Raw genomic sequence first — 112,046 nt, forward strand, 5'->3', positions numbered from 1 at the left:
CCGAGCGCGGGATCGGCGGTGAGCGCGGTGCTCCGGTCGATGACGAAGCGGCCCGGTCTGGCCTCGTGGTGCAGGGGCTTGGGGACGATCATGGACGGCCTCTCGGAGCTGATGAAGGAGACTCTTCGCCGCGGGCGCGTTCCCGGGCGTGACCGACGGCGCCGTACGGGGCCCGGCCTCCTTTACGAAGGAGCACTTCATTAGTAGCACCGGCCCAGAGCGAGGGTCAATGCTCATTCGTGCTCGTATCAGCCCTTCTTGCTCAGCTTCGGACCCCGGGCTGGCATAATGAGTTCCGCCCTTATCGAGGAGACCTGCGTTAGGACGGCTCTTGGCCCCCACACTTCGCGGCGGCGACCTGTCACGACTCAGACAGCTCAACGTCCTGACCGCGATCGCGGCACTGCGCGCCGCCGGCCCGTTGACCCTGTCGGCCCTGGCCGAGCGGACCGGGTTGTCGCGCCCCTCCACGAAGGAGGTCGTGGACGAGCTGATGACGCTCGGCTGGGTGGAGGAGACCCCGCCCGCCCAGGGCACGGTCGGCCGGCCGGCCCGCCGCTACCGGTTCCGCGCCGGCAGCGGCTACCTGGTGGGGCTCGACATAGGGGGTCACAACATCCGGGCCGCCCTGGCGGACCTGAACGGCGTGATCCTCTCCGAGACCCGCCAGCCCGTGGAGCCGGACACCCCCCTGGACGAGCGGCTGGCCGCGATCGAGCGGACGGTCGCGAGCTGCCTGGCGCTGGGCGGCAAGACCATCGAGGACGTCTGGGTCCTCGCCGCGGGCACGATCGGCGTGATCACCCCCGAGGGACGCATCCTCTACTGCGCCGCCATCCCCGCCTGGACCGGGTTCGACCTGGCCGGGCACCTGCGAAGGCTGTTCCCCTGCGACGTGCTCGTCGAGAACGACAGCCGCCTGGCCGCCCGGGCCGAGGCCGTGCGCGGCGCCGCCCGCGACGTCGACGACGTGGTGTTCCTGCACGTCGGCCGCCGGATGGGCGCCGCGGTCATCATCGACGGCAAGGTGCACCGCGGGTTCGGCACGGCGGCCGGCGAGATCGCCATGCTGCCGCAGGCGCGGTTGTTCGACGCGTCGCGACACCTCCAGAGCTGCGCGATCATCCCCGAGGGCACCCCGCCCGCGGACGCCGCCGGCTACACCCTGGCCGCCGCCCGCGCGGGCGACCCGGTGGCGCTGGCCGCGGTCGAGCGGTACGTCGACGACCTGGCCGTCGGCACCAGCGCGATGGTGCTGCTGCTCGACCCGCAGGTCGTCGTGCTGGGCGGCGGGTTCTCCCGGTCGGCCGACGTGCTGCTGCCGCCGCTGCGCGCCCGCCTGGAACGTGCCTGCATCCGGCTGCCCGACCTGCGCGCCTCGACGCTGGGCGACGAGTGCGTGGTCACCGGCGCCATCGACTATGCCGTCGCACACGTGGACGCCCAGCACTTCACCCCGGACGCGCCCCTGCCGACCGCACGCTGATCCCCGAGACGCTTCCGGGGGCGGTACGTCCTTTTTCGCCCGGAATGAAACCACTGATGCACGGGTGTCGCCGATGGCTAGCGTGGCGGAGTGCAAACAGTGATCACCCGAGACGGCCGCACCCTCGCCGTTGAGCAGTACGGCATGCCCGACGGGACACCCGTCTTCTATCTGCACGGCACCCCCATGGGACGCCTGGCCCGCCATCCCGACGACTCCTTGTTCACCGGGCTCGGCATCCGGCTGATCACCTTCGACCGTCCCGGGTTCGGCGGCTCGACGCCCCTGCCCGGACGGCGGGTGGTGGACGGCGCGGACGACGTCGTCGCCGTGGCCGACGCGCTCGGCCTCGACCGCTTCGCCGTCTACGGGGTCTCCGGCGGCGGGCCGCACGCGCTGGCGTCGGCCGCCCGCCACCCCGACCGGATCGTCCGGGTCGCCTCGCTGGCGGCGCTCGCCCCGCGCGACGCCGAAGGGCTGGACTGGACGGCCGGGATGATGGAGGGCAACCAGCGCAGCGCCGCCGTCGCCCTGCGGGACCGGGACGCCATGATCGCCCACCTGGAGACGGACTCGTCCGAACCGCCGCGGTTGCCCCCGGCCGAGGCCGCCGTCCTGGCCCGTCCCGAGATCGGCGCCATGCTCTCGGCCGCGTACGCCGAGGCGGTCCGCCCCGGCGTCGGCGGCTGGGCCGACGACGTCATCGCCCTCTTCGGCCGCCCGTGGGGCGTGGACCTCGCCTCCGTCACCGTTCCGGTCCGGCTCTGGCACGGCGAGCTGGACGGCGTGGTGCCGGTCGCGCACGCCCGCTGGCTCGCCGCCCACCTCCCCACCGCCACGCTCACCGTTCAGCCCGACGGCGGACACGCCGGACACTTCGCCGCCACCCCGGCCACGCTGGAATGGCTGCTGCGCGGCGACGAACCTCACGCCGAGCAAGGCGAGGCGAGCGAGACCGTGTCACCCGTCTAGGCGGGCAGCCGCGCGGCTAGTGCGGGATGGCGTCGATCAGTTCCCGGGCGCCCTGGCGGAGCAGCGCGACCGCGACGGAGGTGCCGAGGGTCGCCGGGTCCAGCGGGCCGGCCCACTCGTGGGCGTCCAGCACCTGCTTGCCGTCCGGGGAGAAGACCCGGGCGCGCAACGACAGCCGGCCGTCGCGCTCGGCACGGGCGTGACCGGCGATGGGCGAGTTGCAGTGGCCCTGGAGCACGTGCAGCAGCATGCGCTCGGCCGTGACCTCCCGCCACGTGTCGGGGTGCCCCAGCCCGGCGACCGCGTCGGCGGTCGCCGGGTCGTCCTCGCGGCACTGCAGGGCGAGCACGCCGGCTCCGACCGGCGGGCACATCGTCTCCGGCGACAGCACCTCGGTGATCCGGTCCGGCAGGCCGATGCGCTCCAGCCCGGCCACCGCCAGCAGCAGCGCGTCGGCCTCGCCCGCGTCCAGCTTCTCCAGCCGCCGGTTGGCGTTGCCGCGCATCGGCACACAGCGCAGCTGCGGATGCGACGCGGCGAGCTGGGCGACGCGCCGCACCGACGACGTGCCGATCCGGGTGCCGTCGGGCAGCGCGTCCAGCGTGAGGCCGCCGGGGTGCACGAGCGCGTCGCGCACGTCGTCACGCTTGAGGAAGGCCGCGAACACGGTCCCGGCCGGGAGCGGACGGTCGGCGGGCACGTCCTTGACGCAGTGCACCGCCAGGTCGGCCCGGCCCGCCAGGAGGGCCTCGTCGACCTCCTTGGTGAACGCGCCCTTGCCGCCCAGCGCCGACAGCGAGCCCTGCCACCGGTCTCCGGACGTGGTGACCGGCACGACCTCGGTGCGGATGCCGGGGTGCCTGTCGGCGAGTTCGCGCCGTACGCGTTCGACCTGGGCGAGCGCCATGGGAGAGGAGCGCGTCACGATGCGGATCAGCTCGGGGACGGTCATCGTCCGATCGTAGGGCGTCGCCTGCCCGCCGCGCGGAGCAATCGCCCGCTGTCCGTGACGTTCCCGGGCCGTCCGCCCCACGAATCCGCCTATGGCGGCCTAAGGTACGGATCATCACCATTCACGGGGAAGAGAACGGGGACGTACATGATGGCGAACGACCCGGCGCGGCCGACGTTGATGACGCGGGTGATCGCGGCCTACAGGGGCGAGGTGAGCACGGACGAGCTGGAGGCGTACCGGCGTGCGGGCGGCCTGGTCTACACCGAGCTGGAGCACGCCGAGGAGCTGCGCTTACGCCTCGTCCAGGACGGCGTCAACCTCTGGCACGGCTCGCAGGCCGCCTCCGGCCAGCTGCTGTGCACCTGGAACGCGTTCGTGCTGCAGACCATCGGTGAACAGCTGCTCGACGCCGACTACACCGCCGACCCGCGCACCGCGGGCTACGTGCCGCCGGTCACCAGCCGGCAGGTGGCCGCCTGCTTCGGCCAGGTGGAAGGCTGGGTGTCGCGCGCCCGGCAGGCGGCGGGCAACAGCCGCTACCTGGTCGAGACAGAGCTCCCGCTGCCCGCCGACCTGCCCGAATGGGCCGAGGCGGACCCCTGCCCGCTGCCCCACCTGCACGGCATGCTGGCCGCCGCCCGGGCGATCCGCCGGCACGCCGAGGTGGCCTTCGGCGTGTTCGAGCAGACCGTCCCGGACGCCCACGACCACCAGGCCGACCTGCAACGGCTGCGCCAGCTCGTGGCCGAGGCCGCCACCGCCGCCGACTACGCCGAGGGGCTGCTCAAGGCCGACCCCCGGCCGAGCCTGCACGAGGCGATCGAGCAGCGGCTCCAGCGCTCCCTGGAGCTCTACTACCACGTGGGCCAGCTCATCGCCATGCCCCGGCACATCGCCGGCTACCGCAGCACCGCCACCCGGCCCGCCGCGACGTACGAGTCCCTCGACGTCGACGCCCGCGACTTCGACGCCTGGTGCCTGACCGACCCGCAACGGCGGGATTTCTGGCAGGCCGACCCCAAGGCCAGGCAGGCCGTCAAGGAGATGTGGGAGTACGACCCCGACCCGGCCGCCACCCTGCGCATCCAGGCGCAGATCAACGCCGCCTTCCGGGACGGCGCCATCGCCTACGCCGTCGACGCCGCGGGCGAGCCGCTCGGGAGCTACTACTGCTGCCCGTTCCCCGCCATCTACTCGGTGCGCAGGCCGGTGGTCATCGGCGGCAGACGGCTGCGCCCCATGCAGCAATTCACCTACGAGGCGTCCGCCGAGGAGATGGAGCGCGGCGGGCCGTTCAAGCGCGAGATCATCGTGGCCGACTTCAGGCCGACGAACGACATCGACTACTGCGACCCCGACGGGCTCCACGGCGACTAGGACTCGCCCGGCCGTCTCGGGGGCGGCCGCTGAGCGAGCGGTGCTGTGGTGGCGCGGGCGGCTGGCATGATGATCGGATGGACGTTCCCACCCCCGTCGACCTCGACGCATGGCCCCGCCGGCAACACTTCGAGCACTACCGCCGCGTCCCGTGCACGTACTCGATCACGGTGGAGGTCGACGTCACCGCGTTCGCCGCGGCGCTGCGTCAGTCGCGGCGCAAGTCCTACATCGCGCAGATCTGGGCGCTCGCCACCGTCGTCAACCGGCACGACGAGTTCAGGATGTGCCTCACCACGTCGGGCGAGCCGGCCGTGTGGCCCGTCGCGCACCCGGCGTTCACGGTCTTCAACGCCGAACGCGAGACGTTCTCGTGCGTGTGGGCGCCCTACGATCCCGACTTCGGCGCCTTCCACGACGTCGCCGCGCCCTTGCTCGCCGAGCACAGCCGGGCCGCCGACTTCTTCCCGCAGGGGGCGCCCCCGGCCAACACGTTCGACGTGTCGAGCCTGCCGTGGGCGTCCTTCACCGGGTTCAACCTCAACATCGGCGACAACTGGGACCATCTCGCGCCGATCTTCACACTCGGCCGCTACACCGAGCGGGACGGCCGCGTCCTGCTCCCCCTCGCCGTGCAGGCCCACCACGCCGTCGCGGACGGGTTCCACTCGGCCCGCCTCGTCAACGAGTTGCAGGAGCTGGTCGCGGACCCGGCCTGGCTGGAGACCTGACCCACCCGTTCACAGGGACTCCAGGATCTCGACCGCGCGGCCGTTCCCTTCCTCGGCCCGGACGCGCCGGCCGAGTTCGGCGGCGGTGTCCGCCATCCGGGCGTCGGTGGCGGCCAGGCGGAGGGCGGCGGCCAGGCCGTCCGGGGTCAGCCGCCGCTGCGGCTGGGGCGGCCCGGCCACGCCGACGGCGTGCGCGCGGGCCGCCCAGAACGGCTGGTCGGCGACGAACGGGCAGATCACCTGCGGCCGTCCGGCCAGCAGGGCCGCGGCGGTGGTGCCGCTGCCGCCGTGATGCACGATCGCGGCCATGCGCGGCAGCAGCCAGTCGTGCGGCGCCTGGTCGAGCAGGTGCACGCCGTCAGGCAGGCCGGTGGCCTGGATGCCGCCCCAGCCGGTGGCCAGCACGGCACGCACCCCCGCCCGCCGGACGGCCTCGGCGACGACCCGGCCGAGCCGCGACGGATCGGTGCCGGCCATGCTGCCGAACCCGACGTACACCGGCGGCGGCCCGTCGGCCAGGAAGGCGGCCAGCTCGGGCGAGGGCGTCCAGTCGGGCGGGGCGGGCAGGTACCAGAAGCCGGTGGTGTGCACCCATGCCGGATAGTCCAGGCCGCCCGGTGTGTCGTGGGGCAGCAGGTGGCGGCTGAAGGCGTGCAGGACCGTCGCCGGGCCTCCGTCCGGACGGCGCAGGATGTCGTGCCGGCCGCGCCGCCGGGGCAGGTCCAGGCGCGAGCGCAGGTCGTCGGCGATGCCGGCGAAGGAGCGCAGCATCAGCTTGATCGACAGGTAGGAGGCCCGGTTCAGCGCCCTGGGCAGCGGCAGCGGCAACATCGGGTTGCGGAAGGCGGCGGTGGGCACCCACACGGGCTGGAGCGCGGCGGGCACCGCGGGCACGCCGAGCCGTTCGGCGACATGGGCGCCCGGCATGCCGGGCGCGTGCACCACCAGGTCGGCGCCCTTGCCGGGCCCGTCCAGCACCACGTCCGCCAGGTCGGTGAAGACCTCGGCCATGAGGGGCTTGCTGCGGCGCATCACCTGCAGGGCGACCTTCTTGCCGCGCAGGCCGCGGTAGTTGGTCTCGACCGCCTGACGGATGCCGGGGTCGTCGATGAGCGTGTTCGGGCCGTCGTGCAGCGGCGCGAAGGCGATGCCGTGCGGACGGGCCAGGCCGGCCATGGCGGCGGGGGCCGCCAGCACGGCCTCGTGCCCGGCCCGCTTCAGGGCGAGGGCCAGGGCGGCGTACGGCTGCACGTCGCCACGGGTGCCGTGGGTGAGGACGAGGACCTTCATCGGCGCTCCTTGCTCGAAAGGACTGTTGCGCTCGCCGACCAGGCTTCCCGGCACACCAACGGCCTGTCTGAAGGGCCGAACAACAGCACAATATACCGAAATTTCAGAAATTCCTGAAGTTTGGGTCATTCAGTTATGATCCCTGTCAGGAGGTGACGCGGTGAGCGACCAGGAACGATGGCAGGCCGCCGAGCGGCTGGCCCTGGTGCTGACCGAGGGCGGCCTGCAACGCATGTCGGCGCGCGTCCTGGCGTTCTTCCTGTTCACCGACGCCGAGACGGTCACCATGGGCGACATCGCCGACCGGCTCGACGTCAGCGCGGGGTCGGTGTCCGGCGCGGTCAAGGCCCTGCTGACGACCGGGCTCATCGAACGCCTGCCCGCGCCCGGCAGCCGCCGCGAGCACTACCGGCTGCGCGACGACGCCTGGCCCACCTTGTTCTCCACCCAGAACACCATGGTGCACGTCCTGCTGCGGGCCGCCGAGACCGGCATCGCCACCACCGCCTCCGGCGACCCGGCCCACACCCGGCTGGCCCGGATGCGCGACTTCTACCAGTTCCTGCTGAGCGAGCTGCCCGGCCTGCTGCAGCGCTGGGAACAGACCCACGCACCCCGCTGAGCGAGCCGCGCCACCGTGGTCGGCCGCCGCACGTCGATCCGAAGGGACATCAGATGACCACCCGTGACCTCCCTGCGAACGACGACCTCCGGGACCCTTTCGGCACGTTGCGCCGCGCCTTGTGGATCGGCGGTGGCCAGTGGGCCGGAAAGTCGACCGTGGCCCGGCTCCTGGCCGTTCAGTACGGCATCACCGTCTATCACTACGACTACCACGACGCACGGGGGCACAACGATCGCCGGATCGCCCGCCGGGTCAGCCTCGGCGAGCCCGCCGCCGATCCCGATCCGGACCAGGTGTGGGTCCGTTCCACCCCGGAAGAGATGGCCGCCGAGACCCTGACCGGCTTCCCCGTCCGGTTCGAGTGGGCCCTGGACGACCTGCGCGCGCTCGTCTCGGGCCTTCCGATCATGGCCGAGGGCTGGGGGCTCCGCCCCGAACTCGTCGCCCCCATCATCGACTCACCGCGCCGGATGGTCGTCATGGTGCCCACGCCGGAGTTCCGCCGACACCAGCTCCACCACCTCCCCCGGGCCTCCGCATTCGGGCACGAGGTCAGCGATCCGGCCCGAGCACAGGCCAACCGCGTGGCCCGGGACACCCTCGTCGCGGAGGACGCCGTCCGCACCGCCCGCCGGCTCGGCATCCGCGTGGTCGAGGTCGACGGTTCCCGCGACGCCGCCGCGATCGCGGAGGTCGTCGCCGACCATTTCAGCCCCTACCTCCCGGGGCGAGATCGCAGAGCTTGACGCCCGGCGACCGCACCTGGCCGGAGCGCACCGGCCATCACGGGAGCCGCACGAGTGTGCAGGTGATGCCCTGCTTGGGAAGTCCGGCGTGCCCGCACTTGTTCGCGACGGGGATGTTCGAGGGGTTCTCCGGTCCGAGCCGGGCGCTTATGCCGACCCACTTCCCGCTTCCGTGCCTCGGGAGCTCGATGGAGAAGGTGTACCGCAGGTCTCCGAGGCCGTCCGGTCCGGCGTGGGTGCGGAATCTGGTGCCCACGAACGTCGGGTCCGTCTCCTTGTCCAGCAGTTCGACGGTGATCTCGTAGCGGTCCCAGGTGGACAGGCCGGCGGCGGTGACGGTCGCGGAGAGGGAGACGGTCGTGTCGTCGACCGTCTTGGTGGTCGTGGTGATGATCGGCCTCGCGGTCGTCCGCAGAACGGTGGCGGCCAGGACGAGGAGGCCCAGCACCGCCGCGCCGAACACGTACAGGGCCCCCACGGTCAGCACGGGGCCCGCCGGCCAGTGAAGGTGGCGGGCCACGACGACGGCCAGGAGAACCGTGGCCGCGGCGATCCCGCCCAGGAAGGCCGCCCAGCCCACCGCGTTCTGGCTGGAACTGCTCGCGTTGCCGATGTACGACCAGGCGATGATCACCCACATCACGACGAGAAGGACGCTGACCACGGTCAGTCCGGCGACGGCGGCTCGTCGCCGGTGGGCGAGGGTGACGTCCTTCGGCACGAAGACGGAGACGATGCCGGCCAGGACGGCGGCGGCGGCCATGACGGTGGCGGTGAGCGCCGCCTCGGTGACGTTGCGCAGCAGCGCGGTGGCGACACCCGCCGTGACGCCGGACACGTTCTCGTCACATCCGCTCGATCGAGCGACGCCCGGGCCGCGTTACGGGACTCCCCGGCGGGAACTCAGCCGCCTCGTGACACTTCTGTTAACAGAAGGTAAACGATACGGTTACCCGTAATCCTGTAAAAAATGGTGACGTATGATGCCTTCCGATATTAGACGGGCGAAAGGTGTTTTTGTGGCGGATGCGTTCGAGGCGGAGGTCAGCGCGCTCGCGGACGAGATCAACCAGCAGGTGGCCCGCGTACGCGAAGCATTCGGAGAGCTCTCCGCCCTGGAGCACACGGCACGGTCGGCGGACGGAATGGTGAGCGTGACCGTCGGCCGCCACGGTCAGTTGCGCGGCGTCGAGCTGAGCCCCCGGGCATATCGCAGCCTGTCCCCCACCCAACTGGCCGACGCCATCATGCAGCAGGCCGACGCGGCCACCGCCGCGGTCTCCGAGCAGAGCCGGCAGCTGCTGAACCCCCTCATGCCGGACGACATGCCGTACGAGGAGGTCTTCGGGGAGCGGGCCACGCTCGACGCGTTCTTCCCCGGCCCCGTGGAGCCGGCCCCGTGAGCGGCTTCAACGTACGGCGGGAGGCGCTGTACCGGGAAGCCAGGACGTACGAGCTGTTCGCGGGGAACGTGGAGCAGGTGCGCGCCGACCTCCGCGCCGCCTTCAACCGGGACAGGAACACGCTCGGCGACGACGAGTACGGCGCGGAGCTGGCCAAGAAGCTGCCCGAGATGGAGCGCGGCATCTTCGACGCCCTGACGACGTTCATCGACGAACTCGAAGACGTCGCCTTGGGCCTGAACGCGAGCGCCCGCAACTACAAGGCGGCGGAGCACCCTCCCCCCGTCACCCGAGACTGATCGTCCATGGGGTTCGACGGGTTCCTCGTGCCCGAGTTCGCCAAGCCGTACATCGGCTGGGTGGTCGGCATGGACTGGCCGGAGGGGGACGAGACCGGCTGCTTCCGGCTGGCCGACGCCTGCGTGATCGCCGCGCACCGGCTCGTCGAGGGCACGGGCGCCGACCTGCCGGGCAGCGCGCGCAGGATCGGCAAGGACTGGGACGGGGAAGCCCATCTGGCCTTCGCCGCCCACGTCGGCAAGGTGGCGGGCGGTCAGGTCGCCCTCGCGGTCAAGCGGCTCGTGGACGCCGCGGTGGCGCTCAACGGCGTGGGCGTGCAGATCCAGTACGCCAAGTACATGATCGAGGTCACCGTCTGGCTGCTGATCGTGCAACTGGGATATCTGCTGGCCGCGGCCCTGGCCACCGGCGGGGCGAGTCTGGCGCTCATTCCGCCGCGGCTGCAGCTCGCCCGGCTGACGGTCGGGCAGATCGCCAGGCAGTGCCGGCGCAACATGCTGCTCTTCGCCGGGATCGTGACCGGGATGGACCTGGGCATCCAGGGCACGCAGCTGCTGCAGGGCCGCAGGGACGACATCGATCTCCGTCAGCTCGCGATCTCGGCGGTGAGCGGCGCCGCCATGGGCGGGCTCATGGGACTGGCCTCGGGCGGGCTGAGCAGCCTGGCCACCCCCACGCTGCGGGCCGGTCTGACCAGGGCCGAGATGTCCACGGCCGAGAAGCTGCTGGCGGCGGCCCACTCCTCGTTGTACGGCCAGGCCGGGCAGTTCGCCCTGGCCGGCGGGATCACGACGGCCGGCACCATGATGGTCCAGGGCAACTTCAGCTGGGACCTGCTGGCCAAGGGCATCACGTCCAGCGCGCTCGGCGCGGACGGCCAGCACCTGGCCTCGCCCCTGCCTTCCGGCCCGGACGGACACCCCGGGCCCAGGACCGGCGCGGACGCGGTCCAGGAGGCGGTGAACCACAACCAGCAGACCATCGCATCGCCCGCCTGGCACCGCCCCGACCTGGCGTCCGACGTGCTCCAGGGTCTGACGTCCCAGCTCGCGTCCGCCGACGCGGGGGTTCCGAAGCCCGAGATCCATCCGCCTCGCGTCGTCGAGATCGGCGCCCTGGGCGAGACCGCCGTGCACGACGTCAGGGTGCCGGTGGACCCGAGGGCGGCGGCGCAGGCCATGACCGCCGGCATCACGGGCATCGTCCCGCGGGAACGGGCCGTGATCCGCCTCTGGCTGACGGAGGCGCTCTCCAGCGGCGACCGCGACGTGTGGACCAACCACCTGCAAAGAGGCGTGGCGCTCGGCGTCGGGGACAAGGTGATCTACCTCAAGCTCAGGCCGAGCGAGTTCACGCACGTGGAGCAGCCGGGTCTGGCCCCGGAGAAGCCGGTCGCCTTCGGCGGGGACGGCGTGGAGGGCAAGTCCTCGCGGGGCACCTCACTGGATCGCACCGCGGGGCTGATGAAGGGGCTCTACCAGTCGCCGGACGAGGCCGAGGCGAACGCCCTGCCCCGGTCGGGCGTCAGCAGCACGGCACGGACGACCCACACGAACGGCGTCGAGGTCATCAGCGGGCACAAGGCCATCTCCCCCGCCCATGACTACTTCGCCACGGACATCTCCCTCGACATCTACCGTGACGGCGAGAAGGTCACCCAGACCGCGGCGGTCCCCGACCTCTCGCTGACCATCCCCTTCCCCAAGCAGTTCACCCGGGAAGGGCCGCTGCTGAGCGCCGACCACCCCGCGCCGCTCCCCCGCCACGAGGTGCCGGAAGGAGCTGGGCACAGGTTCCGTGACCACGGGATCGCCATCACCGGCCTGGACGTCACGCCTCTCGTGCTGGAGGTGCAGCGCCGGGGGCTGGCGGCGGGGCTGCCCGCGGGCGAGGTGGTCAGGATCACCGACCATCTCACCTCCAGCCTGCTCAGCGAGCAGGGGATGAAGAACCGCAGCCAGTCGATGTTGTCGAGCGGGGTCTCGTCCGAGGCGATCCGATACAAGACGTCCCTGCTGCGGTCGGCGGAGGACTCCGTCCGGATCACCGGCGAGATCACGCGGGTCGAGCCGATCGACGGGAGCGGGCGCTCGCCGGTCGAGACGATGTTCCGGGACGACCTGGGGCGGCGCGAGAGCGAGGGCACGTCGTACCGGCAGGGCGCGAGCGTCGGCGTCCACGCGGGCGGCAAGATCGGGTTGCCGCTGGGTGACCGCGCGGAGGTCGTCGCGAGGGCCGTCGGCGGGGTCGGCTACGGGACGGACCATGTCACGTCCACCAACAGGGCGCACGGCAACCACACCGTCCTGACCAGGCTCGGCGACGTCACCATGTACGACGCCCGCATGCGGCTGCAGGTCGAGACCGACAAGCTCGGCACCTTCGAGGTGGAGGTGCCCGCCGAGCTGATCGTCCCGACCCGCGACGCGTCCCGGATGGAGCAGGACGTCTTCGGGCACGATCTGCGCCCGCTGGGAGAGTTCAACGACATCCAGCGCAAGCTCGCCGACCTCCACCGGGAGATGGACGACGTGCGGGCGGGGTTCTCACTGGACGAACCGGTCGGCGAGTACCCGGCCAGGGGCGAGCACCCGAACCGCGGCTACGACCCGCACGTCCTGGAGCCGGAGACCCTCGCGGCCGGTCGGGGGACGGGGCTCGGCAGCGGCGTCCGGGTCCATGGGGAGACGCTGCTCAGCGCGGAGATCCACCAGGCCGTCGCCCGGGCGCTGCCCGACCTCCCGCCGGAGATCGCACGGCAGATCATGCGGGACGTCGAGAGCCGCTTCGGCGCCGCGGCGCTGGAGGCCGACCTGACGCACGCCCTCCACGGCATCAGGTACGACGGGTCGATCGGCGGCTACACCGTCGAGATCCTGGCCGAGGGCACGCTGGGCCGGCGGCACGAGGTCGGCGCGTCCGACCTGACCGTCAACGAGCGCCGGATCACCTCGCGCACCGACACCAGCCAGCGGGAGAGCTCCCGCACGGGCCGTGCGGAGGTGCGTGGTGTCGCGCGCCTCGACGTGAACGAACGGCTCAAGATCGACCCGGTGAACCTGTCCCTCACCGGGAGCGGCACCAAGTCCGGCAGCACCGGCTTCTCCTCGGGCCACACGAGGTACGACCGTACGGAGACCAGCGGCGGCTTCACCATCACGCGGGATCTCTCCTTCGACGTCAGGATGAGGATCTCGCGGGACGGCACGGAGACGCTGAACACCTCGTGGGAGGTGCACGGCAGCAGGGCGGAGGTCCTCGTGCCGAACGTCCACCTGCCGCAGAGGCCGGTGCTCGCGCAGGACGTCGCGCATCTCGGACGGGTCGAGTCGTCGTCCGAGCGGCCCGCCGACCTGTGGCGGCCCGGGGCCGACGAGTTGTCGGCCATCGTCCGGATGGGGGCCATGCCCGACCTTCCCTCGACGCTGGCCGAGGTCTACCACCGATGGGCGGAACTGCCGGCGCCCGCGGAGCGGCTGGACGTGCCGCCGGTGTTCGAGACCGCCACCGACGTGATCAACCTGGAAACCATGATCACGTCTCATCCCGACGGCCTGCACTACACCGTGTCGGACCGTTCGGGGTCGCGGCACGACGTGCACGTGAAGGCCCATGTGGCCGGGGTGAGGCACGTCAAGTCGGAGACCGGGGTGGAGCACGAGAGCTACTCCAGCAGCAACTCCAGGGCGCTGGACGCCGAACGCGGCAGGCGTACGGTCGGCGGGCACGCCAGGACCGGCCTGCGCGTCACGCTCAGCGACGGCGAGGCCACCGGGTCCTCGCACGGAACCGGGGAAGCCGGCGGGACCGAGCGCAAGGTCGTGGCGCGAGCCGGGGTGCACGGCGCCGCGAAACGCAGTGCCGTGGAGAGCTCCTACCTGGGCAGCAGCGACGTGTCCCGGGTCACCTACTCCGACGGCAGCACCTCCCACTGGTACCGCGCGGACCTGGTCCTGGAGGTCACCCCCACCAGGACCAGCGGCGGAACGGTCGAACAGGGCCCGACCACATACGTCCGGGTGGAAGAGATCATGGACCTCGTGCTTCCCGACGAGGTGGCACGCCGTCACGGGCTCGACGGCCCGGAGGCCGTGGACCCCACTGGTCAGGCAGGGCACACGACGCGCGCCTACGCGGCGCCCGAGGCGGCGTTGAACACCGCCTTCGTCCTGTACCTCGACGCGCAGGCCGTGCTGCCGGAGATCCTCGGGCTGCTCCGCCGCGACGGCCTCCTCCCTGACGGCCAGGAGCTCACGAACCATCCGGTGGCCGAACACCTGCGCGGTAACTACAGCCAGGGCGCACTCGGCACGAAGCTGGGCGAACTCCGCGGGAACGGCGTGTCCTCCTGGTTGTTCGTCACGGACGAGAACCGCCGGGTCACCGAACGCGTGGGCATCCGGGTCACGGCCGAGGTGGACGACGGCGTCCACGTCGGTGAGCGTCCTGACGCCGGCCTCATGCTGCGCAACGAGCGCCTGAGCGGCGACCTGAGCGTGCGCGAGGCGGGAACGGACCGCGGCGAGGAGGCGATCGCGCGTTACATGGAGTCCTCGGACGGCGAGCTCAGGGGCGCCGAGGCGGGGTTCGCGAACAACCGCGACTCCCACACCGTCGACGGGCGGGGCACGATCGCGAAGGAGATCAACCGCTACCAGACGCGCGAGGCCCCGCAGGAGTTCAAGCACCCGGTCAGGTTCGAGATCACGCTCGAACACGTCCCGGTCCGCCCGCTCCTGGAGCCCGTGCAGAACGTGGCCCGTAACGTGCTGCTCAAGGTGGGCGAGGTGACCGGGCACGACGGCGCCGGGAGAATGTTCGACCGGCACGCCGGGGTCACCTCGACGTCCCGGGCGGTCGCGGACGGCGAGGTCGGCGTCCTGGTGCCGGGACACCTCACCACGGAGGTGCCGCAGGGCACGCCGGTCGCGGGACGCACGCCGGTCGTCGCCGCGGATCCGCGCTGGGCGGACCCGGCGGGCCCCAACCCCATGTCCGCCACCCTGGGCGACGGCGTCCCCAAGGGGGACGTCAGCCAGGTCGCGTTCCCGGCCGCCACGCTCGTCGAGCAATGGGCGCCGATGAGCGCGGTGCCGCCGAGACTCCGGGGCGAGGTCCCGTCCCTGGCCGACCGGCCCGACGGATTCGAGCTCTCCCGCCCGGCCGGCATGTCACTCGCCGAGGCCACCAAGGAACGGACCATGCGCGCCCATCTGGAGCAGTTGCTCGCGCACGAGTACGTGATCCCGGGGATCGGCAGGGTCGGCATCGACGTCACCGGAGCGCGCGAGATCACCACCGCGCTGGTCAAGCAGCGTGTCTACGCCCAGACCATGAGCACGGTCGGGCACGGCCAGGAGCAGGGCCGGGGCGTGGCGGCCCGAGCGGGCGGGTCCGCCGGCTCGCAGGACGGGGGCCTCGGCTTCGGCGGCGTCGGCGGCAACCTGAAGACGGCGGACGAGGCCGCGTCGCGGAACGCCAACATCGTCGAGCGCAACTTCCTGGAGGAGCAGCACGACAACACCTATCTTGAGCTGGACGTCTCCCTGGTGTTCCACGGCAGGGACAAACCCCTGACCGTGGACGTCGCCGGCGGCCTTCATCTCAGACTCACCGCCAAGGGGCTCGCCGACTTCGAGGCCGCACACCCCGGCGTGATCACCCGCTGAGGACGGCCCCCTGTACCGTCGGACCGTGCACATCGGCTCACCGGACACGGTCCTGATCGTCATCCGGGGCAACTCCGGATCCGGCAAGTCCACCGTGGCCCGCACCGTGCGGGAGACGTACGCCCAACGCGGCATGGCCCTCATCGGCCAGGACGTCGTACGCCGGGAGATCCTCCGCGAACGCGACAAGCCGGACGGCGTGAACATCGGGCTGCTCGACGTCATGTGCCGCCACGCCCTGAACGCCGGCTACCACGTCATCCTGGAAGGCATCCTCGCCCGGAGCCGCTACGGAGAGATGCTGCAGGCGCTGTTCCACGACCATCGAGGCACGAGCCACGGCTACTACCTGGACGTCTCCTTGGAGGAGACGCTCCACAGGCACCAGACGCGGCCTCAGCGCACCCAGTTCTGCTCCGACGACATGCGGCAGTGGTACCTCGAACGGGACGTCCTGCCCGGCACCGCAGAGACGATCATCGGCGAGAGCAGCACACTGGCCCAGACCGTCGGACTGATTCTCCAGAGCGCGGGTCTCGTGACAGGCGAAGCGACACGCCCGTGAGCAGCCGGGCGGGCGACGGCGGGCCCGCACCGAAGGGATGGCGTCGTTTTCGTCCAAGACGGTCGCGATGACCGGTTCGTAGTATGGGCGCAGGCGTTCCGCCACCGCGTCGGCCTGACGCTGCGGCCCGCTTGACGATCCATCTGGCGACCTCGTCGCCGGACCATGAGGAGAACAGCACATGCGTGATCTGATCTATACCGGATTCATGTCGCTTGACGGCGTTGTGGACTCCCCGGGCGGCGGGCCGGGCGAGGGGCACCGCAGCGGCGGCTGGGTGGCCAAGGACATCGAGTTCCTGCCCGAGGCCTTCTCGCTGAAGGGCGAGGAGCTGGAGGACACGACGGCGCTGATGTTCGGCCGCCGGAGCTACGAGGCGTTCGCGCCGATCTGGCGCGACTCGGAGGACCACGCCGCCTACAAGGACCTGCCCAAGTACGTGGTCTCGACCACGCTGTCCGACGACGACCTCGTCGAGGGGTGGGGGCCGACGACGATCCTGCGCTCGGCCGACGACGTCGTCGAGCTCAAGAAGAGCGAAGGTGGCGCGATCTTCATCCATGGCAGCGCGGAACTCGCCCGGCGGCTGTCGGAGGCGGGCCTGATCGACCGGTACAACCTTCTCGTCTTCCCCGTGCTGCTCGGCGCCGGGAAGAGCCTGTTCAGCGAGGCGGACAAGGACAAGCAGGTGCTGAGCCTCCGCGCGTCCGCCGCCTACCCCAACGGCATCGTGAAACTGATCTACGACGTCGTCAGCTGACCCAGGTCCAGGGCGATGGCGCCGCCGGTGCCCTCCCGGAGTTGCCGCGCCGTACGCCCGACGTAGCGGCGCAGCGCGCGGGCCAGGTGTGGCTCGTCGAAATACCCGAGCCCCGAGACGACGTCGGCGACCGAGACGCCGGTGGCCAGGAGCACCGAGGCCTTGCGGGCCCGTTCGATCTGCCGGACGGCGCCCTGGGTCAACCCGGTCGCCGCCCGGAACCGGCGTTCGAGGGTGCGCCCCGAGACCGCTGGACGGCGGCCTCGGCGAACGTCGGTGACGAGCGGGTCACGGACCAGGGCTCCGACGCGGACCAGACGGTCGACCAGGGCCTCGGCGTCGTCGGGGGCGGGAGACTCCCAGCGGACGCCGTCCAGCACGAAGGTCCTGCGCATGGTGTCGGGGAGCTCGACGCCCCCGTCGACCAGAGTCGGCGGGGGGACGGCGCGCAGCGACGTGCCCACGGCGAACTCGATGCCGACGAAGGTCGCGCCCTCCGGCACCTGCGCGGTGCCGCTTCTGGTCTCGGGACCGGAGATGCCCGCGTACGCCCTGCCCTCGCGCTCCCAGAAGACCAGGCCCCAGCACACCGCCGCGACGGACGTCATCTCCGCGACGTGCTCGCTCGTACAGCTCCACACGGCGTCGACCCACGGTGAGTCGGACGCGCGTGTCTCAAACCGCAGTGCCACGAGAGCAGGATACGCGCGCAGCCGGCCGAGGGTCGGCCCCGGTCCGGCCGAGGTACGGGGACCATCCGGGAGGCCGTGAACTACACGGGGTCGGGACCGAGGTCGAGTGCCGGTTCGAGTCCGGGGAAGTCCCGGACGGCGGTGGCGAACTCCTGGAACAACAACCACTGGTCCTTGGTGATGATCCAGTCCTTGGTGATGCTGCCCGTGACCGTGCCCATCGCGCGGACCTGGGCGTCGCCGCCGGTCAGCTCGAAGACCGGCCCTCCGCTGTCGCCGTGTCGGGAGCTGTCGACCCGCTGCTTGGCCGAGACCAGGTTGCTGTAGCACTCCTGGTTGCCGTAGATGTCCTTGCCGCAGACCTCGCTGTACTTGTAGTCCACGGTTCGGCCGCACGAGGCTCCGGAGGTCGCGCCGGACATGCACAGCGACTGGTTCTTGTAGGTGAATCCCCAGCCGACGACCGGCTTGGTGTAGTCGTTGACACCGGGGGTGCCGTCCCACATCCTGCCGTTGCCCTTGCCCGTGCCGACGAGCCCGGTGATGCGGATGAGCAGAAGGTCGTGGGCGACGTTCTCCCGCTCGGCGACGCCGATGACCTGGCCCGTGCCGTCGGTGAACACGTCGCCGGGAGCGCCGCAGTGCCCGGCCGTCAGCAGGTAGCGGGTCGGGCCGATGTACACGGGGAAGCCGCCGGTGCAGTTGTAGCCCAGGACGGGGCTCCCGCCGCAGCCGGCGGCGCCGCCGAAGGTGTCGTTGGCGATCGCCACGCCGCCGTACCAGGGGATGTCGTCGTCACAGCGGGACGTGAGCTGCAGCGGCTCCTGCGCGACCACCTGGACCGGGACCCCGACGTCCGGCAGCGCCTGCCGGACGAGGTCCGTGTCCTTCTCCTGGACGGCCGCGGTGAGACCGCTGCCGTCGAAGGGCATCTGCACGGCGTGGACGCGGCCGCCCTTCTCGGCGCCCGAGGCGGCCCAGAGCCGGTCGGAGGCCGCACTCAGTTCGCTCTCCGAGTACGCGGCCGGGCGTACCTCCACCGGGGCGATCTTCTCGGCCCGGCGGATCGCGGCCCGGACCGGGCCGGGGACCTTGCCCTTCCACCACAGGATCACCCGGTCCTGGCCGAGTTCGATGCCCGCGTACCCGCCGCCGTCCACCACTTTCCTGATCTGGTCGGCGGATGCCGTCAAAGTGCTCTGCGGGGTGTTCCGGGTGGTCGCCGCACGGACGGGGGTGGCGGCGGAGGTCATCGCCAGAGCCGCCATGAGGATGCCCGCGATCTTCGTCCTTGACTGCACGCTGCTCGTCTCCTTCAGGGGTGCCTTCAGCAGACGAAGCTAGAAGCGCGATCTTGTGACCGGGTTGGATCGGTCTTGCGAAACCCGACAGGGTCCGATGGCGAGCCCCAAGCCCCGTCCGTGCAGGTCAAGCCCATACACGTCACGGCGGGTCCGCCTCAGCGGCGCCCTCACCGCCGCCGTAGGAGCGCCGCTGATCGATGACCTCACTGATGCTCTGATCGCCGGCGGCTTGATACACCCGGCCCTGCCCTGAGGCCTCGGCCCGCCCGGGGCGTACCTCGATCTCGCCGCCCGCGATGGCTCGCAGCGACTCCACCCGCTCGGCGTGCGGTTCGACCTCCAGCCAGCCAGCCCGCGATCCGGGTGAGCGCGTCGTCCAGGTCGCGGCGCGGCATCTGCAGCAGCGGGAAGAAGGCGCACACCGGGCCGCCCGTGCCGCAGCCGATGTTCCAGCACCCTGGCCCCGCGGCGGAGCCGGGCGATGAGGTGGTCGATGGCGGCGTGCTGTTCGGGCAGGTGACCCTAGGCGTAATCCGGGGAGCTGATCCCTCAGCCGATGCCGGCAGCCGAGCTGGAGGAGGTCGCCGATCCCGTCATCCCCGTCACCCTAGGACGGGTCCTCGCCCGGAAGGCGCAGGGTGAAGGTGGTGCGGACGCCCGGGGTGCTGGTGGCGGTGGCGGTGCCGCCGTGCGCCTCGGCCAGGTCGCGGACGATGGCGAGGCCGAGGCCGCTGCCCCCGGTGCGGCGGTTGCGGGACTTCTCCGCCCGCCAGAACCGGTCGAAGACGTGCGGAAGGTGCTCGGCGCGGATGCCGATCCCCGTGTCGGTCACCTCGATGATCACGTGGTCGCCGTCCTGGCGGGCGGTCAGCGTGATGTGCCCGCCGGCCCGCGTGTAACGCAGGGAGTTGGTGACGAGGTTGCCGACGGCCTGGCGGAGTCGTACGGGGTCGGCGGTCAGGGCGGGAGTGCCGGCGATGCCGGTGGTCAGGGTGAGCCCGGCGGCTTCGGCGCGGCCTCGGTGGGCGGTGGCCACCTGGTCGAGGAGGTCGCCGAGGTGGACGGGTTCGAGATGCAGGCGGAGCTTGCCCGCGTCGGCGAGGGCGAGGTCCTGGAGGTCGTCCACGATGTGCTGCAACAGCAGGAGCTCCTCGACCAGGGACGCGATCAGCGCGGGGTCCAGCTCGGCGACGCCGTCCTGTGCCGCCTCCAGCCAGCCTCTGAGGTTGCTCAGCGGGGTGCGCAACTCGTGGGACACGTCGCTGACCATGGCCTTGCGCTGCTCCTCCATGCGCTGGAGATGCTCGGACATCTCGTTGAACGCCGTGGCGAGCTCGCTGATCTCGCCGGTCGTCCTGACCTGGACGCGGGCGGAGCTGTCCCCGTCGCGCATCCGCCGGGCGGCGTGGGTGAGCGCGTTGACCGGGCCGACCAGGCGTCTGGCCGCCATGACGCTGACGCCGACGGTCAGCACGAGCACGAGGAGGGCGGCGCCGGCGATCGAGGGCAGCGGGATGCGCGGGCCGGTGGCCTCGGCGGGGGATCCGATGTACAGGTAGGCGGCCGGAGCGACGTAGGGATCGAGCTGTTCCTTGCGGGCGGTGACGATGCAGGAGGAGATCGACTGGCCGGGTTCGGCGGCCGACGACGCCGGCCGCCTCTCCTTGGAGATCCAGGTGAAGTCGAGGCCGACCGAGCCGCGTTCCGCGTTCTTGCCCTTCAGGCATCTGCCGACCAGGAGGTTGAGCTGCTTCAACGCGGTCTTCTCGGTGGGCGTCGGCGCGTTGAAGGTGACGGCGTCGCAGGGGGTCGTCACCGCCGGGACCGGGCTCGGCTGGCTCGGCTCCCGCGGGACACCCTCGCCGGTCGTCGTCACGGAGGGCCTGCCGGTGTGGGAGACCGTCGTCCGTACGGCCTGCCCGGTACGTCTCATGCAGACGGCGTAGGCGTCGGCGGCCTTCCCCAGCCGGGCACGGTCACGGTCGGGCAGCAGGAAGGGGCCCACCGCGCGCGGATCGATGCGGTCCTCGGCCGCCCCCGGCACCAGGGTCACGTCCACGGCCAGCGGATCGACGACGGCCGACACCCGGGCGGGCAGCGCAGTCCCGGCGGACGCCGAGTCCGCGATGAGGGCGCCCTTCTCGGTGGTCAGCGCGATGCGGCGGCTGTTGGCGGCGGCGAGGTCGCGTACGGTGGCGGCGACGCCGGACCAGTCGGGATGGCGGGAGGCGTAGCCGAGCAGGCTGTTGTTGATCTGGGCGTCGCTGGCCAGCGTCTGGCCCTGCTCGCGCTGGATCGCGCCGGAGGTGCTGTTGGCGGCCAGCCACGCCGTCGCCGTGATCGAGCAGACCGCCACGACGGCCGAGCTCGTGAGCAGCCTGACGAACAGCGACCTCATGCCTGGGTCAGCTTGTAGCCGACGCCGTACACGGTCAACAGCCGGGACGGCCGGCGCGGGTCGGGCTCGATCTTCTTGCGCAGGTTCATCACGTGCACGTCGACCGTGCGTTCGGTGATGAACCGGTCGAACCCGTGGACGCGCTCCAGCAGTTGCTTCCTGCTGAACACCCGTTCCGGCTCGGCGGCCAGCGTCTCGATGATCCGGAACTCCGCGAGCGTGCAGTCCACCGGCGTGCCCGCCACGGTGACGGTGTGCCTGACCGGGTCGACGACGAGGTCGCCCGCCCGGAACAGCCGGCCGGCCTCCGGCGACCTGCCCGTACGGCGCAGCAGCGTCCGCACGCGGGCCATCAGCTCGCGCGGGCTGTACGGCTTGGTGACGTAGTCGTCGGCGCCGAGGTCGAGCCCGAGCAGCAGGTCGTCCTCGGTGGACCTGGCCGTCAGCATCAGGATCGGCAGGTCGGACTCGCCGCGCAGCACCCGGCAGACGTCCAGCCCGTCGACCTTCGGCATCATCACGTCGAGCAGCACGAGGCCGGGGTCTCCCTGCCGGGCCTCGTCGATCGCCGAACGTCCGTCGTGCACGACGCGGACCTCGTGGCCCTCCCGCTCCAGGTAGCGCCTGAGCAGTTCGGCCTGCTTGGGGTCGTCCTCGGCGACCAGTACGTACGCGCACATGGCCCGAGGTTATGCGTACTCCGAGAGTGCATACGGGATTCGCACGACAGGCAAACAGGTTCCACACATTCTGTCGCCAGGCTGCGCCGGGTGAGAACCAACCTGCTTCGTACGGCCGCGGCGACGGCACTCGCCTTCCTGCTGGCGGGCTGCGCGGGCAGCGCCGTCAGCACGGACCATGCGGCCGGTGCAGACAGCGCCGTCAGTGCCGTCAGTGCCGTACGCCCCGGTTCGGCGAGCACCCCGGCGGGCGGCGCCAGATCGAAGATCGCGAGCGCCAAGAGGGCCCGGATCACGATTTATCGGGACAATCAGGGCGCGGTCCAGAGGACGATCACCAGTCCCAACGACTACGGCGCGACGCGCGTCTTCCTGGTGGAACGCGACGAGGGCGACTGGCTCCAGGTGCTGCTGCCGATCCGGCCGAACGGCAGCAAGGGCTGGATCAAGGCCGCCGACGTGACGCTCGCGGAGACCTCCCACCGTGTGGAGATCGATCGCGGGGCGTTCCGCTTCACGGTCTACGACGGCGACCGGGCCGTCAGGACGGGCAGGGTCGCGACCGGCGAGGCGGGGACGCCGACGCCTCCGGGCCGCTACTTCTTCACCGAGCTGGTGAAGCCCACCGGTGACGGCGGGGCCTACGGCGCCTACGCCTTCGGACTGAGCGGCTTCTCGCCGGTGCTGAAGAGCTTCGCCGGCGGCCCTGGCCAGCTGGCGATCCACGGGACGAACAGACCTTCCGCCATCGGCACGCGGGCCAGCCATGGCTGCGTCCGGGTCAGCAACGACGACATCACCTGGATGGCGAAGAACCTGGCGATCGGCACTCCGGTCGTCGTCAAGGGCTGAGGCCCTGTTCGAAGGATGAGAGGAACCCTATGAAGATCAGAAACATCCTCGTCGGCGCCTGCGCGGCGCTGGCCCTCGCGGCGGGTGTCGCCGGGTTGTCGGGGACGGCCTCGGCCGAGCCCAGGAAGCCCGCCGCGGTGCCCTCCGCCGCCCCCTCCGCGGCGCCTTCCCCGGCGCCCACCGACAGCCGGCCCAGGGTCGAGCGGACGGCGGGGCCGAGGGAGCCGGTCGCCGTCAAGCCGCGCTACACCGGCTGATCACGACACGTCGCCGCCGCGTGACGTCCCGCCTCTCCTGCCCGTCGGCCGCGTCAGCGGTCCGGCCATCGCGGGCAGGAGCAGGCCCCGGACGCCGCGGCGGCGCGTACGGGCGGCGAAGGGGACTGCGCGGCCTGCTGTCAGCGTCCGCATGGAGAGCGGCTGCCCCGGATCTCCCCGTGCGATGCGACGCAACGTGGAGTTCCCGTAGTACTGGCCGGTGGGCAGCATCCTTTCAGAGGAGCCTGCCCGACCTGCGCAGTCGGCGTTCCCTCAGTGCGAGGAGTGGGGGCAGGGCAAGCTGTGTCGCCACGTACGCCGTCACGGCGAGCGCCTCCCAGAACGCGGCCGAACCTGTCGCGCCGGCGCTCAGCCGTACCAGGCCCCACTGAGCGAGGGCGAGCAGCAGCGGCAGGGCCACGAGCACGAACATGCCTGCCATGACCACGACCCCCGCCATGTACAGCAGGGCGAACCAGCGCGCCACGTGCCGATCACGCTCGCCCGCCGAGGCCAGCTCGGCCGCCTCGGCGGGAGGCAGCCGGAAGAGCTTGGCCTTGGCGGTCAGCCACGTGACCCGGTACAGGTTGTGGCAGCGCAACGCGTTGGCCAGTACGGCGTAGCCGTCACTGCGCATGGGCACCGCGGCCCACTGCCAGACGATCCCGACGAGCCGATACAGCACCACCGCGCCGAGAAGCCCGCTCAACGTCTCAGGCAGTGTGAGCATCCCGGCCCGGTCGAGCAACCGCAGCCCCAATGCCGTCGCCACGACCACGACGTCGATGGCCATGCCCGCCAGGTAGGCCCCGTACCTGCGGCGGCGCGGCACGTTCACGATCTGGGTCAGGTCGGTCTCGAAGACGATGTAGAGGCCCCGATAGCTGACCCTGAACGTGGCGGGGACTCCGAGCGCCCTGCCCGCGACCCAGTGCCACGCCTCGTGCAGGGCGCTGAAGGCGATGTCGACCAGCAGGTAGGTGAGCATCGACAGTGCGGCGCTCGGGAGAAACCAGGCGTCCTCCCATGAAGGACGCAAGTCGGGCGCGAACGCCAAGACGGTTACGACGAAGACCGCTGCCGCCGCGTAGCACGTCCAGGCGGTCCTGCCGAAGAATCTGGCCGCCGTGTCCTGGCCGAGTCCCTCGATCCAGCCGCTGGGGGCTCGCTCCTCGGGAGGCGCGGGCGGGTCGAGCAGGCCGGCGCCGGTGAGACCGTCGAGGAAGTCGGCCCCGTCGACCTCCTCGCCCGCCACCTCGCTCGCCCGCCCCGCGGCCTCGGCGGCCGAGCCGCCCTCCTGCAGTGTGGTGACGAACACCGCGCCCGGCTCCGGCACCGCGACGAAGATTCCGAGGTCGGGACGGCCCAGGATCCAGGCGTCACCGTCGAAGGCGACGGTGAGCCGGGCGGCCCGTTCGCGCAGGTCCCGGTCGGCGATGGCGGACATCCGTCCTCCTGGAGCTCGCGGAGCGACAAGGGAGGGCGCACCCCTGCCTCGGCCGGGGTGCGCCCTCGATGGTCAGGAGTCGGGCGTGTTCAGCCCGGTCAGGCGGGTGTTCTCGATCCGCACGATCTCGATCTTCATGGTGCTCAACTCCTTCCGCAGGTCACACAGTCGGGATTGCGGGACCACTCGGCCTGACTCATGGCGCAGGCGCCGGCGAAGTCGATGGTGAGTGGCCGACCGGCGTACGCCGGTGGCTCGAAACCGGTCAGGTAGCGCAGCACCTCGAAGGCGTGGAGCGCGCCGAGCAGGCCGGCGACGGGCCCGATGCCCCTGTTGGGCTGCGGCCTGCTGTAGAACAGGCGGGCCGCGGCGATCTCGGCGCTCAGCGCGGGCTCGTCGGGATCGGCGTGGCCGTCGGGCCTGGTCGGATCGGCGGGGACGCAGGCCCTGCAGGCGCTCTCCCCTGGCGCGACCGACCAGACGATCCCCTTGGTGACCGTGATGCCGCCGCGTACGAACGGCACGCCGTGCCCCACGCAGGCCGCGTTGACCCAGAGGTCGACCTCCTTGGGCTGGTCGATCCCCGAGGCGACCACGTCGGGGCGCGTCTCGTCGAGGAGCTCGGCCAGTTGCCCGGCGCTCTCGACGCCCGTGTCGATCGCCTGGACCTTGATGGCCGGATCGAAGGCGCGCACCCACTCCGCCGCCCGCTCGACCTTCCTGGCGCCGAGGTCCTCCCAGCGGTAGAGGTACTGCCTGGCGAAGTTGCGCACGTCGACGGTGTCCCTGTCGACCAGCGTCATCCTGCCGACGCCCAGCCCGCTGAGATGCGGGATCGTGTTGGAGTTGAGTCCGCCGGTGCCGAGGACGAGCACGTGCGACTCGCGCAGCCGGCGTTGCAGGTCCTCGCGGCTGCGCGACAACGTGCCGAACGACTCGAAGAAGGCCAGGTTGCTGAAGTGGCGCTCGGCTTCGGCGGCGTCGAGGACGCCCAGGCGATCGCCGTCCTCCAGCAGTCGCTCGGCGTCGAGGGCCTCGATCGCGTCGAGCACGTCCTGGACGGGGAGCTCCAGCTCGCCGGCAAGCTGGCCGACGGTGCGCCCGCCCTCGCGCAGCAGGGCGAGGAGCTTCTCCACCTGGCCACCGGGGTCGGTCACGATCAACTGGTCACGCAGGTCGTACACGAGGCGGAGCTCCTCGCCCATCCGTTCCCAGGCGACGTTCTTGAGTCGTGGCCGCATACGTCCTCCGATGTGTGGTCCCGGCCGTGACGACCACGGCCGCTGCGTCGAACATGTGGTGGAGAACCCCGTTCGCGGTCCGACGTGGGCAGCATAGGCACGGCGGATCATGGAAGTCGTTGGCGGAGCGCGCACTGTTCCTTGGCGACGGCGGCACGGACACCGGCTCGCACCCCGGTCCGGCCGGCCGACGCGGCCTCGGGATGGCGGATGATGTGGTCGGCGGGGGCGCCGCGATCGTCGCATCGGCTGGGCTTCTCGTCACATCGAGTACGTCTCGGAAGCTCGAGATCACGGCGTGAGAGGTGAAATTGGGAATCGTCACCCTGCACAGCACGGACCTGCCGCCCGACCAGCGATTCGACTGGTGGTGCGACCTGATCAGCCACGACGTGGCGCCCATCCGGGTCACCAGCGACCATGCCGCCGACTTCCGGGCTTCGGCGGGGGCGATCGACCTGGACACCGTACAGGTGACGACCATGTCGTTCCCGGCGCTCAGCTCGGTGCGCACGCCCGCGCTGATCCGCCGCTCCGACCCCGAGAGGTACGAGCTCGCCCTGATCGTCGGGAGCACGATGTGGATCTCCCAGGGCGGCAACGACACCCGGATGGGGGCCGGCGACCTGGTGATGTGGGACACCTCCCACCCCTACGAGGGCGGTGCGTTCGACGGGCCGGGGCCGGCGCGGGCGATCATCGTGCATCTGCCCAAATCCGAGCTTCCCCTGCCGTCCAGCAAGGTCGACGCGCTCCTGGCCCACGCGGTGCCCGCGGGCGGCGGCTTCGGCGCGATCCTCGCCGGCTACCTCAGGACGCTGGTGCGCGAGGCGCAGTCCATGTCCTTACCTGACGTGAAGCGCCTCGGCGCCGCCACCCTGGACCTGGCCCTGGCCTTCCTCGCCCATCTGCTGAACGCGCAGGACCGCCTGTCGCCCGAGACCCGGCAGCTTGCCCTGATGGCGCGCATCCGGGCGTTCGTCGAGCACAACCTCGCCGACGCCGACCTGACGCCCCGCGCGATCGCCCAGCGGCACCACATCTCCGTGCGCTACCTGCAACTGCTGTTCCAGCGTCAGGGCACGACGCTGACAGCCTGGATCCGGCGCCGCCGCCTGGAGCACTGCCGTGCCGACCTGGCCGATCCGAGCCTGGCCGCGCAGCCCATCCATGTCATCGCCGCCCGCTGGGGATTCGTCCGCGCCGCCGACCTCAGCAAGTCCTTTCGCGCCAGGTACGGCCTGCCGCCCAAGGACTACCGGCACGAGGCCCTGACCCGCGCCACGTCGGCCGCGGACGACGGCCACACACGCCGATGACGCCGGGGCGTCCCGACGTCCGCCTTCCCGGCTCGGCGCCTCAACGTCCGGCCGGTTACCATCGGCTGGATGGGAGATCGTCTCAAGGGCGTTCACGCACCCCTGTACCTGCTCGCGGGGGCGCCTGGCGCGGGCAAGACGACTTTGCTGCCGCACCTCCTCCAGGCGGCGGACGGGTTGGTCGTGATGGACATGGACGAGCTGCTCGAGGACGGCGAGCTGATCGGTGTGCCCATCGCGGTACCCGAGGCGGCGCCGATCTGGCCGGCCTACGACCGGATGTGGCGACGCATCGTGACCGTGGTGCGCCGGGCCGGTCATCCCGTGCTGCTGATGTGTCCGATCCCCGACGCCGGCGAGGTGCCCGCGTTCGTGCGATGGGACGGGCCGGTCCATTGGGCTCTGCTGGACTGCCCTGATGACGAGCGGAAACGCCGGCTGCGTGAGCGTGATGCGCCGCAGGAGTGGATCGACGACGCCCTGGCGGACGCGGCGCAGGGCCGAGAGCTGGTCACGACCGTGTTCCACGCCGTCGGCGCCAACCATGCCGAGCTGACGACACAGGTGCTCGCGTGGGTTGCGTCCCGGAGCATCAGCGTGCCGACCAGCCAGAACGTTGACAGTTCACCATGAATCGGAGACCCGGTGTCTTGACCCAAAAAGATCACCATTGCGGCGCCTGATCGAGCTCGTCGGCGAGGTCGTCGGGTTGGAGAAGGTCAGGTCGCGCTTCCTGGCGGGCCCAGGGTCGAGCGTGGCGCCACCTCACCTCCCCTCTTCGCCCAGGATTCGTTCTTCCCTGCCCGCGGCTTCCGGGGCCCCTCTGGGTGCTCTGTCGCGAAGCTCACCTCGCTGCGGTCGTGAGCAAGAATCAGTGCGTCGAGGGCCAACGACATGGCGTCCTGATCATACGAAGATCGCCTCAGTCGACGATCGGAGAGTGTTTTGATCACGTGGAAGCGCGCTGCCGGTGTCGCGTGCACGACCCTGGCCCTCGCTGCCCCCGCCGTCCTGGCCTCCTCGCCGGCCGTGGCGTCCTCGTCCATGGCTGATTGGCAGATCGCGGGGTACTACCCGTCCAGCTCGGAGGGCTACAACGCGTGCCACAGGGACGGTGTGCGATGGGGACGCGGCTACAAGTGCCCATGGTTCCCGAGCAGTTGGGAGAACGGGCAGCCGCACTACGAACTGTGGATTCTCTACTGAGCACCTCGGAACAGCACGGCGAGCGCCGGGTCTGTCCGGCCCGCGGATCGGACTCTGGCGCCGCCCGGCCTCAACCGCCGAGTCGCATGACGATGCGCGGCACTCCGGCGGCCGTCGACCCGGTGTCGGCGATCTTGACGAAGCCGGCGGACTCGAACAGGGAGCGGGTACCGACGAACGCCAGCATGGTGTCGATCTTCTTGCCGTCGTTGTCGACCGGGTAGCCCTCGACGGCCGCGGCGCCGTGCTCGCGCGCGAACCGGACGGCGCCGTCGATCAGCGCCCTCGCCACCCCCCGGCCGCGATGGCCGGCACGGACTTTCAGGCACCAGATCGACCAGATCGCGAGGTCGTCGCCGATCTTGGGGATCCTGCTGTTGCGGGCGACGGAATACACCTCGGCGCGGGGCGCGACACCGGCCCAGCCGACGACCTCATCGACGTCATAGGCCAGGACACCCGGTGCGACCGGCTGTCGGCACAAGCGTCGCATGTAGCCCGGCCGCTGGTCGGGACCGAGTTCGCGGTTGACCGCGGGATCGATGCGATGGCTCAGGCACCAGCAGGCGGTCGTGCCCGGCCTTCTGGGGGCGAGCATGGTCGAGACGTCGTCGAAGCGGTCCGCCGACGCGGGCTCGATCCTGAACGCCGGAGCGCTCATCGGCCGAGAGGGGTCAGCGGGGGCACCGTGTTGATGAGGTGACAGAGGTGGCGTTCGGTGGCGCTGCCCTCATGGTGCCGGGTGACGTCGGCCCAGGCGCTGTGCGCCGTCTCGGCGAGCAGGGCGCGGGCGTATCGGTCGAGGAACTCGCGCACGACGGTGTTCTCCCTCATGGGATGTCACGTTAGCTACGAACCTGGACAAGCCTGTGTCATGGTTACGATCCTTCGACATGAAGTCGTCCGCAAAGTCCGCTGCCTCGCGCGAGAACCACCTGACGGTGCGCCGTGTCGAGCGCCAGCAACACCTCATCGAACGGCTCCACGCCGCCGCCGATCGCATCACCGTCGGCACCCTCGCCCGCGACTTCGGCGTCTCCGCACGCACCATCGCCCGTGACGTCGAGCGCCTCCGGCAGTCCGGCGTCCCCATCGACGTCACCACCGGCCGCGGCGGAGGAGTCGCCCTCGGCCGGCACGGCCGTTTCCCCGCCATCGCCTTCGACCTGCGCGAGATCGCCGCCCTGATGGCCAGCCTCACCGCGCTCGGCCCCACCGCGAGCCCGTCCGCGACGTCCGCCATGGACAAGCTCGCCACCGCGCTCACAGGTGGCAGCATGACGTGAGGCACACCGCGCCACGAGGCGCCCCATCGTTGGCCTCCCCGCGTGGCACTCCGCGAACGCGGTGCCCTGGACGCCGAAGAGGCAACCGAAATACGGCGGCGGCCGGCCGGCATCGACAAGGCCGGCCGCCGCGGCCCCTGGACCGACGATCTGCTGCGCCTCATCCACGAACTGCCCGCGACCGCCGCCGCCGAGCTCGCCCAGCGCCTCGGGCATGACACCCAGGCCCTCAAACGGGACGTCCGCAACCACGGCGCCGATCGCGTCCAAGAGGGCGAAGGCCCGTCACGGACGGGCCCGCTGATGCGCGGTCGAGCGCCGGGTCATCCGGTGGTCGCCTGCCGCCACGGGGTCCGTTCGGCGACGTGGCGGCGGAGCTCGCGTGCCTGCCGGGGCAGGTTCCAGCTCATGGCGCCGATGACGTGGCCGTCCCTGCCGTACAGGCCGGCGAACCGGCCGGTGGCGGGGTCCCCGGCGACGACCTGGAACCGGGCGTCGCCGCCGGTGACACCGTGGACCTGGATCTTCACGTCGTACTGGTCGGTCCAGAAGTAGGGCACGGGTGCGAAGGGGGCCTGCCCGCCGAGGAGCGTCCTGGCTGCGGCCGTGCCCTGCTCGGTGGCGTTCAGCCGGTGTTCGACGCGCAGGCGGCCGAAGCGGGGGTGCCGCCAGGAGGCGACGTCGCCGGCGGCGACCACGCCGGGCGCGGCCCGGCACCGGTGGTCGCACTCGACGCCGTCTTCCACGTCCAGGCCGCTGCCGGTCAGCCAGCCGGTCGCCGGGGCCGAGCCGACGGCCACGAGCACCAGGTCGGCCGGGACGTGCGCGCCGCCGTCCAGGTCGACACCGTCCACCTGGCCGTCGTGGCCGGTCAGGCCGGTGACCAGGGTGCCGGGGCGCAGGCGGACGCCGTGCCCGGCGTGCAGGCCGGCCAGCAGTCGCGCCACCCGGTCGCCGAGCCGGTCGGTCAACGGCGCGGGGAGCGGATCGACCAGGGTGACGTCCAGGCCGAGCCGCCGGGCGACGGCGGCGACCTCCGTTCCGAGGAAGCCCGCGCCGACGACGACCACCGACCGGGCGGCGAGCAGCCCCTCCCGCAGGGCGAGGGCGTCGCCGAGGGTGCGCAGCACGTGCACGCCGCCGAGTTCGTGTCCTGACGGCAGCCGGCGCGGGACGACGCCAGTGGCGATCACCAGCCCGTCGTAGGGCAGGACGCCGCCGTCGGAGAGGGCGAGTTCGCGCGCGCCGGTGTCGAGGCCGGTGGCGGCGACGCCGAGCCGCCAGTCGGCGCCCAGCGCGGCGCGGGACTCGTGGCGGCCCAGCGTCACGCGATCGGGCGTCCACCTGCCGAGCAGGATCTGCTTGGACAGCGGGGGCCGGTCGTAGGGCTCCCGCCGCTCCGCGCCGACCAGGGTCAGCGAGCCGGTGAATCCGTCGCGGCGCAGGGCCTCGGCGGCGGTCAGGCCCGCCGCCGAGGCGCCCACGACCACGATCCGGGAGGGCCGGCTCACGACCCGCTCAGCGTGATCGCGCGGGCCGGGCAGAGCCGGGCGGCCTCGCCGACGCCCTCACGCAGCCCCGGTTCCGGGCTGTCCCGCAGCAGGACGACGATGCCGTCCTCCTCGCGCTGGTCGAACACGTCGGGACAGACGAGGACACACTGCCCCGAGCCGGTGCAGGCGTCCTGATCCACGGTGACCTTCATGTGCTTGACTCCTTCGTTCGATCACCAGGTGACGGGCAGTTCGCGGACGCCGTAGAAGACGGCCTGCTGTTTGAACTCCAGCTCCTCCAGCGGCACGGCCGCCGCCAGCGTGGGGACGCGCCGGTAGAGCGTGCCGTAGACGACCTGGAGCTCCACCCGGGCCAGCGACTGCCCCAGGCACTGGTGGACGCCGTACCCGAAGGCGACGTGGTGACGGGCCTTGCGGCGGACGTCGAGGACGCCGGGGTTCGGGAAGGCCGACGGGTCCCGGTTGGCGGTGCTCTTCACGACGACGATGCCCTCGCCCGCCCGGATCACCGTGCCGCCGACCTCCAGGTCCTCGCGGGCGACGCGGCGGGCCTCGGTGTGGGTGATGGACAGATAGCGCAGCAGCTCCTCGACGGCGTCGGCCACCAGCGCCGGGTCGCCGTCACGCACCGCCGCGAGCCGGCCCGGGTGGGCCAGCAGCGCGGCCGTGCCGAGCGCGATCATGTTGGCGGTGGTGTCGTGCCCGGCCACCAGCAGGAGCTGGCCCATCGTGGAGATGTCGTTCAGGGTCATCGCCCCCGTCCTGTACTGCTCCACGGCCAGCCTGCTGAGGATGTCCTCGCCCGGCTTGTCGCTCTTGGCCTGCACCAGCGCCTCCAGGTAGGCGTTCAGCTCCTCGGCGGCGGCCAGGGCCCGCGCGGGGTCGCCCTCGTCCATGACGAGTTCGCCGGCCACGCGCTGGAAGAAGGCCCGGTCCGCATAGGGCACGCCGAGCAGTTCGCAGATCACCAGCGAAGGGACCGGCAGCGCGACCGCCTCCACCAGGTCGGCCGGGTTGGGGCCAGCGAGCAGGTCGTCGATGAGGTCGTCGACGATCCGCTGGATCCTGGGCCGCAGCGCCTCCATCTTCCTGATCGTGAAGTCGGCGGTCAGCAGGCGCCGATGGGCGGTGTGCTCGGGGGCGTCCATCTGCATCAGCGTCTTCATCCGCGCGTCGCGTGCCTTGCTCACCGCGTTGGTGTGCGGGAAGCCCGGCTGCGACACGTCGACGCTGACGCGCGGATCGGCCAGCACCGCGCGGACGTCGTCGTAGCGGGTGACCAGCCAGGGGGTGGTGCCGTCCCAGAGGCGGACGCGTGAGACGGGCGATTCCTCGCTGCGGCGGGTCAGCTCGGGCGCCGGGTCGAACGGACAGGCCGCCGCACGGGGCATCGGGAAGGTCACCGGATCCGGCAGGGCATCAGTCATGATCTCTCCTCATCTCGGTCGTGGTCCGCGCAGGGCCGATGACGGCCGCCTTCGTGAGCGGGACGGGCACGACGGCCGCCACGCTCACGGCCCCGGCGGCGGCCGTCATCGGCAACGCGTGGGCCAGGTTCGGCCCCTGAACGCCGCAGGACCCGAACGGCACCGGGTTCCCGGCCCTTCCAGCGCTCATACGTCAAGGCTGTCGTTGAACCAGCCCCGGAGACTTCCGCCGGGGAGCGCTGGAGGGCGGGCGGGAAAGCCTCAACCGCCGGTGGAACCTCGGCAGACGGTTTCGCCGCCGCCACCGCCCTCGCAGTCGCCATGGGCGTCCCAGCGGAAACCGTCTCGCGCGCCTATGGCGGGGCCGGGCGCCGGAACCGTCACCGCGCTCCACCAGTCGGCGCTCTACCTCGCCGTGTCGCTCTCGGGCGCCGCCGGGGCGCTCGGCCTCGAATGGCAGGGCCCGGCCCGCCTGCCGTGGCTGGCCGCACCGCTGGCGGCGGCCGCCGCGGCGCTCACGGCCGTCGCGACGCGCAGGCTTCCCAGGTGACCCCGGACGACTGACATCCGTCATACGGGCCCGGCTGACGTACGGCACTACCTCCGTCACCACCCCGGCGACCAGGCTGGCCGCATGGGAAACGCACTGGAGATGGAGGCCGTGAGCAAGCACTACGGCCGGATCGCCGCGCTCGGCGGCGTGGATCTGCACGTGGGTGAGGGAGAGACGGTGGCGGTGCTCGGCCCCAACGGCGCGGGCAAGAGCACGCTGCTGTCCATCGCGCTCGGGCTGCTGGCCCCCGGCACGGGCTCGGCCCGGGTGCTCGGCCGCACACCGCTGGAGGCGCTGCGCACAGGACGGGTCGGAGTGCTGCCGCAGGAGTCGGGGCTGCTGGAGGACGTGCGGGTGGCGGAGCTGGTGAGGGCGGTGGCGGGGATGTACCCGCGGGCGATGGCGCCTGAGCGGGCGATGCGGGCGGCGGGCGTCGAGGAGTTCGCCGGGCAGCGCGTCGGCCGGTTGTCGGGCGGGCAGCGGCAGCGCGTCAGGTTCGCGTTGTGCGTGGTCGGCGATCCCGAGCTGCTGGTGCTGGACGAGCCGACGGTCGGCCTGGACGTGGAGAGCCGCCGCGCCCTGTGGCAGGAGGTACGGTCCAGGACCGCCGCGGGCCGTACCGCCGTGTTCGCCACGCACTACCTGACCGAGGCCGACGACCACGCCGACCGGATCGTGCTGCTCGCGCAGGGCAAGGTCGTCGCCGACGGCCCGGTCGCCGCGGTCAAGTCGCTGGTCGGCGGCCTGGAGGTGCGCTGCTCCTTGGACGGCGCGGACCCGGCCCTGCTCGGAGCGCTGCCCGGCGTGCTGCACACCGTGATCGAGGGCCACGCCGTCACCCTGCGCACGAACGACTCCGACGCCACACTGCGGGCCCTGTTCGCCACGTACGAGCAGGTCCGCCACGTACGGGTGGAGAGCACGGACCTGGAGAGCGCGTTCCTGAGCCTGACCGGAGGAGGACGGGACTGATGGGTGCCTACGTGCGGCTGGAGCTGCGGCGCGGCTTCCGCAGTCCGGTGAACCTGGTCATGCTGACGGCGTTCCCGGTGGCGCTGTACCTGCTGTGGACCAAGGTGCTGAACCTGGCCCCGCAAGGGAGGCAGGGGGACCTCGCCGCGTACACGATGGTGTCGATGGCCACGTACGGCGCGATGGCGGGCGCGCTGTTCATCGGGAACACCATCGCGCTGGAGCGCGGCAAGGGCTGGCTGCGGCAGCTCGCGGTGACGCCGCTGCCCGCGCACGGCTACGTGACGGCCAAGCTGCTGAGCGGGGCAGCCGGGGCGCTGCCGGGCATCGTGGCCGTGCTGGCGGCCGGGGCGTTGCTGTCGGACGTGCGCCTGTCCGTCGGCACCTGGCCCGCGCTGGTGGCGCTGATCTGGGTGGGCGTGCTGCCGTTCGCGGCGCTGGGCATCGCCTTCGGGTACACGTTGCGGGGGCCGGCCGCGACCTTGGCCATGACCGCCGTCTACTTCGGGCTGTCGGTGCTGGGCGGGCTGTGGCTGCCGGTCGAGACGATGCCGGAAGGGATGCGGGTGCTGGCCGAGTACAGCCCGGCCTACCAGGCGGGGTCACTGGGGTGGCGGGCGCTGGACGGCCTGCCGCCGACCTGGTCGGGGCTGGGCGTGCTGACGGCGTGGACGCTGGGCTTCGGCGCCCTGGGGCTGTGGTGCTACCGTCGATCGTCGTGACGGTCCCTGTGAGGTCGCCGGCACGGGAGCCCGCCGTCCGGCGGGGCCGCACGCTGGCCCGTGCTACCTGCTTCGTCTGGTTGCTGCTGGTGGTCTGGCCGTTGCGGGTGTTCCTGGCCGCCGGTCCTGAGCCCGTGGCCGTGGTGGGGGCGCTGGCGCTGGTGGCCGGGTTCGCCGCCTGCTGGCTGGCGATCATGTGGCGGGTGCTGGGCGGGCGGGCACTGAGGCGGCGGCCGTGGGCGTTGGCGGGCATGACCGGGTCGGCGCTGGCACTGCTGCCGTTGTTCGGAGCGCCGTGGGCGTACACGTCGTTCGTGTTCGTGATCAGCGCGTTCGCGGCCTCGCTGGGCGATCGGGCGTTCGCGGTGGCGGCGGCCGCGACCGCCGTCGTGGAGGTGCTGGTCCTGGTGGCCGCCGAGGTGCCGTTCGGGCAGCTGTGGTGGGTGCCGCTCGTCATCGCGGTGCAGGCGGCGACCTGCTACGGCATGAAGCACATGGGGTTGCTGCTGGTCCGGCTCCAGGCGGCGTACGCCGAGGTGGAGCGGTTGGCCGTGGAGAACGAGCGGCTGCGCTTCGCCAGGGACCTGCACGACACGCTCGGCCACACGCTCACCTCGATCACCATCAGGAGCCAGCTCGCCGCCCGGCTGGCGACCACCGACGCCGCGCGGGCGGCGCGGGAGATGAGTGAGGTGGAAGGGGCCGCGCGGCAGGCGCTCGACGAGGTGCGGCTCGCCATCGCGGGCTATCGCACGCCGTCGTTGTCAGCGGAGCTGGAGACCGCCACCCGGAATCTCGAGGTGGCCGGGGTGGAGGTGCGGGTCTCGCCGGCCGACGGGCCCATCCCGGCCGCCGCCGAGGTGCTGCTGGCCTGGGCGGTACGCGAGGCCGTCACGAACGTCCTGCGCCACAGCCGGGCCCGGCGGTGCTGGATCGAGCTGGGGGTGAGTGAGACGGCGGCCAGCCTGGAGGTCCGCGACGACGGCCGCCCGACCGGCCCCATGGACGACGGGGACGCCCGCGCTCCGGGGAACGGGCTCGCCGGGCTGGCCGAGCGGGTCGGGAACGCCGGCGGCCGGCTGGAAGTGGGGACGCTGCCGGGCGGCGGCTACCGGCTCCGCGCGCGGGTTCCGCTGGAGGTGCCGAGATCCGGGTGCTGATCGACGCTCCAGGCGGGGCCGGGCGCGGCCGGCAGGTCCAAGGAACAGCTCTTGCGCTAGGCCGTTGTGTTGCGGTGACCGTAGGTCAGGCGCCGTAGGAGGACCTCCATCGGGCCTCGGTGGCCTGTGCGGTCCAGCCAGGTCGCGAGGACGATCGAGACGGCGCCGACCGCGAGGGCGGTTCCGAAGGCGGCGGCGAAGCCCAGGTCGTCGGACAGGCCCAGCGTGAACGGGTAGAACAGGGCGAGGAACACCGCTGACTGGAACAGGTAGAAGGTCAGCGAGCGCCGGCCGAGGGCGGCGAGTGCGGCGGTGAGGGGGCCGAGACGGGGGCGTGTCGCGATGAGCCCCATGAGGGCGGCCAGGCCGATGCCGCCGGCATAGCCGGTGAGGGTGTGCGCGAGGACGGCTGCCCACGGCGCGGGGGGCGTCCACACGCCGGACAGCAGCAGGGCTCCCGGGAGCCGGCCGGCGAGTGCGACGCCGAGGCAGATCACGGTGACGCGGCGCAGCAGGGGCCGGTGCCGCTCGGGGTCGTCCAGGAGGCGGCGGCGAGCCGCCCAGATGCCCAGCATCATGCCCGGCACGATGTCGATCGTGCCCAGGACCGTCTTCACCGGCCACATCTGGAGGCCGGACAGCAGATGGGAGCCGAGGTCGGCCGGCATGATCCCTGCCCCGGCGACGTCCACGGCGCCGGCCAAGGCCAGCAGGACCGGTCCGGAGGTCACGAGCACCGCCGGGAGGAGGGCCAGGGCGGCCGTCCGGCACAACACCGAGTCCCGGGCCCGTACGAGCGGGACGAGCATCAGCAACGTCAGCCCGTACACCGCGATGATGTCCAGCGGCACGAGCACTCCGTGCACGAAGCCGATGACGATCAGCCATCGGCTCCGGCGCCGCAGGAGCTTCTTGAGCGAGTCCCAGTCCCCGCCCTTCACCTGATGCCGGTACGCGAACTGGCCCAGCGCGTAGCCGAACATCACCACGAACATCGGCCGGGCCTGGTTGTGGGCGAGCAGATGATCGAGGAACGCGGCCACGCCGTCGAGCACCCCGAAGGACGTGCCCGTGACGAACACCGGCGCGTGCGCCACCGCGATCGCCAGCAACATCACGCCCCGGGCCAGGTCCGGCGCCAGGGATCGGCCGGTCACCGTCGTGACGGTCACGGCGGTCACCCGACCCGCCGCAGGGCACGCTCACGGCGTGCCGCCACCGTCGAGCCGGACTCCCCACGTGCCATCCGCCGCAGCACGATCGGCGCCACGAGCAGGCCGAGCACCGCCCAGGCGCCCAGCACTCCGGCGGTCTCCAGGTGCCGCCAGGACTCGCCGATCTCGACGGCGAGCGCCGAGTCCGGCAGCAGGGCCGAGCGCATGCCGAGTCCCATCCAGTAGACGGGGAAGATCTGGGCGAGCCACTGCAGCCACTCGGGCAGTGCGGTGATCGGGTAGAAGATGCCGGAGATGCCGATCAGGGCGAGGAACGGCAGCTGGACCAGCCCCTGGGCGCGTGCGGTGGTGAACACCGAGCCCAGGACCGCGCCGATGGGCAGGGTCGCGACCAGTCCGAGCGCCAGCACCCAGGCCAGGCCGGGCCAGGAGCCCGGGCCGATCCGCAGGCCCTCGACGAGGAGCGCGGCCGGCACGAGGAAGATCACCAGGTCGGCCAGCAGGCCGCCGGACACCGAGATCAGCTTGCCCATCAGGTAGGCGGGCATCCCGTGCGGGGTCGCCTTGGCGCGCAGCAGCGTGCCGTCCTCGCGGTCGGCGGTGAGCTGCTGGCTCATGCCGATCACGCCGGTCGCGGCGTTCATGCCGAGGATGCCGGGCAAGGCCAGGGCGCCGAGCATGAGCGTGCCGACCGGCAGGTCCCGGATGAAGAACAGCGTGCCCACCATCAGGGCGGGCCACAGGAAGTGGGAGAACAGCTCGGCGCCGTTGGTGAACGACTGCCGCAGCTCGATCAGGCCCCGGGACCAGCCCGCGCGCAGGACGGTCGCGTTCATCGGGCCTCCCTTTCGGCCTCGCGCACCAGCGCCAGGTACGTCTGCTCCAGCGAGGCCCGGTGGACCTCCAGTTCCTGGACGTCGTCGCCGTGGCGGGCGAACAGCTCGCGGGCGAACGTGGTCGAGTCGGGCGTCCTTTCGACGTACCGCCGCCCGTCGCGCGTCCAGCGCACCTCGTCCTCGCCGGCGATCCGCCGTGCCAGCTCGGCGGAGGTGCCGTCGGCGACGATCCGGCCGCCGTTCAGCACGAGGATGCGGTCGGCCAGCTTCTCGGCCTCGTCCAGGTCGTGGGTGGTGAGCAGGACGGTGGTCTCGCGGGCTTCGGCCAGGTCGCGTACGAGATCGTGGAAGTCGGACCTGGCCTGCGGGTCGAAGCCGGTGGTCGGCTCGTCGAGGAACAACATCTCAGGGCGCCCGACGAGGCCGACCGCCACGTCGAGCCTGCGCCGCTGGCCGCCCGACAGCGTCTTGAGCTTCTTGCCGGCGTGCTCGGTCAGACCGACCCTCTCGATCAGCTCGTCAGGGTCCCAGGGCCGCGGGATCCCGGGGGCGGCGTAGGGGGCGTAGTAGGCGCCGAGGTGGGCGAGGAACTCGCGTACCCGCCATTTGCCGTGGTCGCGCCAGGACTGCAGCACGATCCCGAGCCTGGCCCGCCACAGCTCGTCGCCGTGCGCGGGATCGGCGCCGAGTACCGAGACCCGGCCCTGCGACCGGGCGCGGAAACCCTCCAGGATCTCGATCGTGGTGGTCTTGCCCGCGCCGTTCGGCCCGAGCAGGGCCAGAACCTCGCCGTGGCGGGCCTGGAACGTGACGTCGTGCAGGACGTCGAGCGGGCCGTAGCGCATGCGCAGCCCGTCGACGTCGAGCACGACACCGTTGCTCTTCGTCATGAGATGACCTCTTCTCGTGATCGGATGCCCTCGTGCCGGCGAAGCCCGGCGCGAGGGCATGGCGCATCGCGGCCCGAACCGGGGCCGGTGCGCGGGGGCGGGGGTGCTGGTCACCAGCTTTCGCGCGTGAGCGTCTCCCTGACGCGATCCATCAGTCCGGCCCGGTCGACGCCCGCCAGCGCGAGCGCACGGGGAACGATGCCGACGTCGGCACTCAGGACGCCGAGCAGCAGGTGCGCGGGACGCAGGTCCTTCTTGCCTTTGGCGGCGGCAAAACCGCGTTCGAGCGCGAGCCGGGCGGAGGCGCCGGGCTTCGGTTGATCCTTGGGGTCACGGAAGGTCTTCGGGAGGTCATGGGAGGCGAGGGACACCCCGACCGCTTCGAGGCTGTGCTCGAACTCCCGGTGCAGCGCGTCCCTGACGGCCTGCCGCCCGAGCCCCGCCGCCGTCAGCACGCGGTGCGCGGCGGTGCCCTCGACGGCGGCGATGGCCAGCAGGAGGTGGTGGGCCTCGGTAGCGGCAGAGCCTTCCTCCCGCGCCTCGGCCGCTCCCCGCAGGACGATGTCGTTGATGTAGTGGTCGATCGTGCTCACTGTCGTCTCCTCAGCGTCACGCCGGCGGCGATGAGCCGCTTGGCGTGCTTCTTGTGGACCGCCTGCCGGGTGACGTCGAGCGCCTCGGCGACCTCCGGCCAGCTCCACCCGGCGCGCATGGCCTGCTCCACGGCGGCGTCCTCGAGGTGGTCGGCCAGGCGCCGCAGCGCCGCGACCGCCGCGAGCGCGTCGGCAGGGTCCTGGGGTGTGGTTTCCGCCGGCATGCAAGCAACCTTAGTTGACTAGTTCGGCTGTAGTCAACTGAGGTTGCTTAGCTTCTCGATGTCCGGGTGAGCGCCGTCGTGGGTGAGGACGGCGCACGCCGGGACTTGTCGGCGCTGAGGGTCGAGTCGTGGAAGCAGCGGGGGTGACCCCACGCCGGGTTGTCAGTGACGTCTGCGACCGTGTGCCGCATGGGTGAGCCGATCGAGCGGGTGGACGAGCAGGACCGGGTGCTGGAAGTCGTGGAGCGTGCAGAGGCGGTGCGCCGGAGGTGGATGCATCGGATCGCGACGACGATCTGCCGCGACCCGACGGGGCGGATCCTCGTGCTGCGCCGGGCCGAGGGGCATGTTCGTCTTCCCGGCCACTATGACGTGATGGTCGGCGGCGCCGCGGGCGTGGGCGAATCGTACGAGGACGCGGCGGCCCGTGAACTGGCCGAGGAACTGGGCGCCGTCGTCCCGGTCCGCTTCTTGTTCAAGTTCCTGTGCCAGGACGGGATCAGCCCCGTCTGGTTCGGGGTGCACGAGGCCGTGATCGCCGGGCCGTTGGCCGCAGATCCGTCCGAGATCGGGTGGCATGCCTGGCTCACCGAGGCCGAACTGCGGAAGGTGGTCGATCGAGGGCCCTTCGTTCCGGGTGGGCGCGAAGCCCTGCGCCGATATCTCGGCCGCTCGGCCCGGTGACGGACAGCCGCCGGTCATCCTTTGACGTTCGCGCATTTTTCCCGACACGTTGGGACATTTATTGATCACCTGTTCACCGCCGCCTTGGAGTGTCGGATCCCATGCGCCGTCTCGCCCTCATCGCCGCCACCGCCGTCACCGCGCTCGCGGCCGTCCCCGCTGCCGACGCCGCCACCAACGGCCACGGCACCCTGCGGATCAACCACGTCCAGACCATCGCGACCCACAACAGTTACCACCGCGAGCTGACCGACGCCGAGAAGGACGTGCAGCGAAGGACCGACGCCAACTGGTGGAACCTGCAGTACTCGCACACCGCGCTGCCCAACCAGTTCGGCGCCCAGCACGTGCGCGGCATCGAGCTGGACGTCTTCCCCGACCCTCGGGGTGGCCTCTACAGCAACCCGCTGGTGCGCCGCGACGCCGGCCTGCCCGCGCTCGACGACCCCGCCCTCGCCCGGCCCGGCTTCAAGGTGCTGCACTGGGCCGACCACGACTACGGCACCAACTGCTCCGCACTCCTCACCTGCCTGCGTCAGGTACGCGAGTGGTCCGACAAGAACCCCGGCCACGTTCCGCTGACGATCCTGACCGAGTTCAAGAGCACCGACCCGGCCAAGGAGGCCATGGGCGGAGCCAGGAGCCCGGCCTGGGACCCGGCGCTCATGGACGCCCTGGACGCCGAGATCCGCTCGGTCTTCCCCGCCGACCGGCTCATCACCCCCGACGACGTCCGCAGGCCGGGGCTCACCCTCGAACAGTCGGTGCTCAGGTACGGCTGGCCGGAGCTGAAGGCGTCCCGTGGCAAGGTCATGTTCTTCATGGACAACCAGGCGAGCGCCATCCAGGAGCCTTACCTGGCGGGCCGGCCGAGCCTTGAAGGGCGGGTGCTGTTCACGAATTCCCGGCCCGGCCGGCCTGACGCCGCCTTCGTCGGCTGGAACGAGCCGGAGGGCGCCAACACCGCGCAGATCCAGGACCTCGTACGCAAGGGCTACTTCGTGCGGACCCGGTCCGACGTGCCGTTCACCGAGGCCAGGTCGGGCAGCACCGGCCGCCTGAAGGCGGCACTCGACAGCGGCGCGCAGATGGTCAGCACCGACTTCCCGGCGATCGGCCTGTCGGCCAGGCACGGCAGCGACTACACGGCCGAGCTGCCGAGCGGGGCACCGGTCCGCTGCAACCCGGTGAGCGCGCCCGCCGGCTGCCGGGACGACTCCCTGGAGCGGATCAGGACCAGGTGACCCGCAGGGCGGGCGATGATCGACGCCGTCATGGGGTCATCGCTTCTGCGGGATCGAGTCGAGGGACCTGCTCAGCGTCTCGTTCAACTCGGCCGGTCGTTCGAGGTCGGGCAGGTGTGCGGTGTCCTCGATGACGACGTGCTCGGAGCCCGGGATGATCTCGTGCATGAGCCGGGCGTCACCGATCGGGGTGGACTCGTCATCGCCACCGACGACGATGAGGGCGGGCACGCGTACACGCGACAGTGACGGCCGGTAGTCGGGACGCTCGGCGTCGAGGAGTTGACGTATCCGCTGGTCAAGGCATCGCCACCCGCCTCGGCAGCACCCTGGTCCCGCTCGCCATGGACGGCTGCGGAGTGCTCCCGGAACCGGAGGCGATCGGCGACCGGGTGGCCTCGGCGCTGCGCCGGCGACCCTCGCCGCACTGGCCAGGAGCGTCCCCGAGGACACCGAGGTCGGGTAACCCGGAAACCGGTCAGTGATGCGTGGTGGCGACAGTGGCGACGCTGCCTCCCGTGACGCGGAGAAGGTCGAGCTTTCCGTCCTCGGCGCTTCCGGACGCCGCCGTGTAGGTGACCAGGCGCAGGTCGGCGCCGGGAACGATGAGGACGTCGCAGTCGAGCAGGATGTCGCCGACCTGAGGGTGCCGGATGGTCTTCGCGTCGGTCGTGTGCGGGGCGGCGGTCGTCCGCGCGGCCCAGTGATGGGCGAAGGCGCCGGACGTCTCGCGGAGTTCTCGTACGAGACGATCGAGCCGGGCGTCGGTGGGATAGCGGGAGACGGCGTCCTTGAGGTCGGCGACGATCGAGGCGGCGAACGCGTCCGGTCCGCGTTCGGACCGGACGGGGAGCATCAGGGCGCTCGCGGCGCCGTCGCCGAAGAGCGCGCGGGCGAGGTTGCGCTCGGCGGCCGGGAGGGCGGCGGGGTCGCCGTGCAGGGCGCTCCACATGGTGTTCCACCACACCAGGGTCCAGTCCGCGGTGAACACGCCGATCGGGACGTCGCCGAGGCGCGAGACGAGCCGCTGGATGCCTGGGGGCACGTGGGTGTCGACGGTCCCGTCCTGCGGCGGCAGGAGCCCGGCGCTGCGGTAGAGCTGGTCGCGCTCGGCGCGGGCGAGCTGAAGGGCGCGCGCGAGAGCGCCGACGACCTGCGCCGAGGGGTTCTTGGCGCGGCCCTGTTCCAGGCGCAGAACGTAGTCGACGGACAGCCCCGCCAGCTGGGCCAGCTCCTCGCGGCGCAGTCCCGGCGCGCGACGGCCGCCGGTCGCCGTGAAGCCGGCGTCGGCCGGGGAGAGGCGGTCACGCCAGGCGCGCAGGAGCGCGGCGAAATCGGAGCGGGAGGCAGCCATGGACCCATTCTCGCGGCACGGCGACGGCTGAGCCTGGGTACTGCCGGTCCTGGTGACGGATGGTGCACTGGCCGGCGGCGGCGCTTGGGACGACCGTGGACCTGCGCCCGGAGCGGGCGCCACCGGTGCGACAGCGAAGGAACCCGGCATGAAGCACACCCTGGTGATGACGGGCGCGAGCCGCGGAATCGGCCGCGTCGCCGCCCGGCACATCCTGCGCCGGTCGCCGGAGACGCACCTCGTCGTCGTCGCCCGCCCGTCCTCCGGCGCGCGGCTCGCCGCGGAGCTCTCCTCGGGCGGGCGCCCGGTCTCGCACGTCCAGGCGGACCTCGGCTCGCTGGACAGCGTCCGGGCGGCCGCCGTCGAGATCCGCGACCGGCTCGACCGCGGTGACCTGCCGCCGCTGCGCGGCTTCGTGGGGAACGCCGGCATTCAGTACAGCAACGCGCTGACCGAGGGGCCGGAGGGGCTGGAGTCCACCTTCACGGTCAACGTGCTCGCCAACCATCTGTTCGTACGCCTGCTCCAGGAGCGTTTCGCCACCCCTGCCCGGATCGTGATCACGTCAAGTGACACCCACTTCGGCGACCTCAGGCACAACCTGGGCATGGTGCCGGGGCCGGTCTGGAAGTCCCCGGACGCTCTCGCCCGTACGGGCGCCTTCGCCGAGCCGCACACCGCGGCCGGTGGGCGCACCGCGTACTCGACGAGCAAGCTGGCCGCGATCTACCTGGTTCACGAGTACGCGCGCCGCCTGCCGTCCGGGATCGACGTCGTGGCCTACAACCCGGGGTTCGTCCCCGGCACCGGCCTGGCCCGGGACGCCGATCCCTTCTCCCGGTTCGCGATGCGGCGCGTCATGCCCCTGATGATCCTCACCCCCTTCGCCACGAGCCCCGGCGCCGCCGGACGCCACCTCGCCGACGTCGTCCTCGGCACGCTCCGGGCGCCGACCGGTTCCTACGTCGACCGCAACCGTGTGGGCCGCTCCTCGGACGAGTCCTACGACCCGCAGCGCGAAGCCGACCTCTGGAAGGCCGTCGAACGGTTGACCGCGGTCGCGCCGGAGTCGTAGCCGGAGCCTTTGGCGTAGAGGCCGCGTTGAGCAGGGTTCAGCCGGCCGCGGACCGCACGATGTCGTCGACGAGGGCGGCCAGACGGTCCGGCTGGGACAGGAACGGGGAGTGGCCGGTGGACAGCCTGCGGATCTCGGCGGCTCGGGCTGCCATCCGCTCTTGCAGGGCGGGCGGGAGAGCCTGGTCCCGCTCGGCGATGATGTAGGTGGAGGGGATGTCGTGCCAGGCGGCCGTGTCGGCCTTCTCCGTGAAGGACCGCCTGGTCTGGTTGACCAGGCGGCTCATCGCCTGCTCGGCCTCGGCGTCCGGAAGGTCGCCGTAGAGCGAGGTGCGCGGCTGGTCGACGAGGGGGAACAGGCCGCTCGTGTCGTCGGTGTCCGGCAGGCCGTGGAGGGTGTACAACGACTGTCCCCGGTCCGGCATGTACGCACTGAGGTAGATCAGTCGCTCGACGTTGCCCGCCCCGGTGGCGGCCTCGGTCGCCGGGATTCCCCCGTAGGAGTGGGCGAGCAGCACGATCGGGCCTTCGACCGCGGCCAGTTCCCCGGCCAGTACGGCGGCGTCGTCGTGCATGCCCGCGGTGGGACGTTCACCGGCGCTCGGAAGCGCGGGCGTGCGCGTGGCGTAACCGAGTGCGTGCAGTTCGGGCTCCAGCCTCGCCCAGGTGCTCGGACGGTGCCAGGCGCCGTGGACCAGCATGACGGTGGTCATGGAAGGGACTCCTAGGCTCCTATGTGATCGGTGGTGACATAGGTGGATGTGTCCTTCGGCTGTGGTCGACGTGCGGCCGTCGGCGACGCGGCGGAGGTGGGTCAGCCCGGCGCAGATGGCCACGGCCGTATTTTCCGACGTGCGCGCGCCGAGGTCGAGCCCGATGGGGTGGGCGCAGTTCGGCGACTGCTCTGGACATGCCTCACCGCCGGGGCACGTCTCGCCGTGACGTCGTCGAGAGATGCACTCCGGTTCACGACCCTCTCTACAGGCAGGGCGGTGAGGCGGTCAGAGGGTCGCGGTGGCGGACCGTAGCCACGCGATCTTGTCGGCCGTGTCGGTGCGGGGAAGCGGGTTGTACAGCACCATGGTCAGGTCGGGTCTGGCGGGCAGTCTCAGCTGGCTGCTCTCGAACGTCAGCGTGCCCACGACGGGATGGTCGACCTCGTTGATCCAGATTCCGGCCGCCTGTACGTCCTGTCGTGCCCACAACCGGGCGAACTCGGGGCTGGTCGCGGCCAGTGCCCCGGCCACGTCATGGATGTCGTGATCGGGGGGCTGCTCGGCCGCCGCGGCGCGGAAGGCCGCCACCACGGTCGGCGCCAGGTCCTGCCAGGCCCGCTCCCGGCGGCGGAACCGCGGGTCGTGGAAGAAGCCCACCAGGCAGTTGCGCTCGGCCTGCGCCATGTTCAGCGCGAGCCTGGCCGACTCGTTCCAGGCCACGTGGTTCCAGGAGGCGTCCAGCATGGTCGCCGGTTTGGGATCCCAGGCCTCGATCAGTCGTTGCAGGCCGTCGCAGTAGGCGTGCGGGTGCCCGGTCGGCGGCGGTGGATTGAGCCCGGCCAGCGTGTACAGGTGCCGCCGTTCGACCTCGTCCAGTCGCAGCACCCGCGCCACCGCGTCCAGCACCTGCGCGGAGACGTTGATCTCGCGTCCCTGCTCCAGCCACTGGTACCAACCCGGGCTCACCCCGGCCAGCACCGCGACCTCCTCACGGCGCAGCCCGGGCGTGCGCCGGCGCCCACCGGCCGGGAGGCCGGCCGAGGCCGGGCTGATGCGGGCACGTCTGCTCACCAGGAAGTCACGCAGGTCCCGGCGACGTCCTTCTCCCGGCGTCATCGCGCACCGCCTCGGCTGGTGGTGCCACCACCAGTGTCACCGCGCTCTCCCCACGGCGTCCCGTCATGGCCGAGCGTGGACGCCATGACGATCGACCCCTTGCCGAGGGACGCCGCTGCCGGGACCTCCTCCGGGGAGCACGACGCCCGGTTCACGACGCGTGCGAAACTCATCCTTGCCATCCTGTGTGCCGCGCAATTCATCATTTCTCTGGATTTTTCGATCTTAAATGTGGCCTTGCCTGATCTCGGCCGGGAGCTGGGGATGGAACAGGCCGACCTGCAGTGGGCCGTCACCGCCTTCGCGCTGCCGTCGGGAGGATGCCTGCTGCTGTTCGGCCGCATGGCGGACCTGCACGGCCGGCGCAGGCTCTTCCTGGGCGGCGTCCTGCTGTTCACCGCGGCCTCCGTGCTGGCCACCTTCGCGTGGAGTCCGGGGGTGTTCGTCGCGGGGCGTGCCCTGCAGGGGCTGGGGGCCGCCGCTGTCGTCCCCACCGGCATGTCGCTGCTGACGACGACCTTCCCCGAGGGGCCGCGGCGCAACCGGGCGCTCGGCGTCAGCGGGTCGGTGCTCTCGCTCGGATTCACTGTCGGCATGCTGGTCGGCGGCGCCATGACCGACACGCTGGGCTGGCGGTCGACGATGGCGTCACTGGCCGTCGCGGGCGTCGTCCTGGCCGTGGTGGCGCCCGGCCTGCTGACCGAGAGCCGGGGTGCCCGATCCTCCCGGCTGGATCTGCCCGGCGCGGCCACCGTCAGCGCGGGGCTGGTCTGCCTCATCTACGCCCTGTCGGCCACAGGAGCGGTGAGGGTGGTGGCCTTGGCGGCGGCCGTGCTGTCGCTGGGCGTGTTCGTGATCATCGAGTCGCGGGCCGCGCAACCGCTGGTTCCGCTGACGATGTTGCGCCGGCCCACGGTCGCCTTCGGCAGCCTGGGCGGCCTGATCACCTTCTCCATGATGAGCGCGTTCATCTTCCTGCTGACTCTCTACCTGCAGGAGGTCGTGGCACTGTCCCCCTTGTGGACAGGTCTGTTCTTCGGCGGTCAGGGCGTCGTCCTGGCCGTGACGGGCATGGTCTCCTCCCGGGTGATCCGCGTGCTGGGCGCGGGGCGGACGCTGGCGGCGGGGCTGGCCCTGCAGGGCGTCTGCACCGCCGCGATGACCGTGACCGAGGGTGCCTGGCCGGTCCTGGCTGTGGTGTGCCTGGCCTCCGTGGGCCACATGTCGGCCGTGGTCTCCTACGGCGTCACCGTGACCTCCGGGCTCCCCGACACGGTTCAAGGGCTGGCGACCGGGTTGGTGACGAGCGCCCAGCAGATCGGCATCACCGTGGGCATCCCGATCCTCAGCGCCGTCTGCGTGACCCGCGCGTCCGCGCTCCGATCCGCGGGCCAGGCCCCGGCCGCGGCCCTGCTGAGCGGTGTCCGGCTGGCCGCCGTCGTGGACGCGGCCGCGCTGCTGGTGGTCTCGCTCCTGGTCGGGTACGTCCTCCTCCGCACCACCGTTCGCCGATCTCTGAGGACGTACGCATGAACGACTCGCACCTGGCCGGTCAGGTCGCCCTGGTCACCGGCGGCTCGTCCGGCCTCGGGCTGGCCATCGCGCAGGCGCTGTCCGGCGCCGGCGCCCACGTCGTGGTGTCCGGCAGGCGCCGCGAGGCGTGTGAGGAGGCGGCCGCGGGAATCACCCGGGCGACCCGCCGCCCCGCGTCGGGGCTGGCCTGCGACGTGACCGACGAGGACGCCACCCGGCGGCTCGTGGCGGAGATCCTGTCCCGTCACGGACGCCTGGACGTGCTGGTGACCAGCGCCGGCGTCCAGGCCCGCGGCGAGATCACGGACCTGGACGTGTCCGTCCTGCGACGCTGTCTGGAGACGAACGTCGTCGGCACCTTCCTGGCCTGCCAGGCGGTCGTGCCGGCGATGCGGGCCGCGGGGTACGGGCGCATCGTGACCCTCGCCAGCGCCCTCGGGCTCGTCGGCGCGGCCGCTCGGTCCGCCTACGCGGCGAGCAAGGGGGCGGTCGTCCAGCTCACCCGAAGCCTGGCCGTGGAGCTCGCCCCGTACGGGATCAACGTCAACGCCCTCGCCCCCGGCCCCTTCCGCACGCCGCTCAACACGAACGCCGACGACGACCCGCAGGTGCGGCAGTTCCTGCACCATGAGGTGCCCCTCCGACGCTGGGCCGAACCGGGCGAACTCACCTCCGCGGCCTTGTTGCTGGCCGGCCCGGCCGCGTCCTACCTGACGGGCGCGATCCTGCCGGTGGACGGCGGCTGGAGCGCCCACTGATCCTGCCGGGCAGCCACGCCGGGCAGGAGGCCGGTACACGCGTCACGACCTCCGCCGCTGCGGGACTGGAGCGGGAACTGCGCGAGGCCCGCGGCCGAGTGTCGAGGCCGCACCCGTCACGGGCGCGCGGGAACGGGTGAGGTGGTGGTGATGAGGAAGCGGTGGAGGCCGCGGCCCACCCAGCGGTCGCGGTGGTCCGGGGGCTCGGCGGCGGACAGGGCCGGGAAGCGCCGCAGGAGCAGCGGCAGCGCGATGCGGGCCTCCATGCGCGACAGCGGCGCCCCCAGGCAGAAGTGCGGCCCGGCGCCGAAGCTGAGCGGCTGGACGTCCGGCCGGTCCGGGTCGAAGCGCGCCGGGTCGGGGAAGCGGCGCGGGTCCCGGTTGCCGGCGGCGAGCATGAGGACGACCTTCGTCCCGCCGGGCACGGGGATGCCCGAGATGTCCGTCGCGGTCTCGGCCCACCGGCTGGTCGCCTGGACGGGCGCCTCGAACCGCAGGACCTCCTCCACGTACGCGGCGGCGAACTCCGGCTCCTCGCGCAGCCGCGCGGCCAGGCCAGGATGCTCGAACGCCAGCCGCAGCCCGTGCCCGAGCAGGAAGCTCGTCGTCTCGAACCCGGCGGTCAGCAGCAGCATCAGGTTGCCGACCAGCTCGTCGTGGCTGAGCCGGGTGCCGTCGTCGTGGGCCCGTACGAGGGCGGTCAGCATGTCGTCGGCCGGGTGGCGGCGGCGGTCGTCGATGAGGTCGCCGAAGTAGCCGGCCAGCTCGTCCATGGCCTTGTCGGCGATGGACAGCCTGGAGACGTTGGTGATGCCCTCCAGGGCGATCGTCAGGTCCGAGGCGACCTGGCGGAACCATTTCTGGTCGTCCTCGGGCACGCCGATGAGCGCGCTGATGACGGCGATCGGCAGCCGGGAGGCGAACTCGGCGACGTAGTCGACGGGCGTGCCGCCGGCGCCCAGGTCGGCCAGCCGGTCCAGCAGCCGGTGGACCATCCGCTCGACCGACTCCTGCATCCCGGCCACGCGGGCGGGGGTGAAGCCGCTGCTGACCAGGCGGCGCGTCTGGGTGTGGCCGGGCGGGTTGCGGTACAGCATGGAGTCGGTGTAGCCGCGCAGCGAGGAGTGCGAGCGCCAGTCGGGATAGATGTGGTCGTACCCGGCGGCGTCCTGGACGCGGAGGCGGTTGTCGCGCAGCGCGCGGTTGATCTCGGCGTAGCCGACGGCGACGGTCAGGCCGGGGCGTACCGGCACGACCGGCCCGTGGGCGCGCAGCAGCTCGTACAGGGGGTAGGGGTCGCGGCGGCCTTCGGGGGCGACCAGGGCCGTGACGATCTCGGCGGGGGTCACGGGCGGGCCACCAGCCGGACGATCCGCAGCGCGCCCGCCGGATGCACCGAGGCGACCTCCAGGCCGCAGCGCCCGGCCAGGGCCCGCAGGTCGGCGACGGCGCGCTCGCGGCCGCCGTAGTAGACGAGCATGCGCAGGTCCATGCCGGTGCGCGGCGACTCGCCGTCGGGGCCGAAGTCCTCCACCACGAAGACGGAGCCGTCCGGCCCGGCCGCCGCGGCGCAGCGGCCCAGGATGACGGCGGCGTCGTCGTCGCTCCAGTCGTGCAGGATCCACGACAGCAGGTAGCCGTCGGCGCCCGGGGGCAGCGGGTCGAAGAAGCTGCCGCCGACGGCGTCGCCGCGGCCGGACAGTCCGGCGGCCTCCAGCGCCGCGGCGGCGGCCCGGGCGGTGGCGGGCTGGTCGACGACCGTGCCGCGCAGCCCGGGGTGGGCGGTGAGCAGCGCGATGAGCAGAGAGCCGTCGCCGCCGCCGACGTCCACGACGTGGCCGAGGCTGCCCCAGTCGTAGCCGGCCACGATGGCGGGGGCCCGCCCGGGGACCTCGGCGGCCATGCGCGCGTCGAACGCGGCGGCGCGGGCCGGGTCGGCGGCCAGGTCCTCCCAGAAGGAGCGGCCGAACTGCCGGGGGAAGGCCGCCTCACCGGTGCGCACGCTGTGCAGCAGATGGGCGAAGGCCAGCTCGGCCCGTCCTTCCCAGCTCTCGATGTCCAGCATGGCGCGCATCCCGGCCGGGTGGTCGTCGCGCAGCTCCTCGCCGAGCGCGGTCAGCGTGTACCTGCCGTCGTCGTCCCGGCCGAGCACTCCCCTGGCGGCCAGGTAGCGCATGAGGCGTTCCAGGGTGCCGGGGTCGGCGCCCACGGCGGGGGCGAGTTCGGCGCCGGTGGCCGGCGCCTTGGCGAGCCGGTCGGCGATCCTCAGCGTCGCGGCCACCCGGATGGCCATCGGGGTTCCCAGGTGGGCCAGCGCCCACAGGCGATGCTCCGTCACGCGGCCATCGTCACACCGTGGCGCGCGCAGGGGCACCTTCCAGAGTGCCGCCCGCGTCCGCGCCCGCGAAACAGCGCACATCGCGAGATGGCCGCCGCGTCCCCGGGTGCCACGCTGAGGGTGCACCGTGCCGCCTGCCCTTGGGAGATGTCCGATGCCCGATGCCGCGCCGAAGACCCGTCCGCTCACAGGCGGCGAGTACGTCGAGAGCCTGCGTGACGATCGTGAGATCTACCTCTACGGTGAGCGCGTCAAGGACGTCACCGAGCACCCGGCGTTCCACAACCCGGTGCGGATGACCGCCAGGCTCTACGACGCCCTGCACGCCGACGGCACCCGTGAGCTGCTGACCTGCCCCACCGACAGCGGCGGCGAGGGCTACACGCACCGCTTCTTCACCACCCCGCGCACGGTCGAGGACCTGGTCGCCGACCAGCGCGCCATCGCGACGTGGGCCAGGATGAGCTACGGCTGGATGGGCCGCAGCCCCGACTACAAGGCCTCCTTCCTCGGCACCCTGGGCGCCAACGCCGGCTTCTACGCCCCCTTCGACGGCAACGCCCGCCGCTGGTACCGCGAGTCGCAGGAGAAGGTGCTGTTCTGGAACCACGCGATCGTGCACCCGCCGGTCGACCGCAACCGCCCGCCGGACGAGGTCAACGACGTCTATGTGCACGTCGAGCGGGAGACCGACGCGGGGCTCGTGGTCAGCGGGGCGAAGGTGGTCGCGACCGGCTCGGCGCTGACGCACTACAACTTCATCGCCCACTACGGCCTGCCGGTCAAGAAGCGCGAGTTCGCGCTGGTGGCCACCGTCCCGATGGACGCGCAGGGGCTGAAGCTGATCTGCCGCCCGTCCTACGGCATGGCCGCCGCGCTGACCGGCGGCCCGTTCGACTACCCGCTCTCCTCCCGCCTGGACGAGAACGACAGCATCCTCGTCCTGGACAAGGTGCTCATCCCCTGGGAGAACGTGTTCATCTACGGCGACCTCGGCAAGGCGCAGCTGTTCACCGGCCAGTCGGGCTTCACCGAGCGTTTCACCTTCCACGGCTGCACCCGGCTGGCGGTCAAGCTGGAGTTCATCGCCGGGCTGCTGGTCAGGGCGCTGGAGATCACCGGCACCAAGGACTTCCGCGGCGTGCAGACCCGGATCGGCGAGGTGCTGGCCTGGCGGAACCTGTTCTGGGCGCTGTCGGACGCCGCCGCCCGCAACCCGGTGGAGTGGCGCAACGGCGCCCTGCTGCCCAACCCCCAGTACGGCCTGGCCTACCGCTGGTTCATGCAGATCGGCTACCCGCGGATCAAGGAGATCATCCTGCAGGACGTGGCCAGCGGGCTCATCTACGTCAACTCCGGCGCGGCCGACTTCAAGAACCCGGACATCCGCCCGTACCTGGACAAATACCTGCGCGGCTCGGACGGCACCGACGCCGAGGGCCGCGTCAAGGTGATGAAGCTGCTGTGGGACGCGATCGGCTCGGAGTTCGGCGGCCGCCACGAGCTCTACGAGCGCAACTACGGCGGCAACCACGAGAACACCCGGGTCGAGCTGCTGTTCTCGCAGATGGCCGGCGGCCAGCTCGACGAGTACGCGGCCTTCGTCGACCGGTGTCTCGGCGAGTACGACCTGGACGGCTGGACGGTGCCCGACCTGTCCTCCTTCGAGGAGCTGCGGCGCACCGGCACCGGCTGACCTGCTCGACCCAACCCTGAGGAGAGAAGGGCGGACACTCATGCGTCCATTCCGCATCGACATCCCCGACGCCGACCTGCTGGACCTGCACCGCAGGCTCGACGCCACCCGCTGGCCGGACGAGCTGCCCAGCACCGGCTGGGAGCGCGGCGTGCCGCTGGGCTACCTCAAGGAGCTGGCCGACCACTGGCGGCACGGCTTCGACTGGCGGGCGGCCGAGGCCGAGCTGAACCGGCACCCGCAGTTCGTCGACGAGATCGACGGCGCGGACGTGCACTTCCTGCACGTGCGCTCGCCGGAGCCGGACGCCGTGCCGCTGCTGCTGACGCACGGCTGGCCGGGCTCGGTCGCCGAGTTCCTGGACGTGATCGGGCCGCTCACCGACCCGCGCGCGCACGGCGGCGACCCGGCCGACGCCTTCCACCTGGTCATCCCGTCGATCCCGGGGTTCGGGTTCTCGGGGCACACCAGGGAGGCGGGCTGGCACCCGTACCGGGTGGCGCTGGCGTGGGCCGAGCTGATGCGCCGGCTGGGCTACGACCGCTACCTGGCGCAGGGCGGCGACGCGGGCGCGGTGATCTCGCTGGAGCTGGCCAGGCTGGCTCCCGAGCACGTGATCGGCGCGCACGTCAACATGCTGATGGCGTTCCCGTCCGGCGACCCGGCCGAGCTGGCCGGGCTGTCGCCCGCCGAGCAGGGCCGGCTGGCCGGGCTGGCGCGGTTCGACGAGGAGCTGTCGGGCTACATGAAGCTCCAGTCCACCCGCCCGCAGACGCTGGCGTACGCGCTCACCGACTCGCCCGTGGGGCAGCTGGCCTGGATCGTGGAGAAGTTCCACGACTGGACGGACTCCGACAAGGCGCCCGAGGACGCCGTCGACCGGGACCGGATGCTGGCCAACGTGTCGATCTACTGGCTGACCGCGACCGCCGGGTCGTCGGCGCGCTTCTACTACGAGGGCGCGGCGGGGCTGAAGATGGCCGCCGAGGGGCACCGGCCGCCGCCCATCACCGTGCCCGTGGGCGTGGCGGTCTTCCCCAGGGACATCTTCGTGCCGGTGCGCAGGCTGGCCGACCGGGACGTCCCGACGATCAGCCACTGGACCGAGTTCGAGCGGGGCGGCCACTTCGCCGCCATGGAGCAGCCTGAGCTGCTGGTGGGCGACGTGCGCGCGTTCGCCAGGTCGCTGAGGTAGCCGTACGACGCGAAAAGGACGCCGGCGGAGATTCCGCCGGCGTCCTTCCTCGTGCGGACGGGGTCAGGACCTGAGCAGCGGGACCTGCGGCTGCTGCCCGGGGGCGGCGGCAGGAGCCGCGCCGCCGCCGCTCTGGCACAGGACCCGCAGCATGAGCGCGGGCCGCATGAGCGTCTGCGGCGGGTCCACGAGCCCGGCCACCCGCATGAACGCGGCCGTGACCGCGCCGTCGCGGGCCGCCGCGGCGTGCAGACGCGCCATGTAGGCGTTGCCGATCCGCACCTTGGCGGTACGCCGCCCCTCCACGCCGGGGAAGGCGAGGTCGGCGCCGGCGGAGATGTCCCACGGGACGTCGATGACCCGCGAGATGTCCCTGAAGAAGGCCCGCCAGGACGGGACCGCCCCCGCCTGGAGGTGCCCGCGCAGGATCATCGCCTCCATGGCGGCGACGGTCATGCCCTGGCCGTAGACGGGGTTGAAGCTGCACACGCCGTCGCCCAGCACCAGCAGGCCGTCGGGGAAGGCGGGCAGGCGCTCGTAGCGGCGCCGCACGCTGGCCGGGAAGGTGAAGGTGACGCCCTCGTCGAGGGGTTCGGCGTCGCGGATCGCCTCGTAGACGTCCGGTACGGGCAGGGACTTGGCGAAGGCCAGGAAGCCGTCGAGGTCGGCCGGCGGGTGGTCGCCCAGGATGCCGGTGAGGGAGAGCATGCTCATGTCGCCGGGCAGCTTGGGGAAGAACGCGCCGCGCGGGTTCGCGGGCGAGGCGACCGGGTTGATCGACAGGTCCTCGCCGTACGGGTCGCGGCGCAGGCGGAAGTGGCGGGTGGTGTAGGCCAGGCCGATCTTGACGCGGTCCTCCTCCGGCCGGGGGAAGCCGAGCTCCTGGAGCCAGGCGGGGGTGCGCGAGCCGCGGCCCGTCGCGTCCACCAGCAGGTCGCAGGCCAGGTGCTCCTCGACGCCGTCGGCGTCGCGCACGCGCACGCCGGTGACCCGGTCGCGGGCCGGCGTCGCGGTCGGGCCGAGGATGTCGGTGCGCTCCAGGAAGCGCACGTTGGGCAGGGCCGAGACGCGGTTCCTGACCTGCTCCTCCAGGACGGGCCTGGTGGCCGAGACGCTGATCAGGCCGGTGGGGGCCGGGCGCAGCCGGCGGCCGTTGAAGTACCAGCGCAGGCTGGTGGCGAGGTCTCCGGCGGGCACCCCGTCGTCGATCATCTGCTGGGTGAGGCCGGGGAACAGCTCGTCCAGGATCTGCTGGCCGCGGGCCAGCAGGGCGTGGGCGTGGCAGCCGTGCGGCACGCCCCGGCGCGGGCCCTCCGCGCCGGTCAGCGTGTCCCGGTCCACCAGCAGGACCTCGGCGCAGTGCTCGGCGAGCACGCGCGCGGCCAGCAGCCCCGCCATGCCTCCGCCGAGCACCACCGCGCGCTGTGCGACGTGAGCGGTCATCTCAGTCACGCGGGCTGTTCTGGTAGGCGGCCAGCTTCCACTGCCCGTCGCGCCGGACGGCCAGCCAGGAGGCGCGGACCGCGCGCTCGGGGGCGACCTCGCTCTCGCCGGCCGCCAGCACGCCGCCCTCGGTGGTCAGCAGGCAGACGTCCTCGCCGAGGAAGCGCAGGTCGATGGGCTGCCCGGTGACCTGGGTGCCCTGGTACGGCCCGGCGAAGGCGTGGCCCATGAAGGCGCGGATCTCGGCCTGGCCCTTGCGGTACACGCCGGGCAGGATCATGGAGCCGTCCTCGGTGAAGACGGCGGCGAACGCCTCGGCGTCGTGGGCGGCCCAGGCGGCGATGATCTGCTGCGGCAGGGCGGCGACGGCGAGGGTCTGGTCGGGGGCCGACACGGTGGTCATGGCGATCTCCTTCAGATGTAGAGGGTGTCGGGTTCGAGGCCGCACAGAATCCGCCCGTACAGCTCGGCGTTGGTGTTGGGGTGCATGAGGGCGTGCTGGTTGACCGCGTGCACGTCGCGGGCGATGCGCTGGATGGGCACGTCGCTGTAGATCGAGGAGCCGCCGCTGGCCGTGGCCAGGATGTCGACGGCCTCCTTGCCCAGGCGGCAGACGGCGCCCATGTCGGCGCGGGCGCGTACGCGCTCCTCGATGGTCCACTGGGCGGAGGCGGTGTCCTTGGCGTCCACGGTCGAGGCCAGGCGGTGGGCGTGGAACTCGGCCTGGTCGAGCTTGAAGGTGGCCTCGGCGACCTGGAGGTGGGTCAGCGGGGCGGCGCTCTGGCTGGCGTACCCGGTGTAGGTGATCTTGCGGTCGGGCAGCCGCTCGAAGAAGACCTCGCGGGCGGCCTTGGCCAGGCCGAGCACGGTCCCGACCGAGGAGGCGGCGGCCACGGGCAGCAGCGGCGAGCGGTAGATCGGGGAGCCGGCGTTGACGTCGTCGGCGTGCTGTCCCTGGAGGATCGCGCCCAGCGGCATGACCCGCTCGGCGGGGACGAACAGGTCCTGGGCCACGGTGCTGACGCTGCCGGTGCCGCGCAGGCCGGAGGTGTGCCAGTCGTCGATGACGACCAGGTCGCTCATGGGGACCAGCGCCATGACGGGCTCGGGCTCGCTGTCCGGGCCCACGACGACGGCCACGATCTCCTGCCAGTGGCTGTGGTGCGCGCCGCTGACGAAGCCCCACTTGCCGTTGACCACGATGCCGCCCTCGGCGCGCACGGCCATCGCGGTGGGGCTGAGCGTGCCGCAGATCCGCACGTCGGGGGTGGCGAACACCTCGTCCTGGACGGCCTCGGGGAAGTGGGCGGCCATCCAGGTCGGGATCCAGTAGACCGAGGCCGTCCACGCCGCGGCGCCGTCGGCGCGGCCCAGCTCGGCGGCGACCTCGACCAGGGTGCGCGTGTCCGCCTCGGCGCCGCCGTAGCGGCGCGGGGTCCGCAGCCTGAAGACGCCGGCCTCGGCCAGCGCCTCGATCGTCTCCTCGTGCAGCCTGCGGTTCTCCTCCGCCCAGGCCGCGTTCCTGCGCAGGACAGGGCCTGCCTCCGTCGCGCGGCGGACGAGGTCTTCCCGCGCCGGAGCACCTGTCATCAACACCATGTCCTCCCGGGACGTCAGTCGGGACACTGCTCCCTGAACGTCCCATTCGCCGGTTGCGCGGCGCATCTTCCGGCGTGCGGGGTTGCCGGGCACGCACGGAGATGCGAAGGTCACCGGGGCCGGGCGAGTCTTGGGGGAAAACCCGAGACGAAGGGTTCGCGCAGCATGACAGCCGTCACCCACGCCCCCGTGGCTCCGCCCGAGCCCGGACTCACCCCCGACGAGATCGTCGCCAGGGCCGAGGCCATGGTGCCCGCCCTGGTCGAGCGCCAGGCCGAGACGGAACGGCGCACCTACTACGCACCCGACACCCACGAGGCGTTCGCCAGGGCGGGCTTCTACCGCATCCTGGTCCCCCGCCGCTTCGGCGGCTACGAGTTCGGCGTGGAGACCTTCATGCGGGTGTCGATGACGCTCGCGCGGGGATGTCCGTCCACCGGCTGGATGTACTCCTTCGGCTCGGCGCACACGCTGGCGGTCGCCACGCTGTTCGGCGAGCGGGCCCAGAGCGAGCTGTTCGCCTGCGGGGACTTCATCTGCCCGGCCACGGTCGCGCCCGGCGGCTCCGCCCGTCCCGACGGCGAGGGCGGGTGGCTGCTCGACGGCACCTGGAGCTACTGCTCGGGTGCCCCGTACGCGACCCACTTCATGGGCCACGTCGTCGTGGACGGGCAACCCATGTTGTTCACCGCGCCGCGCGACCAGTGGCGCCGGCTGGACGACTGGGGCGGCCAGCTCGGCCTGAAGGGCAGCGGCTCGCACAGCATCGTCATGGACGGCGGCCGCGTCCCCGGCCACCTCACGCTGCCGCTGCACCTCAGCCAGGCCGTCGTCACCGGCGGCACCCCCGGCCGCGAGCTGCACGGCAACCCCGAGTACGGCGGCGGCCCGCTCAGCGTCATGCTGCTCGGCAGCGCGGCCGTCGTGCTGGGCATGGCCCAGGGCGCCCTGGACGCCTACGAGGAGCTGATGCGGACCAGGACGACCATCTTCCCGCCGTTCACCACCCGCGCCGAGGACCCCGACTACCAGTCCTGGTACGGCGAGGCCGCCGGCATGCTCGCCGCCGCCGAGGCGGCCCTGACGAACGCCGTCCAGCAGTGGAGCCGGACCTGCGCGGCGGGCCCGGAGGCGTTCACCAGGGAGCGGGACGTGCGCCTGGCCACCATCAGCCGCGAGGTCGCCCGCCTGGCCTGGCGGGCCGTCGAGGGCTGCCTGTTCCCGACGGCCGGTTCGAGCGCGGTCCGGGACGGGCAGCGCATCGAGCGCATCTGGCGGGACATGTCCACCACGCACAGCCACGCCGGGTTCGCGATCTACCTGGGGGCCCTGGCCAACCGGGAGCTGTCCCGCGCCCGCTTCGGCCTGGACTGACCCTTCGCAGGACCAAGGCGGGCCCGGTTCCCCGGGCCCGCCTTCGTGTGCGCTCAGTCCTTGGTGTGCGCTCAGTCCACCAGGACGGGTTCCTGGTCCGGCTGGTGGTGGCCGTCGTGCACGCCGGCGAAGGGCGCCACGCCGCGCAGCCGGACCAGCGCGAGCACGGCCAGCACGGCGCACAGGGCGGCGCTCGCCCACGCGACCGCGTGCAGCCCGGCGGTGAACGCCTCGCGGGCCGCGCCGAGCAGCGCCGCGCCCTGGTCGGCGGGCAGGTCCCGGGCCACGGCGACCGCGCCGGTGATGCCGTCCTGGGCGAGCGCCGGGGTGCCGGTGGGCGGGGTGAACGCGCCCCGGTAGACCACGGTGCCGAGGCTGCCCAGGGTCGCGACGCCGAGCGCGACGCCGAACTCGCCGCCGGTGGCCACCAGCGAGGCGGCCGAGCCGGCCTTCTCCGGCGGGCTGGTGCTCATCGCCACCTGGTTGATCATGCCACCGACCGGGCCGACGCCGAAGTAGCACACGCCCAGGAAGACGATCAGCGCGGTCACCGCGCCCACCACGACCTGGGTGAGCAGGAGCTGCCCGACCACCGCGATCACCATGCCGCCGCCCAGCAGGTACGCCGGCCGTACCCGGCTCGCCAGCCGCGGCGTGAGGTTGATCGAGACGATCAGCGCGACGGCCGGCCCCAGCAGCCACAGCCCGGCCTCCAGCGGCGACATGCCCTCGACCGTCTGCAGGAACAGCGCGACCTCCATCCCGGTCCCGGTCTGCAGCGCCCCGCACAGCAGCCCGATCAGCACGGCGGCGGTGAACGCGCGGTGGCGGAACAGCCGCACGTCCAGCAGCGGGTGGGTCAGCGCGCGCTGCCGGTGCACGAACACCGCGGCCATGAGCAGCCCGGCGGTGACCGCGACGGCGGGACCGGCGCCCCAGCCGTCGCGGGCGACCGCCTTGAGCCCGTAGATCAGCGGCAGGATGGCGCCCAGCGACAGCACGACGCTGACCAGGTCGATCCGCCCGCCGGCGGGGTCGCGGAACTCCGGCAGCAGCGGGGCCGCCGCGAGCAGCAGCAGCATGACCGGCACGCCCATCAGGAAGACCGATCCCCACCAGAAGCGCTCCAGCAGCGCGCCGCCGACCACCGGGCCGAGCGCGATGCCGAGCATGAAGGCCGTGCCCCAGGCGGCCATGGCCAGGCCGAACTGCCGGGGGTCGCGGAACATGACGCCGATCAGGGACAGCGTCGAGGGCAGCAGCGTGGCCCCGGCGACGCCGAGCAGGGCGCGGGCCAGGATCAGCATCTCGGGGCTGGTGGAGAAGGCGGCCAGCAGCGACAGCAGGCCGAAGGCCGCGCCGCCGGCCAGCAGCAGCCGCCGGCGGCCGATCCGGTCGCCGAGCGAGCCCATGGTGACCAGGAACCCGGCGGTCATGAAGCCGTAGATGTCGGTGATCCACAGCTGCTGGGTGGCGTCCGCGCCCAGGTCGGAGCTGAGGTGCGGCAACGCGAGGAACAGCACGCTGATGTCCAGGGCCACGAGCATGGTGGGCAGGAACAGCGCCACCAGCCCGAGCCACTCTTTCCGCCCCGCGCGCGGGGCGCCGTCGTCGGTCACGTCCTCACTCCTTGTTCCCTGGGTTCATGTGGTCAGCTCGATCCGCGTGTGGTCGCCGACCACGAGACGGTGGTCGCTGCGGCCGGGAGCGACGGTGGTGTAGCGCCCGATGAGCGAGCCGCGCAGGCCGCTGGCGGCCACGATCGAGGCGCCGTCGAGCACGATGGAGTCGGACAGGCGGGTGGAGCGCACCACGCAGTCGCGTCCGATGGAGGTGCCGGGCCCGATGTGGCTGTCCACGATCAGGGTGTCCGGGCCGATGATCGCCGGTCCCTCGACGACGGAGGCGACCACCCGCGCGCCGGGGCCGAGCACGACGTCGCCGCGTACCAGACTGGCGGCGTCCACGTGGCCGGCGATGTCGCGGGAGAGCCGGGCCAGCAGCCGCCGGTTGCACTCCAGGACGTCGTCGACGCGGCCGGCGTCGCTCCAGTAGCCGCGGTAGAGGCTGGCCCTGACCTCCTGGCCGGAGGTCAGCAGCCACTGGACGGCGTCGGTGATCTCCAGCTCGCCCCGGCGTCCGGGGACGATCCGGTCCACCGCCTCGTGGACGGCCGGGGTGAAGAAGTAGACGCCGGTCATGACCAGGTCGCTGCGCGGCCGTTCCGGCTTCTCCACCACCCGCAGCACCGCGCCGGTCTCGTCGGTCTCGACGACGCCGAACGGCCGGGGGTCGGCCACCCGGTGCACCACGATCTGGGCGGCCGGGCGCAACGCGTGGAACTCCTCGGCGATCGGCCCGATCCCGTCTGCCAGGACGCAGTCGCCCAGGTACATGACGAAGTCGTCGCCGCCGAGGAAGGGTCGCGCCAGCTTGACGCAGTGGGCCAGCCCCAGCGGGCGGAGCTGGCGGATGTAGGTGACGCGCGTCCCGAACCGTGAGCCGTCGCCGACGACCTCGGCGATCTGCGCCTCCCTGTCGCCGACCACGAGGCCGATCTCGGTCACGCCGAGCGCGCGCAGGCTCTCCAGCACGTGTTCCAGGACCGGTTTGTTGGCGATCGGGATGAGCTGCTTCGGCATGGAGTGGCTCAAGGGACGCATGCGGGTGCCGGACCCGCCGGACAGCACCAGAGCCTTCATGCTCGCCAGAATCCCAACGGCGGACCCCCGCGGGCATCTCTGACAGTGCGGGATGACGCCGGAGGGCCGCGGGCTACCCGATGCCCTCCACGAGCCCGGCGGCCGAGGACAGGTTGTCGCGCAGCCGCTGACCGGCCCGTTCGTCGACCGCGTCGGCCAGTTCGTGCACCCGTGACAGCGCCCGTTCCGCCGCGCTGGCGTCGCCGAGGGCGACCAGCACCTCGCTCAGCATCGTGAGCGTCTGCGCCTCGAACAGCGGCGCGCGCATCTGGCGGAACAGCGTGACCGCCTTGCGCAGGCGGCCGATCGCGTCGCCGGGCTCGTTCGCGGTGACGGCCAGCTCGCCCAGCCCGGCCAGGGCGTGCGCCTCGGCCAGGCGGTGGCGGGCGGTCTCGGCCACGGCCAGCGCCCGGCGCAGCAGGTCGGCGGCCTCGCGCAGCCGTCCCCTGCGCAGGTGGGCGATGCCGAGGCCGTGCAGGGCGAAGGACTCGCCGACGGTGTCGCCGATCTCCTCCACCAGCGTGAGCGCCTCCTCGAACGCGCCCGCCGCCAGCGCGAACTCCTCGGCCTGCAGGTGCACCCGGCCCATCCGGTGCAGGATCTGGGAGATGATGCGCCGGCTGCCGCCGCTCTTGCCGCGGACCAGCGCCTCGGCGAGCATGATCTTGGCGTCGTCGATGTCGCCGCACTCCGACCTGATGGCGGCCAGGTTGTCCAGCGTGTGCGCGGCCGAGATCTGGTCGCCGATGTCGGTGAAGATGGCCAGCGCCTGTTCCAGGTGCGTCGCGGCGGCCTCCAGCTGGCCGTTCATGCGTTCCAGGAACGCCAGGTTCCGCCGGGACCGGGCGATCTGCACGACGTTGCCGATCTTCTCGAACAGCGTCAGGGCGGCCTCGAAGTCGCGCCGGGCCTCGCCGAAGTGCTGCTCGGTCTGCGCCAGCGTGCCGCGGACGCACAACATCTCGGCCTGGCCGCGCTCGTCGCCCGCCCGGCGGGCGGCCTCCAGGGCGATCTCCTGGATCTCGCGCCAGTCGTCGAGGTAGACGTGCAGCTCGAAGAACGGTTCGGCGTTCATGGCGGTACGCCAGCACAGCTCCACGAACCCGGCCTGGGCGGCCTGGCGGATGCCGGCGAGCAGCACGTGGCGCTCGCGCTCGAACCAGCCGATCGGGTCGGCGATCAGCCGCTCGACCAGCTCGGCCGGGAGCGGCGAGTCGGGGGCGGGGCTCAGGTGGGGGCCGGCGGGCGGGCCGTACTCGCGGGTCCTGGCGGTCTCGGTGAGCCGGTGCAGCGCGCCGAGCACGCGGGCCAGCGCCGCGGTGCGCTCGGGGGGCGGCTCCTCGGCGGCCAGGCGTTCGTGGGCGTAGACGCGGACGAGGTCGTGGAAGCGGTACTGGACGTTGACGTTCCTGCCGGCGCCCGCGACCTCGATGAGCTGGGCGTCGACCAGGTCGTCGAAGAGGTCCTGGGCGTCGGCCAGCGGCCGGTCGAGCAGGGCGGCGCCGGTCCAGGCGGAGAAGATGTGCGAGTGCAGGATGGCCAGGCGGCGGAACAGGCGGCGGGCCTGCTCGCTGAGCGCGTCGTAGGTGAGCGACAGGCTGGCCCTGATGCCCATGTCGCCGTGCTTGAGCTCGTCCAGGCGGCGGGCCTCGTCGCCGAGCCGGTCCACGAGCTGCTCGACGGCCCAGTGGGGGCGTGAGGCCAGGCGGGCGCCGGCGATGCGCAGCGCGAGGGGCAGGAAGCAGCACAGCTCGGCCAGGGCGGCGGCCGACTCCGGCTCGGCCCGTACGCGTTCGGCCCCGGCGATGCGCGACAGCAGCTCGACGGACTGGGCGGCGTCGAAGAGGTCGACGTCCACGTGGGTGGCGCCGGCCAGGCCGCCGAGCCGGGTCCGGCTGGTGGTGATGACGGCCGAGGTCGGGCTGCCCGGTAACAGCGGCAGCACCTGGCTCTCGGCGGCGGCGTCGTCGAGCACGATCAGCATCCTGCGGTCGGCCAGCAGCATGCGGTACAGCTCGGCGCGCTCGCCGAGGGTGTCGGGCAGCGCCGTCCCCTGCACGCCGCAGGCCCGCAGGAACCGGTCGAGCACCTGCATGGGGTGCACCGGGCGGGAGACGCCGCCGTGCAGGTCGGCGAAGAGCTGGCCGTCGGGGAAGTGCGCGGCGACGCTGTGCGCGGCGTGCACGGCGATCGTGGTCTTGCCGATCCCGGCCCGTCCGGCGACGGCGATGATGGGCACGGCGAAGCGGCCGTCCCCGGCCAGGGGGACGGTCACCCGCTGCCTGATGACGTCGAGCTGCGCCTGCCGCCCGATGAAGTCGGCGATGTCGGAGGGGAGCATGCCCGGCACCGCGGGCGGACGGGCGGGCGGCTCGGGCGGGGCCACCGCGGCGGGCGGCTGGGCCTCCAGGCTCTCGTCGGAGGTGAGGATGGCCGATTCGAGCTGCTGAAGGCGTTCGTTGGGCTCGATGCCCAGTTCCTCGACGATCACCCGGCGGGCGTCGCGGTAGACCTGCAGCGCCTCGGCCTGGCGTCCGGAGCGGTAGAGGGCGACCATGAGCTGGGCGGCCAGCCCCTCCCTGAGCGGGTGTTCCTGCACGAGCGCGGCCAGCTCGCCGACCAGTTCGTGGTGGCGGCCGAGGTCCAGTTCGAGCTGGACGCAGTCCTCGTTGGCGGTGACGCGCTGTTCGGCGATGCCGCTGGCCAGCGCCTGCACGGCCCTGCTGTCGATGCCGTCGAAAGCCGGGCCGCGCCATAACGCCAGCGCCTCGCGGTAGTGCTGGATGGCCTCGGGGAAGGAACGGCCGTCCCTGGCCTTGCGAGCCCGGCTCACAAGGCTCTCGAAACGGCGTGCGTCGATCGCGTCGGCGGGGGCGCGCAACATGTAGCCCTGCCGGGTGGTGACGATCATCTCGGGATGGCCGTGGGCGCTGAACAGGCGCCTGAGCGCGGAGATGCAGATCTGCACCTGTGCGCGCGACGTGGCCGGCGGGTCCTCGTCGTAGATCGCCTCGACGAGGCGGTCCAGAGTGACCGAGTGATTGGCGTTCAGGATCAGGACGGCGAGGACGATCTGCTGCCGCGCCCCGCCCAGATCGAGCTGTCTCTCGCTCGCAGTGACCTCGAGCGCACCCAACACGCGAAACTCCACCCGCATCCCCTCAAACAAATCACCGCCCTCGGTCGGAGATCTTTCCCGACGCGACCGGAATCCGGGCGTGTTTGCCATGATGAGCGGCGTAATTGGTGCTTACCCCTCAAAAGTTTCTGCCATGGTTGGGTGGATGGTACAACGCCCTTGGGTATGTGGCCAGTTTTGGATCGTTTCAGGGTGATACGGGTTCCCTGTCGCCGTCAGTCCTGGAAGACACCCTCGATCAGACCCCAGGGCCAGTCCATGGTGCCGTTGACGCCGTCGTGCTGGACGGCGGACGGGACGGCGTGCGCGGGGGCGGGGGCGGCGGCGATGGCCGCGAAGCCGGCGAGCGCGGCGAGCACGAGGGCGAGGGCGAGGCGGACGCGGGCGGTGATGGCGGTGGTCGCGGTCATTTCGATCTACCTCCGTGTGATTACCGCGGTCTTGTTCGCGGCTTCGGAATGGACGCTCACACGGTCCGCAATTCACGCTTTATCCATCTCCTTTTCACCGGCCATCAGCGCACGTTGGACGCTGTGCACACCGATCCCGGCCCCCGCCGGCGATAGCCGGGATAGCGCAAAATAAGAAGAACGCCTCATCTGCGATCGCACGGCGATCGGACGGCGATAGCGCGGCGATAGCGGCCGGAGGTCCGGCGAATAGCAGGCGACGCCAGCCTGGGCGCGAGCCCGGGCGGCGCGACGCTGTCGCCGTCCGGGTGGCCACGTGCGCGGAGGGCCCGCGCGGACCACTCGGAGAGGTTCGATGGGAATAGCGGTGCAAGCCCAGGACGCCGTCTACGGCCGGGGGGCGGCTGATCTGCACGTACGCCTCGACCATGACGCCGACGGGCAGTGGGTGCTCGAAGCCGAGACCCGTACGGATCAGGACGGATCGGTCAGCGCATGGGCCGACCGCCTGCTCGACCGCGGCCTTTACCGCATCGTGTTCGCCACCGACCCGTACTTCGTCGGGCTCGGGCTGCGGCCGGCCTATCCGGAGATCGTCGTCACCTTCCGCATGGTGGACGAGACGGCCGTGAACAACATCGTGGTCCTGATCTCGCCGTATTTCTCGACCGTCTATTTCGGATCGCTCAGCTGAAGGACAGTGAGGCCGGACATGAAGATCAGCCGCTATCGCCCCTTCCCGCGGATGCCGCTCGGCGACCGCGCGTGGCCGGACGCCGTGCTCACCGCGCCGCCGCGCTGGCTGTCCACCGACCTGCGGGACGGCAACCAGGCGCTGCCCAGGCCCATGGACCCCGAACGCAAGCTGGTGCTGTTCGACCTGCTGGTGGGCATGGGCTACAAGGAGATCGAGGTCGGCTTCCCGGCGGCCAGCCAGGACGACCACGACTTCGTCCGGCTCCTGGTCGAGCGTGACCGCATCCCGGACGACGTGTGCGTGACCGTGCTGACCCAGGCGCGCGACGAACTGATCGAACGCACGATGGAGAGCGTGATCGGGGCGCCCAGGGCGACGATCCACCTCTACAACGCGACCTCGCCGGTGGCGCGGCGGCTGGTGTTCGGGATGAACCGGGACGAGTGCAAGGATCTGGCAGTCCAAGGAACCCGACTGGTCATGAAATATGCCGATAAATTGCTTGAAGAGGGCGATGTCCGGTTCCAGTATTCGCCTGAGCACTTCCACGACACCGAGCCGGACTTCGCGCTGGAGGTCTGCGCGGCCGTCATGGACGTCTGGCAGCCGGGCCCCGACCGGCCGATCATCCTGAACTTCCCCACCACGGTCGAGCGCTCGACCCCCAACGTGTTCGCCGACCAGATCGAGTGGCTGCACCGCAACCTGCCGCACCGCGAGCACGTCTGCCTGTCGGTGCACACGCACAACGACCGCGGCACCGGGGTCGCGGCGGCGGAGCTGGCGCTGATGGCCGGCGCCGAGCGCGTCGAGGGCTGCCTGTTCGGCAACGGCGAGCGGGCGGGCAACGTCTGCCTGGTCACGCTGGGCCTGAACCTGGCCACCCAGGGCGTCGACCCCGGCGTCGACTTCTCCGGCCTCGACCGGGTGCGGCGCGTCGTCGAGGAGTGCACCGGGCTCGCCGTGCCGCCGCGGCACCCGTACGGGGGCGACCTGGTGTTCACCGCGTTCTCCGGCGGGCACCAGGACGCGATCAAGAAGGCGTTCGACGCGATGGACCGGGAGGCGGCCCGTACCGGGCGGGATCCGGCGGAGCTGCCGTGGGAGGTGCCGTACCTGCCGGTGGACCCGCGGGACCTGGGACGCACCTACGAGGCGGTGGTCCGGGTGACCAGCCAGTCGGGCAAGGCGGGCCCGGCGTACCTGCTGAACGCCCGGTACGGGATCACGCTGCCGCGCGGGCTGCAGATCGAGCTGGCGCGGGCCGTCCAGGCGATGGCCGAGGCCGGGCAGGGCGAGGTCGAGCCGGAGCGGATCAGGCGGCTGTTCGAGGAGGAGTACAGGGCGGCGCCCGTCGGTGACCCGGCCGGGGCGGTGGCCACGCTGTACGTCGACGACGGCACGTACGGGCAGGCCCGTTCGGCCACGGTGGCGGCGCTGCGCGCGGCGCTGGAGGCCGCCGGCGTCCGGGTCCGCGCCGTGCACCACCTCGACGGCGCGACCGGCGCGACCGGCGGCGAGGTGGCCGTCTACGCCCGGTGCGGGCTGGACGGCGGCACGGCGTGGGGCGCCGGCGCCGGGCCCGAGGCCGGGGCCGCGGCCCTGGCCGCCGTGGGCGCGGCCCTGGCCCGCGCCCGCCGCGAGGGCCGGCCGCCCGCCGCCCCCGCCTCCGGCCTGCCCCTTCCCGAGGCGGGACGCCGGCGCCCGGCCAGGAACCGGCGCCAGATGGCGGGACGATAGAGATCGAATACCGCCCCGGCCTAGCGTGAGCGCAACACGACATGTGGGGAGACGGCCATGACTCTCATCGAACGGCAGGAGGAGATGTCCTGCCTGGAGTCGCTCGTCGCCAACGCCATCCTCGGCCGTGGACGGGTCGCGCTGGTCGGCGGGCCCGCCGGGACGGGCAAGAGCGCGCTGCTGCGCACGCTGTCCGAACAGGCCATAGAGCTGGGCGCGCTCGCGGTGACGGCGACAGGATCGCGCATGGAGCAGGACCTGCAGCTCGGCCTGCTCCGCCAGCTCATCCAGGACGCCCCCTTGGTCGAGGAGGAGCGCGAGCGCTCGGAGAAGCTGCTGGCGGAGGGCGTGCGGACCGCGACCGCGGCGCACGCCGACGCCGAACGGCTGCTCGACCCGCAGGTCGTGCACGCGCTGGTCACGGTGCTGCTCGACCTGTCCGAACGTTGCCCGCTGGTGGTCGTCGTGGACGACGTGCACCACGCCGACCGCACCTCCCTGCTCTGCCTGGCCTACCTGGCGCGGCGGGTGCGGAACGCGCGGATCGTGGCGGTGTTCGCGCTCAACGACCGCCAGGGCACGGACGGGCCGTTGGAGACCGACCTGCTGCGGCTGCCGCACTGCCTGCGCCTGCAGCTCGCCCCGCTGTCGCGCAGGGGCGTGGCCGCGCTGGTGGCGGGCCAGGTGGGGCTCAGCGCGACCGAGCGGTTCGCCGACGAGTGGCACACGATCAGCGGCGGCAACCCGCTGCTGGCCGGTGAGCTGGCCGCCGATTACCGCCAGCACCTGCGGGCCGTGGAGGCGCCGCCGCGCGAGCTGGTCGTCGGCGACCGGTTCGTCCGGGCGGTCGAGACGTGCCTGCGGCGCAGCCACCCGCGTACGGTCCGGGTGGCGCAGGGCCTGGCCATCCTCGGCGAGGCCGACGGGCTGGCCGAGATGCTCGAACTGCCCGCCGTGGACGTGAGCAGGGAGCTGCTCACGATCGGCGCGACCGGCCTGCTGCGCGGCGGCGGCTACCGTCACGAGGCGGTGCGCTCGGCGGTGCTGGCCGGCATGGACCTGTCCGAGCGCAAGGAGCTGTACCGCCGCGCCGCCGAGCTGGCCTACACGCGGGGCGTGCGCCCCGGCGTGGTCGCCGACCGCCTGCTCCAGGCCGCCAGGGTCGAGGCGCCGTGGGTGGTGCCCACGCTGGAGGAGGCCGCGCTGGCCGCGCTGCGCAAGGGCGAGGTGGAGTCGGCGGTGGCCTACCTGAAGCTGGCCTGGCGCGAGTGCACCGACGAGCTCCAGCGCTCCAAGCTGATGACCATGCTCGTACGCGCGGAGTGGCGGATCAACCCGGCCGCCCCCGCCGGGCACCTGGACCAGCTCACCGAGGCCCTGCAGAAGGGCAGCCTGCACGGCAGCGACGCCGTCGTGCTGGCCCGCGCGCTGCTGTGGCACGGCCGCTTCGAGGACGCCCGCGACGTGCTGGAGCAGCTCAACCAGGAGGCGTCGGCCTCCGACCACGCGACGCTGGCCGAGTTGGTCGTGGCGCAGCTCTGGCTGCGCGTGACGTGCCCGCCGCTGGCCGCCTACGTGGCCAACCCGCCCCGCGAGCACATCCTGGCCGGCATGGTGTCGGTCGCCGTCAACCGGCGGCTGGAGTCCACGCTCGCCCTGGCCGAGGTGCTGACCCACGGCCCGCGCGAGCACAACCTCGACGCCGTCGAGCGCATCCTGGAGGGCGAGCGGCTGGACGAGATGTCCCTGGACGTCGTGGAGAACTCCCTGCTCGCCCTCACCTACGCCGGGCGCTGCGAGCGCGCCGCGCCGCTGTGCGACCTGTTCGGCGACGAGGCGGCGGCCCGGCAGGCGCCCAGCCGCCGGGCCCGGCTGGCGGCCATCCGGGCCGAGATCGCGATCCGCCAGGGCGACATGCCGGCCGCCGAGCGGCACGCCCGCATCGCGCTGGACACGATCCCCATGAGCAGCTGGGGCGTGGCCATCGGCGGCCCGCTGGCCAGCCTGGTCATCGCGCTGACCGCGATGGGCCGGCACGAGGCCGTGCGCGACCCGCTGGACCGGCCGGTCGCCGAGGCCATGTTCCAGACCCGCTACGGCCTGCACTACCTGTACGCCCGCGGCCGCTACAACCTGGCCGGCGAGTCCTTCGTCCCGGCTCTGCACGACTTCCTGCGCTGCGGCGAGCTGGTGACGGCCTGGGGGCTGAACAACCCGGCGCTGATCCCCTGGCAGGCCGACGCCGCCGAGGCGTGCCTGCGGATGGGCCAGACGGAGGAGGCCAGGGAGCTGATCAAGGCCCACCTGGACGGCTGCGGCCCCGGCGCCTACCGGGGGCGCGGCATCGGGATGCGGCTCAAGGCGGCCGTCTCCGAGCCGGCCCGCCGTCCGGCGCTGCTGCGCCAGGCGGTGGAGTACCTCCAGCTCGCCGGCGACCGGTACGAGCTGGCCAGGGCGCTGTTCGACCTGGTGGAGGCGTACGAGGCGCTGGGCGAGTACCGGCGGGCCCGCACGGTGGCGGGACGGGCGCAGGCGGCGGCGCTGGAGTGCGGGGCCGAGCCGATGATCAGCGCGCTCAGCCGGGCCGCGGACGCGGACGGCGCGTCCTCCCCCCTGCCGGGGGACCTGATCGGCGTGCTGAGCGTCGGCGAGCGCCGGGTCGCGGCGCTGGCGGCGGCCGGCTACAGCAACCGCGAGATCGCGGCCAAGCTCTACATCACGATCAGCACCGTCGAGCAGCACCTGACCCGCACCTACCGCAAGCTGAACATCCGCCGCCGGGCCGACCTCCCGCTCGTGGTGGAGTTCGACGACCAGGCGCGACCCTGACCACCCAACCCTGACCACCCGCATCCCGGCCCCCGCCCTTCCTGCCCCCTGAGCAGAGGCAGGGGGCACGGGGCCGGGGGTAGGGGGCGGGGGGCGGGGGTGCGGGACGGGGGCACGGGGCGGGCCTTCGTCGCCGGACCGGGCTCGGGCGTGTGCACCGGGCATGCAGGAAGTTGCGGGCGTGCGGGCCCGCGGGCGAGCGTCGAAGGCATGGAACTCACCGTGGTGCGGGGGCAGGCGACCCCCGAAGAACTCGAAGCGGTCGTCGCGGCGGTCTTCCGCCGCCTGGCCGAGGCGGCCGAGCGCGAGGCGTCGGCCTGGTCGGACCCGTCCGTCCTGGTGCGCAGGCCGCTGCCCGGCGGAGGCGGCGACTGGCGGCTGGCGGCCTGGGCGAGCTGACCCCCGTGCGCCGATCGCGCACTTTGCGACATGCCCGTGGCGCCGGTCCGGCCGCATCCTGAAGCGGACCCGTCGTCCGCCAGGGCGGGACGTGCCCCCAACTCCCCCGCCGGGGACGGCCGTCCCCGGGCCCGCGCATGGGCCGTTCGCAGGCGGGGTCTTCACGTTCCTGGAGGAGGAGCACACCATGTCGTCTCTGCTCGGTTCGCTGCGCCGGCTCGTGCTGGCGCCATCCCTGGCCGACGTGACCTTCGGCGCACGCGGCTTCCCCGTCGTCCCCTCGGCGCTCACCGACCGCCTGGAGGCCATCCCGCAGGCCGTCGTGTGCGGCTTCGAGTGGGGCATCGACGTCCGCGACCAGTGGGAGATCGAGCGCCGGCTGTCCCTGGTGGACGTCGAGCAGCGCGGCTTCGCCTACGAGGGCGCGACGATGGCCTTCACCGTGCTCGACGCCATGGGCGGCGGGCGCGGACGGCGTACCCGGGACCTGCTGACGGGCCCCGGGCAGCCGCACATCTTCCTGGCCTACATCGGCATCGGCTTCGCCATGGCCCGGCTGCCGCGGGTGTTGTGGAAGAAGGTGCTGCCGGACCTGAGCGGCACCCCGTACCACCCGACGATGAGCTGGCTGGCCGTGGACGGGTACGGCTTCGACCTGGCCTACTTCCACACCCGCCGCCACGTGGACGGGCAGCAGGTGCCCGACCCCTACCCCTGGCAGGGCGACGCGGCCTACTTCCCGCGCGCCGTGGACCAGGGCGTCGGCCGGGCGTTGTGGTTCATCCACGGCGGCAGGCCGGGCGAGGTGGCCGCGGCGGTGCGCGCGTTCGCCCCGGGCCGGCAGGCGGACCTGTGGAGCGGGGTCGGGCTGGCGGCCACGTTCGCCGGGTGCGAGGCGGGGGCGGCGGCGGTGCTGCGCGAGGAGGCCGGGCAGCACCGGGGCGAGCTCGCCCAGGGGTCGGTGTTCGCGACCAAGGCCCGGGACTACTCGGGGTTCGTCCCGGAGCATTCGGCGGCCACGGGCGCGGTGCTGACCGGGCTCGACGTTTCCGGCGCGGTCGCGCTCGCCGACGACAGCGAAGTCGTCGCGGGCACGTCGGAACGCGTCCCGGATTACGAGCTGTGGCGCGGAAGGGTGCGCGCGCATTTCGCGGTCGAGGCCGAAGTACGGTCCCACTGACCGGCGTCCCCGAATAAGCACGTCATTCGCTTTCGCACGCCCAAAAATGACCCTCCGAGCTGAGCAAACCCGAAGTTGTCCGGCCACCGGGCGGCATGTGTCAATGAAATTGAATTGTTCGGGCTATAAGCGGCGGAGGCTCAATTGGCAAGCGCATTGCGGTCGCTCAGACGCAAAATTCTGGTGCCGGACGTCAGCGAGACGAAAATCGAGACGCGCGGCTTCTGGGTGAAGAACGCGGCATCCACCGAAATACTGGAGACGGTCGGCGAATACTTTCTCGCCGGTTACGCCTACGCCGTGGAGTCGCGCACCGTCGCCGAGGCCGAGGACCGGCTCGAAGAGGTGCCCGCCCGCTTCCGCGGCTTCGCCTACGAGGGCGCGGGCATGGGCTTCGCCATCCTGGACTGCATGACCTTCGGCAATCTGCGCCGGGTCAACGCCTTCCTCCAGGGACGCGGCCACCACCACAACTACATGGTCTACGTGGGGATCGGCTGGGCCATGGCCCGGCTCCCCCGCTTCCTGTGGCCGAAGCCCGGCCTGCTGGACCCGCTGCTGCTGTGGCTGGTCCACGACGGGTACGGCTTCCACCAGGCCTACTTCCACACCGACCGGTACGTGCACCAGCAGGTGCGCGAAGCCCGCTTCTCCTGGCCGGCCGGCCAGGAGGAGTACGCGGCCCACGCCCTCGACCAGGGCATCGGCCGCGCCCTGTGGTTCGTCGCCGGCACCAGCGCCGAGCGGGCGGTCACGCTGCTCGAACGGTTCCCCGAGTCCCGCCACGCCGACCTCTACGCCGGCATCGGCCTGGCCGCCACCTACGCGGGCGGCGCCGACGACGCCGAGCTGCGGTGGCTGCGCGAGCGCGCCGGACCGCACCAGGGGCCGCTGGCCCAGGGCAGCGTGTTCGCCGCCGAGGCCAGGATCCGGGCCGGGCTGCTCTTCCCGCACACCGAGTCGGCCGTGGGCGTTCTCTGCGGCACCACGGCGGAGCAGGCGGCCGAGGTGAGCCGCGCGACCCGTCCCACCGCGACATCGCATGACAAGCCGCCCGCCTATGAGGGGTGGCGCCGGCGCATCGCCGAGACGTTCGTCTTCCATGGAGGTGTTCCCTCGTGACCTCGGTAGCCGCGTGGTTGCGCAAGCAGGCGGCGGGCGTCGCCGCACTCGCGCTGATGATCGCCGTCTTCGCGATCGGCCACCCCACCTTCGCCTCCGACGCGACCAAGGCCGGGATGGCCGGCGCGTACGGCTTCAAGCCCCTGAGCATCGCGATGCCGGGCGGCGGCCCGGCCAAGACCGTCCGCAAGGTGAACCAGGCCTACAAGCACATCGACGCCTGGATCTCCTCCGTGGGGGCCGCGATCGCGCTCAACGACCTCGACGGCAACGGCAGGGACGACGACCTGGTGATCGTGGACCCGCGTACCGACCAGGTGGTCGTCACGCCGGCGCCGGTCGAGGGCGGCGCCGAGCGGTACCGGCCGTTCGCGCTGTCGCTCGGCTCGCTGCCGATCACCGACGCGATGGCGCCCATGGGCGCGGTCCCCGCCGACTACAACGACGACGGCCGCACCGACCTGCTGGTCTACTGGTGGGGCCGGACGCCCACGCTGCACCTGCAGCGGCCCACGGCGTCCCGGTTCGAGGCCGCCGCCTTCGACGCGGCCGAGCTGGTGCCCAACTCCGGCGGCGCGAAGTACACCGGCGAGCTGTGGAACAGCAACGTCGCGACCGTCGCCGACTTCGACGGTGACGGCAAGCAGGACATCTTCGTCGGCAACTACTTCCCCGACGGCAGCCCCATCCTCGACAGCCGCGTGGACGGCGGCGTGCAGATGAACCACTCGCTGTCCAAGGCCCTCAACGGCGGCCGGGACTACTTCTTCCGCGGCACCGGCAACGGCGGCTTCACCCGCCTGGACGGCGTGCTGCCCTCCGACGTCTCCACCGGCTGGGAGCTGGGCGCCACCAGCGCCGACCTCGACGGCGACGGCCTGCCCGAGCTGCTGCTGAACAACGACTTCGGGCCCGACCACCTGCTCTACAACGTCTCCACCCCCGGCACGATCAAGTTCTCCCCCACCATCGGGACGCACGAGATCGGCGTGCCCAAGTCGAAGGTGCTCGGCGAGGACTCCTTCAAGGGCATGGGCTCGGACGCCGGCGACCTCAACCGCGACGGCGTGCTCGACTTCTTCGTCAGCAACATCACCACCCCGTACGGCATCCAGGAGAGCAACTTCACGTTCCTGTCCACCGTCAAGACCCAGGCCGAGCTGCGCGAGAAGCTGCGGCAGGGCGAGGCGCCGTGGAAGGACCTCAGCGCCGAGCTGCGCACCGCCTGGTCCGGCTGGGGCTGGGACCCGAAGATCGAGGACTTCGACAACGACGGCGAGAACGAGATCGTCCAGGCGACCGGGTTCATCAAGGGCGACGTCAACCGCTGGCCGCCGCTGCAGGAGCTGGCCGCCGCCAACGACGGCGTGACCAGCAACCCCAAGTCATGGCCGAACGTCACCGAGGGCGCCGACATCGCCGGCGCGCAGACGCTGGCCTTCTTCGCCAAGGGCCCCGACGGCCGCTACGCCAACCTGTCGGAGCAGCTCGGCCTGGCCGTGCCCGTGCCGACGCGCGGCATCGCGACCGGGGACGTCAACGGCGACGGCCTGATCGACTTCGCGGTGGCCCGCCAGTGGGAGGCCCCCGCCTTCTACCTGAACACCAGCCGCTCGGCGAACGCGTTCCTCGGGCTGCGCCTGCAGTACGACAGCCCCTCCGCGGCCGGCCCGCTGCCCGCCGCCGGCTCGCCGGTGATCGGCGCGACGGTGACCGCCACCACGCCCGACGGCCGCTCCTTCATGGGCCGCGTGGACGGCGGCAGCGGCCACTCCGGCAAGCGCGCGCACGCGGTGCACATCGGCCTCGGCGCGAACGTGACCGGCCCCGTGCGGGTGAAGCTGAACTGGCGCGACCGCGCCGGGCAGCGGCACCAGCAGGAGCTCACGCTCACCCCCGGCTGGCACACCCTCCAGCTCGGCTCGCAAGCGAAGGAGAAGTGACGGCATGGCCGACAAGACGATCACCCCGCCACGTCACGATCCCAAAGTGATCACGGCGCTGCGCCGGTTCGCGATCTCGATCACGATCTTCAACATCCTCGGCTACACCGTGCTGGGGTTCGAGCAGCCGTGGTCGTGGCCGTTCGTGGCGCTGGCCACCGGCTACACCGTGGAGATCATCCTTGAGGTGATCGGCGCCCGCCAGGAGGGCCGCGCGCCGCGCTTCCTCGGCAACGGGCCGCGCGGGCTGATGGAGTTCCTGTATCCCGCGCACATCACCTCCATCGCGCTCAACATGCTGATCTACGTCAACGACCAGGTGCTGGTCATGATGTTCGGCGTCACCGTCGCCGTGGGCGCCAAATGGGTGCTCAAGGCGCCGGTGCGCGGGCGGATGCGGCACTTCATGAACCCGTCCAACTTCGGCATCGCGATCATCCTGCTGCTGCTGCCGTGGGCCAGCATCGCGCCGCCGTACCACTTCACCGAGAAGGTCGACAACCCGATCGACTGGATCATCCCGGGGATCATCATCATCGGCGGCACGATGATCAACGGCAAGCTGACCGGCCGCATGTGGCTGATCGGCGGGTGGGTGGGCGTCTTCGCCCTCCAGGCCGTGGTGCGCGGGCTGATCATCGACGACATCTCCATCCTCGGCGGGCTGTCGATGATGACCGGGGTGGCGTTCATCCTGTTCACCAACTACATGATCACCGACCCGGGCACGAGCCCGTCCAGACCGCTGTCCCAGGTCGCCTTCGGCGGCGGCGTCGCCGTGGTGTACGGCCTGCTCATGGGGATGAACATCCCGTACGGGATCTTCTTCGCCACGGCGGCCGTCTGCCTGATCCGCGGCGGCTTCCTGTGGGCGCTGCACATCGTGAACAAGGCGCGCGAGCTCGACGCCGCCAGGGTCAGCGCAGCCGCCGCCCAGGCGCTGCAGCACGCGCGGGAAGAGGTCGCGAAGGCATGACGAGGATCGCGATCGTCGGCATGGCCTGCCGGTACCCTGACGCCGCCTCGCCCAGGGAGCTGTGGGAGAACGCGGTGGCCGGCCGCCGCGCCTTCCGCCGGCTCCCGGACGAGCGCATGCGGCTGGAGGACTACTGGGACCCCGATCCCGCAGCGCCGGACCGCTTCTACGCCAAGACCGCCGCGGTCATCGAGGGCTACGCCTTCGACCGGGTGGCACACAAGATCGCCGGCAGCACGTACCGGTCGACCGACCTGGCCCACTGGCTGGCCCTCGACATGGCCGGCCGGGCCCTGGCCGACGCCGGGTTCGCCGACGGCGAGGGGCTGCCGCGCGAGCGCACCGGCGTCGTCGTGGGCAACACGCTCACCGGCGAGTTCACCCGGGCCAACGTGCTGCGGCTGCGCTGGCCGTACGTGCGGCGCACCCTCGCCGCGGCCCTGAAGGACCAGGGCTGGGACGACGAGCGCCTGGCCGCGTTCCTGGCCGACTACGAGGAGTCCTACAAGAGCCCCTTCCCGCCGGTGGACGAGGACACCCTGGCCGGCGGCCTGTCCAACACGATCGCCGGGCGCATCTGCAACCACTTCGACCTCAACGGCGGCGGCTACACCGTGGACGGGGCCTGCTCCTCGTCCCTGCTGTCGGTGGTGACGGCCGGCAAGGCACTGACCGACCGCGACGTGGACGTGGCCCTCGCGGGCGGCGTGGACCTGTCCATCGACCCGTTCGAGGTGATCGGGTTCGCCAAGACCGGCGCGCTGGCCAAGAGCGACTTCCGCCTGTACGACCGGCACTCCAACGGGTTCTGGCCCGGCGAGGGCTGCGGCATCGTCGTGCTGATGCGCGAGGAGGACGCGCTGGCCGCCGGGCGGCGGATCTACGCCACGATCGCCGGCTGGGGCGTCTCCTCCGACGGCAAGGGCGGGATCACCCGCCCGGAGGTGAGCGGTTACCTGCTGGCGATGCGCCGCGCCTACGACAAGGCCGGGTTCGGCCCCGAGACCGTCGAGCTGTTCGAGGGCCACGGGACGGGCACGGCGCTCGGCGACGCGACCGAGCTGACCGCGCTGTCGCGGGCCAGGGAGTCGGCCGCGCGGCCGGCCGCGGTCGGCTCGATCAAGGGCATGATCGGCCACGCCAAGGCGGCCGCGGGCGTGGCGGGCCTGATCAAGGCGGCCATGGCCGTGCACGAGCAGGTGCTGCCGCCGACCATCGGCTGCGTCGACCCGCACCAGGTGCTCACCGACGAGGGCGCCACGCTGCGGGTGCTGCGCACGGCCGAGCCGTGGCCGCAGGGCGCGCCGCTGCGTGCCGCGGTGACCGCCATGGGCTTCGGCGGCATCAACACGCACGTGGTGCTGGAGAACACCGGCCCGCGGCGGCGGGCGTCCAGCCGCGTCAAGGCGCTGGCCGCCGCCGCGCAGGACGCCGAGCTGTTCCTGCTGGACGGCGGCTCCTGGGACGAGCTGCGCGGCCTGGTGTCGGAGCTGCTCGCCTTCGTGCCCAAGGTGTCCTACGGCCAGCTCGCCGACCTGGCCGCCACGCTGCGCGGGCGGCTGCGCGGCCTGCCGTGCCGGGCGGCCGTCGTGGTCTCCTCGCCCGACGACGCCGTACGGCAGCTCACCCGCGTGCTGACGGTGCTGGAGTCCGGCGAGAACACCCTGTCCACCCCCGACGGCAAGGCGTTCGCGGGCCGCGCCTCGGCCCGGCCGAGGATCGGCTTCCTCTTCCCCGGGCAGGGCTCGGGCCGCGGCACCGACGGCGGCGCGCTGGCCAGGCGCTTCCCCGACGTCGCCGAGGTGTACGCCACCGCCGCCCTGCCCGCCGACGGCGACATGGCGGCCACCGAGATCGCCCAGCCGCGCATCGTCACCGGCTCGATGGCGGGCCTGCGGGCGCTGTCGCTGCTCGGCATCGAGGCGGACGCGGCCGTCGGGCACAGCCTGGGCGAGTTGTCGGCCCTGCACTGGGCGGGCGCGATGGACGAGGACGCGCTGCTGCGCGTGGCGACCAAGCGCGGCCGGGCGATGCGGGAGCGCGGCGAGCCGGGCACGATGGCCGGCGTGCGGGCCGCGCCGGAGAGCGTGCCGGCGCTGGTGGGCGACCTGCCGGTGGTGATCGCCGGGTACAACGGGCCGCTCCAGACCGTCGTCGCCGGGCCGGTGGCGGCGGTGGAGGAGGCCGGCCGCCGGGCCGAGCGGGCCGGGTTCACCTGGACCAGGCTGAACGTCTCGCACGCCTTCCACTCGCCCCTGGTCGCCCCGGCGGCCGAGGCGCTGGCCGGTTACCTGGCGGAGGAGCGGTTCGGGCCGGTCGCCCGCCGCGTCGTCTCCACCGTCACCGGCGGCGACCTGGCTCCCGGCACCGACGTCCCGGAGCTGCTGCACCGGCAGATCACCGCCCCCGTACGGTTCGCCCAGGCGCTGGGCTCGCTGGCCGCGGACGTGGACCTGCTGGTCGAGGTGGGCCCCGGCCGGGTGCTCAGCAGGCTGGCGGCCGAGCTGACCGATGTGCCGGCCGTCGCGCTGGACACCGACGGCGAGTCGCTGGCCGGGCTGCTCGGCGTGGCCGGCGCCGCGCACGTGGCGGGCGTGCCCGTCGCCTGCGAGGAGCTGTTCCACGGGCGGCTGGTCAAGCCGCTGGAGATCGGCGCGGTGTTCTCGTTCTTCACCAGCCCGGCCGAGCAGGCGCCGCAGGTGCGCGTCAAGGCCGCCGCCCCGCAGCCGGCGGAGCGGGCGGCCGAGCAGGGCGGCGGGACGGCGGCCAAGCCGGGCGAGTCGACGGTCGAGCTGCTGCGGCGGCTGGCCGCCGAACGCGCCGAGCTGCCGCTGGAGATGGTGACCGAGGACAGCAAGCCGCTGGACGAGCTGCACCTCAGCTCGGTCACCGTCATGCACATCATCGACCAGGCCACCCAGCATCTGGGCGTGCCCGCGGGCATGGCGCCGGCCAACGTCGCCACCGCGACGCTCCAGGAGCTGGGCGAGGCCCTGGACCGGCTGGCCGCGCAGCCGCGCGCCCAGTCGGCGCGGGGCGTGACGGGCGCGGCGCCGTGGGTGCGCCCGTTCGCCGTGGACCTGGACGAGCAGCCGCGGCCCCGGCGTACGGCCGAGGAGCGCGACGGGTCGTGGCAGGTGTTCGCGCCCGCCGGTTCGCCCCTGGCGGGGCCGCTGCGCGAGGCACTCGAAGGGGAGAAGATCGGTTCCGGTGTCCTGGTGTGCCTACCCGCGCGGTGCGCGGCCGACGACCTGGAGCAGGCGCTGCTCGGCGCCAAGGCGGCCCTGGCCGGCGGGCCGGGCGCCCGGTTCGTCCTGGTCCAGCACGGCCGGGGCGCGGCGGGGCTGGCCAAGACGCTCCATCTGGAGAGCGGCGTGCCCACCACGGTCGTGCACCTGCCGCACGACGCGCCGCAGGCCGCCGCCTGGGTAGCCGCCGAGGCGGCCGCCACGGCGGCGTTCTGCGAGGTGCACTACGACGCCGACGGCACGCGGCGGGTGCCGACACTGCGCGCGCTGCCGTACCGGCAGGAGCGGACGGAGGAGCCGCTGACCGGCTCCGACGTGCTCCTGGTGACCGGCGGCGGCAAGGGCATCACCGCCGAGTGCGCCATGGCCATGGCGAGTGGGGCGGCCGGTGCGGCCAAGGTGGCCGTGCTCGGCCGCTCCGACCCCGCCCAGGACGAGGAGCTGGCCGCGAACCTGCGGCGCATGGCCGCGACCGGGCTCACCGTCCACTACGCCAGGGCCGACGTCACCGACGCCGCCCAGGTGCGGCGGGCCGTGGCCGAGGCCGAGCAGGCGCTCGGGCCGGTCACCGCCGTCCTGCACGGCGCCGGGCGCAACGAGCCCGAGGGCGTCGCCGGGCTGGACATGGACGCCTTCCGCCGCACGTTCGCCCCCAAGGTGGACGGTCTGCGCAACGTGCTGGAGGCGGTCGAGCCGGGACGGCTGCGGCTGCTGGTGACGTTCGGCAGCATCATCGGCCGGGCGGGCCTGCACGGCGAGGGCCACTACGCGACCGCCAACGAGTGGCTGGCCGACCTGACCCGCGAGGCGGGCGAGCGGCACCCCGGCTGCCGGGCGATCTGCATGGAGTGGTCGGTCTGGTCCGAGGTCGGCATGGGCGAGCGGCTGTCGGTCGTGGACCGGCTGGTCGAGCAGGGCATCACGCCGATCCCGGTGGACCGGGGCGTGGAGATCATGCGCCGCCTGGTGAGCGATCCCGACGCGCCCGGCGTGGTGGTGATCAGCGGGCGGACCGAGGGCATCCACACCGTGCGCCGCGAGGAGCCGGAGCTGCCGCTGCTGCGCTTCGTCGGCGCGCCGCTGGTCCGCTACCACGGCGTGGAGCTGGTCAGCGAGGTCGAGGTGAACGCCGGGACCGACCTGTACCTGGCCGATCACCTGCTGGACGGCAACCTGCTGTTCCCGGCGGTGTTCGGCCTGGAGGCCATGGCCCAGGTGGCGTACGCGGCCACCGGCCGTCCCGGGGCGCCCGTCGTCGAGCAGGCGGAGTTCGTCCGGCCGATCATCGTGCCGCCCGACGGGAGCACCACGCTCCGGGTGGCGGCGGCGGTCACCGGGCACGACACGGTCGCCGTGGCCATCCGCAGCCAGGAGACCGGCTTCGACGTCGACCACTTCACGGCCGTGCTGCGCCTGGACGCCGGGGCCGCGCCCGCCGGCCCGCCCGAGCAGGCCGGCGACGAGCTGCCGCCGGTCGCGCTGGACCCCGACACCCAGCTCTACGGCGAGGTGCTCTTCCAGGGCAGGCGCTTCCAGCGGCTGCGCCGCTACCACCGGGCCGCGGCCCGCGAGGTGGACGCCGACCTCCAGGTGGCGCAGGAGTGCGACTGGTTCGCCGGGTTCCTGCCCCCGGACCTGCTCCTGGGCGACCCCGGCATGCGGGACGCGCTGATGCACGGCAACCAGGTGTGCGTGCCCGACGCCACTCTGCTGCCGACCGGCATCGAACGCGTCCACCCGGCCGGGGCCGCGCTGTCCGGCGCGGACGAGGTGCGCTACTGCGCCTCCGAGCGGTCCAGGGACGGCGACGCCTACGTCTACGACGTCGCGGTGCGGACGAAGGACGGCGAGGTCGTCGAGCGCTGGGAGGGGCTGCGGCTGCAGGCCGTGCGGAAGAAGGGCGGGGCCGGTCCGTGGGCCGCGCCGCTGCTCGGCCCGTACCTGGAGCGCACGCTGGAGGACCTGACGGGCGCGCGGGTGGCGGTCGCCGTGGAGCCGGGCGAGGGCGCCGGCGACCTGGCCGCGGCCCGGCTGGCCGTACCCGGTGCGGCGGGCGGTGTGGCCGGAAGTGCGGCGGAGGGTGTGCGGACGGTGTCGGCCGGTGTGCCGGGCCTGGCGGTGTGCGTGGCGGCCCCCGGGCCGGTGTCCTGCGCCGTCGAGACCGTCACCCCCACCGACCCTGGTGACGATCGGGACGGCGGCCGGGACACGCTCGCCGGTGAGATCGCCGCGGCCTGCGGGGACGACGCGGGCACCGCCCGCGCCCGCATCCGCGCCGCGCTCACCTGCCTGCGGACCACCGCACCCGCCGGAACGGCGGCGGGTGCGGCGGACGGGACGGACGTGCCGCTCGCGGTGGACAGGGCCGGGTCCGACGGCTGGGTGGTCCTGACCGGCGGCGGCGTGACCGTGGCCACGCTCGCCACCCGGGTGAACGGCCTGCCCGCCCCCGTCGTCGTCGCGATCCTCACCGAAGGGCGGTCCTAGCCCATGGGCACCTACTACGAGTACCTGCACACGGTCGGCTTCGAGGAGACCAACCTCGTCGGCAACGTCTACTACGTCAACTACCTGCGCTGGCAGGGACGCTGCCGCGAGATGTTCCTCATGGAACGGGCCCGCGACGTGCTCGACGACCTGCAGGACGACCTCAAGCTGTTCACGCTCAAGGTCGACTGCGAGTTCTTCGCGGAGATCACGGCCTTCGACCAGCTGTCCATCAGGATGCGCCTGATCGAGCTGGCGCAGACGCAGATCGAGTTCGGCTTCGACTACGTCCGGGTCACCCCGGGCGCGCCCGAGGTCCTCGTCGCCCGCGGCAGGCAGCGGGTGGCCTGCATGCGGGGGCCGAACACCAAGACCGCGCCGGCGAGGGTGCCCGAGCCCCTGGTCAGGGCGCTCGAACCGTACCTGGCCTAGAACCCGGACCCAGGAGGTCACCGTGCAACTCCACTCATCGGCCCCGGCGCCGCGGATCGCGGACGTCAAGGCGCTGCGCGACGCGTTCGGGGCGTTCGCCACCGGCGTCACCGTGATCACCACGGGCGGCGAGGTCCCCCACGCCATGACCGCCAACTCCTTCACCTCGGTCTCGCTCGACCCGCCGCTGCTGCTGGTGTGCGTCGGCAAGGGCGCCGTGATGCACCAGTGCATCTCCGCGGCGACGTCGTTCGGGGTGTCGGTGCTGGCCGGGCACCAGGAGGCCGAGGCGCGGCACTTCGCCGACCGCTACCGGCCGCTCGGCCTGGCCCAGTTCGCCGACGTCGAGGTGACGCCGGGCGAGGTCACCGGGGTGCCGCTCATCGCGGGCGCGGCGGCCCGCTTCGAGTGCCGGGTCTGGCGCGCCTACGACGGCGGCGATCACACGATCATCGTCGGCGAGGTGCTGTCCGTGGGCCGGCGGGACGACTGCGACGGCCTGCTGGTCCACCGGGGCCGCTTCGGGGAGACCTCCCCGGCCCCGCTGAAGGTGTCGGCGTGACCGCGCTGGGCACCCGCCCGGTGGCGCCGGGCGGCGTGCCGCCCGGCCCGCCGCCCTGGGCGGCGCCCGTGCTGTACCGGCGACTGGTCACCGACCGTCTCGCGCTGCTGTCCAAGGCGACCGCCCGGTACGGCGACGCGGTGCGCATGACGATCGGCCCGAAGGCCATCTACCTGTTCAACCATCCCGACCACGCCAAGCACGTCCTGGCCGACAACAGCGGCAACTACCGCAAGGGCATCGGCCTGGACGAGGCCCGGCGGGTGATCGGCGACGGCCTGCTGACCAGCGACGGCGATCGCTGGCGGCAGCAGCGCAGGACCATCCAGCCGCTGTTCCAGAACAAGCGGCTGGCCCAGCAGGACACCGTGCTGGCCGAGGAGGCCGGCCGCCTGGTCGAGCGGCTGCGGGCCCGGGTGGGCGGCGGGCCCGTGGACGTGGCCGGGGAGATGACCGGCCTGGCGCTCGGCGTGCTCGGCCGCACCCTGCTGGAGGCCGACCTCGGCGCGCACGACTCCATCGGGCACGCGTTCGAGGGCGTCCAGGACCAGGCCATGTTCGAGATGGTCACGCTGGCCATGGTGCCGTTGTGGCTGCCGCTGCCGCTGCACCTGCGCTTCCGGCGGTCCCGGCGGGAGCTGTACCGGGTCGTGGACCTGCTGGTGGCCGAGCGGCTGGCGAACCCGACCGGCGGCGGCGATCTGCTGTCGCTGCTGATCGGGTCCACCCGGCTGCGGGAGGACCCGGCCGGCCGGCAGCGGCTGCGGGAGGAGCTGGTCACGGTGCTGCTGGCCGGGCACGAGACCACCGCCAGCACGCTGTCGTGGGCCTTCCACCTGCTGGACCGGCATCCGGAGGTGCGCGAGCGGGTGCGGGCGGAGGCCGTCTCGGTGCTGGGCGACCGGCCGCCGACCTACGAGGACCTGCGCAGGCTCACGTACACGGCGGCGGTGCTGGAGGAGGTCATGCGGCTGTACCCGCCGGTGTGGGCGCTGACGCGGGTGGCGCGGGAGGCCGACGAGGTCGGCGGCTACCGGGTCCCGGCCGGGGCGGACGTGCTCATCAGCCCGTACACGCTGCACCGGCATCCGGCGTACTGGCGGGATCCGGACGCGTTCCGTCCCGAGCGGTTCGAGCCGGGCGCGCCCGCCGACCGGCCGCGGTACGCCTACATCCCCTTCGGCGCGGGCCCGCGCTTCTGCGTGGGCAACCACCTGGGGATGATGGAGGCCACGTTCGTGCTGGCCATGGTCACCCGCGAGCTGCGGCTGACCGGGCTGCCCGGACGGCGGGCGGTCCCGGAGGCCATGCTGTCGCTGCGGGTGCGCGGCGGGCTGCCGATGACGGTGAGCCCGGCCTAGGGAACGAGCCGGAGAACACGAACGAGCCGGAGAACACGGAGGGGCCCGCGGACCATCGTCCGCGGGCCCCTCCGGGTGTGCCGTCCCTTCTGTCAGGTGTGGGTGTCGGTCCAGGCCAGCAGGTCGCGCAGGGCGAGCAGGACGGGCGGGTCGAGCACGCTCATGGGACGCAACCGCAGGTCGGCGCGCTCGGCCCCGCCGCCCCCCACCTCGATCGGCCCGATCCGGGCGATGCACGTCGCGGCGTCACCCTGGGGCGGGTGGTGCACGGCGTCCTCGCGGGACTCCGCCACGGACTGGGCGATCAGGTACCAGGTGCCCTTGGGCACGTTCTCCAGCACGTACGGGCCGGGCCGGCCGATCAGGGTGAAGCTCGCCGGCCTGCCCTCCAGGATCTGGCCGGGGAACACGCCGGCGAACACCGGCCGGTCGGCCAGGGGCGAGGTCACGACGCCGTGCAGGGTCGCCGCCGGGCCGCCGAACGCGCGGTCACCGCCGGTCAGGTCCTCCGCCGTGACGCTCATGACCTGCCGGTACCTGCTCGGCGACAGGCCCACGCTGTGGGTGAAGCGCGAGCTGAAGGTGCCCACGCTGGAGTAGCCGACCTGGTGGCTGATGTGCGTGATGCTGAGCGAGGTGGACACGAGCAGGCGTTTGGCCTCGCGCAGCCGCACCGCGGACAGGAACCGTCCAGGGGACAGCCCGGTCACGCGCTGGAAGACACGCGAGAAGTGGAACTTGCTGAACATCGCGGTGCGCGCCATGTCGTCAATGGTGAGCTGCTCGCCGTGGTTCTCCTGCATGCTCTCGATGACCCGCAGGACCGCTCGTTCGATGACGTCGTCCATATGGTCTCCCGGAACCCGGAAGCCGTCGGGGGCGCGTCCCCTGTCGATTCTCCGGGTGGAGAATTCCCGGGGGGCGCGATTCCTCGGCGCTCCGGATGCATTGCCTTTCGGTTGCCACCTGGTACACGCTCCCGGGCGGGCAGTACGCTGCATGACAAATCGCCCTTTTTTGGGAAATTTTCGGAAATCTCGGCAATTTATCTGAGAATGCGGTTTATCTGGCCCATTCGCGGCGGGGTGCCGGCAGCAGTTGCCGCAGCAGCCGTCCGTCGCGGTGGTGCGGGCGCCGCTCGTGCGGGTAGCCGAGCGAGACCTCCTCGAAGCGCACCCCGTCATGCCAGCTCGTGCCCGGGATGTGCAGGTGGCCGTAGACGACCGCGGCGGCGCGGAAGCGCAGGTGCCAGTCGGCCGTCTGCTCGGTGCCGCACCACTGCGCCAGCGCCTGGTGCCGCAGGACGCGGGTGGGGGCGCGCAGCAGCGGGAAGTGGTTGACCAGGACCGTGGGCAGGCCGGGGTCGAGCGACTCCAGCCGCAGCTCGCTCTCGCGCACCCGGGCCCGGCACCACGCCTGCCTGCTGGGGTAGGGCTCGGGATGCAGCAGGAACTCGTCCCTGCACACCACCCCCTGTTCGCGGGCCAGGCCGAGCGCCTGTTCCCGGGTGGTGCCGGGCGCGCGGAAGCTGTAGTCGTACAGCAGGAACAGGGGGACGACGGCCACCGGGCCGCCCTCCCCCGTCCAGACCGCGTACGGGTCCTCGGGCGTGAGCACGCCGAGGCGCCGGCAGACCTGCACCAGGCGCCGGTAGCGCTCCTCGCCGCGCGGGCCGGGGTCGCCGGGCGGGGTCCACAGCTCGTGGTTGCCCGGCGCCCACACCACCCTGGCGAAGCGCTCGCGCAGCAGGCCGAGCGTCTCCTCGAACGCGTCCAGCCGCTCGGCGACGTCCCCCGCCACCAGCAGCCAGTCGTCCGCGGTGCGCGGGCGCAGCTCCTCGACGGCCGCCCTGTTCTCGGGAAACCCGACATGGAGGTCGCTGATCGCCAGCAATGCCGCACCGGAGGCGCTCACGCCGCGAGCGTATGTGCGCGGGAACGGGCCGGGAGCGCCGCAAGAAGAAAACAGGGGTCACCGGCGGTCGAATAGGGGGTGGCCGCGACGCCTTTGTGGATAAGGGCGCGAGGACGTCCGCTAGGGGTTGTTGCGGCGGACCGCGCATTCAATTCTGAGCATGCCGAAGAAAGCGGGAATTGCACGGCCGTGTTCCGGGGGTGAAGGTGATGGCCGAGGTACGGGGGCAGGAATTCGCCAATTTCGCGCGGGAGGCCAGGCCGATGTTGCGCCGGGTCGCCTTCCGGCTTTCCGATGACTGGCACGAGGCCGACGACCTCGTCCAGCGCACACTGCTGGCACTGCACCGGCACTGGGACGACCTCGACCGGCGCGACCGGGCCGAGGCGTACGCGCGGCAGATCATGCGGCGGCTGCTCATCAGCGACCGCAGGGCGCTGCGCTGGTCGCGGGAGGTGCTCAGCGGGGCGCCGCCCGACGCGGCCGCCGCCCTGGACCCCTACGACCTGGTGGGCGAGCGCATCGTGCTGATGGACGCGCTGTCCAGGCTGGGGCCGCGGCAGCGGGCGACGATCTTCTTCCGGTTCTGGGAGGGCCGCAGCGCGGAGGACACGGCCCAGGTCATGGGCAACGAGTCCTCCACGGTCCGCAGCCAGACCGTCAGGGCGCTGAGCACGCTGCGGGCCGCGCTGGCGCGCACCGACACCACCGACCGTACCGACCGAAAGCCGACCTGAACGAGGGAGTACCCATGGGTCCACTGCTCTACGAGACGAGGGTGGAGACGCTGGAGGCGCTCGCGGACACCATCGTGCCCGGGGCCAAGCGCGGTCCGGACGACCGGGCGGTGGCCGGCCTGAGCCCGACGGGCGGCGCGGTCGCGGCCGGCGCCGTCGAGCTGCTGGAATGGGACGCCACCGGCGTCTCAGGAAGCCTGGACGACTACGCCCGCTCGCTGAACGAGCACGCCCGCGCCCACGCCGACCAGCACGGCATCGTGCTGGAGGAGGGCGTCCCGGAGTTCGTGGCCCTGCCGTTCGAGGAGCGCGGCGCGCTGGTGCGCACGCTGACCGCGCCCGGCCACCCGGAGAAGGCGCTGTGGGTGCTGCTGGTGCTGTTCTGCTACATGGCCTACGACTCCGCCGCCCACCTGCACACCGTCGACGCCCTCCGGGCCGGGCATCCCGGCCTGACCGCCATGGGCATCGCCCCGCCGGACGCGGACGGGCTGTGGCGCTTCCCCGCCTACTCCTACGGCCGTCCCCTCGCCGACCTCCACCCGGACACGACAGCTTCAGGGAGCCCCGCATGAACGGCGTCGAACGCACCGACGTGCTGGTGATCGGCAGCGGCTTCGGCGGCGCGATCCCCGCCTACCACCTGGCCGCGGGCGGCGCCGACGTGGTCATGCTGGAGCGCGGGCCGTGGCTGGAGTCCGCCGAGTACGAGCACGACTTCAAGCTGGGCTCCTCCTACACCCGCATCTTCGACTTCACCGTCGGCGACGGCATGAGCGTGCTGGGCGGCAACTGCGTGGGCGGCGGCAGCGTGGTCTACTTCGCGGCCATGCCGCGCGCGCCTCGCTTCGTCTTCGAGCGCCGCGGCAGCATCAACCGCCGCATGTGGCCGGCCGCGATCAGCCGCGACACCCTCGACCCCTGGTACGACCGGGTCGCCGAGTCCATCTCCATCACCCAGCAGGGCTGGGAGGACGTGTCCTACTCCGGCGGCCTGTGGGCGGCCGCCTGCCGGCACGCGGGCCGCACCGCCAACCCCGTGCCCGCCGCCGTGGACACCGCGGCCTGCGTCAACTGCAACTGGATGATGGCCGGCTGCCGGTTCGACGCCAAGCAGTCGCTGCTGGCCAACTACCTGCCGGCGGCGCTCGCGCACGGCGCCAGGATCAGGCCGCTGCACGAGGTGCAGAGCATCGAGCGGACGTCCGACGGCTCCTACCGGGTGCACTACAAGATCGTCCATGGCGAGGACTACCGCCTGACCGAGGGCGAGGGCACGATCGAGGCCAAGGTGGTGGTCGTGGCCGCCGGGGCCGCGGCCACGCCGGTCATCCTCCAGCGCAGCGAGGCCGCGCTCGGCGCGATGCCGCACGCCGTGGGCCGCTACTTCTCCGGCAACGGCGAGCGGCTCAACACCGCCGTGCTGAACGAGGAGCGCGTGCGCGAGGTGCTGGGGCTGGAGCGGGGCGACGGCCTGGCGTACGCGGCCAACCAGATCGGCAAGGGCCCGACGGTGGCCAACTGGGACCGGCTGGACGGCTCGCTGCCCGAGTACACCCGCTACTCGCTGGAGCAGCTCTACTTCCCGCCCGGCCTCGGGACCATCCTCGCGCTGGCCGGCGGGACGGACCCGACGTGGTTCGGGCTGCGCAAGAAGGAGATGCTGGAGCGCTGGCGGTCCTGGCTGATCATCTTCCAGATGATCGAGGACGACAACGAGGGCGTCTTCGGGCCGCCGCCCGCGCGCGGCAACTCCGACCGGGTCTCCCAGCAGATGCTGGGCGTGGGGCGGCTGTCGTACAAGCCGACCGCGAACACCTCGGCGGCCTGGGCGATGGCCGACGCCGAGTGCAAGGAGATCCTGGAGCGCGACGGGCTGGCCACGGTGACGCCGTGGACGAACGACCTCGTGGGCGCGTACACGGTGCATCCGCTGGCCTCGTGCCGGATCGGCGACGACCCGTACACCTCGGCGCTGGACGACGGGCACGAGCTGCGCGGCCACCCGGGGATCTTCGTCACGGACGGCTCGGCCGTGCCGGGCGCGCTGACCGTCAACCCGGCGATGACCATCTCGGCGCTGGCCGAGCGGGCGGTGCCGGGGATCGTCAGGGCGGCGCGGGAGCGGGGCGTGGAGGTCTCCTACGGCGCGCCCGCGCCGGACGGCTCGACCCCCGGCCGCCGCGGCACCGCGTCGCTGGCCGCCGCCGCGCTGCGCGGGTAGGGCGCCCGCGATGGGCCGGCTGCTCAGCCGGATGACGGCGCCCGGCGCGCTCGCCCAGGTGCGGCACGTCCGCCCGGTGCGCCCCGGAGCCGCCCGCGGTCTGGTGGCCCGGGTGTACGAGCAGGTCGAGCGGGACTTCGGCATGCTCGCGCCGCCCGTGGCCCTGCACTCCCCCGCGCCGCGCGCCCTGGCGGCGTGCTGGCTGATGCTGCGCGAGTCGCTGCTCGCCGCCGGCGTGGCCGGCCGGGTGGCCGGGGAGCTGGTGGCGAGGGAGGTCTCGGCGGGGAACGCGTGCCCGTACTGCGTGGACGTGCACGGCGCGACCCTGCGCGCGCTGGCCCCCGCCGATCCCCGGCTGCGGCCGCTGGCCGCCTGGGCCAGGGCGAGCGCCTCCCCCGGCGCCGGCGGCCCGCCGGTCACCGGGGAGGCCGCCGTGGAGCTCGTCGCGGTCGCGGTGACCTTCCAGTACCTCAACCGCGTGGTCAACGTGTTCCTGGGCGACTCGCCGCTGCCGCCGGAGCTGCCGGCCGGGGCGCGCGGGCCCGCGCTGCGCGTGTTCGGCGCGCTCATGCGGCCGGCCGCGCGGCGGGCCGCGACGCCCGGCGGCTCGCTCGGCCTGCTGCCCGCCGCGCCGCTGCCGGACGACCTGGCCTGGGCGGGCGGCGTCCCGCGGCTCGGCGAGGCGTTCGCCAGGGCCGCGGCGGCGATCGAGGAGGGCGGCGCGCGGCGGCTGCCCGTCCCGGTCCGCGAGCTGGTCGCCGAGCGGGTGTCCGGCTGGGACGGCGTCCCGCCGGGCCCCGGCAACGGCTGGGCCGCGGAGGCCGCCGCCGCGCTGCCGCCCGCGCAGCGCCCGGCCGCCCGGCTCGCGCTGCTGACCGCGCTGGCCTCCCACCAGGTGGACCGGCGGGTGGTCGACGAGTTCCGGGCCGCGCCGCCGGACTCGGCCGCGCCCGCCGAGACCCTGCCCGCCGAGGCCGCGCTCGTCGAGGTCGTCTCCTGGGCGGCCATGACCGCCGCCCGCCGGACCGGCGCCTGGTGCGCCCCGCCCGCCGCCCGGCCCGGCACCCCGCTTCCGACCGTATCGACAGCCGACTGAAAGGAACGAGGACGTGACCGAGCTAGAGGTAGTGCTCGACGACCTGGCGGCCGACGGCGACCAGCTCGACGCGCTGGTGTCGGGCCTGGACGCCCAGCAGTGGAAGCTGCCCACCCCCGCGCCCGGCTGGACGATCTCCGACCAGATCGCCCACCTGGCCTTCATCTTCCGGCTGGCCACCGCCGCCGCCACCGACGCCGAGGCGTTCAAGGCCATGACGGCCGGCGCCGAGAAGAACTTCGACGGCGCGGTGAACGCCGCGCTCAAGGCGTTCGAGAACGACTCGCCGGACACGCTGCTGGCCAAGTGGCGGGCCGGACGGTCCGAGGTGCACGCGGGTCTGGCCGCCGTGCCCGCGGGCCAGGTCGTGCCGTGGCTGGTCAACCCGCTGCCGCCGATCGTGCTGGCGTGCGCGGGCATCATGGAGACCTTCGCGCACGGGCAGGACGTCGCCGACGCGCTCGGCGTCCGGCTGGAGCGCACCGACCGGCTCCGGCACCTGGTCGTCTTCGCCGTGCTCACCCGGGACTTCGGCTACCTGTCGCGCGGGCTGACCCCGCCGGCCGAGGAGTTCCGCTTCGAGATCACCGGCCCCTCCGGCGAGGTGTGGGCCTACGGCCCCGAGGACGCCGCCCAGCGGGTCAGCGGCCCGGCCGAGGACTTCTGCCTGCTGGTGACCAGGCGGCGGCACCGCGCCGACCTGGCGGTCACGGCGACCGGCGCCGAGGCCGACCGCTGGCTGGACCTCGCGCAGGCCTACCGCGGGCCGGCGGGCGCCGGCCGGCGTCCCGGCCAGTTCGCCCGCGCCGGCGTCTGAGCAGGGCTTCCCGAACCGCGGGCGCGCCCGTCCGGAACTCCCCCAGTCCCGGGCGCGCCCGCTTCTCACGCCCCGACCTCCAGCGCGCGGCGGTCCACCTTGCCCGAGGCCGTCTGCGGCAGGCGCTCCACGAACGTGATCTTCCGGGGGAACTTCTGGGCGGCCAGCCGGGCCCGGACGAACGCCTTCAGCTCGGCCGCCTCCACCTCCGCCGACGCCACCACGTACGCGTGCGGCCGGGTCAGCCCGCGCAGCCGGTACCCGACGACCGCGCACTCGACCACGGCCGGGTGCTCGCGCAGGCAGTTCTCGATCTCGGCGGGCGCGACCCAGGACCCGCCGACCTTCAGCAGGTCGTCGGCCCGTCCCTGGTAGCGGAAGTAGCCGTCGGCGTCCCTGGTGACCAGGTCGCCCGAGCGCACGGTCCGGCCGCCCACGAACGTGCGGGCGGTCCGCTCCGGGTCCTGCCAGTACTCCAGCGCGACGGCGTCGCCGCTGACCTCCAGCCGTCCGGTGCGGCCGTCGGGGACCTCCCGCCCGTCGGGGTCCACGACGCGGGCGCGGTAGCCGGGGACGACCTGGCCGAGTGTGCCGGGCCGCACCCGTCCCGGGCGGTTGGACAGGAAGATGTGGTACGCCTCGGAGGAGCCGAGCCCGTCCACGACCTCCACGCCGAAGGTGTCGCTCCAGCGGCGGTGCAGTTCGGGCGGCAGTGCCTCGCCCGCCGACGTGCACAGCCGCAGGCTGCTCAGGTCCTGCCGGGCGGCGTCGGGGTGGGCCAGCATGGCGCTCATCATCGTGGGCACGTTCACCAGGACCGTGGGCCGGTGCTCGGCGATCAGCTCGAAGATCGTCTCGACCCGGCTGCGCTCGGGGAAGATCACGCCGGTCGCGCCGACGCCGAAGGGGAACAGGGCGGTCAGGTCGCGGGCGTAGCCGAAGAACAACTTGGGCACGGGCAGGACCACGTCGTCCGGGCGCAGGTCCAGCACGCCGCGGGCGTAGGAGTCGAAGCTGACGTGCGGGCTCCTGGCGGGCAGCACGCAGGCGCGCGGCGCGCCGGTGCTGCCGGTGGTGAACTTCCACAGCGCCACGTCGTCGGCGGCGACCGGCACCGCGTCCAGCCGGGCCTCCTGCGCGGCGACCAGGGTGTCGAAGTGGTGCTCGCCGGGGCGCAGCAGGTGGCGCGGCACGCCGGTGACGAGCAGGCCGGTCAGCCCCGCCGCGCGCAGGCTCTCCAGCGCGGACGGCCCCGCCACCACCAGCCGCGGACGGGCGTAGCCGGCGAAGTAGCGGTAGTCCTTGGGCCGCAGGAACGTGTAGACCTCGGCGGTGACCGCGCCGATCTTCTGGGCGCCGTACCAGGTGGCGACCGACTCCACGCTGTCGTCGGCGGCGATGAGCACCCGGTCGCCCCGGCGTACGCCGAGCTCGCGCAGCGCGTTGCCGGCGCGGTCGGCCAGGGCGCGCAGCGTGGCGTAGTCCACGCGGCCCTGGCGGGTGACGAGCGCGGTCCTGGCGCCGTCGGCGCGGTCGAGGAATCGTGCGGCGATGTTGAAAGAGTCCATGACAGGCCTTCTCGCTGCTCTGCTCGCGGGCTGGTTGCGTCTTCCACGGTGCCGGGTGAGCGAGGCGCGCAGGGGGTCCGGCGGCGTCAGCAAGCTGGCAGACGTGGCAGCTTGCTGACGGTTTCTCCCGGATTGCGGGATGGCTGCCGGAGCGTTGACGGGCTCGTCCGGCCACGCGTGTACTGATGGTGCGGCGGCCGCGACGGCCGTCGCGCTGCGGAGGAGAAGCGATGGCATCCACGCCCGCGGGCTCGTGGCCGGTGACGGAGACGACCGGTGAGGCGACCGGTGAGACGGCCGTTCCGATGGCCGACTCCCTAGGTGGCACCGTCCATCTGGCCTGCGCCGAATCGCCGCGGGACGAGCTGGCCGTCATCGTCGCCGGCTTCTCCGGCTACGAGGCCCAGAGCAGGGCGCGGGCCCTGGCGCGGCTCGCCGCCCTGCGCCGCCTGCGCCGGCTGCCCGGTGACGGGCGCCAGGCCGCGTGGACGGGGACGGAGCTGCGCCTGTCGGACTTCGTCGCCGACCCGCCCGCGAGCCTCAGGCTGCACGTGCCCGGCACCGGCCTGCTCAGCGGGCGGCGCTACCGGCTGCCCGTCGAGGTCGTGTGGACGGGCGGGCACGAATGCCTGGTCGAGCCGGCCACGAGCGGCGTGGTGGACAGCGGCGTGCCGGAGGCGATCGCCGAGGTGGTCGCCCACGACGTGGTGGCACGCTGGTGGGCCGCGCCGCGCGAGCCGCTGCTGCGGGTCTCCGGCGCGCTGGAGCGCCTGCTGCCGCCCGGCGTGACGGCCGCGGCCGCGGGGCTGGGGCTGCGGATGTCGGCGTTCGTGTTGTCGGTGCCCGATCTCCGGGTCGCTCTGGTGACCGTCGGCGGCGAGGGCGCGACGCTGGCCGCGGCGGCCGGCCGTACGGTGAAGTCGGCCGTGTGCGAGGCGTTCCTGCGCGCGATGGCGGCCAAGGCGCAGCCGTGGAGCACGCTGGAGCTGCCCGACTGCCTGCGCCGGTTCGCCGTGTGGGAGCGGGAGGCCGACTATGCCGCCCATCTGGAGCGGCTGGCCGTCGACGCCGATCCCCGGCTGGTCGACGAGGTGAGCGGGCTGCGTCCGTCCGGCTGGCCGGAGATCGCCGCGCGCCGGTTCGGGCACGAGCCCGTCGCCGTGCGGGCGGACGGCGACCGCGGCGAGGTGATCAAGGTGCTCTGCCCGGGGGCTCTGTGCTACCGGGCGGCGTCCGGGGCCACCGTGCTGCCCTGTCCCGTGCCCTGACCTCCGCAGGGAAAGCGCAACCTGCGAGGAGTGCCGGCCGCCTGGATTCCGATAATGGAACTGAAGCTCCGGCCGCCGACCCCCGGGAGGTGGGGCGTGGATCTGTCCGTCATTGGAGTCACCCCCGAAGCGGAGGCGGTCTACCGCTACTTCCTGCGCCATCGGGGCGAGAGCGTCGGCTCGGTGCCCGAGGCGCTCGACCTCGATCCCGAGACGGTGGAGTCGGCGGTGGAGACGCTCGACCGGCTCGCCATGCTCGACCTGAACGACCGCCACCGGGTCACCGCGACCGAGCCGCGGGTCGCCATCGAGCGCCTGGTCGAGCAGCGTCTGGAGGAGCTGAACGCGGAGATCCGCCGGGTGTTCGGCGCCCGCGACGCCATTTCCAGCTTCCTGGAGGACAAGCGGGAGGGCGACCGCTCCAATGCGGTGCTGGACATCGAGCGGGTCGAGAGCGGCGCGCGGGTCCGCCAGCGCCTGGACGACCTGGCCTTCTTCTCCTACAAGGAGACGCTCTGCCTGCATCCGGGCGGCCCGTTCAACGAGGTGATGATCGAGTCGGCGCTGCCGCTGGACACGCGGTCGCTGCGGCGCGGCCTGGCCCTGCGCGAGATCTTCCATCCCAAGGCGCTGGAGGACCAGCGCATGGTGTCCTACCTGCGCGAGCTGGCGCACCTGGGCGCCGAGATCCGCGTCACCGACCAGCCGATGGACCGCATGCTCATGTACGACCGCAGCGTGGCCGTCGTCCCGATCGACCCCAAGGCGCACTCCACGGGCGCGCTGCTGGTCCGCGAGCCCGGCCTGATCTCCCAGCTCGTCATCTACTTCGAGGGCCTGTGGAAGGCGGCCGTGCCGCTGGCCGACCACCTCGACCCGCCCGGCGAGGAGCCGACGCTGTCGAAGATGGAGCAGCGGGTGCTGGCGGTCATGGCCACGGCCGACAAGGACGAGATCGCCGCCCGCGAGCTGGACATCTCGGTGCGCACGTACCGGCGTTACGTCGCCGACCTCATGGCCAGGCTCGGCGCGGTCAACCGCTTCCAGGCCGCGCTGCGCGCCAAGGAGGAGAACTGGATCTGATCCCGTTCTCCCGTCGTTCCGGGCGACCTGGCCCCTCGGCAGGTGGCATCGTGTCCCGGATGATCGAGATACCGGAGGCGTTCGCGCGGGCCACCGTCGAGCGTGAGGGAGGGCCCGGAGCGGCGTGGCTGGCCGAACTGCCCGGCATCGCCGGCGAGCTGCTGGACCGCTGGGGATGCGTGCCGGACGGCGAGGTCCTGCACGGAGGGGTCGGGATCGTCGTCCCGGTGCGACGGCGGGCCGAGGAGGCCGCCGTGCTGAAGGTGTCGTTCCCGCATCCCGGCAACGTCCACGAACCGGACGCGTTCGCGGCGTGGGGCGGGCGCGGCGCCGTTCTGCTGCACGAGCGCGACGACGCACGTTTCGCCATGCTGCTCGAACGGGTCCGGACGTGCACACTGGCGGAGGTCGAGGACGGCGACGAGGTCGTGGCGGTCGCCGGGCGGCTCGGTCGCCGGCTGGCCGTCCCCGCGCCGCCCGGTCTGCCCCGGCTGCGGGACCGGGCCGACGCCTGGGAGGAGGGGCTGCGCAGGGATGCCGAGGAGTTCACGCACGCACCGCCGCGTCACGCGGTGGACGCCGCCGTGGCGACCGTCCGCGAGCTGGGCCGCGTCCAGCCGGACCTTCTCGTCCACGGCGACCTGCACGCCAGGAACGTGCTGCGGGCCGATCGTGAGCCCTGGCTGGCCGTCGACCCCAAGGGGTACGCGGGAGACCCCGCCTATGACGGCGGCACGCTGCTCAAGTCCCGCGCTCTCACGCTCCTCGAAGCGGACGACCTGGGCAAGGCGGTCCACCGCGTCCTGGACGTCTTCGCCGAGGCCGCGGAGGTCGATCGCGAGCGGGCCCGGCGCTGGGCCCAGTTCCACGCCGTCCAGGCCGCGTTCTGGGGGCGCCGCCACGGCTTCCGCATCGCCCGGGGCGGCGCCCGCCTGGACCGGCTGACCGAGTTCGCGGACCATCTGGCGGAGCTGCTCACGGAAGGCCGGTGACATCCGGCCTCCGCCGGATGGATCGGCTTTAGAAGTGGCGGGCCGGCGTGGGCTCGGGTCGGCGTCCGGCCGGTGGCGTGGGCCCGCGAGAACGACGAGAACCCCCGCGTCCCGGTCGCGGGGGTTCTCGTCGTTCACCCGGTCTTTTTCCTTCGGCAGACCTCCTCGGAGAAATGTACGGTCAATTCCTTTCCGGTGTCGGGGCTCTTTACGGCCAGGTGTTGCCCTGCGGGGAGGGAAGCGGGGTGGGAAGCGGCCAGGTGTTGCCGTCGGGGCCGGCCGGCGCGGGCCAGGTGTTGCCCTCGGCCTGCACCGCGACCGTGTCAGCGGCGGCGGTGGCGGCCTGCGCGGCGGTGGCGCCCACGGCCCAGACGAGCATCCCGGAGACAATCGCGATAATCCACTGGGAAATCCTCTTGGCAACAATGTCGTTCGTCATTTCACTGCCTTTCTCTGCGGTCCGTCTCACTCTGTTTCCCTTGCACTTCCCACTTTGCGCGGCGGCGAGGCCGTGAACCAGGCTTCGGCGAGGCAGCAAGCTGCAGGGCGTTTCCGCTTCCTGCCACGTCCGGCGCGGTCAAGCACTGCAGGAGGTGACATGAACCGGTCATCGATCTTTAACTGGACGTACCGGAAGAGTCCGAGGAGGAAGCGATGACCATCTCCCCCGAGGTCCTCCAGGAAGCGCCGCCCTCGCCCATGGACCGCCTGCGCGAAGAACTCGCCGACGCGCGCGCGGACGTCGCGCGCGGCCGCCCGCAGGCCGTGCAGCGGCAGCACTCGCTCGGCAAGCGCACCGCGCGCGAACGGCTCGACCTGCTGCTGGACGAGGGCTCGTTCCTGGAGATCGAGATGTTCCGGCGGCACCGGGCCCAGGGGCTCGGCATGGAGGCCCAGCGGCCGCACACCGACGGCGTCGTGGCAGGATCCGGCACCATCGACGGCCGCCGCGTCTTCGTCTACGCCCAGGACTTCACCGTCTTCGGCGGCTCGCTCGGCGAGGCGCACGCGCAGAAGATCCACAAGGTGATGGACCTGGCGTTGTCCAGCGGGTCGCCGTTCATCGGGCTCAACGACAGCGGCGGGGCCCGCATCCAGGAGGGCGTGCTGTCGCTCAACGGCTACGGCGGCATCTTCCAGCGCAACGTGCAGGCGTCGGGCGTCATCCCGCAGATCGCCGTCGTGCTCGGGCCGTGCGCGGGCGGGGCGGCCTACTCGACGGCGCTGGCCGACTTCACGTTCATGGTGCGCGACACCGCCCAGCTCTACCTGACCGGCCCGGACGTGGTGGAGGCGGTCACCGGCGAGCGCATCACGCACGCCGAGCTGGGCGGCGCGCAGGTGCACGCCACCCGGTCGGGGCTGGCCACGTTCGTGCACGACGACGAGGAGAGCTGCCTGGCCGCGGTGCGCGACCTGGTCTCCATGCTGCCGGGCAACAACCTGAGCCGCCCGCCCGCGCTGCCCGCGCGCGGCGCGGCCGGCGACGCCCGGCCCCGGCTGGCCGAGATCGTGCCGGTGGAGCCGAACAAGCCCTACGACATGCGGCTGGTCGTCGCCGAGGTGGTGGACGACGGCGACTACCTCGAACTGCACCAGAGCTGGGCGCCCAACGTGATCTGCGCGCTGGCCCGGATCGACGGCCAGGTCGTCGGCGTGGTGGGCAACCAGCCGACGGTCCTGGCCGGCGTCCTGGACGTGTCGGCCGCGGAGAAGGCGGCCAGGTTCGTCAGGTTCTGCGACGCCTTCTCCATCCCCCTGGTCACGCTCGTGGACGTGCCGGGCTTCCTGCCGGGCAAGGAGCAGGAGCACGCGGGCGTCATCCGGCACGGCGCCAAGCTGCTGTACGCCTACTGCGAGGCGACCGTGCCGCGCGTCCAGGTCATTCTCAGGAAGGCGTACGGCGGGGCGTACATCGTGATGGACTCCCGCTCGATCGGCACCGACCTGTCACTGGCCTGGCCGACCAACGAGATCGCGGTGATGGGCGCCGAGGGCGCGGTCAACATCATCCACCGCAAGGAGCTGGCCGCGGCGGCCGACCCCGCCGCCCGGCGGGCCGAGCTGCTGGAGCAGTACACCCGCGAGCTGGTGCATCCGGCGTACACGGCCGAGCGCGGCCTGGTCGACGCCGTGATCGACCCGGTGGAGACGAGGTCGGCGGTGGCGCGCGGCCTGGCCATGCTGCGCGACAAGCGCAAGCACGTGGCGCCCCGCAAACACGGCAACCTTCCCTTGTAGGGCTTCCCGTCAGTTCCCCTGGTCGGAGCAGGGGACGGGCGCGGCCGTCCGGGTGCGCGGGCCGGGAAGCCTGAGGGCGGCCAGGACGCCCGTCAGCATGACGGCGCCCAGGACGAGGACCGCCGCGCGCATCCCCTGGGCGGAGGCGTCGCGCAGGGCCTGCCCCGCGAGCCCTTCGATGCCGTGGTTGGCGACGGCCACCAGGACCGCCAGGCCCGCCGCGGTGCCCACCTGCAGCGCGGTGGAGGCCACCCCGGAGGCCAGGCCCTGTTCGTCCGCCGGGACGCCGGTGCCGGCCGCGATCCACATGGCCTCGTACGTGATGCCCATGCCCAGTCCGATGACGACGACCCCGGGCAGGACGGTGAGGAGCGAGCCGTCCCCCTGCATGCCGGGGGCCAGGAGCACGGCGCCCACGGCGTTGGCGACGATGCCGGCGATCAGCGTTCCGCGGGTGCCGAGCCCGTGGACCAGCCGCTCGCTGAGGAAGTTGCCGGCCGTGATCGACAGGGTCGGGCCGAGGAACGCGAGGCCGGTCTCCAGGGCGTTGAAACCGAGGACGTCCTGGAGGTACAGGGTCAGGAAGTACGGCACGGCCTGCATCGTCAGGCCGAAGACGAGGATGACCACGACCGCGCCGCTGAGCGCGCGGTTGCGGAACAGCCGCAGCGGCATCAGCGGCGTCCGGCCGCGGGCCTGGACGCGCAGGAACACCGCCACCAGGGCCACCGCGAGCACGGCCGCCGCGACCGTCTCGGCCCGCGCCCAGCCCGCTTCCGAGCCGTGCGCGACCGCGAAGATCAGCAGCGTGATGCCGGCGGTGCCGGTGAGCGTTCCGGGCACGTCCACGCCGCCCCGGGTGGCGCGGCCGTCGGGGGGCAGCAGGGCGAAGGCGCCGACGACGCCCACGGCGGCCAGCGGGACGTTGACGTAGAACACGGCCTGCCAGCCCAGGGCCTGGGTGAGCACCCCGCCGGCCAGCGCGCCCGCGGTGAGCCCGCCCGCGCCCGCCATGGCCCAGACCGTCAGCGCGCGGTTGCGCTCCCTGCCCTCGGCGAAGGCGGTGTTGACCAGGGCCAGCACCGCCGGGAACAGCACCGCGCCGGCCAGGCCCTGCAGGGCGCGCCCGGCGAGCAGCGCCGCCGGCGCCGTGGCCAGGCCGCCCAGCAAGGAGGCCACGCCGTACAGCACCATGCCGAGCACGAACATCCGCCGGCGTCCGGCCAGGTCGGACAGGCGCCCGCCGAACAGCAGGAAACCTCCGTAGAGGACGGCGTACGCGGTGACCACCCATTGCAGGGTGTGCGGCGTGAAGCCGACATCGGAGGCGATGTCCGGCAGGGCCACATAGATGATGGTGAAGTCGAGACTGATGATCAGATGCCCCAGCGCGAGCAGCGCGAGGCTCCACCCCGGCCGCCGGATGCGGGCCGGGGAGCGGGTGATGGACATGGATGTGCCTTTCGTCCGTACGGGGTCCGGTGGCCTGTCATGGCTGCACCGGAACCGGCGGACACTTGTTGGCACACCCCCTGAGGGCACTGGGGTGGGCGGCGCCCGGGCTCGGGCCGTCCGGTCCGGTCATCGCCCCTCCCCCAGGTGTTCCGCGCCGTCTCCCGGACGACTATGCCGCCCGCCGCGGTCCGCGGGATCGGCCGTCCGGTCACCGTGGCCCGGGACCTTGGACCTAGGACCAGGGGCGGGCCCGATGACAGCATGCGGCGCCGGCCTGCAGCTTCCTGACGTCTCCCGCCCTGGATCGCGCCCCTGTCGGATCCCACAGTGGAGGTACGAGAGACAGACCTCAGGCAGACGAGACGGAGATGAGACCCCATGTTCGCCCCTTCACGCCGCACGGCGACGAGGAAGCCATGCTGATCCAGGTGACGATGCGCCAGGTCCGCGGGCTGCCGATCCTCGGCTCCCCGATCGACGGGATCCGCATCATGGCGCTCCTGCCGGGCCGCTGGCACAAGGACCTCACCCAGGCCGGCGGGGACATCGTCATCCGGATGCGCGTGGACGAGCCCCTGACGAGCGCGCAGGTGCGCGCCGAGGTGACCCGGACCCTCGCCAACCCCGAGGTGGACCGGTGGGAGCTGGTGGCCTGCCGCGTCCTGTCCCACAGCAGCACAGCCGCAAGGGAGGAAGACCAGTGATCGCATCTGTGGTGGCGCCGGGAGAGTGCCAGGTCTGGTGGGCCGGCCCACGCGACCATCCGGAGGGGACCCTGCTGTCGGTGCTCAGCGAGCCCGAGCTGGAACGGGCCGCGCGCTTCCGCCGCGAGCCCGACCGCAGGCGGTTCCTGACCGGCTCGTGGCTGCTGCGCACCGCGAGCGCCGTGCAGCTCGGGATCCGTCCCGAGGACGTCGTGGTGAACCGGTCGTGCCCCGACTGCACCAGGTACCACGGCAAGCCGCAGGTCAGGGCGCCCGGATTCCCGCTGCACGTGTCGGTCTCGCACTCCGAGGACCGGGTCGCGGTGGCCGTGACGACCGAGGGGCCGCTGGGGGTGGACGTGGAGGCCGTCCCCGCCGACCCGGTGGACGACCTGGCCCGCTGCGCGCTCACCGAGGCCGAGCTGGCCGTCCTGGAGGCCTTCCCCCAGGAGGACAGGTACGAGGCGTTCGCGAAGGTCTGGGTGCGCAAGGAGGCGGCGCTCAAGGCCACCGGGCACGGCCTGCGGGTGCCTCCGACGGAGGTGGCGGTGAGCGGTCCGGCCGACGACCCGGCCCTGCTGAGCTGGCCGCTGGACATCCCGCCGGAGAACCTGCGGTTCCGCGTCCTGTCGCCCGGCCGCGGCTACGTCGCCGCGGTCGCGGTGATCACCAGCCGTCCGGTCGAGGCGGTGGAGTTCCACCTGCCCGCCGCGCGGGCAGACTTCGCACGTGGCCCCCTGCCGGGGCCGCTGGCCGGCGTCGCGTGACGAGGAGGACGATCCAGATGAGAAGGACCTTCCTCCTCCTGCCGGGCTCCTGGTCGGGCGCGTGGATCTGGGAGCCCGTCGTCCGGCGGCTGCGCCTGCTCGGGCACGACGCCCGCGCCGTCACCCTGCGCGGCCTGTCCGGGCCGCGCGGCGACGTCGCGGGCGTCGGCCTGCAGACGCACGTGGACGAGGTGCTGACCCTGCTGAAGAACGAGGGCCTGCGCGACGTCGTGCTCGTCGGGCACAGCTACTCGGGGCTGGTGGCCGGCCAGGTCGCCGACCGGGCGCCGGGCCGCGTCGCGCACACCGTGTACGTCGAGGCGTCCCTGCCGCACGACGGCCGTTCGATGCTGCACGGCTTCCCCGACCGGCAACGGGAGCAGGAGCTGCGCCTGATCGAGGCCGGCGGGGGCCGCTGGCCCGCCCCCGACCACACGTTGCTGGCCGAGGGACAGGGCCTCACGGCGGCGCAGGCGCGCTGGCTGGCCGCCCGCTTCGTCGGCCACCCCGGCCGCACCGTGGCCGAGGCGGCCGTGCTCAGCACGCCGCTGGAGCGGCAGCGGGCCAGCTACGTCGTGTGCGCCCTGGACCACTTCCAGGGCAGTCTGTCCCCCGATGTGTCCGCGCTGCGCGCGGCACCGTCCTGGGACTTCCACACGCTGGACACCGGCTGCTGGCCGATGGTCTCAGCGCCCGGCCCGCTCGCCGCTGTGCTGTCCGACGCCGTCGCCGGCCGCCTCTGAGCGGGCGGCGTCCTCGGGACCCGGTGCTAGCCCGGGCCGCGAGGAGCCGGGCAGCAGCCGCCGCAGCGACCCGGCGTGCAGGAACCACAGCAGGCCCAGCGCCACGGCCAGGAGCAGGGCGCTGAAGACCCACTCGTTCGACCCGCCCGGCCCGTAGACGCGGCCGCCGGAGCCGATGTCCACCGCGCGGACCGGCTGCCCGGCCTGGTGGGTGTAGCGGTCGCTGCCGTAGATCTCGACGTCCGAGCGGCGGACGGCGCCGTCGTCAGAGCGGAAGTCCCCCGTCCAGACGCAGGACTCGTGCCCCGGATGCGTGATGCAGGCCAGCGTGCGCGGCACGAACACCCCGGGCGCGCCGTCGGCGCGGGCAGCGCGGACGACCGTGCCGAGGTTCGGCACGGTCAGGAACAGCAGGAAACCCGCCATCAGGCTGAGCACGAACGAGAAGGCCGGGGAGACCCCGCGGCGCCCGGAGCGCGCCATCACGCGGGCGAGACCGCGCAGGAGCAGCGCATGGCCGCCCGCTCGGCCGGGCGGGGGCCGCGGTGCAGGAGCATGGCCACCACCATGGGCACGAAGACCAGCCCGTTGTAGAACAGGTGCAGCTCCATGCGCGGGACGAGGAGCTGGATGATGCTCGTCGGCACCGGACGGCCCATCAGGTTGTTCCCGGTGAGCGCCTGGAGGAGCAGCAGCAGGTGCTCCAGGTGGTGCCAGATCTGGATGCCCAGGGAGATGTTCCACCACGTACGGGACCTGCCGGTGAAACCGGACCGCAGCATGAGCAGGCCGATGAGCATCAGCAGCGCGTAACCGTAGTGCATCCACTCGGAGCTGACCAGCCAGGGGAAGGGCATGCCGAGGACGCCGCGCGCCTCCTTCAGCGGCCAGCCCAGCACGTAGACCTGGATGGCCTGGGCGACGTGCTCGGCCCAGTGGGCCAGCACCACGACGAGGTAGAGGGTGAGGGCGGGCTTGTGGTACCGGGTGTTGAGCGCGGTCAACAGGCCGGCGGACTGCGACACCGTGTGGGTGGCCATGCGGAACCTCGGCTTCCGGGATCGTCGGTCGCGCGTCGTCCCGGCATGGCGAGGTCGCCGGTGGATGGTCTTCGGTCCCCTTCGGGTGTGCCTGCTCCGGGAGATCGCGAGTTCAGTGTCCGCTGTGATCCCGCGCCTGACAACTCACAAATTGCGCGGCAGGCCGGCGAGCAGTTGCTTGGTCGTCAGGGTGACGCCGCAGCGGCCCGCGACGTAGCCGAGCGTCCGCCGGTGGTCGGCGGCGGTGAGGTCGGCGACGGCGTCGGCCACCACGTACGGCTGGATGTCGTGGGTGAAGGCGTCGAGCGCGGTGGTCAGGACGCCGATGTGGGCGTAGACCCCGGCGATGAGGAGCTGGTCGCGTCCCGACTCGCGCAGCCACCACAGCAGGCTCGTCTCGTGGAAGGCGCTGTAGCGCCGCCGGGTGAAGATCCAGTCGCCCGGCCCCGGCGCCATCGGCTCTGGGAAGCCGCGCCGGGCGGGTTCCAGCCGGTCGCTGCGCCGCCAGAAGTCCTTGGCCAGCCCCTGCTGCTCGCCGGTCAGCAGTCCCGGCTGGGCCGCGTAGGCCACGGGGACGCCGAGGCGCGCGCACAGCTCGCGCAGCGCCGTCACGTTGCGCACCAGGTCGGTCAGCGGCGCCTCGCCGGACGGGAAGAGGTCGAGGCAGGCGTGCTGCAGGTCCACCAGCAGCAGGACGGCCCGGCGGCGGTCGGGCGTCCAGGTGACCGCGGCGGGCGGCAGCTCGGCGGCGTCCGGCATCGGATAGGGCTCGATTTCTGAAACGACCGGCACGGCGACCTCCGAATTTCTCTCAGCTTTTTGAGGCTGTCTCCATGATGTGCCGCATACGGCGGCCCCGGAAATGCGGAACGGCGGCAGGAAGCTGACTTCCCGCCGCCGTTTCCAGCCATTTTCCTTTTTCCCGGACGCCTGCCGGGTCCACGGTCAGAGCCCGGCCGCGGCGCGCAGTTCCTCCGTCCGGTTCACCCGCTCCCACGTGAACTCGTCGCGGCCGAAGTGCCCGTAGGCGGAGGTCTCCGCGTAGACGGGACGCAGCAGGTCCAGGTCCCGGATGATCGCGGCCGGCCGCAGGTCGAACACTTCGCGCACGGCGTCGTGCACCCGCTCCCTGGGCACCCGCTCGGTGCCGAAGCACTCCACGAACAGGCCCACCGGCCGCGCCTTGCCGATCGCGTACGCCACCTGGACCTCGCACCGCCCGGCCAGCCCGGCGGCGACCACGTTCTTGGCCACCCAGCGCATGGCGTAGGCGCCCGACCGGTCCACCTTGGAGGGGTCCTTGCCGGAGAACGCGCCGCCGCCGTGCCGGGCCATGCCGCCGTACGTGTCGATGATGATCTTGCGTCCGGTCAGGCCCGCGTCGCCCATCGGGCCGCCGACCTCGAACCGGCCCGTGGGGTTGACCAGCAGCCGGTAGCCGGTCGTGTCGATCCCCGCATCGGCCAGCACCGGCTCGACGACCTCGCGCGTGACGTCGGGGGCCAGCATGTCGGTCAGCCCGACGTGGGCGGCGTGCTGGGTGGACAGCACGACGGTGTCCAGGCGGACCGGCCGGTCGCCCTCGTACTCGACGGTGACCTGGGTCTTGCCGTCCGGCCTCAGGTACGGCACCGTCCCGGCCCTGCGGACCTCCGCCAGCCGCCGGGCCAGCCGGTGGGCCAGCATGATCGGCAGCGGCATCAGCTCGGGCGTCTCCTCGCACGCGTAGCCGAACATCAGGCCCTGGTCGCCGGCGCCCTGCCGGTCCAGCTCGTCGGCGGCGTCCTCGTCGCGGTGCTCGCAGGCGTCGTCCACGCCGCGGGCGATGTCGGGCGACTGGGTGCCGATCGACACCGACACGCCGCAGGAGGCCCCGTCGAAGCCCTTCTGGGAGGCGTCGTAGCCGATCTTCAGGATCGTCTCCCTGACCAGGCCGGGGATGTCCACGTACGTCTGCGTGGTGACCTCGCCCGCGACGTGCACCATGCCCGTGGTGATCAGCGTCTCGACCGCGACGCGGCTGCCGGGGTCCTTGGCCAGCAGGGCGTCCAGGATGCTGTCGCTGATCCTGTCGGCGATCTTGTCGGGGTGGCCTTCGGTGACCGATTCGGAGGTGAACAAACGACGTGACACCGACGCCTCCTAGTAGGGCAGCCGGCGCCCCGAAGGGGTGCGCAGGTCGAGTGCGGTCACGGGCGGACGCGGTTTCTTCGGCCGCGGCACGCGAATCACTTTGGGCATGGGACGGCTCCACATCTTGGCGGCGGGAAAACTCGAATTTCCCGGACACAGATCATCCAAGATTCGCGTCGAGCATTCTTCTCCGATGACCTGCGCGGCGAATGTTCGTTCCGAGAATAACCACGGCCGGGCGTGCCGGGTTCTTTCCCTGTGCGCCATCGGGGCCGGTCGGGCAATTCAGGAGATGCCTCGTACGCTCCGGCGGAGCCACGATGCTCCTGATGCCCGGATCGCCCTTCTGTCGGGCGGATCACCCACGCCGGGTCCCGGCCGCCCCGGCGACGAAAGGCTGATCATGAACGGAATCAGCGCGGAGATCGGGATCATCGGCGGGAGCGGGTTCTCCTCGGTCGCCGACGGCGTCCGGGAGGTCGCGCTCACCACCCCGTACGGCGAGCCGTCGGCCCCGCTCTCGCTCGCCCGGGTAGGCGGCCGCACGGTCGCCTTCCTGCCCCGCCACGGACGCGACCACCGCCGGCCGCCGCACCGCATCAACTACCGGGCCAACCTGTGGGCGCTGCACTCGGTGGGCGTGCGCCAGATCCTCGCGCCGTGCGCGGTCGGCTCGCTCCGGCCCGAGCTGGGACCCGGCGTGCTGGCGGTGCCCGACCAGCTCGTGGACCGGACCTCCGGACGGGCGCAGACGTACTTCGACGACGCGGCGGTGCACGTGCCGTTCGCGGACCCGTACTGCCCGGTGGGCCGGGAGACGGTGCTCGACGCCGCGGCGGCGACCGGCCAGGACTGCGTGGACGGCGGGACGATGGTGGTGATCGAGGGCCCGCGCCTGTCCAGCCGGGCCGAGTCGCAGTGGTACGCCGCGCAGGGCTGGTCGCTGGTGGACATGACCGGCTGCCCGGAGGCGGCGCTCGCCCGCGAGCTGGCCCTGTGCTACGTGCCGGTCGCGCTGGTGACGGACCTGGACGCCGGGCTCGGCGTGGGCTCGGGCGCACGCCGGGACGAGCTCTTCACGATCTTCCACGAGGGGCTGGACCGGCTGCGGGCGCTGGTGGTGGCGACCGTGGCCCGGCTGCCGCGCACCCGTACGTGCGACTGCGCGCGAGCCCTGGACGACGCCGCCCTCCCCGCCGAGACGAACCACCTCGGCACCCTCCCGGCCTGACCTTCCGGGAATCCCGGAGCATGCGGAAACCCGGGTCCCCGCCGCCCCGCGGGAACCCGGGTGAGATCGCGGCGCCTACACCGCCATCGGCACGTGCGCGTCCAGGGCGACGCGTTCGACCAGCGCCTCCAGGTTGGGATCCGCGTCGAAGACGTCGCCGACGTCGATGGAGACGCCCAGCTCCTCCTTGATCCGCCCGACCATCCGCGCCGCGGCCGCGAACTCCCCTTCGAGGTCGGAGAACGTCGCCGCCTCCAGCCCCTCGGGCACGTCGAGCACCTCGTACCAGATGTCGCCGACCTTCTCCCGGAGCTCGGAGAGGCTGAGTTCGCCGGTCATGGGCCGTCCCTTCTCAAGGTCTGCACGTGATTGTCGCAACGGCCCCCGGGCGGCTACATCTTCGAGAGTGCCCTGACCTGGCCGAGCAGCGCGTCCAGCGTCCCGTCGCGCAGCAGCGCGGCCAGTTCGACGGCCACGCCGAGCCGGTCCTGGATCTGGGCGGCCATCCGCAGCGCCGCGAGCGCCGTGCCGCCGAGCTCGCCGAAGGTGGCGTCGGCCTCGTCCGCGCCGACGTCGAGCACCGTGTTCCAGATGTCGGTGACGTGCCTGTCGACGTCCGCCGGATCCACGTCGCCCACCCTCCCCTGAGGCTCCCTTGGGGGGACCATAAAGCGCGGGGGCGGCGGGCGCTTGTCCCCACGTGCGCACCTGCGTCGCCGTCCGAGGTTCAGGACGCGGCCCGTTGCGGTTCCCGCGTCCGCGACAACGCGCGGACGATGCGCGCGTGCCCCTCGTTCCCCCTGGCCAGCACGTCGGCCACCGGGCCGTCGTCGGCGGCGCGCAGGGCGGCGGCGACGCGGCCCAGGTCGCGGCCCATCGCGTCCAACAGGTCGGCCACCGGGGCCGCGTTGTGCGCCAGGATGTCCCGCCACATGCCGGCGGGGCTGCCGGCCACCCGCGTCACGTCCCGCAACGCCCCGGCGGCCAGCGCCAACCCGTCCCCGCCCGGGGCCGCATCGGCGAGCCCATCCACGTCACCGCCCATCGCCGCACCGGCGAGCCCGTCCACGTCGCCGCCCGGGATCGGGTCGGCGGGCCCGTCCAGGTCGCCGGTCGCGAAGCGGGCGGCGAGCGCGGCCGACAGGACCAGCGGCACGTGCGACACCGCCGCGACGGCCCGGTCGTGGGCGTCCGGCGCGAGCAGCGTCACCTCGGCCCCGCACGCGGTCGCCAGCGCCGCCGCCGTGCGCAGCGCGCGCGGCGACAGCGCCGGATGGGGGCACAGCGCCCACGTCCTGCCCTCGAACAGGCCCGCCCGCGCCGCTCCGGGCCCGGACACCTCCCGCCCGGCCATCGGATGGCCGGGCACGTAGCGGGCCAGGTCGCAGCCGTTCCGCTCGGCCTCGGCGAGGATCCGCGTCTTGGCGCTGGCCACGTCCGTGTAGACCGTCCCCAGCTCGCGGTCCTGCGCCTCACGCAGGACGGCGGCCACCGACGAGGGCGGCGTGGCGATCACGACGACGTCGGCCGGGCCCGCACCGGTCCGCAGCGCCGTGCCCGCGCCCATCCGCGCGGCCTGCGCCAGCGCCCACGGGTCGTGGTCGGCCAGCTCGACCCGCACGCCCGCCCGCCGCAGCGCGCACGCCACGGACGTGCCGATCAACCCACAGCCGATCACCACGACACGGCGGATTGGGGACATGGCCGGAACCTCGCTTCCCTGGGACGTCACTCCCCCATGGTCGCGGCGCGAGGCGCCCGGGGGCGGTACGCGGACCGTCTTCTTGCTGCCGCCCCACGGCACGTTCCTGCCAGCGCACCCCCAGGTCAAGCCCCTGGACGCGCTCCTACGATCACGACATGTCCTACTACGACCTGCTGTCCCGGCCGGTACGCCCGCCCGACCGCGTGCTCCGCTACGGCGACCGCCACCCCGACCAGGTGATCGACGTCTACGAGGGCACCGGCCGCCCGCCCCTCGTCCTGCTGCACGGCGGCTACTGGCTGGCCGAGTACGACAGGAGCCACACCCGTCCCATGGCCGCCGCCCTGGCCGCGCTCGGTCACACCGTCTGGCTGCCCGAGTACCGCAGGGTGGGCCAGGAGGGCGGCGGCCACCCGGGCACGTTCGACGACGTGGCCGCCGCGCTGGACCTCGTACGGGCGGAGTGCCCGTCCGGGGTGCTGCTGGTGGGCCACTCCGCGGGCGGTCACCTCGCGCTCTGGTCGGCGCTGCGGCACCGTCTGCCGCCCGGCTCCCGCTGGCACGCCGAACCGGCGGTCAACGGCGTGGTGGGCCTGGCCGCCGTCTGCGACCTGGGCGAGGCGTTCACGGCGGGGCTCGGCGGCGGCGCGGCCCGCGCCCTGCTCCACGACCGCGCCGACCTGCTGGACGAGGTGGACCCGATGCGCCTGCTGCCCCACGACCGGGGACCGCTGGTGCTGGTGCACGGCGTCAGGGACCGCGTGCTGCCGGTGTCGATGAGCCGCCGCATGGCGGCGGGCGAGACGTCGGCCGTCCTGGTCGAACCGGCGGACGCCGGCCACTTCAGCCTGATCGACCCCCTGTCGAGCACCTGGCCCCTGATCGTCGCGGCGGTGGAGGCCGCGGCGGCGTATGAGCCGGGGCCCGCCGAACCGGGAGGCCGGGAGGCGGCGGGTCAGGAGAGTTCGACCGCGCGTTCCGGGCAGTTGGCCGCGGCCAGGCGGGCCGCCTGCTCCTCGCCCGGCGGTACGGCGCCGTCGCCCAGCACCTCCCCGTAACCCTCGGCGTCCTCGCCGAACAGGGTGGGCGCGAGGTCGTAGCAGCGACCGTGCCCCTGGCAGCGCCCAGGGTCGATGCGCACGTTCATGACGGTGCTCCGTTCGGGGTGGGGGCGGTTCGGGAGGAGGTCGTGAGCGCGCCGACGACGCGGGCGAGCAGGGCCGCCCACTCGTCGTCGTCAACGGCGTGCAGATCGGAGGTGACCAGGGCGCTGCCCATGGACAACAACAGGCAGAAGTGGGCCAGCGCGGCGGGCGACAGCGCCGGGTCCAGCTCCCCCCGGTCCTGGGCGAGGCGGGCCAGCGCGGCCATCGAACCGGCGCTCTCGCCGACGTAGTCGCGCATGGGCCTGGCGACGTCCTCGTCCCGGCGGGCGGCGACGAGGGCCTCGACGATGAGGTAGCCGGGGGCGTCACGACGCTGCGGCAGCCACCGTCCGATCTCCAGGAGCAGATCGGGGACGGGCCGGTCGGGGTCGGCGGCGAACAGGTCGGCCAGCCGCCGCCGCCCGTGCGCGCGCAGCGCCGCCACCAGCAGCTCGGCCTTGGAGCCGAAGTGCGCGTACAGCGCGCCGTTGCTCACCCCGGCGGCGGCGGCGATGTCGGCGACGCGGGTGCCGTCGTACCCGCGCTCGGCGAACGCCTCCGCGGCGGCGCGCAACAACCGTTGACGAGTCTCGGCGGCGGTGACGCCGGCGATTCGGCCCATGGCAGCATTAAACAGCCCGCCCACCCGGAACGTGACCATCAACCGGCCCCCTCGCCCCCACGCGCCGGCCCCCCGACGAGCAAGCGGCAGGTGTCCTCGCCCGGCTGATCCGGCTCCGCTGGTCGAGCCAGCCCAGCCGGGTGGCGCGGACGCCTGCCCGAAACCGGCTGGTGGCGCCGAGCAGCGCGCTCACTTCACCCACCACGCGCGTGACCGTCCGGGTGGAGATCCCCAGCGTGCGGGCGATCGCCGAATCCTTGGCGCCGACGGCCAGCAGACGCAGGATGGCGCGCTGCTGCTCGGTGAGCGCCCCGGCGTCCGAGGAGCCCGGGACGTCCTTCGGCTCCGACGCCGTCATCCAGCAGTTGTCGTACAGCGCTGCCAGGGACCTCACCACGCCCCCGCCGCGGATCACCAGTGCGCCGGCGTCCAGGTGGGCGGGGTCGGCCTGGACGACGGCGGTGTGCCGGTCGTAGACGAGCATCCGGGTGGGCACGACGGGCGCGGCCCGCACCTCGCGGCCCTGCCGCGTCCACCGATCCACGAACCCACGCAGTACCGGCTGGGAGAAAGAGCTCTGCGCGTGCAGCGCGCGCACCCGCACCCCTCTGGCGAGCGCGCGCTCCGATCTCTCCAGGCCCTCTGCCAGCGACGCGGGCGTCCAGTCGGCGACCGGATGCATGCTGAGGATCTCGTGCCCGGCCTGTTCGCTCAGTTCCGTGATGCGCCGGGCCAGCCGCGTCGCCATCTCGTCCCGCGTGAAGAAGTCGACGTCCATGTCACGCTCGGCGCGGCCAGGCAGGTTCAGGTAGCTCCTGGCGACCGCGGCGACCGCGACGTGCTGCTCCACCAGGCGGTCCAGGAGGCGGTGGCTCTCCTCAAGGCTCCGCCTGAGCATCGCCGCGGCGTCCACCGGCGCCTCGGCGTCCGGGTCGAGCAGGCGCAGCCGGGTGAGATGCTCCTGGACGCGGTCGATCTGCGCGGTGGTGACTCCCATCGCCGCCGCCGCGTCGGTGAGCGACTCGGCGCGTTCCAGCATGCGCGCGTAGATCGCCTTGCTGACCTGGTCGTCGTCTTCGTACGGCACGCCGGCCGCCCCTTCCTTCTTGTCTTCGACTTCGACGAGGCCGGCTGTGGGGTCACGGGCGAGCAGGCGCTCAGCGCGGTTGCGCATGGATCACTACTATGCCTGATGGTAGATGCTCTCTTCGGGGCCACCGTGGCCGGTGAGGTCAAGGGTCGCAGTGCTCGACCTGTGCGGGGCGATCGGGTCCCGGAGTTGGATGACGGTGACCGCTGTGGTCCAACGACACTCCTTAGTAGTTTTGGAGAGGTACCGCCTCGTTTGGAGCCGGGTCGCCCGGGGCTCACATCCGGGGTGCGTGCGCGGCCAGGTCCTCGGTCACGGGCAGGCACTGGGCCTCCAGGACGGCGGCTATCCGCTGGACCTCCAGCGGTACGTTCTGGATCACGGCCAGCTCGTGCGCGCGACGCAGGCAGGCGGCCGCCTCGGCCGGGCGTCGTAGCGGATGACCCGCCGTCGCGCCTTGGCCCAAGTGGTGAAGACGAAGTGATGCAGCCACTCGTTCTTGAGCGCACTGAAGAACGACTCGGCCAGCGTTGTCCCAGCAGTCCCCGGTACGTCCACCGAGCGGCACATGTCCAGGCCCATCAGGGAGGAGCCGAACTCATCTGAGGTGTGGTTCGAGCCGCGGTCGGTATGGAATGCGGCGCCGGGCTGGAGCAGGCCGGCGCCGGCAGCCATCCGGATCGTGTCCTTGACCAGGTCGGCGCGGTTGGGGCAGCGACAGGAAACACTGGCTCCATGACGTATCCGGACCTGCCCTTCTCCCACATCAAGATCCGTGTCGCCGGCCTGGTGTTCTGCGGGCGCGAGCTGGCACTCATCCGCCGTGACCGGCCGTCGGGGGCGCTGTACACGCCACCCGGCGGCAACGTGCACCCCGGAGAGGACCTTGTGGACGCCTTGAGCCGGGAACTCGCCGAGGAACTGCGACTCGACCCCGGCGATGCGACCGTGCCACAGCTGTGCTGGATCCAAGATCAGATGATCACCAGGCCCGGCCCGACCCCGCCCCCGCGCAAGCTCCACCTGATCTTCCGTCTGCACATCACCCCGGAGGTGCGCGCGAAGCTCGCCACGGTCGAGTACGACGAACTCCCGGACGGCACCAGCGAGCCGGGGATCATCGAGTGGGTGGACCACCGGCAGGCCGCGCGGCTGAACCTGTTCCCCCTCATCGGCGTGGCGGTGAGCACGCTGGCCGACCCCACCGCGCCTCCCGCGCATCCGTACCTGACGCCGATGACCGACGCCACCTACACCTGGAGGTAGGCATGGTCTCGGGCGACGTGCCGGAGTCGCGCATCGCCCCTGCGAGGGGTTCTTCTGGTCGCCGTGATCGCTCATGTACGTGATGACAAACCGTTGTCGCATACATGAGCGATCAAGCCCGGCCGCTGCGGTCTCGTTCGGTCAACCCGGTTTGCGGTGTCGCGTCGGGCCCCGTCCCACCCGAGTGATCCGGCCCGGCAGGCCCGGCCCCGACGTCAGAGCCGGGTCATGGTGGATTCGTATCCGCCTCCGCCGGGGTAGACCCATGCGCCGGTGACGGTGGTGCCGTCAGCGCTGAACGTGCCTTCGTAGTAGGCGGGGCCGCCCTTCACGCCGCCCCAGATGGTCAAGGTGTCGCCGGACAGCTCGTACACGTAGTCAAGCGTGTTGCCGGTCGAGTCGTAGAAGCGGGACACGACGTCCGCCCCGGCCGGCTCGCCGAACGGGCGCAGATTGCCGATCACTTCCAGACCGGTGACGGGCTGGCCGAACTGGGCGAGGTCGACGTGCTGGAGCAGGAAGAAGCCGCCGGGCATCCACTCGTACCGTACGGTTCCCTCGGCGCCGCCGGTGATCGCCCAGGTGCCGACCAGGCGGTCCAGGGCCTTCAGTGCGGCGCTCGGCTCGTAGGTCTCCGACATCTCGGACATCTCATCCTCCTTGAGGTTTGGTCAGTGCTCGCCGGTACCTCGGAGGCCTCCCACGGGCCTCGACATGTCCGAGTGGTGATTCAGATCACATCGCCGCCGGTGTCGAGAAGCCGGATCCCGCCACGAGGTAGCGGCAAGACCCCATCAAGGAGGAAGTCATGGCCGCCACAGCCGCCACCACCCGCCCGTCCGGCCGCCTGCTGCTCGCCGCCGCCCTGGCCGGGCCGGTCTTCTTCACCTCGGCCGTCGTCCAGATGCTCACCCGCGAAGGCTTCGACCTCACCCGCCATCCGATCAGTCAGCTCTCCACCGGCAACCTCGGCTGGATCCAGATCCTCACGTTCGTGCTGGCCGGCGTGGGCGGCCTGGCGCTGGCCGCCGGTGTGGGGCGCACCCTCACCGAGGGGATCGGCCGCCGGGCGCTGCCCGTCCTGGTCGGGATCTTCGGGGTCGGGATGATCGCGGCCGGCGCGTTCACCATGGACCCGGAGAACGGCTTCCCCGCCGGAACCCCCGACCGGCCGGTGGCGCAGATGTCCTGGCACGGCGTGGCGCACTCGACCGCGGCCGCCCTCTC

107 protein-coding genes and 1 pseudogene (2 of these 108 running past the window's edge) are annotated in these 112,046 nt (G+C 72.6%); 56 read left to right on the forward strand and 52 right to left on the reverse strand.

Annotated features, from left to right (window positions below; genetic code table 11):
• Window positions 1–92: the beginning of a beta-N-acetylhexosaminidase gene (locus AB0J97_RS13250; RefSeq protein WP_364087866.1), read on the reverse strand. The gene continues 1,519 nt to the left of window position 1, outside the view; the window shows 92 of its 1,611 coding nt (coding positions 1–92); the start codon lies at window positions 90–92; its stop codon lies beyond the left edge, outside the window.
• Between the two features lie 239 nt (window positions 93–331).
• On the opposite strand from AB0J97_RS13250, the gene AB0J97_RS13255 reads away from it, so the two are divergent.
• Window positions 332–1,486, forward strand: coding sequence for an ROK family transcriptional regulator (locus tag AB0J97_RS13255; RefSeq protein ID WP_364087868.1), 1,155 nt, complete (start codon window positions 332–334; stop codon window positions 1,484–1,486).
• A gap of 99 nt (window positions 1,487–1,585) precedes the next feature.
• A complete protein-coding gene (locus AB0J97_RS13260; RefSeq protein ID WP_364087870.1) occupies window positions 1,586–2,458 on the forward strand; it encodes an alpha/beta hydrolase in 873 nt (290 codons plus the stop codon).
• 16 nt (window positions 2,459–2,474) lie between these two features.
• Here AB0J97_RS13260 and hemC read toward each other — a convergent pair whose 3' ends face one another.
• Window positions 2,475–3,410: a hydroxymethylbilane synthase gene (gene hemC, locus AB0J97_RS13265; protein WP_364087872.1), complete on the reverse strand. Its 936-nt coding sequence runs from the start codon at window positions 3,408–3,410 to the stop codon at window positions 2,475–2,477.
• Between the two features lie 147 nt (window positions 3,411–3,557).
• On the opposite strand from hemC, the gene AB0J97_RS13270 reads away from it, so the two are divergent.
• Window positions 3,558–4,790 carry a hypothetical protein gene (locus tag AB0J97_RS13270; RefSeq protein ID WP_364087874.1) on the forward strand — a complete coding sequence of 411 codons (1,233 nt, stop codon included), beginning with the start codon at window positions 3,558–3,560 and terminating at the stop codon, window positions 4,788–4,790.
• Window positions 4,791–4,867: 77 nt separating this feature from the next.
• Entirely contained in the window at window positions 4,868–5,521 is a 654-nt protein-coding gene (gene catA, locus AB0J97_RS13275; protein ID WP_364087876.1) for a type A chloramphenicol O-acetyltransferase, read from the forward strand.
• A gap of 9 nt (window positions 5,522–5,530) precedes the next feature.
• Here the strand turns inward: catA and AB0J97_RS13280 are convergent, their stop codons facing one another.
• Window positions 5,531–6,811, reverse strand: coding sequence for a glycosyltransferase (locus AB0J97_RS13280; RefSeq protein ID WP_364087878.1), 1,281 nt, complete (start codon window positions 6,809–6,811; stop codon window positions 5,531–5,533).
• A gap of 160 nt (window positions 6,812–6,971) precedes the next feature.
• On the opposite strand from AB0J97_RS13280, the gene AB0J97_RS13285 reads away from it, so the two are divergent.
• Both AB0J97_RS13285 and AB0J97_RS13290 read left to right on the forward strand, forming a co-directional pair.
• Window positions 6,972–7,433 (forward strand): helix-turn-helix domain-containing protein, encoded by a 462-nt coding sequence (locus AB0J97_RS13285; RefSeq protein ID WP_364087880.1) that lies wholly within the window; start codon window positions 6,972–6,974, stop codon window positions 7,431–7,433.
• Between the two features lie 53 nt (window positions 7,434–7,486).
• Window positions 7,487–8,182, forward strand: coding sequence for a hypothetical protein (locus tag AB0J97_RS13290; RefSeq protein ID WP_364087882.1), 696 nt, complete (start codon window positions 7,487–7,489; stop codon window positions 8,180–8,182).
• Window positions 8,183–8,219: 37 nt separating this feature from the next.
• Here AB0J97_RS13290 and AB0J97_RS13295 read toward each other — a convergent pair whose 3' ends face one another.
• The gene (locus tag AB0J97_RS13295) at window positions 8,220–9,020 is read right to left on the reverse strand and encodes a hypothetical protein (RefSeq protein ID WP_364087884.1); all 801 of its coding nucleotides are present in this window, start codon (window positions 9,018–9,020) and stop codon (window positions 8,220–8,222) included.
• A gap of 181 nt (window positions 9,021–9,201) precedes the next feature.
• On the opposite strand from AB0J97_RS13295, the gene AB0J97_RS13300 reads away from it, so the two are divergent.
• The 5 genes from AB0J97_RS13300 (at window position 9,202) to AB0J97_RS13320 (ending at window position 16,879) form a co-directional block, all read left to right on the forward strand.
• Window positions 9,202–9,585 carry a YbaB/EbfC family nucleoid-associated protein gene (locus AB0J97_RS13300; protein WP_364087886.1) on the forward strand — a complete coding sequence of 128 codons (384 nt, stop codon included), beginning with the start codon at window positions 9,202–9,204 and terminating at the stop codon, window positions 9,583–9,585.
• Window positions 9,582–9,884, forward strand: coding sequence for a hypothetical protein (locus tag AB0J97_RS13305; RefSeq protein ID WP_357696802.1), 303 nt, complete (start codon window positions 9,582–9,584; stop codon window positions 9,882–9,884). The genes AB0J97_RS13300 and AB0J97_RS13305 overlap by 4 nt, the downstream gene beginning before the upstream one ends.
• Window positions 9,885–9,890: 6 nt before the next feature.
• The gene (locus AB0J97_RS13310; RefSeq protein ID WP_364087888.1) at window positions 9,891–15,554 is read left to right on the forward strand and encodes a hypothetical protein; all 5,664 of its coding nucleotides are present in this window, start codon (window positions 9,891–9,893) and stop codon (window positions 15,552–15,554) included.
• A 25-nt stretch (window positions 15,555–15,579) separates the two neighbouring features.
• Window positions 15,580–16,119 carry an AAA family ATPase gene (locus tag AB0J97_RS13315; protein ID WP_364087890.1) on the forward strand — a complete coding sequence of 180 codons (540 nt, stop codon included), beginning with the start codon at window positions 15,580–15,582 and terminating at the stop codon, window positions 16,117–16,119.
• A gap of 181 nt (window positions 16,120–16,300) precedes the next feature.
• Entirely contained in the window at window positions 16,301–16,879 is a 579-nt protein-coding gene (locus AB0J97_RS13320) for a dihydrofolate reductase family protein (RefSeq protein ID WP_364087892.1), read from the forward strand.
• Here the strand turns inward: AB0J97_RS13320 and AB0J97_RS13325 are convergent.
• From AB0J97_RS13325 to AB0J97_RS13340, 4 genes are all read right to left on the reverse strand, one after another.
• The gene (locus AB0J97_RS13325) at window positions 16,861–17,571 is read right to left on the reverse strand and encodes a helix-turn-helix domain-containing protein (protein WP_364087894.1); all 711 of its coding nucleotides are present in this window, start codon (window positions 17,569–17,571) and stop codon (window positions 16,861–16,863) included. The genes AB0J97_RS13320 and AB0J97_RS13325 overlap by 19 nt on opposite strands.
• Window positions 17,572–17,651: 80 nt before the next feature.
• Complete coding sequence (locus tag AB0J97_RS13330; protein ID WP_364087896.1) at window positions 17,652–18,872, reverse strand: hypothetical protein; 1,221 nt, start codon at window positions 18,870–18,872, stop codon at window positions 17,652–17,654.
• 610 nt (window positions 18,873–19,482) lie between these two features.
• Complete coding sequence (locus tag AB0J97_RS13335; protein ID WP_364087898.1) at window positions 19,483–21,273, reverse strand: ATP-binding protein; 1,791 nt, start codon at window positions 21,271–21,273, stop codon at window positions 19,483–19,485.
• On the reverse strand, window positions 21,270–21,953 hold the full coding sequence (locus tag AB0J97_RS13340) for a response regulator transcription factor (RefSeq protein ID WP_364087900.1): 684 nt from the start codon (window positions 21,951–21,953) through the stop codon (window positions 21,270–21,272). The genes AB0J97_RS13335 and AB0J97_RS13340 overlap by 4 nt, the downstream gene beginning before the upstream one ends.
• Window positions 21,954–22,043: 90 nt before the next feature.
• Here AB0J97_RS13340 and AB0J97_RS13345 point away from each other — a divergent pair, with 90 nt between their 5' ends.
• Together AB0J97_RS13345 and AB0J97_RS13350 are read left to right on the forward strand one after the other, a co-directional pair.
• Entirely contained in the window at window positions 22,044–22,805 is a 762-nt protein-coding gene (locus AB0J97_RS13345) for a L,D-transpeptidase (RefSeq protein WP_364087903.1), read from the forward strand.
• A 29-nt stretch (window positions 22,806–22,834) separates the two neighbouring features.
• On the forward strand, window positions 22,835–23,062 hold the full coding sequence (locus tag AB0J97_RS13350; protein ID WP_364087906.1) for a hypothetical protein: 228 nt from the start codon (window positions 22,835–22,837) through the stop codon (window positions 23,060–23,062).
• Here AB0J97_RS13350 and AB0J97_RS13355 read toward each other — a convergent pair whose 3' ends face one another.
• The 3 genes from AB0J97_RS13355 to AB0J97_RS13365 form a co-directional block, all read right to left on the reverse strand.
• Window positions 23,063–23,293, reverse strand: coding sequence for a hypothetical protein (locus AB0J97_RS13355; RefSeq protein WP_364087908.1), 231 nt, complete (start codon window positions 23,291–23,293; stop codon window positions 23,063–23,065).
• Between the two features lie 4 nt (window positions 23,294–23,297).
• A complete protein-coding gene (locus AB0J97_RS13360) occupies window positions 23,298–24,509 on the reverse strand; it encodes a hypothetical protein (protein WP_364087911.1) in 1,212 nt (403 codons plus the stop codon).
• Window positions 24,510–24,652: 143 nt separating this feature from the next.
• Complete coding sequence (locus AB0J97_RS13365; RefSeq protein ID WP_364087915.1) at window positions 24,653–25,750, reverse strand: ThiF family adenylyltransferase; 1,098 nt, start codon at window positions 25,748–25,750, stop codon at window positions 24,653–24,655.
• 305 nt (window positions 25,751–26,055) lie between these two features.
• Between AB0J97_RS13365 and AB0J97_RS13370 the strand changes: the two genes are divergently transcribed.
• The gene (locus tag AB0J97_RS13370) at window positions 26,056–27,069 is read left to right on the forward strand and encodes a helix-turn-helix domain-containing protein (RefSeq protein ID WP_364087918.1); all 1,014 of its coding nucleotides are present in this window, start codon (window positions 26,056–26,058) and stop codon (window positions 27,067–27,069) included.
• 69 nt (window positions 27,070–27,138) lie between these two features.
• On the forward strand, window positions 27,139–27,702 hold the full coding sequence (locus AB0J97_RS13375) for an AAA family ATPase (protein ID WP_364087921.1): 564 nt from the start codon (window positions 27,139–27,141) through the stop codon (window positions 27,700–27,702).
• A gap of 643 nt (window positions 27,703–28,345) precedes the next feature.
• Here the strand turns inward: AB0J97_RS13375 and AB0J97_RS13380 are convergent.
• Together AB0J97_RS13380 and AB0J97_RS13385 are read right to left on the reverse strand one after the other, a co-directional pair.
• The gene (locus AB0J97_RS13380; protein WP_364087924.1) at window positions 28,346–28,936 is read right to left on the reverse strand and encodes a GNAT family N-acetyltransferase; all 591 of its coding nucleotides are present in this window, start codon (window positions 28,934–28,936) and stop codon (window positions 28,346–28,348) included.
• On the reverse strand, window positions 28,933–29,109 hold the full coding sequence (locus tag AB0J97_RS13385; protein ID WP_364087928.1) for a hypothetical protein: 177 nt from the start codon (window positions 29,107–29,109) through the stop codon (window positions 28,933–28,935). The genes AB0J97_RS13380 and AB0J97_RS13385 overlap by 4 nt, the downstream gene beginning before the upstream one ends.
• Before the next feature lie 59 nt (window positions 29,110–29,168).
• Between AB0J97_RS13385 and AB0J97_RS13390 the strand changes: the two genes are divergently transcribed.
• Window positions 29,169–29,561, forward strand: coding sequence for an HTH domain-containing protein (locus tag AB0J97_RS13390; protein WP_364087930.1), 393 nt, complete (start codon window positions 29,169–29,171; stop codon window positions 29,559–29,561).
• A 323-nt stretch (window positions 29,562–29,884) separates the two neighbouring features.
• Here the strand turns inward: AB0J97_RS13390 and AB0J97_RS13395 are convergent, their stop codons facing one another.
• Genes AB0J97_RS13395 through AB0J97_RS13410 form a run of 4 tightly spaced genes read right to left on the reverse strand, consistent with a single transcriptional unit; the run spans window position 29,885 to window position 32,692 of the window.
• Window positions 29,885–31,072 (reverse strand): FAD-dependent oxidoreductase, encoded by a 1,188-nt coding sequence (locus tag AB0J97_RS13395; protein WP_364087932.1) that lies wholly within the window; start codon window positions 31,070–31,072, stop codon window positions 29,885–29,887.
• Complete coding sequence (locus AB0J97_RS13400; RefSeq protein WP_364087934.1) at window positions 31,069–31,266, reverse strand: ferredoxin; 198 nt, start codon at window positions 31,264–31,266, stop codon at window positions 31,069–31,071. Before AB0J97_RS13400 ends, AB0J97_RS13395 begins: the two co-directional genes overlap by 4 nt.
• A gap of 21 nt (window positions 31,267–31,287) precedes the next feature.
• A complete protein-coding gene (locus tag AB0J97_RS13405) occupies window positions 31,288–32,502 on the reverse strand; it encodes a cytochrome P450 (protein ID WP_364087936.1) in 1,215 nt (404 codons plus the stop codon).
• Window positions 32,495–32,692 carry a hypothetical protein gene (locus AB0J97_RS13410; protein WP_364087938.1) on the reverse strand — a complete coding sequence of 66 codons (198 nt, stop codon included), beginning with the start codon at window positions 32,690–32,692 and terminating at the stop codon, window positions 32,495–32,497. Before AB0J97_RS13410 ends, AB0J97_RS13405 begins: the two co-directional genes overlap by 8 nt.
• Before the next feature lie 165 nt (window positions 32,693–32,857).
• Here AB0J97_RS13410 and AB0J97_RS13415 point away from each other — a divergent pair, with 165 nt between their 5' ends.
• From AB0J97_RS13415 to AB0J97_RS13430, 4 genes are all read left to right on the forward strand, one after another.
• Window positions 32,858–33,052 carry a hypothetical protein gene (locus AB0J97_RS13415; RefSeq protein ID WP_364087940.1) on the forward strand — a complete coding sequence of 65 codons (195 nt, stop codon included), beginning with the start codon at window positions 32,858–32,860 and terminating at the stop codon, window positions 33,050–33,052.
• An 84-nt stretch (window positions 33,053–33,136) separates the two neighbouring features.
• Window positions 33,137–34,027: an ABC transporter ATP-binding protein gene (locus AB0J97_RS13420; protein ID WP_364087942.1), complete on the forward strand. Its 891-nt coding sequence runs from the start codon at window positions 33,137–33,139 to the stop codon at window positions 34,025–34,027.
• Window positions 34,027–34,749: an ABC transporter permease gene (locus AB0J97_RS13425; protein WP_364087944.1), complete on the forward strand. Its 723-nt coding sequence runs from the start codon at window positions 34,027–34,029 to the stop codon at window positions 34,747–34,749. Before AB0J97_RS13420 ends, AB0J97_RS13425 begins: the two co-directional genes overlap by 1 nt.
• The gene (locus tag AB0J97_RS13430; protein ID WP_364087946.1) at window positions 34,746–35,909 is read left to right on the forward strand and encodes a sensor histidine kinase; all 1,164 of its coding nucleotides are present in this window, start codon (window positions 34,746–34,748) and stop codon (window positions 35,907–35,909) included. Before AB0J97_RS13425 ends, AB0J97_RS13430 begins: the two co-directional genes overlap by 4 nt.
• Window positions 35,910–35,965: 56 nt before the next feature.
• Here AB0J97_RS13430 and AB0J97_RS13435 read toward each other — a convergent pair whose 3' ends face one another.
• The 5 genes from AB0J97_RS13435 to AB0J97_RS13455 form a co-directional block, all read right to left on the reverse strand.
• Window positions 35,966–37,081 (reverse strand): DUF418 domain-containing protein, encoded by a 1,116-nt coding sequence (locus AB0J97_RS13435; protein ID WP_364087948.1) that lies wholly within the window; start codon window positions 37,079–37,081, stop codon window positions 35,966–35,968.
• Between the two features lie 5 nt (window positions 37,082–37,086).
• Entirely contained in the window at window positions 37,087–37,920 is an 834-nt protein-coding gene (locus tag AB0J97_RS13440) for an ABC transporter permease (RefSeq protein WP_364087950.1), read from the reverse strand.
• On the reverse strand, window positions 37,917–38,810 hold the full coding sequence (locus tag AB0J97_RS13445) for an ABC transporter ATP-binding protein (protein ID WP_357696745.1): 894 nt from the start codon (window positions 38,808–38,810) through the stop codon (window positions 37,917–37,919). Before AB0J97_RS13445 ends, AB0J97_RS13440 begins: the two co-directional genes overlap by 4 nt.
• Window positions 38,811–38,920: 110 nt before the next feature.
• Window positions 38,921–39,403 (reverse strand): Clp protease N-terminal domain-containing protein, encoded by a 483-nt coding sequence (locus AB0J97_RS13450; protein WP_364087952.1) that lies wholly within the window; start codon window positions 39,401–39,403, stop codon window positions 38,921–38,923.
• Entirely contained in the window at window positions 39,400–39,627 is a 228-nt protein-coding gene (locus AB0J97_RS13455) for an RNA polymerase subunit sigma-70 (RefSeq protein WP_357696742.1), read from the reverse strand. Before AB0J97_RS13455 ends, AB0J97_RS13450 begins: the two co-directional genes overlap by 4 nt.
• Before the next feature lie 189 nt (window positions 39,628–39,816).
• Here AB0J97_RS13455 and AB0J97_RS13460 point away from each other — a divergent pair, with 189 nt between their 5' ends.
• Together AB0J97_RS13460 and AB0J97_RS13465 are read left to right on the forward strand one after the other, a co-directional pair.
• Window positions 39,817–40,311 (forward strand): NUDIX domain-containing protein, encoded by a 495-nt coding sequence (locus AB0J97_RS13460; protein ID WP_364087954.1) that lies wholly within the window; start codon window positions 39,817–39,819, stop codon window positions 40,309–40,311.
• A gap of 101 nt (window positions 40,312–40,412) precedes the next feature.
• On the forward strand, window positions 40,413–41,555 hold the full coding sequence (locus tag AB0J97_RS13465; RefSeq protein WP_364087956.1) for a phosphatidylinositol-specific phospholipase C1-like protein: 1,143 nt from the start codon (window positions 40,413–40,415) through the stop codon (window positions 41,553–41,555).
• A gap of 36 nt (window positions 41,556–41,591) precedes the next feature.
• Here AB0J97_RS13465 and AB0J97_RS13470 read toward each other — a convergent pair whose 3' ends face one another.
• Together AB0J97_RS13470 and AB0J97_RS13475 are read right to left on the reverse strand one after the other, a co-directional pair.
• Window positions 41,592–42,008: an alpha/beta fold hydrolase gene (locus AB0J97_RS13470; protein ID WP_364087958.1), complete on the reverse strand. Its 417-nt coding sequence runs from the start codon at window positions 42,006–42,008 to the stop codon at window positions 41,592–41,594.
• A gap of 25 nt (window positions 42,009–42,033) precedes the next feature.
• Window positions 42,034–42,909, reverse strand: coding sequence for a helix-turn-helix transcriptional regulator (locus tag AB0J97_RS13475; RefSeq protein WP_364087960.1), 876 nt, complete (start codon window positions 42,907–42,909; stop codon window positions 42,034–42,036).
• Between the two features lie 148 nt (window positions 42,910–43,057).
• Between AB0J97_RS13475 and AB0J97_RS13480 the strand changes: the two genes are divergently transcribed.
• Entirely contained in the window at window positions 43,058–43,984 is a 927-nt protein-coding gene (locus tag AB0J97_RS13480) for an SDR family NAD(P)-dependent oxidoreductase (protein ID WP_364087962.1), read from the forward strand.
• Window positions 43,985–44,021: 37 nt separating this feature from the next.
• Here the strand turns inward: AB0J97_RS13480 and AB0J97_RS13485 are convergent, their stop codons facing one another.
• Both AB0J97_RS13485 and AB0J97_RS13490 read right to left on the reverse strand, forming a co-directional pair.
• Window positions 44,022–44,696 carry an alpha/beta hydrolase gene (locus AB0J97_RS13485; protein ID WP_364087964.1) on the reverse strand — a complete coding sequence of 225 codons (675 nt, stop codon included), beginning with the start codon at window positions 44,694–44,696 and terminating at the stop codon, window positions 44,022–44,024.
• 288 nt (window positions 44,697–44,984) lie between these two features.
• Window positions 44,985–45,815, reverse strand: coding sequence for a helix-turn-helix transcriptional regulator (locus AB0J97_RS13490; RefSeq protein ID WP_357696728.1), 831 nt, complete (start codon window positions 45,813–45,815; stop codon window positions 44,985–44,987).
• Window positions 45,816–45,899: 84 nt separating this feature from the next.
• Here AB0J97_RS13490 and AB0J97_RS13495 point away from each other — a divergent pair, with 84 nt between their 5' ends.
• Both AB0J97_RS13495 and AB0J97_RS13500 read left to right on the forward strand, forming a co-directional pair.
• Window positions 45,900–47,348, forward strand: coding sequence for an MFS transporter (locus AB0J97_RS13495; RefSeq protein ID WP_364087967.1), 1,449 nt, complete (start codon window positions 45,900–45,902; stop codon window positions 47,346–47,348).
• The gene (locus AB0J97_RS13500; protein WP_364087969.1) at window positions 47,345–48,106 is read left to right on the forward strand and encodes an SDR family oxidoreductase; all 762 of its coding nucleotides are present in this window, start codon (window positions 47,345–47,347) and stop codon (window positions 48,104–48,106) included. The genes AB0J97_RS13495 and AB0J97_RS13500 overlap by 4 nt, the downstream gene beginning before the upstream one ends.
• Before the next feature lie 116 nt (window positions 48,107–48,222).
• Here the strand turns inward: AB0J97_RS13500 and AB0J97_RS13505 are convergent, their stop codons facing one another.
• Together AB0J97_RS13505 and AB0J97_RS13510 are read right to left on the reverse strand one after the other, a co-directional pair.
• Window positions 48,223–49,455, reverse strand: coding sequence for a cytochrome P450 (locus tag AB0J97_RS13505; RefSeq protein WP_364087971.1), 1,233 nt, complete (start codon window positions 49,453–49,455; stop codon window positions 48,223–48,225).
• A complete protein-coding gene (locus tag AB0J97_RS13510; RefSeq protein WP_364087973.1) occupies window positions 49,452–50,444 on the reverse strand; it encodes a methyltransferase in 993 nt (330 codons plus the stop codon). Before AB0J97_RS13510 ends, AB0J97_RS13505 begins: the two co-directional genes overlap by 4 nt.
• Window positions 50,445–50,598: 154 nt before the next feature.
• On the opposite strand from AB0J97_RS13510, the gene AB0J97_RS13515 reads away from it, so the two are divergent.
• Entirely contained in the window at window positions 50,599–52,140 is a 1,542-nt protein-coding gene (locus tag AB0J97_RS13515) for a 4-hydroxyphenylacetate 3-hydroxylase N-terminal domain-containing protein (protein WP_357696718.1), read from the forward strand.
• A gap of 40 nt (window positions 52,141–52,180) precedes the next feature.
• Window positions 52,181–53,335: an epoxide hydrolase family protein gene (locus tag AB0J97_RS13520; RefSeq protein WP_364087977.1), complete on the forward strand. Its 1,155-nt coding sequence runs from the start codon at window positions 52,181–52,183 to the stop codon at window positions 53,333–53,335.
• 63 nt (window positions 53,336–53,398) lie between these two features.
• Here AB0J97_RS13520 and AB0J97_RS13525 read toward each other — a convergent pair whose 3' ends face one another.
• From AB0J97_RS13525 to AB0J97_RS13535, 3 genes are read right to left on the reverse strand one after another with little or no spacing between them, the layout of a single operon-like run.
• On the reverse strand, window positions 53,399–54,778 hold the full coding sequence (locus tag AB0J97_RS13525; RefSeq protein ID WP_364088067.1) for an FAD-dependent oxidoreductase: 1,380 nt from the start codon (window positions 54,776–54,778) through the stop codon (window positions 53,399–53,401).
• Between the two features lies 1 nt (window position 54,779).
• Entirely contained in the window at window positions 54,780–55,181 is a 402-nt protein-coding gene (locus AB0J97_RS13530) for an SgcJ/EcaC family oxidoreductase (RefSeq protein WP_357696714.1), read from the reverse strand.
• 11 nt (window positions 55,182–55,192) lie between these two features.
• On the reverse strand, window positions 55,193–56,368 hold the full coding sequence (locus AB0J97_RS13535; RefSeq protein ID WP_364087980.1) for an acyl-CoA dehydrogenase family protein: 1,176 nt from the start codon (window positions 56,366–56,368) through the stop codon (window positions 55,193–55,195).
• Between the two features lie 174 nt (window positions 56,369–56,542).
• On the opposite strand from AB0J97_RS13535, the gene AB0J97_RS13540 reads away from it, so the two are divergent.
• Complete coding sequence (locus AB0J97_RS13540) at window positions 56,543–57,751, forward strand: acyl-CoA dehydrogenase family protein (RefSeq protein ID WP_364087982.1); 1,209 nt, start codon at window positions 56,543–56,545, stop codon at window positions 57,749–57,751.
• A gap of 71 nt (window positions 57,752–57,822) precedes the next feature.
• Here AB0J97_RS13540 and AB0J97_RS13545 read toward each other — a convergent pair whose 3' ends face one another.
• From AB0J97_RS13545 to AB0J97_RS13560, 4 genes are all read right to left on the reverse strand, one after another.
• Window positions 57,823–59,370 (reverse strand): MFS transporter, encoded by a 1,548-nt coding sequence (locus AB0J97_RS13545; protein WP_364087984.1) that lies wholly within the window; start codon window positions 59,368–59,370, stop codon window positions 57,823–57,825.
• A gap of 24 nt (window positions 59,371–59,394) precedes the next feature.
• A complete protein-coding gene (locus AB0J97_RS13550; RefSeq protein WP_357696706.1) occupies window positions 59,395–60,453 on the reverse strand; it encodes a glucose-1-phosphate thymidylyltransferase in 1,059 nt (352 codons plus the stop codon).
• A 73-nt stretch (window positions 60,454–60,526) separates the two neighbouring features.
• A complete protein-coding gene (locus AB0J97_RS13555) occupies window positions 60,527–63,592 on the reverse strand; it encodes a BTAD domain-containing putative transcriptional regulator (RefSeq protein WP_364087987.1) in 3,066 nt (1,021 codons plus the stop codon).
• A gap of 215 nt (window positions 63,593–63,807) precedes the next feature.
• Window positions 63,808–64,002 carry a hypothetical protein gene (locus AB0J97_RS13560; protein WP_364087989.1) on the reverse strand — a complete coding sequence of 65 codons (195 nt, stop codon included), beginning with the start codon at window positions 64,000–64,002 and terminating at the stop codon, window positions 63,808–63,810.
• A 367-nt stretch (window positions 64,003–64,369) separates the two neighbouring features.
• Between AB0J97_RS13560 and AB0J97_RS13565 the strand changes: the two genes are divergently transcribed.
• From AB0J97_RS13565 to AB0J97_RS13620, 12 genes are all read left to right on the forward strand, one after another.
• Window positions 64,370–64,696, forward strand: a complete 327-nt coding sequence (locus AB0J97_RS13565) for a hydroxyisourate hydrolase (RefSeq protein ID WP_357696699.1) — start codon at window positions 64,370–64,372, stop codon at window positions 64,694–64,696.
• An 18-nt stretch (window positions 64,697–64,714) separates the two neighbouring features.
• The gene (locus tag AB0J97_RS13570; protein WP_364087992.1) at window positions 64,715–66,439 is read left to right on the forward strand and encodes a 2-isopropylmalate synthase; all 1,725 of its coding nucleotides are present in this window, start codon (window positions 64,715–64,717) and stop codon (window positions 66,437–66,439) included.
• 57 nt (window positions 66,440–66,496) lie between these two features.
• Window positions 66,497–69,268 carry an AAA family ATPase gene (locus AB0J97_RS13575; RefSeq protein WP_364087994.1) on the forward strand — a complete coding sequence of 924 codons (2,772 nt, stop codon included), beginning with the start codon at window positions 66,497–66,499 and terminating at the stop codon, window positions 69,266–69,268.
• A 210-nt stretch (window positions 69,269–69,478) separates the two neighbouring features.
• Window positions 69,479–69,667 (forward strand): acyl-CoA carboxylase epsilon subunit, encoded by a 189-nt coding sequence (locus AB0J97_RS13580; protein ID WP_357696693.1) that lies wholly within the window; start codon window positions 69,479–69,481, stop codon window positions 69,665–69,667.
• Window positions 69,668–69,854: 187 nt separating this feature from the next.
• Window positions 69,855–70,847 carry a DUF1702 family protein gene (locus AB0J97_RS13585; RefSeq protein WP_364087997.1) on the forward strand — a complete coding sequence of 331 codons (993 nt, stop codon included), beginning with the start codon at window positions 69,855–69,857 and terminating at the stop codon, window positions 70,845–70,847.
• A 144-nt stretch (window positions 70,848–70,991) separates the two neighbouring features.
• The gene (locus AB0J97_RS13590) at window positions 70,992–71,969 is read left to right on the forward strand and encodes a DUF1702 family protein (RefSeq protein WP_364087999.1); all 978 of its coding nucleotides are present in this window, start codon (window positions 70,992–70,994) and stop codon (window positions 71,967–71,969) included.
• Entirely contained in the window at window positions 71,966–73,912 is a 1,947-nt protein-coding gene (locus AB0J97_RS13595) for a CRTAC1 family protein (RefSeq protein ID WP_364088001.1), read from the forward strand. Before AB0J97_RS13590 ends, AB0J97_RS13595 begins: the two co-directional genes overlap by 4 nt.
• A gap of 4 nt (window positions 73,913–73,916) precedes the next feature.
• On the forward strand, window positions 73,917–74,888 hold the full coding sequence (locus AB0J97_RS13600; RefSeq protein ID WP_357696685.1) for an enediyne biosynthesis protein: 972 nt from the start codon (window positions 73,917–73,919) through the stop codon (window positions 74,886–74,888).
• Window positions 74,885–80,623: an SDR family NAD(P)-dependent oxidoreductase gene (locus AB0J97_RS13605; RefSeq protein WP_364088003.1), complete on the forward strand. Its 5,739-nt coding sequence runs from the start codon at window positions 74,885–74,887 to the stop codon at window positions 80,621–80,623. The genes AB0J97_RS13600 and AB0J97_RS13605 overlap by 4 nt, the downstream gene beginning before the upstream one ends.
• Window positions 80,624–80,626: 3 nt before the next feature.
• A complete protein-coding gene (locus AB0J97_RS13610; RefSeq protein ID WP_357696681.1) occupies window positions 80,627–81,055 on the forward strand; it encodes an acyl-CoA thioesterase in 429 nt (142 codons plus the stop codon).
• Between the two features lie 22 nt (window positions 81,056–81,077).
• Window positions 81,078–81,617 (forward strand): flavin reductase family protein, encoded by a 540-nt coding sequence (locus AB0J97_RS13615; protein ID WP_357696679.1) that lies wholly within the window; start codon window positions 81,078–81,080, stop codon window positions 81,615–81,617.
• Entirely contained in the window at window positions 81,614–82,978 is a 1,365-nt protein-coding gene (locus AB0J97_RS13620) for a cytochrome P450 (RefSeq protein WP_357696677.1), read from the forward strand. The genes AB0J97_RS13615 and AB0J97_RS13620 overlap by 4 nt, the downstream gene beginning before the upstream one ends.
• 92 nt (window positions 82,979–83,070) lie before the next feature.
• On the opposite strand, the gene AB0J97_RS13625 is transcribed toward AB0J97_RS13620, so the two are convergent.
• Complete coding sequence (locus tag AB0J97_RS13625) at window positions 83,071–83,826, reverse strand: AraC family transcriptional regulator (RefSeq protein WP_357711032.1); 756 nt, start codon at window positions 83,824–83,826, stop codon at window positions 83,071–83,073.
• A 214-nt stretch (window positions 83,827–84,040) separates the two neighbouring features.
• A complete protein-coding gene (locus AB0J97_RS13630) occupies window positions 84,041–84,892 on the reverse strand; it encodes a metallophosphoesterase (RefSeq protein WP_357711035.1) in 852 nt (283 codons plus the stop codon).
• Window positions 84,893–85,101: 209 nt separating this feature from the next.
• Here AB0J97_RS13630 and AB0J97_RS13635 point away from each other — a divergent pair, with 209 nt between their 5' ends.
• From AB0J97_RS13635 to AB0J97_RS13655, 5 genes are read left to right on the forward strand one after another with little or no spacing between them, the layout of a single operon-like run.
• Window positions 85,102–85,629 (forward strand): sigma-70 family RNA polymerase sigma factor, encoded by a 528-nt coding sequence (locus tag AB0J97_RS13635; RefSeq protein WP_357711038.1) that lies wholly within the window; start codon window positions 85,102–85,104, stop codon window positions 85,627–85,629.
• Between the two features lie 14 nt (window positions 85,630–85,643).
• Entirely contained in the window at window positions 85,644–86,204 is a 561-nt protein-coding gene (locus AB0J97_RS13640; protein ID WP_364088008.1) for a DUF5987 family protein, read from the forward strand.
• On the forward strand, window positions 86,201–87,853 hold the full coding sequence (locus tag AB0J97_RS13645; protein WP_364088010.1) for an FAD-dependent oxidoreductase: 1,653 nt from the start codon (window positions 86,201–86,203) through the stop codon (window positions 87,851–87,853). Before AB0J97_RS13640 ends, AB0J97_RS13645 begins: the two co-directional genes overlap by 4 nt.
• Before the next feature lie 10 nt (window positions 87,854–87,863).
• The gene (locus AB0J97_RS13650) at window positions 87,864–88,949 is read left to right on the forward strand and encodes a carboxymuconolactone decarboxylase family protein (RefSeq protein ID WP_364088012.1); all 1,086 of its coding nucleotides are present in this window, start codon (window positions 87,864–87,866) and stop codon (window positions 88,947–88,949) included.
• A gap of 13 nt (window positions 88,950–88,962) precedes the next feature.
• The gene (locus tag AB0J97_RS13655) at window positions 88,963–89,766 is read left to right on the forward strand and encodes a TIGR03084 family metal-binding protein (protein ID WP_357709406.1); all 804 of its coding nucleotides are present in this window, start codon (window positions 88,963–88,965) and stop codon (window positions 89,764–89,766) included.
• Between the two features lie 65 nt (window positions 89,767–89,831).
• Here AB0J97_RS13655 and AB0J97_RS13660 read toward each other — a convergent pair whose 3' ends face one another.
• Complete coding sequence (locus tag AB0J97_RS13660) at window positions 89,832–91,334, reverse strand: benzoate-CoA ligase family protein (protein ID WP_364088014.1); 1,503 nt, start codon at window positions 91,332–91,334, stop codon at window positions 89,832–89,834.
• A gap of 230 nt (window positions 91,335–91,564) precedes the next feature.
• Between AB0J97_RS13660 and AB0J97_RS13665 the strand changes: the two genes are divergently transcribed.
• The 3 genes from AB0J97_RS13665 to AB0J97_RS13675 all read left to right on the forward strand — a co-directional run bounded on the left by AB0J97_RS13665 (window position 91,565) and on the right by AB0J97_RS13675 (window position 94,677).
• The gene (locus AB0J97_RS13665; protein WP_364088016.1) at window positions 91,565–92,602 is read left to right on the forward strand and encodes a hypothetical protein; all 1,038 of its coding nucleotides are present in this window, start codon (window positions 91,565–91,567) and stop codon (window positions 92,600–92,602) included.
• 96 nt (window positions 92,603–92,698) lie between these two features.
• Window positions 92,699–93,685 (forward strand): helix-turn-helix transcriptional regulator, encoded by a 987-nt coding sequence (locus tag AB0J97_RS13670; protein WP_357709415.1) that lies wholly within the window; start codon window positions 92,699–92,701, stop codon window positions 93,683–93,685.
• Window positions 93,686–93,744: 59 nt separating this feature from the next.
• Entirely contained in the window at window positions 93,745–94,677 is a 933-nt protein-coding gene (locus tag AB0J97_RS13675; RefSeq protein ID WP_364088019.1) for an aminoglycoside phosphotransferase family protein, read from the forward strand.
• 208 nt (window positions 94,678–94,885) lie between these two features.
• Here AB0J97_RS13675 and AB0J97_RS13680 read toward each other — a convergent pair whose 3' ends face one another.
• A complete protein-coding gene (locus AB0J97_RS13680) occupies window positions 94,886–95,056 on the reverse strand; it encodes a hypothetical protein (RefSeq protein WP_357709421.1) in 171 nt (56 codons plus the stop codon).
• A 275-nt stretch (window positions 95,057–95,331) separates the two neighbouring features.
• On the opposite strand from AB0J97_RS13680, the gene AB0J97_RS13685 reads away from it, so the two are divergent.
• The gene (locus AB0J97_RS13685; RefSeq protein ID WP_364088022.1) at window positions 95,332–96,918 is read left to right on the forward strand and encodes an acyl-CoA carboxylase subunit beta; all 1,587 of its coding nucleotides are present in this window, start codon (window positions 95,332–95,334) and stop codon (window positions 96,916–96,918) included.
• Window positions 96,919–96,927: 9 nt separating this feature from the next.
• On the opposite strand, the gene AB0J97_RS13690 is transcribed toward AB0J97_RS13685, so the two are convergent.
• Complete coding sequence (locus AB0J97_RS13690) at window positions 96,928–98,370, reverse strand: MFS transporter (RefSeq protein WP_364088024.1); 1,443 nt, start codon at window positions 98,368–98,370, stop codon at window positions 96,928–96,930.
• 371 nt (window positions 98,371–98,741) lie between these two features.
• Here AB0J97_RS13690 and AB0J97_RS13695 point away from each other — a divergent pair, with 371 nt between their 5' ends.
• The 3 genes from AB0J97_RS13695 to AB0J97_RS13705 are packed head-to-tail and all read left to right on the forward strand — an operon-like array spanning window position 98,742 to window position 100,587.
• On the forward strand, window positions 98,742–99,077 hold the full coding sequence (locus tag AB0J97_RS13695) for a hypothetical protein (protein WP_357709427.1): 336 nt from the start codon (window positions 98,742–98,744) through the stop codon (window positions 99,075–99,077).
• Window positions 99,074–99,844, forward strand: coding sequence for a 4'-phosphopantetheinyl transferase superfamily protein (locus tag AB0J97_RS13700; RefSeq protein WP_357709429.1), 771 nt, complete (start codon window positions 99,074–99,076; stop codon window positions 99,842–99,844). Before AB0J97_RS13695 ends, AB0J97_RS13700 begins: the two co-directional genes overlap by 4 nt.
• A gap of 17 nt (window positions 99,845–99,861) precedes the next feature.
• The gene (locus AB0J97_RS13705; RefSeq protein ID WP_364088026.1) at window positions 99,862–100,587 is read left to right on the forward strand and encodes an alpha/beta hydrolase; all 726 of its coding nucleotides are present in this window, start codon (window positions 99,862–99,864) and stop codon (window positions 100,585–100,587) included.
• On the opposite strand, the gene AB0J97_RS13710 is transcribed toward AB0J97_RS13705, so the two are convergent.
• The 4 genes from AB0J97_RS13710 to metK form a co-directional block, all read right to left on the reverse strand.
• Window positions 100,531–101,073 (reverse strand): hypothetical protein, encoded by a 543-nt coding sequence (locus tag AB0J97_RS13710; RefSeq protein ID WP_357709435.1) that lies wholly within the window; start codon window positions 101,071–101,073, stop codon window positions 100,531–100,533. The two genes, AB0J97_RS13705 and AB0J97_RS13710, sit on opposite strands and share 57 nt — an antisense overlap.
• On the reverse strand, window positions 101,070–101,627 hold the full coding sequence (locus AB0J97_RS13715) for a hypothetical protein (protein ID WP_364088029.1): 558 nt from the start codon (window positions 101,625–101,627) through the stop codon (window positions 101,070–101,072). Before AB0J97_RS13715 ends, AB0J97_RS13710 begins: the two co-directional genes overlap by 4 nt.
• 144 nt (window positions 101,628–101,771) lie before the next feature.
• Complete coding sequence (locus AB0J97_RS13720; protein ID WP_357709441.1) at window positions 101,772–102,419, reverse strand: isochorismatase family protein; 648 nt, start codon at window positions 102,417–102,419, stop codon at window positions 101,772–101,774.
• A gap of 153 nt (window positions 102,420–102,572) precedes the next feature.
• On the reverse strand, window positions 102,573–103,760 hold the full coding sequence (gene metK, locus AB0J97_RS13725) for a methionine adenosyltransferase (protein WP_357709444.1): 1,188 nt from the start codon (window positions 103,758–103,760) through the stop codon (window positions 102,573–102,575).
• 403 nt (window positions 103,761–104,163) lie between these two features.
• On the opposite strand from metK, the gene AB0J97_RS13730 reads away from it, so the two are divergent.
• A complete protein-coding gene (locus AB0J97_RS13730) occupies window positions 104,164–104,991 on the forward strand; it encodes an S-methyl-5'-thioadenosine phosphorylase (RefSeq protein ID WP_364088031.1) in 828 nt (275 codons plus the stop codon).
• Window positions 104,992–105,066: 75 nt separating this feature from the next.
• On the opposite strand, the gene AB0J97_RS13735 is transcribed toward AB0J97_RS13730, so the two are convergent.
• The 3 genes from AB0J97_RS13735 to AB0J97_RS13745 all read right to left on the reverse strand — a co-directional run bounded on the left by AB0J97_RS13735 (window position 105,067) and on the right by AB0J97_RS13745 (window position 106,693).
• Entirely contained in the window at window positions 105,067–105,330 is a 264-nt protein-coding gene (locus AB0J97_RS13735; RefSeq protein WP_364088033.1) for a phosphopantetheine-binding protein, read from the reverse strand.
• A 53-nt stretch (window positions 105,331–105,383) separates the two neighbouring features.
• Window positions 105,384–105,620, reverse strand: a complete 237-nt coding sequence (locus tag AB0J97_RS13740) for a phosphopantetheine-binding protein (RefSeq protein ID WP_364088035.1) — start codon at window positions 105,618–105,620, stop codon at window positions 105,384–105,386.
• A 98-nt stretch (window positions 105,621–105,718) separates the two neighbouring features.
• Window positions 105,719–106,693 carry a prephenate dehydrogenase/arogenate dehydrogenase family protein gene (locus tag AB0J97_RS13745; protein WP_364088037.1) on the reverse strand — a complete coding sequence of 325 codons (975 nt, stop codon included), beginning with the start codon at window positions 106,691–106,693 and terminating at the stop codon, window positions 105,719–105,721.
• Between the two features lie 158 nt (window positions 106,694–106,851).
• Here AB0J97_RS13745 and AB0J97_RS13750 point away from each other — a divergent pair, with 158 nt between their 5' ends.
• Complete coding sequence (locus tag AB0J97_RS13750; protein ID WP_357709458.1) at window positions 106,852–107,754, forward strand: alpha/beta hydrolase; 903 nt, start codon at window positions 106,852–106,854, stop codon at window positions 107,752–107,754.
• On the opposite strand, the pseudogene AB0J97_RS13755 reads toward AB0J97_RS13750, so the two are convergent.
• The 4 genes and pseudogenes from AB0J97_RS13755 to AB0J97_RS13770 all read right to left on the reverse strand — a co-directional run.
• A pseudogene (locus tag AB0J97_RS13755) lies at window positions 107,721–107,843 on the reverse strand (ferredoxin); the annotation flags it as partial. The gene AB0J97_RS13750 and the pseudogene AB0J97_RS13755 sit on opposite strands and share 34 nt — an antisense overlap.
• Window positions 107,840–108,463: a TetR/AcrR family transcriptional regulator gene (locus AB0J97_RS13760; RefSeq protein WP_357709461.1), complete on the reverse strand. Its 624-nt coding sequence runs from the start codon at window positions 108,461–108,463 to the stop codon at window positions 107,840–107,842. The pseudogene AB0J97_RS13755 and the gene AB0J97_RS13760, both read right to left, overlap by 4 nt.
• Window positions 108,464–108,470: 7 nt before the next feature.
• Window positions 108,471–109,637: a helix-turn-helix transcriptional regulator gene (locus AB0J97_RS13765; RefSeq protein WP_364088040.1), complete on the reverse strand. Its 1,167-nt coding sequence runs from the start codon at window positions 109,635–109,637 to the stop codon at window positions 108,471–108,473.
• 294 nt (window positions 109,638–109,931) lie between these two features.
• On the reverse strand, window positions 109,932–110,228 hold the full coding sequence (locus tag AB0J97_RS13770; RefSeq protein ID WP_364088042.1) for a hypothetical protein: 297 nt from the start codon (window positions 110,226–110,228) through the stop codon (window positions 109,932–109,934).
• A gap of 60 nt (window positions 110,229–110,288) precedes the next feature.
• On the opposite strand from AB0J97_RS13770, the gene AB0J97_RS13775 reads away from it, so the two are divergent.
• Window positions 110,289–110,819, forward strand: coding sequence for an NUDIX hydrolase (locus AB0J97_RS13775; protein ID WP_364088044.1), 531 nt, complete (start codon window positions 110,289–110,291; stop codon window positions 110,817–110,819).
• Between the two features lie 215 nt (window positions 110,820–111,034).
• Here AB0J97_RS13775 and AB0J97_RS13780 read toward each other — a convergent pair whose 3' ends face one another.
• The gene (locus AB0J97_RS13780; protein ID WP_357709471.1) at window positions 111,035–111,469 is read right to left on the reverse strand and encodes a hypothetical protein; all 435 of its coding nucleotides are present in this window, start codon (window positions 111,467–111,469) and stop codon (window positions 111,035–111,037) included.
• Between the two features lie 158 nt (window positions 111,470–111,627).
• Here AB0J97_RS13780 and AB0J97_RS13785 point away from each other — a divergent pair, with 158 nt between their 5' ends.
• Window positions 111,628–112,046, forward strand: partial view of a DUF998 domain-containing protein gene (locus tag AB0J97_RS13785; protein WP_364088047.1) — the 5' portion only. It continues 211 nt past the right edge of the window; the window shows 419 of its 630 coding nt (coding positions 1–419); its start codon is at window positions 111,628–111,630; the stop codon falls past the right edge of the window.

This window comes from Nonomuraea sp. NPDC049607, assembly GCF_040675375.1.
In the GTDB taxonomy this organism is placed as follows: domain Bacteria; phylum Actinomycetota; class Actinomycetes; order Streptosporangiales; family Streptosporangiaceae; genus Nonomuraea.

Coding starts and splice junctions, on each gene's coding strand:
- hemC (WP_364087872.1), bottom strand. CDS start 3,410: ATGACCGTCCCCGAGCTGATCCGCATCGTGACGCGCTCCTCTCCCATG.
- AB0J97_RS13270 (WP_364087874.1), top strand. CDS start 3,558: ATGATGGCGAACGACCCGGCGCGGCCGACGTTGATGACGCGGGTGATC.
- catA (WP_364087876.1), top strand. CDS start 4,868: ATGGACGTTCCCACCCCCGTCGACCTCGACGCATGGCCCCGCCGGCAA.
- AB0J97_RS13280 (WP_364087878.1), bottom strand. CDS start 6,811: ATGAAGGTCCTCGTCCTCACCCACGGCACCCGTGGCGACGTGCAGCCG.
- AB0J97_RS13290 (WP_364087882.1), top strand. CDS start 7,487: ATGACCACCCGTGACCTCCCTGCGAACGACGACCTCCGGGACCCTTTC.
- AB0J97_RS13310 (WP_364087888.1), top strand. CDS start 9,891: ATGGGGTTCGACGGGTTCCTCGTGCCCGAGTTCGCCAAGCCGTACATC.
- AB0J97_RS13320 (WP_364087892.1), top strand. CDS start 16,301: ATGCGTGATCTGATCTATACCGGATTCATGTCGCTTGACGGCGTTGTG.
- AB0J97_RS13335 (WP_364087898.1), bottom strand. CDS start 21,273: ATGAGGTCGCTGTTCGTCAGGCTGCTCACGAGCTCGGCCGTCGTGGCG.
- AB0J97_RS13340 (WP_364087900.1), bottom strand. CDS start 21,953: ATGTGCGCGTACGTACTGGTCGCCGAGGACGACCCCAAGCAGGCCGAA.
- AB0J97_RS13350 (WP_364087906.1), top strand. CDS start 22,835: ATGAAGATCAGAAACATCCTCGTCGGCGCCTGCGCGGCGCTGGCCCTC.
- AB0J97_RS13355 (WP_364087908.1), bottom strand. CDS start 23,293: ATGCTGCCCACCGGCCAGTACTACGGGAACTCCACGTTGCGTCGCATC.
- AB0J97_RS13360 (WP_364087911.1), bottom strand. CDS start 24,509: ATGTCCGCCATCGCCGACCGGGACCTGCGCGAACGGGCCGCCCGGCTC.
- AB0J97_RS13365 (WP_364087915.1), bottom strand. CDS start 25,750: ATGCGGCCACGACTCAAGAACGTCGCCTGGGAACGGATGGGCGAGGAG.
- AB0J97_RS13375 (WP_364087921.1), top strand. CDS start 27,139: ATGGGAGATCGTCTCAAGGGCGTTCACGCACCCCTGTACCTGCTCGCG.
- AB0J97_RS13380 (WP_364087924.1), bottom strand. CDS start 28,936: ATGAGCGCTCCGGCGTTCAGGATCGAGCCCGCGTCGGCGGACCGCTTC.
- AB0J97_RS13385 (WP_364087928.1), bottom strand. CDS start 29,109: ATGAGGGAGAACACCGTCGTGCGCGAGTTCCTCGACCGATACGCCCGC.
- AB0J97_RS13390 (WP_364087930.1), top strand. CDS start 29,169: ATGAAGTCGTCCGCAAAGTCCGCTGCCTCGCGCGAGAACCACCTGACG.
- AB0J97_RS13400 (WP_364087934.1), bottom strand. CDS start 31,266: ATGAAGGTCACCGTGGATCAGGACGCCTGCACCGGCTCGGGGCAGTGT.
- AB0J97_RS13405 (WP_364087936.1), bottom strand. CDS start 32,502: ATGACTGATGCCCTGCCGGATCCGGTGACCTTCCCGATGCCCCGTGCG.
- AB0J97_RS13410 (WP_364087938.1), bottom strand. CDS start 32,692: ATGAGCGCTGGAAGGGCCGGGAACCCGGTGCCGTTCGGGTCCTGCGGC.
- AB0J97_RS13415 (WP_364087940.1), top strand. CDS start 32,858: ATGGCGGGGCCGGGCGCCGGAACCGTCACCGCGCTCCACCAGTCGGCG.
- AB0J97_RS13420 (WP_364087942.1), top strand. CDS start 33,137: ATGGGAAACGCACTGGAGATGGAGGCCGTGAGCAAGCACTACGGCCGG.
- AB0J97_RS13425 (WP_364087944.1), top strand. CDS start 34,027: ATGGGTGCCTACGTGCGGCTGGAGCTGCGGCGCGGCTTCCGCAGTCCG.
- AB0J97_RS13440 (WP_364087950.1), bottom strand. CDS start 37,920: ATGAACGCGACCGTCCTGCGCGCGGGCTGGTCCCGGGGCCTGATCGAG.
- AB0J97_RS13445 (WP_357696745.1), bottom strand. CDS start 38,810: ATGACGAAGAGCAACGGTGTCGTGCTCGACGTCGACGGGCTGCGCATG.
- AB0J97_RS13455 (WP_357696742.1), bottom strand. CDS start 39,627: ATGCCGGCGGAAACCACACCCCAGGACCCTGCCGACGCGCTCGCGGCG.
- AB0J97_RS13460 (WP_364087954.1), top strand. CDS start 39,817: ATGGGTGAGCCGATCGAGCGGGTGGACGAGCAGGACCGGGTGCTGGAA.
- AB0J97_RS13465 (WP_364087956.1), top strand. CDS start 40,413: ATGCGCCGTCTCGCCCTCATCGCCGCCACCGCCGTCACCGCGCTCGCG.
- AB0J97_RS13475 (WP_364087960.1), bottom strand. CDS start 42,909: ATGGCTGCCTCCCGCTCCGATTTCGCCGCGCTCCTGCGCGCCTGGCGT.
- AB0J97_RS13480 (WP_364087962.1), top strand. CDS start 43,058: ATGAAGCACACCCTGGTGATGACGGGCGCGAGCCGCGGAATCGGCCGC.
- AB0J97_RS13485 (WP_364087964.1), bottom strand. CDS start 44,696: ATGACCACCGTCATGCTGGTCCACGGCGCCTGGCACCGTCCGAGCACC.
- AB0J97_RS13490 (WP_357696728.1), bottom strand. CDS start 45,815: ATGACGCCGGGAGAAGGACGTCGCCGGGACCTGCGTGACTTCCTGGTG.
- AB0J97_RS13495 (WP_364087967.1), top strand. CDS start 45,900: ATGACGATCGACCCCTTGCCGAGGGACGCCGCTGCCGGGACCTCCTCC.
- AB0J97_RS13500 (WP_364087969.1), top strand. CDS start 47,345: ATGAACGACTCGCACCTGGCCGGTCAGGTCGCCCTGGTCACCGGCGGC.
- AB0J97_RS13515 (WP_357696718.1), top strand. CDS start 50,599: ATGCCCGATGCCGCGCCGAAGACCCGTCCGCTCACAGGCGGCGAGTAC.
- AB0J97_RS13520 (WP_364087977.1), top strand. CDS start 52,181: ATGCGTCCATTCCGCATCGACATCCCCGACGCCGACCTGCTGGACCTG.
- AB0J97_RS13525 (WP_364088067.1), bottom strand. CDS start 54,778: ATGACCGCTCACGTCGCACAGCGCGCGGTGGTGCTCGGCGGAGGCATG.
- AB0J97_RS13530 (WP_357696714.1), bottom strand. CDS start 55,181: ATGACCACCGTGTCGGCCCCCGACCAGACCCTCGCCGTCGCCGCCCTG.
- AB0J97_RS13535 (WP_364087980.1), bottom strand. CDS start 56,368: ATGACAGGTGCTCCGGCGCGGGAAGACCTCGTCCGCCGCGCGACGGAG.
- AB0J97_RS13540 (WP_364087982.1), top strand. CDS start 56,543: ATGACAGCCGTCACCCACGCCCCCGTGGCTCCGCCCGAGCCCGGACTC.
- AB0J97_RS13550 (WP_357696706.1), bottom strand. CDS start 60,453: ATGAAGGCTCTGGTGCTGTCCGGCGGGTCCGGCACCCGCATGCGTCCC.
- AB0J97_RS13560 (WP_364087989.1), bottom strand. CDS start 64,002: ATGACCGCGACCACCGCCATCACCGCCCGCGTCCGCCTCGCCCTCGCC.
- AB0J97_RS13570 (WP_364087992.1), top strand. CDS start 64,715: ATGAAGATCAGCCGCTATCGCCCCTTCCCGCGGATGCCGCTCGGCGAC.
- AB0J97_RS13575 (WP_364087994.1), top strand. CDS start 66,497: ATGACTCTCATCGAACGGCAGGAGGAGATGTCCTGCCTGGAGTCGCTC.
- AB0J97_RS13580 (WP_357696693.1), top strand. CDS start 69,479: ATGGAACTCACCGTGGTGCGGGGGCAGGCGACCCCCGAAGAACTCGAA.
- AB0J97_RS13585 (WP_364087997.1), top strand. CDS start 69,855: ATGTCGTCTCTGCTCGGTTCGCTGCGCCGGCTCGTGCTGGCGCCATCC.
- AB0J97_RS13600 (WP_357696685.1), top strand. CDS start 73,917: ATGGCCGACAAGACGATCACCCCGCCACGTCACGATCCCAAAGTGATC.
- AB0J97_RS13605 (WP_364088003.1), top strand. CDS start 74,885: ATGACGAGGATCGCGATCGTCGGCATGGCCTGCCGGTACCCTGACGCC.
- AB0J97_RS13610 (WP_357696681.1), top strand. CDS start 80,627: ATGGGCACCTACTACGAGTACCTGCACACGGTCGGCTTCGAGGAGACC.
- AB0J97_RS13625 (WP_357711032.1), bottom strand. CDS start 83,826: ATGGACGACGTCATCGAACGAGCGGTCCTGCGGGTCATCGAGAGCATG.
- AB0J97_RS13635 (WP_357711038.1), top strand. CDS start 85,102: ATGGCCGAGGTACGGGGGCAGGAATTCGCCAATTTCGCGCGGGAGGCC.
- AB0J97_RS13640 (WP_364088008.1), top strand. CDS start 85,644: ATGGGTCCACTGCTCTACGAGACGAGGGTGGAGACGCTGGAGGCGCTC.
- AB0J97_RS13645 (WP_364088010.1), top strand. CDS start 86,201: ATGAACGGCGTCGAACGCACCGACGTGCTGGTGATCGGCAGCGGCTTC.
- AB0J97_RS13650 (WP_364088012.1), top strand. CDS start 87,864: ATGGGCCGGCTGCTCAGCCGGATGACGGCGCCCGGCGCGCTCGCCCAG.
- AB0J97_RS13660 (WP_364088014.1), bottom strand. CDS start 91,334: ATGGACTCTTTCAACATCGCCGCACGATTCCTCGACCGCGCCGACGGC.
- AB0J97_RS13665 (WP_364088016.1), top strand. CDS start 91,565: ATGGCATCCACGCCCGCGGGCTCGTGGCCGGTGACGGAGACGACCGGT.
- AB0J97_RS13675 (WP_364088019.1), top strand. CDS start 93,745: ATGATCGAGATACCGGAGGCGTTCGCGCGGGCCACCGTCGAGCGTGAG.
- AB0J97_RS13680 (WP_357709421.1), bottom strand. CDS start 95,056: ATGCTCGTCTGGGCCGTGGGCGCCACCGCCGCGCAGGCCGCCACCGCC.
- AB0J97_RS13685 (WP_364088022.1), top strand. CDS start 95,332: ATGACCATCTCCCCCGAGGTCCTCCAGGAAGCGCCGCCCTCGCCCATG.
- AB0J97_RS13690 (WP_364088024.1), bottom strand. CDS start 98,370: ATGTCCATCACCCGCTCCCCGGCCCGCATCCGGCGGCCGGGGTGGAGC.
- AB0J97_RS13695 (WP_357709427.1), top strand. CDS start 98,742: ATGAGACCCCATGTTCGCCCCTTCACGCCGCACGGCGACGAGGAAGCC.
- AB0J97_RS13705 (WP_364088026.1), top strand. CDS start 99,862: ATGAGAAGGACCTTCCTCCTCCTGCCGGGCTCCTGGTCGGGCGCGTGG.
- AB0J97_RS13715 (WP_364088029.1), bottom strand. CDS start 101,627: ATGGCCACCCACACGGTGTCGCAGTCCGCCGGCCTGTTGACCGCGCTC.
- AB0J97_RS13730 (WP_364088031.1), top strand. CDS start 104,164: ATGAACGGAATCAGCGCGGAGATCGGGATCATCGGCGGGAGCGGGTTC.
- AB0J97_RS13735 (WP_364088033.1), bottom strand. CDS start 105,330: ATGACCGGCGAACTCAGCCTCTCCGAGCTCCGGGAGAAGGTCGGCGAC.
- AB0J97_RS13745 (WP_364088037.1), bottom strand. CDS start 106,693: ATGTCCCCAATCCGCCGTGTCGTGGTGATCGGCTGTGGGTTGATCGGC.
- AB0J97_RS13750 (WP_357709458.1), top strand. CDS start 106,852: ATGTCCTACTACGACCTGCTGTCCCGGCCGGTACGCCCGCCCGACCGC.
- AB0J97_RS13760 (WP_357709461.1), bottom strand. CDS start 108,463: ATGGGCCGAATCGCCGGCGTCACCGCCGCCGAGACTCGTCAACGGTTG.
- AB0J97_RS13765 (WP_364088040.1), bottom strand. CDS start 109,637: ATGCGCAACCGCGCTGAGCGCCTGCTCGCCCGTGACCCCACAGCCGGC.
- AB0J97_RS13770 (WP_364088042.1), bottom strand. CDS start 110,228: ATGGCTGCCGGCGCCGGCCTGCTCCAGCCCGGCGCCGCATTCCATACC.
- AB0J97_RS13775 (WP_364088044.1), top strand. CDS start 110,289: ATGACGTATCCGGACCTGCCCTTCTCCCACATCAAGATCCGTGTCGCC.
- AB0J97_RS13780 (WP_357709471.1), bottom strand. CDS start 111,469: ATGTCCGAGATGTCGGAGACCTACGAGCCGAGCGCCGCACTGAAGGCC.